The sequence below is a fragment of the uncultured Tissierella sp. genome (assembly GCF_902479755.1).
In the GTDB taxonomy this organism is placed as follows: domain Bacteria; phylum Bacillota; class Clostridia; order Tissierellales; family Tissierellaceae; genus Tissierella; species Tissierella carlieri.
The window spans coordinates 1-83,808 of sequence record NZ_CABSQO010000019.1; the positions used below are offsets into that span (position 1 = coordinate 1).

At 30.2% G+C, this 83,808-nt stretch carries 80 protein-coding genes, 2 pseudogenes, 1 riboswitch and 2 other annotated features; of the genes and pseudogenes, 8 read left to right on the plus strand and 74 right to left on the minus strand.

The annotated features are described in order from the left end of the window. Window positions 1–217 precede the first annotated feature (217 nt). The gene (locus RDK80_RS11020; protein ID WP_201259725.1) at window positions 218–355 is read left to right on the plus strand and encodes a hypothetical protein; all 138 of its coding nucleotides are present in this window, start codon (window positions 218–220) and stop codon (window positions 353–355) included. Between the two features lie 1,372 nt (window positions 356–1,727). Here the strand turns inward: RDK80_RS11020 and RDK80_RS11025 are convergent. From RDK80_RS11025 to RDK80_RS11225, 42 genes and pseudogenes are all read right to left on the minus strand, one after another. Continuing rightward, the gene (locus tag RDK80_RS11025) at window positions 1,728–2,411 is read right to left on the minus strand and encodes a cadmium resistance transporter (RefSeq protein ID WP_201259724.1); all 684 of its coding nucleotides are present in this window, start codon (window positions 2,409–2,411) and stop codon (window positions 1,728–1,730) included. Window positions 2,412–2,711: 300 nt separating this feature from the next. Then, window positions 2,712–2,984 carry a metal-sensing transcriptional repressor gene (locus tag RDK80_RS11030; RefSeq protein ID WP_094900236.1) on the minus strand — a complete coding sequence of 91 codons (273 nt, stop codon included), beginning with the start codon at window positions 2,982–2,984 and terminating at the stop codon, window positions 2,712–2,714. Between the two features lie 29 nt (window positions 2,985–3,013). Beyond that, on the minus strand, window positions 3,014–3,475 hold the full coding sequence (locus tag RDK80_RS11035; protein WP_094900235.1) for an MATE family efflux transporter: 462 nt from the start codon (window positions 3,473–3,475) through the stop codon (window positions 3,014–3,016). A 422-nt stretch (window positions 3,476–3,897) separates the two neighbouring features. Further along, window positions 3,898–4,146 (minus strand): GlsB/YeaQ/YmgE family stress response membrane protein, encoded by a 249-nt coding sequence (locus RDK80_RS11040; RefSeq protein ID WP_094900234.1) that lies wholly within the window; start codon window positions 4,144–4,146, stop codon window positions 3,898–3,900. 542 nt (window positions 4,147–4,688) lie between these two features. Beyond that, window positions 4,689–4,886 (minus strand): hypothetical protein, encoded by a 198-nt coding sequence (locus tag RDK80_RS11045; protein WP_094900233.1) that lies wholly within the window; start codon window positions 4,884–4,886, stop codon window positions 4,689–4,691. A gap of 108 nt (window positions 4,887–4,994) precedes the next feature. After that, on the minus strand, window positions 4,995–5,288 hold the full coding sequence (locus RDK80_RS20115) for a hypothetical protein (protein ID WP_374041670.1): 294 nt from the start codon (window positions 5,286–5,288) through the stop codon (window positions 4,995–4,997). A gap of 293 nt (window positions 5,289–5,581) precedes the next feature. Continuing rightward, window positions 5,582–6,121, minus strand: a complete 540-nt coding sequence (locus RDK80_RS11050) for a 2'-5' RNA ligase family protein (RefSeq protein WP_094900232.1) — start codon at window positions 6,119–6,121, stop codon at window positions 5,582–5,584. Between the two features lie 766 nt (window positions 6,122–6,887). Next, complete coding sequence (locus tag RDK80_RS11055; RefSeq protein WP_235601256.1) at window positions 6,888–7,004, minus strand: nucleotidyltransferase domain-containing protein; 117 nt, start codon at window positions 7,002–7,004, stop codon at window positions 6,888–6,890. Between the two features lie 322 nt (window positions 7,005–7,326). After that, a complete protein-coding gene (locus tag RDK80_RS11060; RefSeq protein WP_201259723.1) occupies window positions 7,327–7,485 on the minus strand; it encodes a hypothetical protein in 159 nt (52 codons plus the stop codon). Between the two features lie 186 nt (window positions 7,486–7,671). Then, window positions 7,672–7,830 (minus strand): hypothetical protein, encoded by a 159-nt coding sequence (locus RDK80_RS11065; protein WP_158220045.1) that lies wholly within the window; start codon window positions 7,828–7,830, stop codon window positions 7,672–7,674. 199 nt (window positions 7,831–8,029) lie between these two features. Further along, window positions 8,030–8,497: pseudogene (locus tag RDK80_RS11070) on the minus strand (B3/4 domain-containing protein); the annotation flags it as partial. A 27-nt stretch (window positions 8,498–8,524) separates the two neighbouring features. Continuing rightward, the gene (locus RDK80_RS11075; protein WP_201259721.1) at window positions 8,525–8,737 is read right to left on the minus strand and encodes a hypothetical protein; all 213 of its coding nucleotides are present in this window, start codon (window positions 8,735–8,737) and stop codon (window positions 8,525–8,527) included. A gap of 57 nt (window positions 8,738–8,794) precedes the next feature. Next, a riboswitch (guanidine-I (ykkC/yxkD leader) is annotated at window positions 8,795–8,890 on the minus strand. Between the two features lie 197 nt (window positions 8,891–9,087). Next, a pseudogene (locus RDK80_RS11080) lies at window positions 9,088–9,402 on the minus strand (pyridoxamine 5'-phosphate oxidase family protein); the annotation flags it as partial. Between the two features lie 313 nt (window positions 9,403–9,715). Then, window positions 9,716–9,886, minus strand: a complete 171-nt coding sequence (locus RDK80_RS11085; RefSeq protein WP_308524319.1) for a hypothetical protein — start codon at window positions 9,884–9,886, stop codon at window positions 9,716–9,718. Window positions 9,887–10,113: 227 nt separating this feature from the next. Beyond that, the gene (arsM, locus tag RDK80_RS11090; RefSeq protein ID WP_369819372.1) at window positions 10,114–10,905 is read right to left on the minus strand and encodes an arsenite methyltransferase; all 792 of its coding nucleotides are present in this window, start codon (window positions 10,903–10,905) and stop codon (window positions 10,114–10,116) included. A gap of 41 nt (window positions 10,906–10,946) precedes the next feature. Then, window positions 10,947–11,303: a metalloregulator ArsR/SmtB family transcription factor gene (locus tag RDK80_RS11095; protein WP_094900229.1), complete on the minus strand. Its 357-nt coding sequence runs from the start codon at window positions 11,301–11,303 to the stop codon at window positions 10,947–10,949. Between the two features lie 391 nt (window positions 11,304–11,694). After that, a complete protein-coding gene (locus tag RDK80_RS11100; RefSeq protein ID WP_094900228.1) occupies window positions 11,695–11,859 on the minus strand; it encodes a hypothetical protein in 165 nt (54 codons plus the stop codon). Window positions 11,860–12,005: 146 nt separating this feature from the next. Continuing rightward, window positions 12,006–12,542, minus strand: a complete 537-nt coding sequence (locus RDK80_RS11105; protein WP_094900227.1) for a GNAT family N-acetyltransferase — start codon at window positions 12,540–12,542, stop codon at window positions 12,006–12,008. 73 nt (window positions 12,543–12,615) lie between these two features. Next, window positions 12,616–13,041, minus strand: coding sequence for a hypothetical protein (locus tag RDK80_RS11110; protein WP_308524320.1), 426 nt, complete (start codon window positions 13,039–13,041; stop codon window positions 12,616–12,618). Next, entirely contained in the window at window positions 13,038–13,223 is a 186-nt protein-coding gene (locus RDK80_RS11115; protein WP_308524321.1) for a hypothetical protein, read from the minus strand. The genes RDK80_RS11110 and RDK80_RS11115 overlap by 4 nt, the downstream gene beginning before the upstream one ends. Window positions 13,224–13,406: 183 nt before the next feature. After that, the gene (locus RDK80_RS11120) at window positions 13,407–13,949 is read right to left on the minus strand and encodes a hypothetical protein (protein WP_308524322.1); all 543 of its coding nucleotides are present in this window, start codon (window positions 13,947–13,949) and stop codon (window positions 13,407–13,409) included. A gap of 1,210 nt (window positions 13,950–15,159) precedes the next feature. Further along, window positions 15,160–15,909, minus strand: a complete 750-nt coding sequence (locus RDK80_RS11125; RefSeq protein WP_308524323.1) for a dienelactone hydrolase family protein — start codon at window positions 15,907–15,909, stop codon at window positions 15,160–15,162. A 383-nt stretch (window positions 15,910–16,292) separates the two neighbouring features. Then, on the minus strand, window positions 16,293–16,727 hold the full coding sequence (locus tag RDK80_RS11130) for an NUDIX hydrolase (protein ID WP_308524324.1): 435 nt from the start codon (window positions 16,725–16,727) through the stop codon (window positions 16,293–16,295). Window positions 16,728–17,616: 889 nt separating this feature from the next. After that, window positions 17,617–18,318 carry an RNA polymerase sporulation sigma factor SigK gene (gene sigK, locus RDK80_RS11135; protein WP_094900220.1) on the minus strand — a complete coding sequence of 234 codons (702 nt, stop codon included), beginning with the start codon at window positions 18,316–18,318 and terminating at the stop codon, window positions 17,617–17,619. A gap of 62 nt (window positions 18,319–18,380) precedes the next feature. Further along, window positions 18,381–20,027: a penicillin-binding protein 2 gene (locus RDK80_RS11140; protein ID WP_094900219.1), complete on the minus strand. Its 1,647-nt coding sequence runs from the start codon at window positions 20,025–20,027 to the stop codon at window positions 18,381–18,383. 46 nt (window positions 20,028–20,073) lie between these two features. After that, on the minus strand, window positions 20,074–20,694 hold the full coding sequence (gene udk / locus RDK80_RS11145; protein ID WP_094900218.1) for a uridine kinase: 621 nt from the start codon (window positions 20,692–20,694) through the stop codon (window positions 20,074–20,076). A 2-nt stretch (window positions 20,695–20,696) separates the two neighbouring features. Continuing rightward, window positions 20,697–21,926 carry a U32 family peptidase gene (locus tag RDK80_RS11150; RefSeq protein WP_094900217.1) on the minus strand — a complete coding sequence of 410 codons (1,230 nt, stop codon included), beginning with the start codon at window positions 21,924–21,926 and terminating at the stop codon, window positions 20,697–20,699. A 4-nt stretch (window positions 21,927–21,930) separates the two neighbouring features. After that, window positions 21,931–22,578 (minus strand): O-methyltransferase, encoded by a 648-nt coding sequence (locus RDK80_RS11155; RefSeq protein WP_308524325.1) that lies wholly within the window; start codon window positions 22,576–22,578, stop codon window positions 21,931–21,933. A 15-nt stretch (window positions 22,579–22,593) separates the two neighbouring features. Next, entirely contained in the window at window positions 22,594–23,634 is a 1,041-nt protein-coding gene (gene mltG / locus RDK80_RS11160; RefSeq protein ID WP_143598532.1) for an endolytic transglycosylase MltG, read from the minus strand. Between the two features lie 130 nt (window positions 23,635–23,764). Continuing rightward, window positions 23,765–24,256 (minus strand): QueT transporter family protein, encoded by a 492-nt coding sequence (locus RDK80_RS11165; RefSeq protein ID WP_094900215.1) that lies wholly within the window; start codon window positions 24,254–24,256, stop codon window positions 23,765–23,767. A gap of 38 nt (window positions 24,257–24,294) precedes the next feature. After that, window positions 24,295–24,891, minus strand: a complete 597-nt coding sequence (locus RDK80_RS11170; RefSeq protein WP_094900214.1) for a lysine exporter LysO family protein — start codon at window positions 24,889–24,891, stop codon at window positions 24,295–24,297. Beyond that, window positions 24,881–25,180, minus strand: a complete 300-nt coding sequence (locus RDK80_RS11175; protein WP_216555494.1) for a LysO family transporter — start codon at window positions 25,178–25,180, stop codon at window positions 24,881–24,883. The genes RDK80_RS11170 and RDK80_RS11175 overlap by 11 nt, the downstream gene beginning before the upstream one ends. A 98-nt stretch (window positions 25,181–25,278) precedes the next feature. Then, the gene (locus RDK80_RS11180) at window positions 25,279–26,940 is read right to left on the minus strand and encodes a ribonuclease J (protein WP_094900212.1); all 1,662 of its coding nucleotides are present in this window, start codon (window positions 26,938–26,940) and stop codon (window positions 25,279–25,281) included. A gap of 97 nt (window positions 26,941–27,037) precedes the next feature. Beyond that, the gene (locus RDK80_RS11185) at window positions 27,038–27,469 is read right to left on the minus strand and encodes a Fur family transcriptional regulator (protein ID WP_094900211.1); all 432 of its coding nucleotides are present in this window, start codon (window positions 27,467–27,469) and stop codon (window positions 27,038–27,040) included. A gap of 57 nt (window positions 27,470–27,526) precedes the next feature. Continuing rightward, the gene (locus tag RDK80_RS11190) at window positions 27,527–27,778 is read right to left on the minus strand and encodes a DUF1292 domain-containing protein (protein ID WP_094900210.1); all 252 of its coding nucleotides are present in this window, start codon (window positions 27,776–27,778) and stop codon (window positions 27,527–27,529) included. Continuing rightward, the gene (ruvX, locus tag RDK80_RS11195) at window positions 27,778–28,200 is read right to left on the minus strand and encodes a Holliday junction resolvase RuvX (RefSeq protein ID WP_094900209.1); all 423 of its coding nucleotides are present in this window, start codon (window positions 28,198–28,200) and stop codon (window positions 27,778–27,780) included. Before ruvX ends, RDK80_RS11190 begins: the two co-directional genes overlap by 1 nt. Before the next feature lie 14 nt (window positions 28,201–28,214). Beyond that, a complete protein-coding gene (locus RDK80_RS11200) occupies window positions 28,215–29,162 on the minus strand; it encodes an aldo/keto reductase (RefSeq protein ID WP_094900208.1) in 948 nt (315 codons plus the stop codon). Between the two features lie 9 nt (window positions 29,163–29,171). Further along, entirely contained in the window at window positions 29,172–31,226 is a 2,055-nt protein-coding gene (locus tag RDK80_RS11205) for a hypothetical protein (RefSeq protein WP_308524326.1), read from the minus strand. A gap of 16 nt (window positions 31,227–31,242) precedes the next feature. Further along, window positions 31,243–31,503, minus strand: coding sequence for an IreB family regulatory phosphoprotein (locus tag RDK80_RS11210; protein WP_094900206.1), 261 nt, complete (start codon window positions 31,501–31,503; stop codon window positions 31,243–31,245). A 153-nt stretch (window positions 31,504–31,656) separates the two neighbouring features. Continuing rightward, window positions 31,657–34,293 carry an alanine--tRNA ligase gene (gene alaS, locus RDK80_RS11215; RefSeq protein ID WP_308524327.1) on the minus strand — a complete coding sequence of 879 codons (2,637 nt, stop codon included), beginning with the start codon at window positions 34,291–34,293 and terminating at the stop codon, window positions 31,657–31,659. Between the two features lie 415 nt (window positions 34,294–34,708). Further along, window positions 34,709–36,388: a S8 family serine peptidase gene (locus RDK80_RS11220; RefSeq protein ID WP_094900204.1), complete on the minus strand. Its 1,680-nt coding sequence runs from the start codon at window positions 36,386–36,388 to the stop codon at window positions 34,709–34,711. Window positions 36,389–36,661: 273 nt separating this feature from the next. Then, the gene (locus tag RDK80_RS11225) at window positions 36,662–36,817 is read right to left on the minus strand and encodes a hypothetical protein (RefSeq protein WP_158220043.1); all 156 of its coding nucleotides are present in this window, start codon (window positions 36,815–36,817) and stop codon (window positions 36,662–36,664) included. A 103-nt stretch (window positions 36,818–36,920) separates the two neighbouring features. Between RDK80_RS11225 and RDK80_RS11230 the strand changes: the two genes are divergently transcribed. Beyond that, entirely contained in the window at window positions 36,921–37,841 is a 921-nt protein-coding gene (locus RDK80_RS11230; RefSeq protein WP_308524328.1) for a helix-turn-helix transcriptional regulator, read from the plus strand. Between the two features lie 199 nt (window positions 37,842–38,040). Here RDK80_RS11230 and RDK80_RS11235 read toward each other — a convergent pair whose 3' ends face one another. From RDK80_RS11235 to RDK80_RS11260, 6 genes are all read right to left on the minus strand, one after another. After that, window positions 38,041–39,231 carry an AI-2E family transporter gene (locus RDK80_RS11235; protein ID WP_094900202.1) on the minus strand — a complete coding sequence of 397 codons (1,191 nt, stop codon included), beginning with the start codon at window positions 39,229–39,231 and terminating at the stop codon, window positions 38,041–38,043. A 44-nt stretch (window positions 39,232–39,275) separates the two neighbouring features. Continuing rightward, complete coding sequence (locus RDK80_RS11240; RefSeq protein ID WP_158220042.1) at window positions 39,276–39,446, minus strand: hypothetical protein; 171 nt, start codon at window positions 39,444–39,446, stop codon at window positions 39,276–39,278. 109 nt (window positions 39,447–39,555) lie between these two features. Next, window positions 39,556–39,996: a Fe-S cluster assembly scaffold protein NifU gene (nifU, locus tag RDK80_RS11245; RefSeq protein WP_094900201.1), complete on the minus strand. Its 441-nt coding sequence runs from the start codon at window positions 39,994–39,996 to the stop codon at window positions 39,556–39,558. Further along, on the minus strand, window positions 39,997–41,175 hold the full coding sequence (nifS, locus tag RDK80_RS11250) for a cysteine desulfurase NifS (protein ID WP_094900200.1): 1,179 nt from the start codon (window positions 41,173–41,175) through the stop codon (window positions 39,997–39,999). Window positions 41,176–41,193: 18 nt separating this feature from the next. Then, window positions 41,194–41,622 carry an Rrf2 family transcriptional regulator gene (locus tag RDK80_RS11255; protein ID WP_094900199.1) on the minus strand — a complete coding sequence of 143 codons (429 nt, stop codon included), beginning with the start codon at window positions 41,620–41,622 and terminating at the stop codon, window positions 41,194–41,196. Window positions 41,623–41,751: 129 nt separating this feature from the next. After that, window positions 41,752–42,375 (minus strand): hypothetical protein, encoded by a 624-nt coding sequence (locus tag RDK80_RS11260; RefSeq protein ID WP_094900198.1) that lies wholly within the window; start codon window positions 42,373–42,375, stop codon window positions 41,752–41,754. Between the two features lie 96 nt (window positions 42,376–42,471). Here RDK80_RS11260 and RDK80_RS11265 point away from each other — a divergent pair, with 96 nt between their 5' ends. After that, window positions 42,472–43,737, plus strand: a complete 1,266-nt coding sequence (locus RDK80_RS11265; RefSeq protein ID WP_308524329.1) for a hypothetical protein — start codon at window positions 42,472–42,474, stop codon at window positions 43,735–43,737. Window position 43,738: 1 nt separating this feature from the next. On the opposite strand, the gene RDK80_RS11270 is transcribed toward RDK80_RS11265, so the two are convergent. Next, complete coding sequence (locus RDK80_RS11270) at window positions 43,739–44,011, minus strand: DUF3343 domain-containing protein (protein WP_094900196.1); 273 nt, start codon at window positions 44,009–44,011, stop codon at window positions 43,739–43,741. A 540-nt stretch (window positions 44,012–44,551) separates the two neighbouring features. On the opposite strand from RDK80_RS11270, the gene RDK80_RS11275 reads away from it, so the two are divergent. Continuing rightward, window positions 44,552–44,932 carry a DUF4183 domain-containing protein gene (locus RDK80_RS11275; protein ID WP_094900195.1) on the plus strand — a complete coding sequence of 127 codons (381 nt, stop codon included), beginning with the start codon at window positions 44,552–44,554 and terminating at the stop codon, window positions 44,930–44,932. Window positions 44,933–45,068: 136 nt separating this feature from the next. Continuing rightward, the gene (locus RDK80_RS11280; protein WP_308524330.1) at window positions 45,069–48,143 is read left to right on the plus strand and encodes a DUF4183 domain-containing protein; all 3,075 of its coding nucleotides are present in this window, start codon (window positions 45,069–45,071) and stop codon (window positions 48,141–48,143) included. Window positions 48,144–48,192: 49 nt separating this feature from the next. On the opposite strand, the gene RDK80_RS11285 is transcribed toward RDK80_RS11280, so the two are convergent. The 17 genes from RDK80_RS11285 to splB all read right to left on the minus strand — a co-directional run bounded on the left by RDK80_RS11285 (window position 48,193) and on the right by splB (window position 68,126). Further along, entirely contained in the window at window positions 48,193–49,149 is a 957-nt protein-coding gene (locus RDK80_RS11285) for an L-threonine 3-dehydrogenase (protein ID WP_094900193.1), read from the minus strand. Window positions 49,150–49,247: 98 nt separating this feature from the next. Further along, window positions 49,248–50,075, minus strand: a complete 828-nt coding sequence (locus RDK80_RS11290) for a DegV family protein (RefSeq protein ID WP_094900192.1) — start codon at window positions 50,073–50,075, stop codon at window positions 49,248–49,250. 205 nt (window positions 50,076–50,280) lie between these two features. Beyond that, on the minus strand, window positions 50,281–52,077 hold the full coding sequence (locus RDK80_RS11295; RefSeq protein WP_094900191.1) for an FAD-dependent oxidoreductase: 1,797 nt from the start codon (window positions 52,075–52,077) through the stop codon (window positions 50,281–50,283). A 118-nt stretch (window positions 52,078–52,195) separates the two neighbouring features. Next, complete coding sequence (locus RDK80_RS11300) at window positions 52,196–53,434, minus strand: MerR family transcriptional regulator (protein ID WP_158220041.1); 1,239 nt, start codon at window positions 53,432–53,434, stop codon at window positions 52,196–52,198. Between the two features lie 149 nt (window positions 53,435–53,583). Then, window positions 53,584–54,147, minus strand: a complete 564-nt coding sequence (locus tag RDK80_RS11305; RefSeq protein ID WP_308524331.1) for a hypothetical protein — start codon at window positions 54,145–54,147, stop codon at window positions 53,584–53,586. Further along, a complete protein-coding gene (locus RDK80_RS11310; RefSeq protein WP_143598531.1) occupies window positions 54,147–55,046 on the minus strand; it encodes a hypothetical protein in 900 nt (299 codons plus the stop codon). Before RDK80_RS11310 ends, RDK80_RS11305 begins: the two co-directional genes overlap by 1 nt. A gap of 26 nt (window positions 55,047–55,072) precedes the next feature. Then, a complete protein-coding gene (locus tag RDK80_RS11315) occupies window positions 55,073–55,204 on the minus strand; it encodes a hypothetical protein (RefSeq protein WP_255374302.1) in 132 nt (43 codons plus the stop codon). A gap of 219 nt (window positions 55,205–55,423) precedes the next feature. Beyond that, window positions 55,424–55,804: a hypothetical protein gene (locus RDK80_RS11320; RefSeq protein WP_216555428.1), complete on the minus strand. Its 381-nt coding sequence runs from the start codon at window positions 55,802–55,804 to the stop codon at window positions 55,424–55,426. 112 nt (window positions 55,805–55,916) lie between these two features. Further along, window positions 55,917–57,947, minus strand: coding sequence for a DUF262 domain-containing protein (locus RDK80_RS11325; RefSeq protein ID WP_308524332.1), 2,031 nt, complete (start codon window positions 57,945–57,947; stop codon window positions 55,917–55,919). A 20-nt stretch (window positions 57,948–57,967) separates the two neighbouring features. Then, window positions 57,968–61,207 (minus strand): type I restriction endonuclease subunit R, encoded by a 3,240-nt coding sequence (locus RDK80_RS11330; protein WP_308524333.1) that lies wholly within the window; start codon window positions 61,205–61,207, stop codon window positions 57,968–57,970. Window positions 61,208–61,233: 26 nt separating this feature from the next. Next, complete coding sequence (locus RDK80_RS11335; protein ID WP_308524334.1) at window positions 61,234–61,437, minus strand: hypothetical protein; 204 nt, start codon at window positions 61,435–61,437, stop codon at window positions 61,234–61,236. Beyond that, complete coding sequence (locus tag RDK80_RS11340) at window positions 61,434–62,714, minus strand: restriction endonuclease subunit S (protein ID WP_308524335.1); 1,281 nt, start codon at window positions 62,712–62,714, stop codon at window positions 61,434–61,436. The genes RDK80_RS11335 and RDK80_RS11340 overlap by 4 nt, the downstream gene beginning before the upstream one ends. A gap of 92 nt (window positions 62,715–62,806) precedes the next feature. Further along, window positions 62,807–64,465 carry a class I SAM-dependent DNA methyltransferase gene (locus RDK80_RS11345; protein ID WP_094900184.1) on the minus strand — a complete coding sequence of 553 codons (1,659 nt, stop codon included), beginning with the start codon at window positions 64,463–64,465 and terminating at the stop codon, window positions 62,807–62,809. A gap of 17 nt (window positions 64,466–64,482) precedes the next feature. After that, the gene (locus tag RDK80_RS11350; protein WP_094900183.1) at window positions 64,483–65,076 is read right to left on the minus strand and encodes a helix-turn-helix domain-containing protein; all 594 of its coding nucleotides are present in this window, start codon (window positions 65,074–65,076) and stop codon (window positions 64,483–64,485) included. 156 nt (window positions 65,077–65,232) lie between these two features. After that, complete coding sequence (locus RDK80_RS11355; RefSeq protein WP_308524336.1) at window positions 65,233–65,466, minus strand: hypothetical protein; 234 nt, start codon at window positions 65,464–65,466, stop codon at window positions 65,233–65,235. Between the two features lie 162 nt (window positions 65,467–65,628). Continuing rightward, on the minus strand, window positions 65,629–66,879 hold the full coding sequence (locus tag RDK80_RS11360) for a DEAD/DEAH box helicase (RefSeq protein ID WP_308524337.1): 1,251 nt from the start codon (window positions 66,877–66,879) through the stop codon (window positions 65,629–65,631). 236 nt (window positions 66,880–67,115) lie between these two features. After that, window positions 67,116–68,126, minus strand: a complete 1,011-nt coding sequence (gene splB, locus RDK80_RS11365) for a spore photoproduct lyase (RefSeq protein ID WP_308524338.1) — start codon at window positions 68,124–68,126, stop codon at window positions 67,116–67,118. Window positions 68,127–68,313: 187 nt separating this feature from the next. On the opposite strand from splB, the gene RDK80_RS11370 reads away from it, so the two are divergent. From RDK80_RS11370 to RDK80_RS11380, 3 genes are all read left to right on the plus strand, one after another. Beyond that, on the plus strand, window positions 68,314–68,523 hold the full coding sequence (locus RDK80_RS11370) for a DUF1657 domain-containing protein (protein WP_094900179.1): 210 nt from the start codon (window positions 68,314–68,316) through the stop codon (window positions 68,521–68,523). Window positions 68,524–68,640: 117 nt separating this feature from the next. Continuing rightward, the gene (locus RDK80_RS11375) at window positions 68,641–69,339 is read left to right on the plus strand and encodes a YetF domain-containing protein (protein ID WP_308524339.1); all 699 of its coding nucleotides are present in this window, start codon (window positions 68,641–68,643) and stop codon (window positions 69,337–69,339) included. Window positions 69,340–69,357: 18 nt separating this feature from the next. Further along, a complete protein-coding gene (locus tag RDK80_RS11380; protein ID WP_308524340.1) occupies window positions 69,358–70,065 on the plus strand; it encodes a DUF421 domain-containing protein in 708 nt (235 codons plus the stop codon). A gap of 112 nt (window positions 70,066–70,177) precedes the next feature. On the opposite strand, the gene leuS is transcribed toward RDK80_RS11380, so the two are convergent. The 8 genes from leuS to RDK80_RS11420 all read right to left on the minus strand — a co-directional run bounded on the left by leuS (window position 70,178) and on the right by RDK80_RS11420 (window position 83,473). Beyond that, window positions 70,178–72,589 carry a leucine--tRNA ligase gene (leuS, locus tag RDK80_RS11385; RefSeq protein WP_308524341.1) on the minus strand — a complete coding sequence of 804 codons (2,412 nt, stop codon included), beginning with the start codon at window positions 72,587–72,589 and terminating at the stop codon, window positions 70,178–70,180. A 127-nt stretch (window positions 72,590–72,716) separates the two neighbouring features. Then, window positions 72,717–72,922 (minus strand) — a binding site (T-box leader). 436 nt (window positions 72,923–73,358) lie between these two features. After that, a complete protein-coding gene (locus RDK80_RS11390; protein ID WP_094900175.1) occupies window positions 73,359–73,904 on the minus strand; it encodes a hypothetical protein in 546 nt (181 codons plus the stop codon). Between the two features lie 138 nt (window positions 73,905–74,042). Continuing rightward, on the minus strand, window positions 74,043–74,438 hold the full coding sequence (locus tag RDK80_RS11395; RefSeq protein ID WP_308524342.1) for a hypothetical protein: 396 nt from the start codon (window positions 74,436–74,438) through the stop codon (window positions 74,043–74,045). After that, window positions 74,428–75,576, minus strand: a complete 1,149-nt coding sequence (locus tag RDK80_RS11400) for a DUF3885 domain-containing protein (protein ID WP_308524343.1) — start codon at window positions 75,574–75,576, stop codon at window positions 74,428–74,430. Before RDK80_RS11400 ends, RDK80_RS11395 begins: the two co-directional genes overlap by 11 nt. A 28-nt stretch (window positions 75,577–75,604) precedes the next feature. Next, window positions 75,605–76,102, minus strand: coding sequence for a hypothetical protein (locus RDK80_RS11405; protein ID WP_094900173.1), 498 nt, complete (start codon window positions 76,100–76,102; stop codon window positions 75,605–75,607). A 399-nt stretch (window positions 76,103–76,501) separates the two neighbouring features. After that, window positions 76,502–77,890 carry an asparagine--tRNA ligase gene (gene asnS, locus RDK80_RS11410; protein WP_308524344.1) on the minus strand — a complete coding sequence of 463 codons (1,389 nt, stop codon included), beginning with the start codon at window positions 77,888–77,890 and terminating at the stop codon, window positions 76,502–76,504. A 44-nt stretch (window positions 77,891–77,934) separates the two neighbouring features. Further along, window positions 77,935–78,168: a binding site (T-box leader), on the minus strand. Window positions 78,169–78,418: 250 nt separating this feature from the next. Beyond that, window positions 78,419–80,119 (minus strand): molecular chaperone HscC, encoded by a 1,701-nt coding sequence (locus RDK80_RS11415; RefSeq protein ID WP_308524345.1) that lies wholly within the window; start codon window positions 80,117–80,119, stop codon window positions 78,419–78,421. A 12-nt stretch (window positions 80,120–80,131) separates the two neighbouring features. Next, entirely contained in the window at window positions 80,132–83,473 is a 3,342-nt protein-coding gene (locus RDK80_RS11420; protein ID WP_308524346.1) for a tetratricopeptide repeat protein, read from the minus strand. Between the last annotated feature and the right edge of the window lie 335 nt (window positions 83,474–83,808).

Here is an 83,808-nt window from a genome sequence, read left to right on the forward strand (position 1 = left end):
TGAGATAGAAAAGAAAATACAGTAATTAAACTGTAACTTTATTATACGAGGAGGTGCTGTTATGGCTGAGAAACAATGTGGATTTTTTGGCGGTTGTTTTGATGAATCAATCATATTCATATTCTTAATATTAATTCTTTTGTTCTTCTGTTTCTGTAACTAGTAGTACGGCTTTTTTAAAAAATCTAACTTTATTACTGCATAGGAGGTATATATTATGATTGACAATGAAATACGTACAAATTGCTTTGACGAAGAGTGTGGCTGTGGTATGGATACTTCATTATTGTTCTTCTTTTTACTTTTAGTAATTCTTTTCTGTAACTGTGACGGTTTTTTTGGAAGAAGGTGCTAAATCTCCATATTGAATCGGGGCTTATTCCCGATTCTTTTTTCATTTATTAACTCCTAAAAAGTACCCTCTTAAATCCTTGTCTATTCAACACATAGTCCCCCTAGAAATAATAATGAACACTTTTCCACTTCCATTCATAATCTATTGTAAGAGTGCTAAATCTGAACTGAATAGGGGGTGTATTTATGGGTGGCTTATTCGGCAGAAGAGGATGCGAGGGAGAATGTGGTATGGATACTTCTCTACTATTCTTCTTTTTAATATTAGTAATTATCTTCTGTAACTGTGATTTCTTTTAATCTATAATAATTGAGTCGGGGGTTACCTCCGATTCTTTTTTATATTTATTCATAAACCCTAGCCTACTAAATCCGTAACTATATTAGGATATACTTTCCTAAATCTAGTAAAATTCTCTTCTGCCATATTCTCTGCTAGGCTATTTTTCACTGTTGCTATTCTACCACTTACTTATTGTCATAATTTGCACTTACAGCACGGTCCAAATTCATAATCTATTCCATTTATTTTCTATTAAAAAATATTATTCCTAAGACACGTTTCTCTTCTGCTTATATATTTAACTACTTTTCTAGTTGTTATAGCTTGTCCTCCTTCTCTCGATTCTTCTATATCTATCATTTCTACATTTGTTAAATCTCTTAATGCTCTAACACTTACCCCAGTACTGCCATTCTAATTATATGAAGTCTTATCATTCTTAGTTCATCTACAAAATTTATTTGACCCTCTATCTCAACTCGTTCATCTTCTTGCTTTGGGCTATGGATTTACTTCTCCTGAATATTATCTTAATCCCTAAGAGGAAGGATACTACCAATGTATTTTAATATCACTCAATAAATAGTACAGATATAGATTTTCTGACCCCACTGTTTGAATAATTTTGTCGTCTTATAAAAGCTTTAGAAATTATAAATGCAAAACTATAAAAGTTTTTCAAATAAAAAGCCTATGATCAAATTCATAGACTTACTTTAAAAAGTTTAACCGCGCTAGGTTATAATATTAATCTATAGCTTATTTCTAATTTTATCATAAAATAGTGATGGTAAAATATTTTCATATATATTCAGTTTTTTCACAAACTGCTGTATATAAATCCTCATCCTTTGATAAAATCGTGAAAATAAACTTAGTCATAAAAAAAGTACTCCTCAGTTTACTCTAGGGTCTTGTCTTAGCATCATTATTCTATCTTTCTTTGCAATTTATTTTCAAAATTAACCTTCCCATGCTCATCTTCTTCTGTACACATAGGCTTATCCGTTATATAATCTACTACTACATTTCATACTTATGTTTTTCTCAATCTATGGTATTTATTCGTTTTGTATAATAAAATAAACTTTTAAAAGAGCAACTTACTTTCAAAGATTATAAAGATGCCAAGTCCAATAAAAACAATAGGAACGATGATATGCTTATATTTTTGCAGCATTTCTTTTACTTGGGGGAAACTTGCAATTTTTTCGCTAATAAAGCACCACAATGCAATCATTACCACAAAGATGATTACAGTCATTATTAACTGTCCGAAAGTATAGCTGCGAAACAAAGGAATGTATATACCAATGTTGTCGGCTCCATTTACGATAGTAACAAGCATAACACTTAATATTTCAGGCTTAATTATCTTCCTTAGAAGATTTTTTATTTTTTCGATTTTACTAAAGTGATTTTCCTGTTCTCTTTTTCCGCACGTCTCATTGTTGTCTATATCTGTTTCAATAAAGCCATGGTTTTTGGCGTGAGGTTCTTGCATTTCTTTTTTAGAATCAAACCATACTTTTACTCCTAATATTATTGGTATGACCCCCAAAATCCCAACATATTCTTCTGATAATATGCGTAGACCAAATGCACCCAAAAGACTAAGCATAACCAATATACCAATGCCAAGATATTGTCCAATCACAATGTAGCTTTTTTTCATCTTCTCATTGACTTGTGAATATAGAATCGTCAACACAAATATATCATCAATATTAGTGCTTGCAAACGAAATAATTGATGTAATGATTGAACCAATCACGGATATTCCTCCCTTAAAATAATTTAAGCCTATACATACAAAATCGTGTATAGGCTTACTAATCCAGTTGTAATCATACTTCTTATGGTTGGTTTTACTACCTAAAGGTATGAACTGCCCACACCCTATACGTTTACAACAATTATATCACAAGTTTACGATTTTTCACTTTTTTGACAGGCTCAGCAGTGATTCATTTCCTACTAAATTTACTAGAACAAAGACTATTATAGTTCCTTCTATACAATGTATAATCCTATTTTCACTATAACACTATCCAAAAGCATTAAATCTAATAATTTACTTAATAAACTTATCTATAGCAGCATTTAATTTTTCTAATGGCTCATTATCATTATTTTCAATTGCTTCTAGAATACAGTGATTTATATAATCTTGTAAAATTAACTTTCCAGCATTATTAAATACTGCTCTAACTGCTGCTATTTGTATAGGTATTTCACTACATTCTTTTCCTTCTTCAAGCATTCTCTTTACCGCTTCTGCATGCCCAATTATTTTTGACATTCTATTAATAATCTGTTTACTATGAGGATGATTATGTTCATTCATATTTATATCACTCCTTGTATAAAATTACATTATTCTATTTTTATTTCTTTCCGTTTACTTTTCATGAAATGAATCATTAAAATAATTCTCCTGACTATTATGTCTATAGAAATTGCCAACCATACACCAACTAATCCCCAATTTAATCTTATTCCTAATAGATATACTCCCAATACCCGTACTCCCCATATTCCTACAAAAGTTGAGTACATAGGATATTTTGTATCCCCTGCTCCTTGTAGTGCAGAAGTAATTACGAGGGTTACACATAGGAATGGTTGAACTAATGCTACGATTCTAAGTACTTTAACAACTAGGTCTATTACTTCAAAATCTTTACTAAATAATCCTGCCAAAAATGGAGCAAATATATAGAAAACGGCTCCTACTACCACCATAAATCCTGTTGCAAGAAAGTAAGACATCAATCCATGCTTTTGAGCTTCATCGATTTTTTTGCACCCAGACTTTGTATGAAAAAAGACACCCATACAAGGATGTCATTAGTTTAATTTTTAAATGTTGTATTTTTCTATAATGCCTCTGCTCAATGGGAGAAAATCTTCTATTTTTTACCGTCAAATTATGGCATTATGCCATTTGTTTTATATATAGATAGATTCATATGGAAAATATACTTAAAAATATTGAGTTTTTTCTAATGTTTCAGGTATAAACATTTTTATTTATTACATGTTTTTTCTAATATCTTCTGTATCATGGCCTATGCTTTTTAGCCTTGGCTTTATACCAATAATATTTTCTTCATCATTCATTCTCTCATCCTTTACTTTCTTCTTATATACTTCTAAAAGAAAGGAGAAAATTCTCCATTTATCTTCCGATAAATTACAACCAACATGTGATGTATGTAAAAAAGAAACCTAATTATAGATTTCTTTTAAAACATAAATTACCTTTTAATCTTATTAGCTATAAATAATAATATGCAAGCTCCAACTACAGACACTATTACACTCCATAAATTTAATCCTGTAACACCAGATGCTCCTATTAATCTAAATACAACCCCTCCTATAAAAGCACCTATAATACCAACTATAATATTTGCAATAGCACCCATCTGCGAATTTTTACCCATTATCATACTTGCTATCCAACCAGATAGTGCACCTAATATTATCCATGTAAGATATCCCATAATATAAACTCCTTTACTATTTATTTTAATTATCTTGTATTTAAAATACCCTATATACAATTAAAATAAACAGTACTGTTATTTTGTCTGCTTTATCATGACTTAAATCAAACTTCTATGACAATTTAAACATTTATAAACTATATACTCTTTAGGCTCCATCTTCTCACCTCATTTTTAGTTATCATTTATATATATATCTGGTTAGATTATAAAAAATCCCACCGGGGAACTGGTGAGATTTAATGTAAATCCTTATTTAATTTTTTGACACATAATCTGGAATAAATTTCAATAATACTATATTAACACACTTATATATTCTTAATGTAAATATCTGTCCTACTAAGCCATCCCTTATATCATTTATATAATCGTTTGTTTCCTCTACTATTCTATTGAGCTTATTCTACAATTTATCTAATTTATTATAATGAGCTTCATGATTATACCCTATAATTGTAAGCTTTCTTTCTATATAAGGAAATTCATTATCAAATCCTTTTACATTGTCTTTTGTATATATAATCCGAATCTAATATCTATCTTTTTAATACTTCTATTTCACTTTCTAAATATTTAAGCTGTGATAATCTATTAAGAAGTAATATTTCTTTTACTAATGCTACTCTATAATCTCTTTTAGCTATTGCTTTAGCCTCTCCTCTTTCTTTTATAATAGTAATATCCGTATTTAGGTCATTCCCATATTTATTTAATTCTATCTTTAGATCCTGCATGTCCTCATTCCCAAAAAAGAAAAACCCAAGGCTTTTATTTTCCCTGGGCTTCTAGAGTCTCTATCTATTTGACTTGATACAAATAATATTTATCTTTATTTATTAATATTAATTTGTAGCAGAATAAGCAAATGGTAGTAACTCTTTTACAGTAATCTTTTTCAATTTATTTTCTATATTAATAATCACTTTACAGTTTGGTGCATAATCCAAAATAAATTGTCTACAATTCCCACATGGTGGTAATATCTTCTCACCATTCTCTCCCCAAACAGCAACTAAACATTCAAATTCTCTTTCTCCGTCAGTTATTGCTGAACCAATAGCTATAATTTCAGCACAAGCACCATGAAGAGAATAAACATTTACCCCTGTCGATTTATAATTACATAATTTAAAGATACTTACTTTGACAAATCTATTAGAATTTCTCTTGCGACTTTTCTTATAGTAGAATCATAATGACTCATATATCTAGTCAAAGTTGGTACATATGTAAGATTATAGGTATAACCTAAAGCATATAAAGTCTCTTCAAATAATTCAGACTCTAACCCTAATTCTTCTAATTTTTCAGCTAAATAGTCTAATTCCCTCCTTGCTAAAGATTATGCCCTAGTGTACTCTTGCACAGATACCATGTTAGGTGAAATATCCCACACCAGTATGCTAAATCCCCAAGCGAATCATTAATGCTATCTTTTGAAATCAATTCTATATTTTACTTCCCCTATTTGTCCATTTGGCTCATAAATAAATGAAATATTATCTACCTCAAAGCTCCAACTAAAATCCATAAATGATAGTTTTTTTAATACTTTTCCTATATTTTCTTTTGTAACATCCTCATACGCTAAACTAATATGAGGGACCCACGATTGTGGGCTATAATAATCACTTATATCTTCCCCTACTTGTTTTAATCTTTCCCAAATAGAATAATGGAACTTCAATAGTTGAACATCTTTAACTACGGGTATAAAAACAACTGGGGATTTTCCAGTAAACAACCCTATCCCCGTTGTTTTTACTTCAAATGGTTTTGTACATACTGCAATATCCTCAAATACATTTATTAATTTGTCCATATCGTAGCTTTCTGCGATTTGCCATGAAAAATGTGGATATGGTGTAACTCTAACTCCAGTTAATCCAATTTCTTTTTCTAGCTTATTCCATATGCTTTCAACCTCTTTATAATAAGGTTGAGGCAGCAATGATACTATACCATGCATATTTACACCTCCATAAAAATCTTACTATATGTCTTACATAATTGTATAGATAATGTTAATTAAACATCTAGATAAGCCTATAAAAAATCATTATGATAACTTAAGATTTGTCTACCTTTTGAATCATTCTTTTGTTTCTTTAGCTTTTATCACTAATACAATTCCATAAATAATTATTGCAAAAGTTATACATAGTGCAAGAAACATAGGCATCTCTGTTGCATAATCACTAGCATAAGTTTTCTATGAACCCGTTTGCATTTCAACACCTTGGATAAATTTTAAACTGTATATTTCTAGTGATAAAACTAAGCCCCCCAAGATGATGGCTAAACTACCAAGTGCTGATTTTTCCACTTTAAATCACTCCCTAAACAATTCATTAATTTCATCTTCAACTTAATATAAAGATTTTTTAATAGATATTATTTTTCTGTTATCAATTACTTGTATAGAAATTATAACATATATCATGAATTTATTTAGACTATATGGTAAATATTTTACTTTCCAATACCGCATTATTCAGTTTTCAAGGTTCAAACTTTTAATTATTAGTTCATATAAATAGCCTTAGTTACTTAAAGTATAAGATAAAAATACCGTAAAATTCTTTTCTGAATTGTACGGTATCAATAGAACTTTTAGTTTTAATAAACACGACGTTTAATATAAATTATGCGACTAAATAATAAGTGCTAGTTTTGTCCTTTCTTAATCAAATTGGACTTCCCATTTCTCATTTCGATATGCATTAAAGCACATTTCAAAGCGCATCATAATCACTATGAGTATTATTACTTCCATCTGCAAACGATCCATACACCATAATTGTATGTGGCTTATATTTATCATTAAGATATGTTATTATCTTGTCATGCATACTTATTCTCCTTTATAAATATAAACTGTCTCTATTCTAACTTTTACACTTGTCACTTAATTATAAAAATCATAGTATATTTAATACAGCTTTATCTGCATTATATTATAAGTATTTTTGCTTTTCAATACCGTATTATTTATTTTTGAAGATTCAAATTATCATATTAATTTCTAATAACTATGATTGAACAGATAGCTTTAGTTAGTTGAACACAACATAAAAATACCGTAAAGTCCATTTCTGAATAATACGGTATTGAAATGAAATATTTAGTTTTATTAATTATGAGGTTTGGCATAAACAATGTGTATTAGGATTACTAAATATTTAGTAATGCATTTGAAATTTCCTCAAGTTTTTCATCAGTTATACCAAATTTTTTCTTAAATCTTTCATCTTCCATTCTTGCAATAATTAATCTTGTAAGTAGATATTTCCTTAATAATGTTTTGTATCTTCTCAATTGATTCTTCATCATCGTTATAACCCTTAATGATAGTAACTTCAAATATAAATTTTCCCTCGTATTGTTTATTAAAGTAAACCATGTTTGAAATATATTCTACTAATGTATATCCTTCAATTAGTCTCTGGATTTTTTGAAAATCTTCTTCTGTTATTACTTTTATCTCTCCAACAACCTCATCACATTTATTAGCAATTTCTATATATTCATCTCTGCTAGTAAATATCCATTAGAAAGTAATCTTACAGATAAATCTTTGGCTTTTATAAGATCAACAATATCACCTATTTTATCATTTACTAAGAATTCTCCCTTTGAGTTAATAAATATTAATTCTGATTTTGTACTTTCTATCATGATTTCTAGTTCGATTAATGAACTATCTATTTTATCAAATGTTGGGTACCTATCTTACTTTGCGACCTTCCAATAGGACAAAATATACAGTCAAAGTTACAATATTTTTCTGGAAGAATGTTAACTTCCAGTACCCTTCTTCCATCCTCAATATAAACATCTTTATAACTAAAAACACTCATCACTTATTATCCTCAAATTACTTTATTGATACTTCTTTACTGTTAATATCAAGAATTGAAATCTTACATGTTCCACCCAAATCATCCTGTACTTTTTTTGCTAAATCTCCTAAAGCATTCTCAAACTCTTTTAATCTTCTTTCATCAATTAATTCAATGCATAAAAATGCATTCTTTGTATCTTCAGTAAGCATTGTTCTTACTGATTCACGCCAGTTCCAACATCTACAAATTGCTCCTTGGTTATCTTTATATACTATTTTCCCTTCATATAGTGGTGCATTTTCATCTGTTCCTAATGTAATAAAATTTTCATTTCCAACTGCCTTAGTCAATCTAATATTCCCAACAAATGTATCTATATCCTTACCTCCGCAAGGCAATCCATATCTTAATGAAATAGAGTTGTAAATATCAACTAGAGGATTAATGGTCCCTAAATGGTTTCCATTATGCACCCGTTTTAATAATGCCTCGATTGATGACCTTGCACCTTTCTTTGTTTTAAATTTTTAAAACCCCTCTCTCCATACCTTTATAACTTCGTTGCTGCTGAATTCTTCATTCTTTAAATATTTTAAAGCTTCCTTTTCTGAGTTATAAATCATATCTTTACATTTGTCTTCATCTTTTATAGAGTTATCTATGCCATGACAAACAACAATGCCAATCCTTACATTGGGAAATAGGTTCCAAAAGTCATCTTCAACAATAAATTTCTTCATTAAAGTATACATCCTCAAAAATAAATAATGAAAAAAGCCATAGAAATATTATTTAATATCTTCCAGGCTTTTATCCCTCCGTGTACACAGTCAACTGTGCGTTTTCTCTTGGACCTGCCAGCTATAAACTGCGGAACCCTAGAAAACTTAAATATATAATTAAATTATGATTTACAAATTTAAAATTACAAACTAATCTTAGCATAATATTAATATTAAATCAATTATATGTCTTTCTTCGCAAAATTCCACTTATTTTAATATTGCATCTTATATTACAGTATCCTAATAAAATATTTAACTTTAATATTCATAACGTCTAATAAGAATATTACTAAAATTGATATTAACTATCTATTTGCCTCTCCTGAAACATGCTCTATAATGATTTTTATTACTTTAGTTCCTTTGCTTGCCTTTTTAATATATTCTTTTCTTTCTTCAATATAATCTGGGGAATATTTATTTAGTATTTCTAAAAGAACCATATTTTTTTCATCATCATAAACTTCAATTGTCTTTCCAAATACAATTACACTCTCATACTTTGTACTAAATTCGTCAGGTAGAATGCAAGTTTGTACTACTACACAAAAAGATGCTTTAGTATTATTTAATATATTATCTAATTTATGTCCATTTACAGTACTATGAAAATATATTAAATTATTTAGGTATGAAAATAATTTAGTTAATCATTTATTAGATGCTATAAATAGAATTGACATAGCATTAGAAATAATTTCTTCCCTTATATATGATGATTACTTGAATTTTATTTCTAGTAATTACGGAGGTGAAATTCAATATATAAGAAGATCATTAAAACTAACTCAAGAGGAATTCGGAGATATTTTAGGTGTTCATAAAAAACTATTCAAATGTGAGAAAAACAACAAGCATATCCAACTAGGGAAATTTTTATAAAAATCAAGATACACAATATAATATTTTTTATCAAAAACAATAAAAAATGTCTTACGCTTCCTTTATAACATGTATGGGGTCAGCTCCACCACCACTTCCGCCGCCTCCAATACCGCCACCAAGGTCATTCATTTTTCTTGCTAAAGCTGTTGTTCCTACCTGACTAAGTAAAACAAGGCTTAAACAAAGAACCATTAATATTTTATTAACTCTGCTTATCATAAACTTATCCCCTTTAGTTTGATATTATTTATATTCTATATAAAGGTTTGATTTTCCTTTTTATTTTCATAAGTAAGTTCATACAAATTCAGTCATAATTCACAAATAAAAAAGGACCAGAAATTTAATCCTGATCTACTTTAATAATTTATCTAACCCTTTGTCTCCATAAAACCTATCTACTAGCTCCAGAATCATTATGCTAAATAAAAATAATAATATAAATCCTATAACTTTATTGCTTTTATTGATGCGGACATAATATATTCTCCAACTTTTAAATTATGTGCCCATTTTTCAGCATATTCCTTTGATACTTCTTGGGTTTCAATACTAATATCACTAAAACCAGCCTTTTTTAAGTATAATTTTAATTCTTCAACCGAAGATGCCCCAGTAACTCATCCACAATAAAGGTTCTCATCTTGTTTCATTTCCTCTGTTAATTCTCTAATAAGAACTATATCAGAAATAGCAACTCTACCGCCCTTTTTTAATACACGATAAGCCTCGTTATATACCCTTTGTTTATTGGGAGACAAATTTATAACACAGTTTGAAATAATTACATCTGCAGTATTATCTGCTACAGGAAGATTTTCAATTTCTCCTAGTCTAAAGTCTACATTTCTATATTTATATCTTTTAGATATGACTCTTGATTTATTAATCATCTCTGGAGTCATATCAATTCCAATAATATACCCCTTAACTCCAACTTTTTTTGAAGCTAAAAAACAGTCAAATCCTCCTCCACTTCCAAGGTCTATAACAGTTTCACCTTCTTTAAGATTAGCTATTAATTGGGGATTTCCACAACCTAGCCCCATATTAGCTTCCTCTGGAGCAGTTAATATTTCTTCATTAGAATATCCAATTTTACGTGATATCTCTATTGAAGATTTCTTAAGCTTAATATCTCCTCCACAGCAGCCATCCCTTTTTACATTTCCAGTGGCTATTTTACTATAACTATTACGAACAGCATTTCTAACATCTACTTTTTTAAAATCGCTCATCTTTTCGCCTCCATTAATTATTTTTACATTTACAACTGTTTTCATTTATAATCTCTCAAATTTTCACAAGTCATTCCACTATTTTTATATTCATTTAATTTTTCTATATCTTGCTTACATATATCTATTTTATTGAGTTCATTCTCTAGAAGTTCTTTTATAAATGGAAATTGTTCCAAAGTTTCTTTATTTAATTTATAATATATCCATTGAGCTTTTTTCTCATATGCCACAATCCTAAGCATATTTAACTTAGTGAGATGTCTTGAAGCGTTTGATTGTGTAATTCCTAATATATGTTCAATTTCACACACACATAATTGTCCATCTTTTAATATGTTTAATATTCTAATTCTATTTTCGTCACCTAATGCTTTCAATATTTGCACTATATCCATTTCATATCTCCTCATAATTTTATATGCTTTTATGATTATATTCGTTTATACTCATATACTATACTTAATAGTTAAAATTGTCAATAATCGATTTTATAATTCATATGAAATATTCTTATTTTCTAATACCACATTATTCAATTTTCAAAGAACAAATTTCCCTAAATAATTCGCAACATCTACAAGTTAAATAATAACTACATATTTTAATCTTTTTAACAAAAGGCTGGAATGTACTTAAAACTAATATCTTTATGGATTTTACTTCTAATTTTAATTAGTATGATCATTGCAATCACTAAGTTTATAAGGCATCTTTAAAAAATAAAAAAGACCAGAATTAATTTTCTAATCTAATAACTCTTAACGCTTCAGGAGAATTCCCTTTTCTCTATATAAATCCTTTAGCTTCTAAAGTTTTTAAATATCCATATACAGTAGGGGTTGACTTAAGCCCTAATATATCTCTTATCTCTCCAACACTAGGAGCATATTCGTTTTGTTTTATGTAATCTATTATTATATTTAATACTTGTGATTCTCTTTCAGTTAGCATATAAATTCCCCCTTTACTAGATTGTATCAGAACGTCCGTTCTGCATAAAGGAGAATTTATCAAATTATGTAGAGTTACAGTAAAAGGTCTACATACCTTGATTTGTTTGTAGGCCTTTTACTATTAATTTATTAAAATAATATAATCTATCTAATTTTATCTAAATCTAATACCATTTTATATCTATGATGCCCTTTTCCATATTCATCTTTACTCAATTCATCAATCTCAAATCCTAACTTATTCTTATATAGATGAATAGCAGATTGGTTTTCTATATCTACGGTTAAACTCATTCTCTTAAATCCCTGTCCTATAAGATTTTTACAAACGCCTATTAAAAAATGATATCCTAACCCTTGTCCCTGAAACTCTTCAACTATAGCATAATCAAACAGATAACATTTATCTATGTCTTCCCAGTCTCTCATTAAAATAGCTAGACCAATTACCTTTTTCTTATTTTCTTCTTTTAATAAAAATACATTTCCATGCCGAATTTGAGGAACTAATCCCCATTCGTCCATCCCCAAGTCTCCAAAAATGCTTACTCCAAAGGTTACCATCCGTTTCAATATATTAAGATCATAATCTTGGACCAAATATATCTTAAGATTCTTAATATCTCCATCCAGATTATCCACTACTTTTTTTGGTAATGCTCTTACTTCTTCTAGATACACCTAATCATCTCCTAATACCTTTTCTATATATAAGTATTTCCTCATAATATACAGATTAAACATTTTTTACCTTCTAAATTTCTTTAACTCTTGTAGTAGTAATCTTACCATGTACTTTACTCAATGTTTTAATTTTTAATGTTGGATTGCTAACACCAAATTCTTCTATAATGTCTTCTAGTAGTTTAAATTCTTTTCTCTTAATAACAATTTCGATTTTATATCTTTCTTCCTCATTGTTTTCACTGTAATTACTGGATTTATAGAATACTTTCAAAAAATAAAAAAGTGACTTGGAAGTAATCCTGATCAAATTTAATCTATAGTTTTTCCATCTATCTTTTGCATATCTCATACTATGAAACTCTTTAGCATCAGCAAAGACCCGTTCTATAGCCTGACTTCGTAACATATAGAGTTCTTTGCTGCCAGTAGTATGCCTTATATCCTCTATTTTTTCAATATACTCTTCCCCAACATGACGAACAACGAGTTTCACATGGTTTTTGCTTTTCGTGCATTGCTGTAAAAAAGGACAATCCTTGCATTTTTCAGGGCTGGTCTTATAAAATCTAAGTCAATCACTTTTTCGAGTTTCCTAACCAAATGTTCCTCCCGCACAAGATCTTCAAGGCAGAGCATTTCCTTCTGAAATTTATATGTTGCATTCTTTTTACTCATCATCATATATCACCTATATCATTACAGCATATTTTGTTGATTTTCGGCAGTTTCCAATAAAAACAGCACATACCTTTTTCTTATGTATGTGCTGAATATTTATGGTATAACACGCAAGCGTAGAAAAACTACATAACCAAGAAGCAAAGTCTTTAGTGGCTCTAAACGGTAGGTAAGTGTATTTTAATCCACTATCTGAAACGTAAATACAACGGGGTTTACAATATTTTCGCTAAGGGGAGACACATCAACTGACTTAATCTTCAGTTTTATTCCCAATGCTTTTTGGTATTCATACAAACGCCCACCTGCGCATCTTTCAAAATATGTTTCAATTGATGCCGGAAATCGAAACATTCCTTTTGGGGCATGCTTGTAGTATCCATGGTTACAGGCAAAAGTGACTGTGATTGTATTATCATCATTCAAAACGGCTGTTCTGCCAAAGGTATTTGTAAATAGTTCCAGCCTTTCGGCAAGGGGTTTGTCAGCGTGTTCAAGTGCGAAGGCTTTACGTTCTTTATCGTACCCAGTACCACTACAACTTCCGTTTTGCTCGTATAGTCGGAAGCGTTGCTCCTTGGTGAGCTGTTCTTCCATCGCTTTTATAAAATTTTCATCGCATTCGTCTCCCTTATATGTTTGAACAATGTGCTCAAACAAAGGCAATATATCATCAGGAATTTCGTTTTTACGCATTCGCATAATTTTCAGCATAGTTTTCATTTGCCTAGACCCTCCTCTTTAATATCCATCACAAGATAATATAAAATTTGTTTGTTACATCATAAAATTAGTATATTATACCAAACATTTCTTTTCTACAGTTTAAATATAATATTAATTTAACCAGCTTGCATATTATCCGACAAATGTTATCTACATTATAACACGATTCATACAAAAAGGCTATCGACATATGAACGTCGACAGCTTGAAATAGGATCATTAATATCCTATTCTATTATTATTCCTTTCTTCAACTCAATTGACAAAACAGCTATAGCTCTTGATGCTATATAAGCTATGTAATCCTTTTCATCTTCTGTGAATTCCATAACCCCTAAAGAACTTAAAAATCTCCTGCTATAAATAATAGGCTCTCTACCATTATTTATAGCCCTTTACATTAGATTTTACTTATATAATTTAATATTCAAATTAAAAATCCTTCTTTTTTATATTTTTAAATTAAAATATATCAGGATTGAGTTTCTGATTTAATAAGTCTCAATGCCCGAGGGAAGTTTTCTATTTCTAACTATAAGAATTTCTCTATAATAAGAATTGTAATGATAGAAGCACATATAACAGAAATTAAAGCAATAATTGTTTTATATAATTTAATTTTAGGATCATATAAATGGTCCTTTGCTAATGGACCTATATCAAAATATTTAGTTTTTCTATTTACATAGTGAGATATTAAATGATTAAAAAGTAAAGACTGTTCATTAAACCAAATCCTCTAAATGTCCTGTATCATTAATACATTTTACAGTTAGTTTATTATTTAAAATATCATACACTATCAGCTGTATTATTTCCTCCTATACTTGTGGCCACTTGTCTCCATTATAATCCATTTATATATCTTAATGTAAATATCTATCTTACTAAACTACCGTCTACATTGTTTTATTCAAGTCACTTCTATATTTATTTAATTCTATCTGCAGATCCTGCATGTCCTCCCTCCCAAAAAACAAAAACCCAAAGATTTTATTTTATTATCCCTGAGCTTCTAGAGCCTCTATCTATAATTTAATAATTACGGTATCAATAAAAATACCCCATGATTCGTTTCTAAATAATACGATATTTTAAGTAGTTATTAGTTTTTTATAATTATTGCATCTAGAAAAGATAATCTAAAGTCACCAAGCATCCCTAAAGTCAAAGTCCGTTTGACTTTATTCATTATTTCTACTTAATGCTAAAGATTGGCTTTTAGCCATGTAATTAAATTCTCTAACATACTTGTCGTAACCCTGTGGTTAACATTACTAAACTCTATTATCTGTAATTTCTCTTGATTATTTGTGTAAATAGGCCTTATTCTATCAACAAATTTTCTCTGTATTTCAATAGGTATAGATGTATCTTCTACTCCATGAAAAATTGAAATAGCTCTATCTTTTATCTTTTCTTCATGTGTCATCGGATCATACATCTCAATTTCGTCTTTATAAAGTTCACTCAGTGGCAAAACATTCATTTTTATGCATTCTTGCCACGCAAAGGCTCCATTAAATCCAGCTAGGCATTTTAAGTCGTCATGCTTAATGAAAACTCCCCCAGCTGTTATTGCCCCCATTGAACTTCCCATTACAGCTATCCGTGTTGGATCAGCGTCATGTTTTTCTATTGCATTCTTAATGAGCACATCGGATTCTTGAATACTCTTAAATATTATTTCCCATATATATTTTACGTCATATTCTATTGACTCTCTTTCACCATGGTATAATGCATCAGGTACAATTACCTGATAACCGAAACTGGCAATTGTCATTGCTTGAAATCTTATAAAATCTTTACTTGAATACAATCCATGATAATAAATAACAGTTGGTAGTACTCCAGTATATTCTTTTAGATTAAACCTTAGGTATGGGATATCATCTACTTTTTCTTCTGTAATCATCACGAATGGATTCTCTTGTCTAAATATTGACCATTCCATTTGTACCATCTCCCTTTATCTTTATTCTTGATTTGTAATTCAAAAATCAGCTTACTAAGCAATTTATTTAGTCTAACCATTGTGTTCCTATCCTGTCAGTAATACCAATCATATTAGAGTATTTTCTAACCTCTGTCGTGAATTAAATCTAATCTAACTTATTTAATAATCAAATTATACCATCTTTCTTATATTGACATAATGGAATCTTGATTTTCAATACCGTATTATTCAATTTTCAAGGTTCAATCTTCATATCTTTATTTCCAATAGTTATTTAAAAGATAAGATAAAAATACCTTAGAATTCTTTTCTGAATAATACGGTATTTTCATAAAATATTTAATTTTAGTAATCATGACATTTAATATGAAAATGACATACTAGATTTTATTGAATACTTCATTTAAAAATTTATGTGTTTCTTCATGACATAAGACCCCCATTAATTCGTCTTTATCAAAGAACCTTACTATATCAATTTCTTTATCTTCCGGCTTTAGTTCTTCTCTGTTACCCAAATATTCTACATAAAACATCACCGTTTCTTGTCTATCATACTCATGTGCTTTAGGGAATGAAAAACAAATTTTTGTCTCAAACCTATTGATAATTCTATAGTTAGTAGAGCCTGTTTCCTCTTTTAATTCTCGCAAAATTGCTGATTCTAAATCTTTGTCCAGCTCTTCTACCCCACCTTTTGGAAAGTCCCAATGTCCAATTATATCTTCATTATTATTGGAATTTTTAACTTTATGAATTAATAAGTATTCGTTCTTCTGAAATACAACTGCGCCAACTGCTTTCCTTATTTTCATTAGCATTCCCCCTTGCCCAAATGTTCCCAAGTATAAACTATTACCAATTACCTATGCGAATATTATAGCATATATCATAAACTTATTGGACATATATGATAATACTCTATTTTTCAATACCGTATTATTTAGTTTTCAATGTTCAATTGCACATAAATGATTAATTATTATTCTCAGTATCATATTTATTTTTAGTTTTACATCTAGCACATATCGTTGTCCCTTTTCCCTCTGCTTCAAGAAGTAATTTACCACATTTAATACATCTTATTTTTTTCATTTTCATTTCCTGCCTTTAGCTCACCATCTCATATAGTCTTTTCTTTACCTTTCTTGGAATAATATCCTTTACTCTATAGATGTATTTATCCTTATGCTTTTTATCTTCATGTTTCTTATATTCTTCCATAGCCAGTTTTTCATATTTCTTGGATAGTTCTATATCTCCGTTTAAGTTCCTTACTGTATTTCTATGCTATCTTATTCATAGTCAAGCTTATCTTTATTTTCCAGCTCATTTAGAATTCATATTCATTGTAATCTTATTCCTACTCTATATTATTTCCTTTATCTTTTTCTTTGTGTGCTTTCAGTAATAACACAACTATTGTTAGATATGACGTAAAAGAGGTCGTACAACTAATTAAATAAATATAATCTTAGATAAAAAGTAGAAACTGTTGTGAGGACTTCTGATAGAAACATAAAAAATATATCTGTAACTTCAGACCTTACTCTTTAAACTAGAATAAGAACTATGAGTACAAATACAAGCAACGGCCATCCCATATCTACTTTTACTAGAAATATAGAAAACCTTCTTAATAGAACAACAACTCCCGTTAGATAAGTAAATAAATTAATCCAGGGCTAAATTCCCTGGATTAATTTATTTACTCATTAAAGTTTTATTTAATTTGTTTAGTGCTCTTGTTTCGATTCTTGACACATAAGATCTAGATATACCTAGCATGGCAGCAATTTCTCTTTGTGTCTTACAACTTCCATCTATCAGACCATATCTCAACTCAATAATGACTTTCTCTCTATCCTTTAAAACCTGATTTATTGCCTTATATAATTTTTTTATTTGTAATTTTAAATCTACCTCATCTAATATTTCATCTACATCTGACCCTAAAATATCTAGTAAATTTATTTCATTGCCTTCTTTATCCATACCAATAGGTTCATGTAAAGATAACTCTACTTTAGTTTTTTTAGTCGATCTTATAGTCATTAGAATTTCATTTTCTATACATCTTGCAGCATATGTAGCTAGTCTTGTACCTTTAGCTGGATTATAAGTAGATATTGCTTTGATTAAACCTATTGTGCCAATAGAAATCAAATCTTCTGTTTCTTTTCCTGTATTACTATATTTTTTCACTATATGCGCAACTAATCTTAGGTTTCTTTCTATTAGTATATTTCTTGCATCTTCATTTCCTTCTGAATAAAGCTTTAAATACTTCTCTTCATCTTCCCTAGAAAGTGGCTTTGGAAAAGAATTAGAATTTATCATATATCCACAGAGGATTACAAACGGCCTTAATATTATACTAAAAATTAATAGAATTGCATTTTTCATATATTACACCCCCCTTTAGTCATATATAAGTATATGTAAGGAAGTGTTAATCTTTGCAAGTCCTATTTATTTAACATGAAAATTTCTCTACAAATCCTTTGGAAAACAGGTGCTGCAGATATGGATCCTGAATTAGCTTCTTCAACTAATACAGTAATTACATATCTTGGATTATCTCTAGGATAATATCCTGCGAACCAACCATGTATTGTTGGCTTACTTTTAAGTAGACCTTCTGCAGAACCGGTTTTTCCAGCTGCTCCTCCTATATCATCTAATTTTATTGCCCTTGCAGTTCCCGAGTATACTACTTCTTCTAAAAATTCTTTAGCTATATTAGATAATTTTTCTGATAATATTCTTTTATCTTCCATTTTATTATAGTCTTTTATAATTTTGCCATCCTTCGTGGTTATACCTTGTACTATAGACATATCTTTTTGAACTCCTCCATTTGTAATCGTTAAAAGCATATTAGTAATCTGCAATGGCGTAGCTTCTATCTTTCCTTGACCTATTGAAATATTTCCTATGGCTGGCCCTAGTAACTCTTTTCCTTCTGGTAAAATTCCTTCTACCTCTTCAATAAGCCCAATATTAACCTTTTCACCAAACCCTAACCTTTTGGCCATTTCAATTACCTTTTTTGCTCCTATCTTTTTCCCGATCTGTATAAAGACAGAATTACATGATTTGGCAAATCCATTCTTTAATGATATATCTCCATGAGTACTATTACAATTTATAGTTACGTTATTTATATTTTCATAACCTTTGCAATAGAATTCTTGATTTATAATATCTGGTTCTTCTTCTAATGCAGCTAACAGTACTATTATTTTAAAAATAGAACCTGGTGGGTAGGAGACCTGAACAGCTTTATTATATAAAGCCATATCTTCTCTATTAAAGTATTCCTCCATATGCTCTTGATTAAAGCTAGGTCTACTGGATAATGCTAATATTTCACCTGTCTCTACATCAGCTACCATTACAGATCCTTTTATATCATCCTCATCTAAAATATTTTCCACTAAGCTCTGAATATAATAATCAATTGTAAGTCTTACTCCCGCAGGCTCCTCAGAAGTTACAGTGCTATCTACATAATAAGAACTGCCTAGAACTAAAGATCTGTTTTTATCATATTCTATGAATAAAGATGATTTATCAGATTTATTTAAAAACTCATCATATACTTTTTCAATACCAGACTCTCCTCTATTCTCAGCTTTATTAATATATCCAATAACATGAGAAAGTAGATTTGTTTTTGAATATCTATTTATAATATCAACTATAAAAATATTGTTGGCATTTTCAATATCGATTTTCCTTGTCAGAGGAATCTGAACCAATTTATTATTTGTATCTAAAATTTTATTTATTTCTATAGTAGATAACTCGGTATTTTCTTTTACTTTTTTTAATATCTCCTTATTTTTTATAATAGCTTCCCTTGGAGCTACTAAAGTTTTTGTCACCTCTCTATTGGTTAACGGGATTAGATTTCTGTCATATATTGTCCCTCTTTTAGATCTTAAATTAATTTCTGTGCTTCTTTGTTTTAATCCTTGTAATTTAAGATCTCTATTATCATATATCTGCAGATAATATAATCTTCCTAATAAACCTGCAAAGAGTAAGATGGATATAAAGTAATAAAATTTTATTCGCGAATAGATAGTATTTCTCTTATATCTAGACATAAAAAAACCTCCCTAGATAGTGTTTCCACTTTTAGGGAGATTAAACTTAATTATTAAGTATAGAATTAATCTTTGCAACTATTATATCTATGGCTACCTTATTATAGCCTCCTTCAGGAATTATGATATCCGCATATCTTTTAGTAGGTTCAATAAATTGAAGATGAGCTGGTCTTACTGTTTCCATATATTGTAGTATAACAGAATCGAGAGTTCGTCCCCTATCCTTAATATCTCTAAGTATACGTCTAATAACTCTAACATCAGAATCAGTATCTACAAATATTTTAATATCCAATAAGTTTCTTATTTCCTCTTCAAATAATAGCAAAATTCCTTCTAATATTATTATATCTTTAGGTTCTACAGTTATAGTTTCTTCTCTTCTTGTATGTCTTTCAAAATCATATATAGGTTTTTCTATAGATTTATTATTCATTAAATCCTTTAGATGTTGTATTAACAATTCATTGTCAAATGCAAAGGGATGATCATAGTTAGTTTTTACCCTTTCCTCAAATGTTAGATTGCTTTGGTCCTTATAATAAGAGTCTTGTTCTATAACCGCAATTTTCTTTTCATGGATTGATTTAAAGATTTCTTTAGATACAGTTGATTTGCCAGAGCCTGTCCCTCCTGTTATCCCAATGAGTAATGGTCTTTTCATCTTCATTCCTCCCTCTCTTTTCTAATCATATCCATACTATTGACTGGTCTTGTCATAAGAATCTTAACAACCTGTTGTGGATGTGGGGCTACTTCTATTTCATTCCCTTCTTCATCCCACATTTTTTCGATAATCTGGGTAAAAAATTCTTTATTAGGCCCAAAGACTTCTATCTCTTCTCCTACAAACATCCTATTCCTTTGCTCTACTGTAGCAATTTTAGTTTCTTCATCGTAATTTAATATAAGTCCAACAAAATCATATCCTCTAACATAGGAAGATGTACTATACACTTGAGCCTCATTAGTAGGTTTTCCAAGATAAAATCCTGTTGTAAAATCTCTATGACTAGCTTTTTTAATTTCCTTAAGCCATTTTTCATCAAATCTATAGTTATCTGGATTTTTATAATATTTATCTATCGCCATTCGATAAGCCCTAATAACCGTTGCCACATAATAGGAGCTCTTAACTCTTCCTTCTATCTTAAAACTCTTTATACCAGATTTAATTAGCTGGGGAATAAATTCTATCATACAAAGATCTTTAGAATTCATAATAAATGTTCCTTCTTCATCTTCAAATACTGGGAAGTATTCACCAGGCCTTTTTTCTTCTACAAGATTATATTTATATCTACATGGATGAGCACAATCTCCTCTATTAGCATCTCTGCCAGTCATATAATTACTAATTAAGCATCTACCAGAATATGACATACACATTGCACCATGAACAAACGCTTCTATCTCTAAATCCTTCGGAAGTTTAGTAGACATAGATTCTATTTCTTTAAATGATAACTCACGAGCTAATACTATTCGTCTTACTCCTAAGTTATACCAGAACATCATTGTTTCGTAGTTTGTTACAGATGCCTGGGTGCTTAGATGTATTGGTAATTCTGGAACCGTTCTTCTAATTACTGAAAACATTCCTGGGTCTGATACTATAACTGCATCAGCTTTTATTTCATAAAGCTTAGTTACATATTCTTCTAGACCTTCCATATCTTCATTGTGAGGTACTATATTTAAAGTAATATATACTTTCTTTCCTCTTTCATGAGCAAATCTTATACCCTCTTCTATTTCTTCTACAGAAAAATTCTTTGATGCTTTTCTAAGTCCAAAGCTATCTCCACCTAAGTAAACAGCATCTGCTCCATACATTATAGCCATCTTTAATTTCTCCAAATCTCCAGCTGGTGCTAATAGTTCTATTTTATCCAAGATATTACTCCTCTCTATATGTTATAGCTACCCCATCTCCTATTGGTATAATACTGGATGTATAGCCTTCAATTTCATTTATATATTGTAAAAACTGTCTCAATCTTTTTACTATGGTTTTCTTTCTCCTAATAACTAAAGTATCTGTGGCAACCATGCCTTTATAAAGTACATTATCTGATACTATGATTCCTCCTGGCTCTAAAAATTTAATGCATTTATTAAAAAAGTCCATATATTGACCCTTTGCAGCATCTAGAAATATAAAATCATATTTTTCATCTAAAATAAGAAGTACTTCTTCCGCTTCCCCTTGTAGGATTTTAATCCTATCTTTATATATGGTCTTAGAGATATTTTCTTTTGCCAAATCTATCATATCGCTACGACGCTCTACGGTAGTTATATTACAATAGTTCCCCGTATATTCGGCCATCAAGAGAGCAGAGTAACCTATTGCTGTACCTACCTCCAAGATGTTTTTGGGATTCTTTAACTTTAACAAAACCTTCAAAAGCTGTGCTACTTCAGGCTGTACAATAGGAACATGATTTTCCTCTGCATATTTCTCCATAATTTTTAAATTAGTATTATTATCAGGTAATAAACTTCTTATATAATCTTCAATATATTCCTCATTTATTTGGTTCAAATTTTATCATCCCTTTTATTTCTTTGGTTTTGCTTTTAAATGTTCTTCATAGGTTTTAGTAAATGTGTGAGTACCATTACCTGTCAATACAAAAAATAAATAATCTACATCTGCTGGATTTACTGCTGCTATTAATGAAGATTCTCCTGGAGATGCTATTGGCGCTGGTGGAAGTCCTTCATGGATATAAGTGTTATATGGCGATTCTATCCTCGTATCTTCATTAGTTAGAACTTCTTTTCTCTCTCCTAAAATATACTGTACGGTAGCACAGGATTGTAGCATCATTCCCTTATGAATCCTATTATGAAATACCGCAGACATTAAAGGTCTTTCCTCATCTACCTTACCTTCTCTTTCTACTATAGATGCTAAAGTAATCGCCTCATTTAATGTTAAATTAAGCTCCTCAAGCTTTGGCTCTACATCTTTTCTATAAACCTTCTCAAATTCATCCAGCATCTTACCTATAATCTCTTCTTCTGTTGAATCAACATAGATTTCATAGGTGGATGGAAATAAAAATCCTTCAAGCCCTTGTTCATCATCTAATTCCTTTAAAAAAGTATATTTATCTTCAAAGTTTTTCTTGTCACTTACTAATTCAAGAAATCTATCCCTATCTACAATACCTTCATCTGATAACTTCTCAGCCATTTGTTTAAGTTCATACCCCTCTGGAATAGTAAATCTTACTGTATTTTGACTTTTGCCACCCTTTGTAAGGCTATCTATTATATTCTCAAGATTCATGCCAGTAGATAAATTGTACTCTCCTGCCTTTAGTTTACTGCCTACACCTTTAGCTTTCACCTGATACCTGAATATAAACTGATTTTTAATCAATCCATTCTCATATAAAATATCTGCTATTTTAATAGTTGAACTCGATGGAGGGATAATGATTTTTACATTAGAAGGGTTGTCAACTGCCATTGCTCCCAAACTTTCCTTATAATATTTTTGAGCAAAAAATGCTCCAAATATTATTGCAAATAATAATATTATTAATACAGAAAATTTCTTTGATTTAGCTTTCCTTCTATTTTTTTTCATCTTGGTCTTTTCCAATTCTTTAACAACTCCTTTTTATAGTGAATAATTAATAATGAATAACTAATAGCTAAAAGTCCCTGAATCTTTACTTACAACTATTCACTTTTAACTCTTCACTATTCATTGGTTTTTAATATTCTTTTAAATTTGTTGCTTTATCATAAACTGATAAAATGATACTACCAAAAATGGCTACTGATAGTAGTTCTCCTCCACCTATCCCAAGTACAGTAACAAGATACGGAACCTTTGTGAAGTATGATACCCAAATAGATACAATTAATCCATTTAACACTACTGGGGGAATCATTCCTGTTATCTTATTCTTCATTTTAGACGTAATATATGCTGCAACAAGTGTTACCAAAGATCCACCTAATATATCCACTAGTCCAAAGCCAGAATAAGGTGCTAATAATAAATTAGCCAATAAACATCCTACAAATATGCCAGGAACAGCTGCAGATTCCACCAATGGAAGTAAAGCTAAACCTTCTGCAACTCTAAGTTGTATAGGTCCAAATGTTAAATTAATAAATGGAACCGGCAACATCTGTATTAAAACTAAGACTATATATATTGCAGCTATTAAGCTAGCTTTAGTTAAGTATTTTGTCTTCATATTTACCTCCCTGTTTTTCACTCTTCACTGATTATAAACTACAATTTCAATATAATTGGCAATATTATAGGTACAGCAGTTGTACATATTACCCCAGTGATAAATGCAATTATTGCAGTTTCAGGATCAGTAGAAGCGGATATTACTGGAAGTGACGTATCCATAGCTGTTGCTCCAGCCGTAGACAAAGATTCTAATTTTCCAACATATTTAGCTATAATAGGTATTAATATTAAAGCTATTATTTCTCTAAATACATTAGATAAAAATGCTAAGGCACTTAATTCTACATAACCATCTGCAAGAAGCATTGTAGAACTTAATGTATACCATCCTAAACCTGCCCCTACAGCACCGGCTTCATTTATTGGCATCTTAAGTAATAAACCTGCTAACATACTTCCAATTATGCTTCCTGCTATTATTGCTACTGGTACTAATAATATCCTTAAACCCATCTTTTTTATTTTTTGGAATACATCTTTTTGTTTCCCAATATCCATGCCTACAAAAAATAATAATACCATAAGTCCAATGTCTATAATAGTTCCAATACTTGATGAGATAGTAGGCGGCAAGAAAAAGTATCCCACACCAGTCCCTAATAAAACCGCTAAAAATATTTTAAGGCTCAATCTTATCACTCTCCAGTATTATAAACCTTCTAATCATTCTTACAAATATTATGCTAAAAGAAATAGTAAAAATAGATATTATTCCAGCTTTCAATCCTATAGAAAACAAATTAGATATAACTTCATTATTTATTCCAATTGTAACTCCCATTACAAACAATAAAAAAAGTAGACAGAGATTTTGAATTGTATTTATATTAGCTTGCAATTTTTCACTAACTTTATCCTTATATCCAATTACCCCCCCTAATATTAGTATTCCCAAATATAAAATTAATCTTAATCCCATATAATATACCCCCTTTATACAGTAAACAATTCACAATGCACAATTCGCCCTTATTATTATACCAAAATCCCTGGTATAAATCTATACCAGGGATTTTATTATACTTCCATAATTATTGGCAGTATCATTGGATTTCTTTTTATTTTACCATATAAATGATTTCTTAAGGTATCTCTAATATTAGATTTTAACGTTGCCCAATCAGTTATTTTCTTTTGTTCGCAATCTTCAAGTACTGATTTTACTATGCTTCTAGCTTCTTCCATAAGATCCTCAGATTCTCTTACATATACGAAACCTCTAGAAATGATATCTGGTCCCGCTAAGATAGTTCCTTCTTTCTTACTTATGGTAACTACAATAACTATTAGACCATCTTCAGATAGATGCTTTCTATCCCTAAGAACTATATTTCCAACATCTCCAACACCTAATCCATCAACTAAAATATTTCCTGCTGATACACATCCATTTAATTCAGCAGAGTCCTTAGTAAATTCTATAACCCTTCCATTATCCAAAATGAATATATTCTCCCTTGGTAGTCCTAGAGATTCTGCTATTTCTGCATGTTTCTTTAAATGTCTATATTCGCCATGAACAGGTATAAAATATTTCGGTTTAACTAAAGTGTGTATCAATTTCAACTCTTCTTGACATGCATGACCAGAAACGTGAACATCTGCCAATGCTTCAAATATAACTTTTGTTCCATTTTCCACTAAATTATTTATCACCTTTGAAACCGTTTTTTCATTACCTGGTATTGGTGTAGCAGATATTATTACTAAATCCTCAGGTTGAATTTGTATTTTCTTGTGTTCTCCTGCTGCAATTCTAGATAATGCAGACATAGGCTCTCCTTGACTCCCAGTAGTAATAATCGTTATCTCATTGCTTGGATATTTATTCATATCATTAATATCTATTAAAGTACCTTCCTGAATGTGTAGATAACCTAATTCAAGAGCTACTCCAATAGTGTTAGTCATTGATCTACCAGATAAAACTACTTTCCTATTATTTTGCTCCGCAGCATTTATTATTTGTTGAATCCTATGAACATTAGAAGCAAAAGTTGCAACTATTATTCTATGCTTATGATTCATAAATATATCCCTAAAAGTATTTCCTACAGTCCTTTCACTCATAGTGTAGCCTGGTCTCTCTGCATTGGTACTGTCAGCCATTAGAACTAATACTCCTTTATTTCCTAACTCAGCAAAACGATTTAAATCTATGACGTCTCCATCTATTGGCGTATAGTCTATCTTAAAATCACCAGTATGAACAATAGTACCTACTGGACTATGAATTGCTAAAGCTGCACTATCTGGTATACTATGGCCCGTTTTAATAAATTCGATATCAAGAGTTCCTAATTGTATAGTTTCTCCATGTCTTACAACATTTAATTTTACATTTTCTAATTTATGCTCTTTTAGCTTGGTTTCTACCAATCCTAAAGTCAACTTAGTTCCATAAATAGGCAAGTTTAACTTTGCTAATACATATGGAAGAGCACCGATATGGTCTTCATGTCCATGAGTCAACACTATACCTCTTATTTTCTCTCTATTTTTTAATAAATAGGTTATGTCTGGAATAACTACATCAATTCCCAGCATTTCATCTTCAGGAAAAGTCATTCCACAGTCTATCAATATAATATCGTCTTTATATTCAATAACTGTAATGTTTTTTCCTACTTCCCCTAAACCCCCTAAGGGAATAATTTTAATTTTATTTGGTTTTCGCACCGAATCACTCCTCTTTTTCGTCTTATTTTTCCCATTTTTTTCAGTTTATAATCTTTTAAAATAAATATTCGCTCAAAAAATAAATCCCTATCGGGATTTATTTTTTACACTCACTACAATATCCATAGAATTTTACATTATGATCCACTATAGTAAATTGCCCCTCACTTTCGATTTCCTCTTCTAAGGCCTCTAATAGATCAAGCTTCACCTCTGTAACTTTTCCACAATTTAAACAAATCAAATGATGATGGTGATGATTTTCCGAACCTACGCTTAGCTCATATCTGCTGCATCCATCATCAAAATTTAATTTGTAAACTATGTTGAGCTTTTCAAACAACTGTAAGGTCCTATATACAGTGGCAATACCTAAATCTGGGTATTCCTTTTTCACAATATTATATACCTCATCACAGCTTAGATGCTCTTCATGGTTATCTACTATAGTTTTTAATATAGCTCTTCTTTGAGTTGTAAGTTTATATCCTTCTTTTTGAAGTTTCCCTTTAATTATATTAATATCCATTTTTTCACCCGATTATAATACTAAGTTTACAATACTACTATTTTCCATATTTGTCAACTACTGAAGATTTTCTCTTTGCATTTCTTCATAAGCTTCTATTGCATCTTCTAACTCTTCATCATCATCTATGCCAACCAAAAGCAATTCTCCCTCTTCATCTCTTTCCATTCTCAAAATATAAGTAGGACTTTCTATGTCATTTGCTGGCATTAGTGCTGCATAATCTTCATCGTCTAATCCAAAAGTAGCTAAAATAACAAATTCTTGTTCTTTGCCCAATTCATCTAATAAAACAATTCTTTCATTCATTACAATATCCTCCCTTTCCTATCTAAATATGTTTGTAAAATAAATGTAGCAGCGACCTTATCTATTACTGTTTTTCTCTTATCTCTTCTAACCTCTCCTGATATAAGCATTTTTTCAGCTGCCTGAGTCGTCAATCTCTCGTCTTCATATATAATTTCTACTTTATATTTATTTTTAAGTTTATCTGCAAATTTAATGGTTTTTTCTCCTTGAGGCCCCAATGTTCCATTCATATTCTTAGGCAGCCCTACTACTACTTTTTTAATACCATATTCATTGATAATTTCTTCTAAGGCTTTATAATCCTTTTCCTTGGATTCTCTTTTAATAGTCGTTATTCCTTGAGCCGTCATCTGTAATAAATCAGATATGGCAACACCAATTGTCTTATCTCCTACATCTAATCCCATTATTCTTTCCATTATTCACTCCTATATTAAATTACTTTTATGCAAAACTCAGGGCAGACCTTTGCGCAATATCCACATAAAACACATTTTTCATTTGGGGTAGCCACTCCATTTATTAATTCTATTCCATGCTGTTTACACCTTCTAACGCAATTGCCACAACCCAAACAGTAGTCTGCAACTATCAATTTTCTTTTTTTATTTACCAATTTATCTTTCAAATCTTCGGGCATACATCCCTTTTCTAATAAATTAATATTAGCATCTATTTCATCTCTTGATTGCATTCCAATGGCAATAGAATCTATAGCAGAAATAGATTTTACAAAATTAAAGGCATCTTCTACTTCTCTTATTAAATGTCCTCCTCCTAAAGGTTTCATAGCATAAATACCTTTTCCCATTTGATGTATTTCTTCAATTACCTTTAACATCTCTTCTACTGTTCCATCTTGTATACCAATACCATATTTATTAATTATAGGATGGATTATCTCTATTTCTTTTACTTCCCTTGCAGCTAATGCCCCTTCAATTCGATGAGTAGATAACCCTATGCTTCTAATTTTGCCCTGTTCCTTTGCCTTTAAAAAATATTCTATTGCTTCAAAATGACCTCGTACTGTATGAATACTTTCTTGCTCATGCAATAGAAATATATCAATATAATCCGTATTCAATTCCTTCAAAGCAAGTTCCAGGCTATTCTTTGCCATTTCTTCCGTATATGCATAAGTCTTTGTAGCTATGTTATAATCTTCTCTTTTTATACCCTTTAGGGCTGCTCTTATATACTCATAATTTTCATATATCTCCGCTGTATCAATGAAATTAATTCCTTTATCATAAGCATATTCTATAAGATATGCTCCTTCCTTAACAGTTAACCCTGCTTGAAAAGGAGTCATTGTAAGAGAACCAAAACAAAGTCTTGATACCTCAACATTTGTTCTTCCTAATTTAATTCTGTCCATTTTTTCACCTTATTCTACAAATTCTAGATATAGTCCTGCGGTTATTAAATTCATACATATAGCTGCAAGGATTAATCCAGAATCATTAAGTAAAAAACCTCCTATAGCTCCTGATAATCCTGCTATGGCAGCAGTTAAAATTTTATTGTTCTTTTTCTTAAAATAAAATATCGACGTATGTAAAATCATATGTAATAATAATATATATGTCCAAAAAGAGTTACCTATCAATTTAATATTCATAAGTAGTTTTCTAAATATTATTTTATTTAAATAACTTAGTCCATTGTTTTTAGTAAGTAATATTGTATTACCTAAATGTGTAGTGTTTCTATTGAATTTTATATCAATAAATCCCATAATAGAAATAAGTAATATAATTGATATTACCATAAAAAATACCCTTTTTAAATTCAGAACTTTATCTTTGTTAAAAATTTCCACAACATAAAAAACCGTAGCAACTATAAATGCCATGGTACCCCCAACATTAGCCCCATAATGAGGATGTCCTACCAATATAATTGATATTCCCAATAAAAATAAAAGTATTAGGCTCTTATCATTTCTTTTGGAAATTCCTATTGAAAATATAGTTATAGAGCCTAAAAACAACCCAACCATTTCATTACCTATTCCATAATATCTTGCCCCAATTGTAGGATCGTGGGATAACACTGAAAATTTACTAATACTGCCTCTTGAAATCAAATCTAATATTATTATAACAATAGAAATACTTACAATATTAATAATTTGATTACTACTTTTCCTAGTCACCCATAACACAATCAATGATAGTAACATTAAAGTAAAAAGAATCAATATAAAACTATAGATCCTTCTTGGTTTAAATATTGAAACTAGAATAAATATATTTGGAAAAACCAGTATCATTGCAAATAATACCTTAGTAATATCTTTTGTCTTTCCTGATAACCTTATTTTTGCAATAAGAAAAATAATCGCTGAAGATAATATAATCATAGAGAAAATTCCATAATAATATAAGGTATTATATCTTACTTTAGATGTAGTATTTATCTGTTGGCTGTATTCTATTATATCCTTAAGATTTATATCATTCTTCCTAATGGACTTAATTTGGCTACCTGACATGTTATCCATAGGTGCTTTTAAAAAACTCATAATAGTAGGCCCTATATCTATATTGGCAACTATTCCTGCTCTTTCAGTAGTTGCAGAAGTTAGTATTCCTTTTCCAATACCATTTCCCCAAGTTATTATGGGAGATAATTTATTATCATCAACATTTATATCTCCACTATTGGGACTTGTAATAATCAATAAGGATTTATCGTATTTCAATATGGTGATTAATTCTCCAATAAAACTATCTATATCTAATAAGATTCTCTCTCGGATGTTCTTAGACTCATCTTCTGATAAAAAGTCACTATATCTATATATCCTATCTAAATCACCTGTATCCCCTACAATAAGATTTGCAGAACTATTTTTTATCTCGCTTAAAAGTTTTTTATAATCAGTTTTTATTGTAAAGGGATAATCATTGTCTTCTATCGTTATATTATCTATATTGCCATAATCAACCAACCCTCTGGAGTCCATGGGAATCAATGCGGCAGTCTTTAAAGGCATATTTATCAAATCGCCATTACCATAAATCGCTGTCTTTAATCCCACACTATGGAGGTTATCTCCTATAGCACCAATATAAGGCGAAAATTTATTATTTTTATTTAACTTAATCAATCTACTAAAAGATTTATTAACTATGGAGCCATTTAGTTCTCTAGGTAGAAAATCAATACTAGCATAATTACAAGATGATTTTCTTGAAGAGTTAATTGTAAGAAAGCTTTCTGCACCAGTATATCCTGATACACCCCTAGTATTCATCAATCCGATACTGCCACCTTCAATTATTTTTTTTAGATTTTCCATGAATTCTATATCTTTTAGAGTTAGTTTATTTATGACTATTAGATATACCCTTGGATTATCTTCAATTCCGTAAGATAAATTTGGTATCAGTAATATAAGTAATAGAAAAAGCGATAAAATCCTTATTACTTTCAAGTTAATTCTCCTTATTCTACTTCCTATTCTTTAAATAAGATTTAAGAAGCTCCTCTAACAGCTCATCTCTCTCTATACGACATATAGTAGATCTGGCATTGTTGTGACTAGTAATATATGTTGGATCTCCCGATAGTATATATCCAATTATCTGATTAATCGGATCATAACCCTTCTCCTCTAAAGAGGAAAACACTGAAAATATTATTTCTTCTACAGAATCAATATTTTCTTTTGGTGGTTCAAATTTCATAGTTTCATTAAATTTATTATTCACAAAAACACCCCCTAATATACTAATATTATATCATATATTTGCAATGTATAATAACAAAAGCTTATAAAAAAATTAATATAGAATTTTTCTACCTCCTATAGATTATAAGAAATAAATATTAGCTATTAGCTAATATTTATTCCCTTTATTATATTATTTTATTTGTTTTTTTATTAAATCTGGAACAACTGAGAGAGCTTCATCTGCTTTAGTGATGTCCTTTCCACCAGCTTGAGCCATATCTGGCCTTCCACCGCCTCCACCGCCAGTTCTCATAGCTACTTCTTTTATTATGTTTCCGGCATGGATACCCTTTTCAACAATATCCTTAGTCACCATCCCCACAAAAGAAAGTTTATCTTCTTTTACACTAGCAAGTACTACAACACCTGAACCTAGACGATTTCTTATTTCATCACCTAAGTTTCTTAAACTATTCATATCTAAATTATCCACCTTATAAGTAATTAAGGATACTCCTTCTATAATTACTTTAGATGATAATATTTCATCGGCAATAGAAGATGCCATCTTTGATTTGAGGCTTTCTATTTCTCTTTCTTTCTCTTTTATTTCTTCAGCTAAAGTTTTAGCTTTTTCTAACAAATTGCTTTTGTTTGTCTTCAATATATTAGATAATTGCTCTATATTTTCTTCCATATGATTCATATACTCATATACACCTTCACCGGTTATTGCCTCTATCCTTCTAACTCCAGATGCAATGCTTGATTCAGAAAGTATCTTAAATAAGCCGATATTTCCTGTGTTTAAAACATGAGTTCCACCACATAATTCCCTAGAGTATTCACCCATTTTTAACACTCTAACTTCATCCTTATATTTATCTTCAAATAATCCTACTACTCCCATTTCTTGTGCATTCTTAAGAGAAGTCTCTATAGTAACTACCTCTAAAGCTTCCAGAATCTTAGAATTAACAATTTCTTCAATTTTCTTTAATTCTTCAGGCGTTACAGCTTCAAAATGAGTAAAGTCAAATCTTAATCTATTTGGCATAACAACTGATCCTGCTTGGTTAACATGCTCTCCTAATATATCTTTCAAAGCCCTATGAAGAAGATGAGTTGCAGAGTGATTTCTTCTAATAGAATTTCTTCTATTATCATCTACATCAGCTATTACTTTATCACCAGCTTTCGCCACTCCATCAACAATTCTTACTATATGAATTAAATGATCTCCTTTGGAATGCTTAGTATCTAGAACTATAGCTCTGAAATCAGGACTTTCAATAATTCCAGTATCTCCTACCTGCCCACCAGACTCTCCATAGAATGGTGATTCATTTAATATAATAATACCTTCTTCCTCAGCATTTAATTCCTTTACCTTTTGATTATTACTAAATAATCCTATTATTTCAGCTACAATATTAGTTTTTTCATATCCTCTGAAAATAGTATCTAAGCCTTTAAAAATATCTTGGTCACTCCCTGTAGACCAACCACTATCGCCTTCATCCCTAGCTTTTCTAGCCCTATTTCTTTGTTCTTCCATATTTATATTAAATTCTTCCTCATCTACCTTTAAGCTTTTTTCCTCAAGGATTTCTTTCGTTAAATCTAAAGGAAATCCATAAGTATCATATAATTTAAATGCTTTTTCTCCACTTAAAATAGTCTCATTACTTAATTTCATTTCATTTATATATTCTTCTAAAATGGTTATTCCTTGATGAATAGTTTCTTGGAACTTATCCTCTTCTGCCTTTATTATCTTTTTAATCTGATCTTCTCTTGTTTTTAACTCAGAATATTCTATTTGCCATGAATTAATTACAACATCAACGACTTGGCTCAAGAATGCTTCTTCTATACCTAGAAGTTTACCATGTCTTGCTGCTCTACGAATTAGTCTTCTTAATACATATCCTCTTCCTTCATTACTAGGTAACACTCCATCAGATACTAAAAAGGTCATAGCTCTACTATGATCGGTAATTACTCTTATAGAAATATCTTTTTTAGGATCATTACCATAGGTAACTTTAGCGATTTCTTCTACTTTTCTTCTGATTTCTTTAACTGCTTCAGTATCAAATATAGTTTTAGTTCCTTCCATTACACACGTGATTCTTTCAAGTCCCATGCCTGTATCTATATTTGGGTTTGGCAGTGGATGATATACTCCATTTTCATCTTTGTCAAATTGAGTAAATACCAAGTTCCAAACTTCAATAAATCTATCACATTCACATCCTGGTTTGCAATTTGGAGATCCACATCCATATTTTTCTCCCCTATCAACATATATCTCTGAACAAGGACCTGATGGTCCAACTTCCAATTCCCAGAAGTTATCTTCCTTTCCTAACCTTACGATTCTCTCACTTGGTACTCCAACCTCTTTATTCCATATTTCAAAAGCTTCATCGTCCTCTAAATATATTGTCACCCATAAATCTTCTTTATCTATTTCCATTCTTTCCGTAAGGAATTCCCAAGCCCAAGCTGTAGCCTCTTTTTTAAAATAATCTCCAAAAGAGAAGTTTCCTAACATTTCAAAAAATGTGGCATGTCTATCCGTTTTACCTACATTGTCAATATCACCTGTTCTAATACATTTCTGACATGTTGCCATTCTTTTATTAGGCGGAGTTTGCTCTCCTGTAAAATATTTCTTTAATGGTGCCATTCCCGCTCCAATTAAAAGTAATGATTTATCATTTTGAGGCACAAGTGAAAAACTAGGTGCAACTAAATGTTCCTTTTCCCCAAAAAAGTCAAAAAACTCTTTTCTTATCTCATGTAATCCAATCTTCTTCATTATATACACCTCTCCATTTAAGATTATCTTTAACTTCAAATAATTTCGAAGCTAATAAGGTTTTTATCCGTTGTATGAATTGCAAAAAATCGTCCCTAGTAGAGGGACGAGATTCTCTCTTATGATATATTTGGATTATAATTTAATATTCCCGATTTGTCAATAATTAGACTTTAAAAGTGAAGATAAACCAGAAATGCTTTCTTAATAATATGATTTTTCCAAATTTATAGCAAGTTGATATCTATAAATAAAAGTACTTGTAAAGCGGATTTTTTTATCCACTTTTACAAGCACCTTTATCAAATAAGCCTTTATATTTCATCTAATTTAAAAGGATACTTTATTTACAGATACCAGTAAATAGATTGAAATATAAATAATTATCTCTATTTCATTTTTTGATTAATACTCACTAATTTATATATCTAAAAGTTGTATTAGCTGTACTTGGACTATATCCAGTCAATGATGTTTCTATGAGGATTCCATAATTTCCTATAAGAGAATTAGCATTTGCAGTTATTGTAAACTGTACCTCCCCGCTAGCATTAGTGGTCTTAGCAGCACTCACTTTAGAATTGTCTGGAGATGTTAAAGTAAGTTTAGTTGTAGCTCCTTGCAATGGTTGACCATCTTTATTTGTTACCTTTACTGTAACATTTACAATCTCAGATCTATAATAAGAAGTTTTATCTGTCATTACACTTGTTCTTGTTTCCGTATTTGGTGCTGGATTTCCACTTATGGCTTGAACTGCTGCATAAGCGTCCACTATTCCATAACCATATTCTGTACTATTCCCTGCATATTGAGCAGTATTTCTCAATACACTTCTGATTTCTGATACAGAGGCATTTCTATTAACCGATCTCATAAGACCTGCTACTCCAGCCACATGAGGAGATGCCATAGAAGTTCCTGAATTAGTTTGATATTGATTTCCAGGAATTGTACTATATATATTCACCCCTGGTGCCATAAGCTCTAAGCCTGTCCCATAATTCGAGAAAGATGCTCTTCTTCTGTTTGAATCAACTGCACCTACTGCTATAACACTATCATATGCCGCAGGATATGATATACTTGAAGCATATTCATTTCCAGATGCTGCTACTACAACTACACCCCTTGATACAGCTGTTCTACAAGCATCATCAAAGCTTTGCAAATATCCGCCGCCGCCTAAAGACATATTTATTACATCTGCCTGTATGTTTGCTGCGTGCAATACACCTTGAACGATTCCGTAGGTTGATCCTCTTCCATCATCTCCTAAGACCTTTACCGGAATTAATGTTGCATTTTTCATTACGCCTGAAACACTGCCATAGCTTGCTATTGTTCCCGATACATGAGTTCCATGTCCTTGTCTATCCATAGTATCTGTTGAGGATCCACCTGAAAAGTTTCTGCCTAAATTTCTATCAACAAAGTCTCTTAGACTTTGATGATTATGATCTATTCCTGTATCTAATACAGCTATTTTTACTCCGCTATTCCCTGAAGTTATATTCCAAGCACTAGGAGCCTTAATCATTTCATAATGCCATCTTTGATTATTATGCATTTGAAGCCCTATTTCGTCTTCAAGTATATCTCCATCTATTTCTATAGCATAATCATCCAAAGTATATTCATCCGACGCATATACCATATAATTTGGCTCAATATATCTAACCTTTATGCCAGACTCTTCTAAAGTTTTTTCTAATTCTTTAATAGCGTCTTCTTGGCTTCTATATTCCTTTGAGTAACTTACTAAATACACATATCCCATATCTTTAACAATCTGTTCTCTAAAGTCCTCATCTAAGTCATTAAGTTTGATTTTATCATTATCAATGGAAGAGATAAGAGAATCTTTAATAATAAAATCCTTATCTTTGAATATTGAAACATGTTTAGCAATAATATCCCCAGTATTTTGCAGAGAATAATCACTTCCATTTTCAACTGATACTATTAACTCCCCTGATATTGTCTGTATCTCATCACTTCTTAATCTAAAAATATTTTCCTCCTCTGCTACAGCAGTTATACTCATAGATACAATTAATGTTAATACCATCAGTAAACTTAATATCTTTTTCATCACTAATCCCCCTTTGTTTTATCTTGCGTTTTCTCTATATCTGACTATTGATATATTATATACGTCAGGTCTTTGTTAACATAATATCCCTCCTATTCAAAAACAACCTTAAAACCTCTCAAAACTTTATAAATATACATATTAACTTATAAAAACTAATCTGTTCTTATAAATTTTGCAAGTTTTTGAAAATATCGGTTTTAAGGCTGTTATTTATTTTATTTATGTTTTAGTTATTAAGTGCCATTTGTTTCAAAATTCTGTAAATTCTGATTACAATAAAATTTCTAAATCACCTGAATGTATTTCTATTACGTCGTCCTTACCTTTTTGTGCAACAGTTTTATAGTTGTTTTTAAATGGAATAAAATTTAATAAAGATGATAGGATAATACAGATAATTAAAATTGGCATTAATCTTTTTTTCATAATTTTCCCTCTCTTTACATATTTTTTTATTACTTATATAATATATGTAATTAATATGAAATTCAATCCGATTTAAATCGGTATTTTTTAAGGAGGTGACTTTTTGTACTGCAATTTAGAATCATTTAGTGAAGAAATAAGAAATATAAGGAAGAATCTAAACCTTACCCAGAAAGATATATCATTTCTATCAGGAGTTAATGTAGATACCTTGAGCAAAATCGAAAACGGAAAAGTAATACCAAAGCAGGAAACGTTGGATATTTTATCCATGGTATTAAAAAAAGATTTAAATACTATATTACTTAAATATAGATTTAATAACTATTCGAAGTTTCATCAGTTAAAGAATTCAATTGAAAAAATAATTGAAAATGGAAGTTTTATTGAGTTAAAAAATCAGTTAGATAATCTTGATGCAATTATCCATAAAGATGATATGAATTCTTATTTTTCTAGATTAACAAAGCAACTTTATTTCTTAGTCAAAGCTATTTTTCTTAAAATCAGTTGTGATGATTATGAAGAAGCATTATTAAGTCTAATAGAATCTATAAAAATAACTTCTCCAGATTTCTCTCTAACAGAATATAATAATTTTGTTTACAATAACACAGAAATCCGAATTCTCATGAACATAGCACTTATCTTAAATAAAAAAGAATCCATAAACAAATGTCTTGAATTATTACAGTTTTGTCATAAAAATTTAGAGCAAGATGACTGGGAACTTAATATTAGAGTAGTTTACAATCTATCATATACTTATCATAGACTATTTCTTCACGATAGTGCTTTATATTTTGCAAATTTAGGTATAAAAACATGCATAGAAAATCGAAGCCTTTATTGTTTAGCTCTTCTATATACTAGAAAAGGTATTGCAGAACACTTGCTAAATTATGATAATTATATGAATAGTCTTGAGAAAGCAAAACATTTGTATGAAATATCAGATCAAAATGAATTAAAAAGTAAATTTAAAAATGCTTGTAAAGAACATTATAACATAGATATAGACTGACTATATTCTATGAATGATAATATAAATCCATAATCTAAGTAGATTTTTCTTTGCCTATATTTAATGAGAAGGGAAAAAGACACCACTTTTCCATTGGATATAAAAATACTATTATAAGGGAATAAATTTTATCCCTTTATAATAGTACTTAAGTTTTATGATATATTTAGATTATAGTTTAACATTCTAATCAGATCCCCTAATTCTGTGCTCTTGGCGGTTTCCTAAATTTTTTACTTACAAATCTAAACAAAATTATAAAGATAGCAACTACTGGCACTGCTAAAATCATTCCCAATACTCCAAATACCCCTCCTCCAATTATTATGGAGATAAGTATTATCAATGGATGAATTCCTGTTGTTTCTCCTATCACCTTAGGTGCAAGGATGTTATTCTCAGCCCATTGAATAAAAACAAATAATGCAGCTACCCATATTGCTTTTAAAGGACTAATTAAATAAGCAAAAAATACAGCTGGTAAAAATCCTAAAAAAGGACCTATGTAAGGTATAATATCAGCAATTCCAGTTATAAAGCCAATGACAATGGCAAAATCAATTCCCATAATAAGTAGAACTATAGAGGTCGCAATACCTACATATGCGGCCATGATTATTTTTCCCCTGACAAATTTGGATAAAGAATCATCTATTTCACGAAATAATGCTATGGAATCTTTTCTATATTTTTTAGGAATAAATCCCATCATCCTATCTTTAAAATAATTTTTATCTACTAAAAAATAAAATGTTAAAATAGGTGTTAATATTAGACTAACAAACTTTGAAAACGTATTGAGTATTCCACCAATAAAGTTTTTAAGTGCATTCATAACCATATGCTCTATTCCAACAATATTTTCCATAACAACTTGTTGGACTCCTTGAAACATCGGAGGTAAATCACCTAAAGTAGAATAATACTTGTTATAGAGCTCGTCTATTAATGATGAGGCCTTTTCTAAATATATAGGCATATCCACTACAAGTCTTTTTATCTCAGTAGTTGACTTTGGTATTACTAAAAATGCTAAAATTAGAAACATAGCCACTATTCCTAGATATAATAGAAAAACTCCTCTTAATCTATTTATATTTTTCTTTTCTAAATAATTTATTATTGGATTAAAAAGATACGCCAAAATTGCAGAAAATATAATAGTATAGAATGTCTCTGATAATATTGTATATTTTTTAAATAGGTTAAAAAGCAAAAACAAAAAAACTAATCCTATAATAATAGGCAAAAGCTTTTTATCATTAATCCTAATCTTTTTCCTGTCTGAAACAAAATTGTTTCCTATGTTAATAAGATAATATATAACTAACACCAGTAATATAATAGAAAGCGACCAAATCAATTTAATAAAAAAACTTGGTGGATTCATAGTTTATCTCCCCTTTGAATTCGTGAAAAGGCAGCAAGTGCTGCCTAGTCCCAAAAAGAATTCATCCCATCTCTTAAATTAGTTCTTACTTTTCTAGCAGTTCTCATCATTTTCTTTTTATTTAAAGGTGTCATCTTTGAGGTAATAATAATACCTAATGATGTTCCTATAACCGTTCCCCAAAATGCCCCATTTTTATACCTATTATTAAACAATATATCCATCTCCTTTTTCTAATCTATATAATATATATTGTCACTAAAAGGAGATAATAATTCTGTTAGTATTATCTAATATTAGAATTTTTTAGAAAAATAAATGGTTTTATAATTCCTCTAAATCGTGGTTATGATGGTCATCATCGTCAAAATTTACATCATCTAATCCTTCAATATGAACATTATTCTTTTTTGAATAATCTAATAGAGCTGATTTTATAGCTTGTTCTGCTAACACCGAACAATGCATCTTTACCGGCGGTAGTCCATCAAGGGCCTCTGCAACGGCCCTATTAGTCAATTGCATGGCTTCTTCAATTGTTTTCCCTTTAATCAACTCTGTAGCCATACTAGAAGATGCAATAGCAGACCCGCATCCAAATGTCTTAAATTTAACATCTTCAATAACTCCATTTTCTATTTTAAGATACATTTTCATTATATCTCCACACTTAGCATTACCAACTTCACCTACGCCATCTGCGTCTAATATTTCTCCAACATTTCTCGGATTTTGAAAATGATCCATTACCTTTTCTGAGTACATCTATTTTTCCTCCTTTATTTTTTCGTATAGTGGTGACATTCTTCTTAGTCTATCTACTATTTTAATAAGTTTTTCTACTACATAATCTAATTCTTCTTCGGTATTAAAATCTCCTAGTGATAGTCTTAAAGAACCGTGGGCAATCTCGTGCGGCAGACCGATAGCTAATAAAACATGAGAAGGATCTAATGACCCAGAAGTACAAGCTGACCCACTTGAACCAGCAATTCCTTCCATATCTAGACTAAGCAGCAAAGATTCTCCTTCAATAAATTGAAAACACATATTTACATTTCCAGGTAATCTATAGGTTGGATGTCCATTTAATCTCACATAAGGAATATTTAATTGTATCTTCTCGATTAAACTATCTCTTAATCTAATTAATTTATTATTATGCTCATCCAAGTTTTCATAAGCTAATTCAATCGCTTTTCCCATTCCAACTATACCTGGCACATTTTCAGTTCCCGCTCTTCTATTTCTTTCTTGTCCTCCACCAGATATAAGAGGATCAATTTTTACCCCTTGTCTAATATATAAAGCACCTATTCCTTTTGGACCATAAAACTTGTGAGCTGACAGAGATAAAAGGTCTATATTCAATTCCTTAACATTTATGTCAATATGTCCAATTGCTTGAACAGCATCTGTATGAAAATATATCTTATTTTCTTTTGCTATCTCTCCAATCTCTTTAATTGGCTGTATAGTTCCTATTTCATTGTTTGCAAACATGATCGATATAAGTATTGTTTTATCAGTTATTGCATTTTTAAGGTCTTCTAAATTAATTAAGCCATATTCATCTACATCTAAATAAGTAAGATCAAATCCATTTTTTTGTAAATATTCACAGGTGTGTAATATTCCATGATGTTCAATTTTAGTAGTTATTATATGATTGCCTTTATCTTTATTTCCAAATGCAATACCTTTGATAGCCCAGTTGTCAGCTTCAGAGCCTCCCCCAGTAAAAAATATTTCCCTTTTATCTGCATGGAGAACCTTCGCTACCTTCTCTCTTGCACTTTCTACAGCTCTTTTAGATATATTACCTAGAGAATAAACAGATGACGGATTTCCATATTTCTCAGTAAAATATGGCATCATTTCTTCTAATACTTCTTTTTTTACTGGAGTTGTAGCTGCATTATCCATATATATATATTTTCCCATAGACTCATCCTCCTAAGTTTACTGTTTTCTATTTAATTTATTCTCATCATCCACCATATCTTGTAATGTGATGGAGTCAATCACTTCATCAATGCTGTCTTTTATCTTAACCCAAACTAGTTTAGTTACACATTTATCTTCCTTAGAGCATTCAAATTCATCACCCATAACGCACTCAGATGGGGCCATATTCCCTTCAAGAGCTCTCAATATATTCCCTACTGTAATTTCATTTGGCTCCTTCGACAACATATACCCACCTTGAGCACCTCTTACACTATTTAATAATCCTTCTTTTTTTAGAATAGAAAATAATTGCTCTAAATAATTTTCTGATAAATTTTGTTCATCTGCAATTTGTTTTAGAGATATAGGTCCATCACCATGATATAAAGCTAGCTGAAACATTGCCTTTAAGCCATATCTTCCTCTTGTAGATAATTTCATTTTTTCACCTCTTTTAATCCCAACTGTTCCGCTTGGTTTTCATTAATAAGTATATTATACCCTAGTGTTTTTGTCAACATTCATATTTTATAAAATTAGACAAAAAAAGAAGAGCCATTCAGCTCTTCTCTACGGTGCTGGATTACACGGCGGACATTCTAAATCCCCGATTTGAGGTGGGAAAAATTCTGGGAATGGCGCACATTCTAAGAAATCTTCACATATATCTTGCGGACTAAATTCTTCACATGGAGGTGGTGGTGGACAATATCCAAATGTTGGTATTAAGAGTTGTACAGTACCTACTACCTTAATTATAATAAATACCCCAGCTGTAAAAATTAAGTTATCTCCTGTTTGTACTGGTGGTAGTAAAACTTCAGAGCTCGTTTCAATAACTATTCTAAAGTCAAACTCATCTCTGGCATCTGGAATATATAATATTATATCTTTAAATATGTCTGGTAGAAAACCTTCTGCTATTATGTTCCCATTGCAGTCTAGAATCTGGAAAGGAATCCTTATCGTAAATCTCACTCTTCTAAAATTAGGAATATCAGTATCTGTAACTATTAATGTATTAGGTACTATAAATCCAGGTCTAAACCTTATTCTTTCGAATTTCTTCTCACATATTTCTACTTCGATCTCAGGAAAACATTCTCTTTGTTGGCAACTTGCAAATACTTTGTCAACAATAATACAATCACAATCTAACTCCTGACTTATTTGATTAATATTAAATTCAGCCATGCTTTTCACTCCTTTTATTTAATAAATTCATATTCACTAACATATTATGTATAGATATAGTAATGTGCTACTAAATAATTTATGGAGGTGAATTAAATGTTTAATTTAAATATTAATATTGTTATTAATTCTAATAGAGATATATTTATATTTCAATTGGGAGATGATAGAGAAATTATCTATAGTGTTTTTGACTCAACATTAATAGCTTTAAATTCTGATAACCTATATGATAAGAATATATTAAATTACTCTGTTCTTATTGATGAAAATGATATAATACATCTAGTCGCATTAATAAATAATGGAGAATTGAACTATTATAAATATATAGAAGGAAAATGGTCAAAATCTACTATCGCAAAATTTGATATAAAATCAAATATATATAATCAAATAGAAATTTTAATGATTAAAGATAAGCTTCATATAATTTATGATTATTCTAATTTAATAAATTCCAATGTTTGGACTATTCAGCATGTAATCTATGGCACTGAAGAAAAACATAATGCAATTAGATATGTTTCAAAAAGAACTCCAGATCCTTTCATTATAGATGTAGATAAACAAGGTACTATTCATTTATTATATAGAAATAATATAAATAATCCTCAAATTTATCATGTCTTTTATAGTCATTATACTAAAACATGGAGTTCTCTGTCTAAACAGATATCTTCGGATAATAGTAATAATTGGTTGCCTTTTCTATTCATAGATTCTCAGGATAACTTACATGGATTGTGGATAGAAGAAGTAAATAATAATTATCAAGTGAAATATCTAAGAATGAATTCTAGCGGAAAAGAAAAGTATATATGGAAAGATATAAAGCTTCCATATATACCATTATCAAAATATCCGCCAATAATCTTTGAAGAAAATAATAAACTAAAATTAATATCTTTATATAATAATAGTATTGATTTGCTCTATTCTTCTGACTATGGTAACTCTTGGTTAAAAGGGGAAAATAGTGAGACTCTACGTCAGAATACAATATTGGCTAAAGTTAGGTCAAATATAAACAAAATCAATTATATTTATTGTAATATTTTTGATAATCTTAAATTTTATTTTCTAGATTCCTTCTCATATATAGAGTCTCAAAAAACTCCTGAAACTTCACCATTAGAATTAGAAAACAAAGAAATCATTTCAGAACCTTCTGAAATAAAACCTGATATTTTAAATGAATTAGAGAATAAAATTGAATCTATATTAGAAAATTATGATTCTATACACCCTATTTTAAATCAATTGCTAACTAATCAAAAAAGCATGGAGGATAAACTAGACAATATACAAAAATCTATTAACTCAAAAAAATCTTCTTTCTTAAATAGATTTATAAATTAATCTATATGTTTGTTTTTTTATATTTATACTTACCATCCTTTTTCTCAACGAAGTATATATCAAAGGCTCCAATATTTAGCTCTTCTGCCTCTCTGGCTAAAACATCTGCATACCTTATATTTCTAAATTTTATTGAGTAATTGCATCCAGCCTTTAACGTGCAAGGAGTAGATATTAGTTGAAAATTGCTATAGCCCATGGTTTCAAGTATAGAGTATAGAAATACTGCTTTATTCTTTGTTTCAAAAACAGCTATATAATAATTTTGGTCCATAGAATTACCTCCTTCTTATACTATAAAATATTTTCCTTAGTCAATAATGGTTACACTTTTTTATAGCCCATAAGGAACTTCGCTCTTTTTTCTAACCTTATTTAATAAGGATTTTGCGTACACGGATTTCAAAAAAGCTTCCTTAATTTATACTAATATCTCAATAAAAGAACTTTTATAAAGCCCTCAAATGCAAAAACATTTGAGGGTTTCATATCTATACTATAATAATATTTAAAGATGCTCCTACGCTCCTTCATTTCATCTAATTGTAATATAGAGCTTAATAAATTTAGGAAAGTCAATCTATAGCTTGTTTATTTCCATTAATATTGTATGTTTTAATAAATTAAATGGTTACACCTATTAACCAACTTAAAATAGAAAACAAAATATGGCTTTTAACAGCTAGCTCATTTTGACTCCTAATTCACATAAAATCACTAATGATTTAACAAGTGTAATCTCCTTTCAGTAGCAAGTTAACACCTTGTCTAATATACTAAAGTATAAATCAAAATAAAGGAGGGATAAATTACTATGGCTACAGAATTATTTAAACTTGTTATGAGTGCAGTTACAACAACGACAACAGATACTAATCCAGAAGTGGTGAAGTATTTCTATAAATTAAGAGAGGATGAAAGGTCTGGAGGTACTATAACTATTCCATCTACTCAATTCATGGATGATTCTGGTAATGCTGTTACAGGAAATCTTACAACTACAGCAACAGACAATGGATATTACTTGTTATTTGTAAATGGAGTATTACAGCAATCTGGTCTATATACAGTTAGTACCGATGGTTCTCAAGTTGTAATACCTCAAGCATCTACAGTCCCTGTTGATGCACCTATTATCCTAGTAGTAAATAACTTTGCTCCAACTTCTACTTCTACAACTACAGTAACAACTTAACATCTAAATTTAAGGATGTGCCACATAGCACATCCTTTTTAAACCCATATCTCTTTATTATCCTTAAGAACATATTATTTGTTTTATACATAAACTAATTACATCTGAGCCTATATTTATTTTCGGAGTGATATCTATGTACACAAAAGATTCTTCTTTAAACCATGAAAAAAGGTTATTAAAAGCCGATGTTTATCAGTATAACACTCTGTCCGATGGTAAAAAAAGGATTTACACTAATCAAGATGAATTGATAGAATATGGAAGCAGAGGTATCCTCGATCCCAATGATGTTTCTTATTTTAATTTGTTCATTAATGGTGTATTACAACCTAGGGTTAACTATGAAATTGAAAAGGGATTACTGTTATTAAAAACTAAAGATGTTCCTCAAAAAGATGTCGCTATTATTATTTCTTTTATTACCTTTATAGAGGAAGAAACTACAAAACTTAATTCGGCTGTAGCTAAAGGTCATATACCATTAGGACATATCTCTGTAGGTCCCGTTACTGATTCTAATATTATAGTTCAGAATTCCATAAAAGATTATCTAAAACTAGAAAAAAATATTATATCTGGTCCTACATCTATTCCAACAGGACATATTGGCAATTGGAAGTTTTCCCTGACAGTCTCCAATATAGGAAGTATCCCAATTAATAATATTATTGTAACAGATAATATTATTCTAGATTCTATCTTAAACATAATAAACTTTTCTCCATTCCAAGGTGATATCATTATAAATGATTCAACTATTACTTGGAATTTAAATACTTTAAATATAGGAGAATCTGTCACTGCAAATTTTGAAGTAGAGGGTCTTTTCAAAGCCGATGGCACTCGCTTTATCAATAGAAGTTTGGCAATCGGTGATAGCCCATTAGGTGAAGTTAGGTCTGATATTGTCTGTGGAAAATCAATAGAAGTTGTTAGAAGTCTAGATATTACTAAGACCATCACATCTGGACCAACAAAAGTAAATGTTGATAAAACCAATAGCTGGAGAGTAGAAATAAAGATAAGTAATTCTAATAGTAATAATATATCTGATGTTATTATGACAGATACATTATTTATAGATAATATAAATAATGCTAAAATTATCAGTATATCCCAAGGCAATGCTAGTCTAATAGATGATAAAATTATTTGGGAAGTCGGTCTACTAAAGAAATTAGAAACTTCAGTTTTAGTAGTAGACATTATAGGTTCTTTTTCTAAAGATGGATTTAGAAATTTAGATACTGCCTCAGTTCTTGGTAATCTAGCTACTGGTGAAATATTTGCTGGTCCTGCAGATGATATAGAAATCATAGTTTTGCCTGATCAAAGTACCATAAAAGAAAGATTACTATTACAAAAATTTATTGTAGATGAACCTCTAGCAGCCTTCTCGGGTAAGTTCAGAACATGGTGCTTCTCTTTAAAAGTTACTAACTTAACTAGTGAGGTTTTAAAGAACGTAATTGTAACAGACTATATTTTATTTGACGAGATTAATTATATTAATACCCTATTTATAGTTTCTGGAGGCATTCTTGTAGCTCATAATTCTATTATCTGGAGTATTGAAGAGATTCCTCCTGGTAAAACCTTAACTGCTATGTTTAAAATCAAAGGTCTCTTTAATGCTACAGGTTTACGTTCTATAAATAGAGCTATTGCCTCAGGTTTAGATTCGAATCTGGATTCGTGTATACTATCTAGTATATCTTCTGGTCCATCAGTCAAAGTTTTTGACTTTATACATGATTTAAAAAACACCTGTATTATTACTGACAAAGTTTTTTTTCAATGTCAACAAAAATCTTGCTTTAGAAATATAATAGTAGATATAGGTAATGATACTTTCAAAAATATTATATTTAAGCAAGGCTTTATTATAGAAAATACCCTAGTGATAACTGATATAAAGGATAAGCTGAATTTCAAAAGAATTCAGTTTCTCCTAAAAATACCATTTGAAATAACTACTATGGAGGGAGATACGATTAAAGGATATTTACCTGATACACCTCAAGATATCGTTATGTTTACCCCAGATAAAAGAGATGAATTTTCTTTTGATATTCTATTAGATACTAATTCAAAGATTTTAACACAGTCTATTGAATTAAACAATCTATTAAATTTTTCTGTAGGGGTGTTTATAATTATTAAAGCAGTAGAAAAAGTTCAATTATTTATACCTAGTTTTGAATTGAATCCTGAACCTTCTCATTATGAAAACTCTAATAATATTTCAGTCCTTGACACCTTTAAACTTAGAAAACTTCCCAATTTTTTTCCAACAAAAGAAAAGCCATTTTTGCAAAAAGAATCACTAAAATCTAACACCTGTAACCTATGTTCTCCTATATTTGGTAATTTAACTATTAAAAAATATATTATAGCAGGTCCCTTAAATGTTAAACCTAAGGTCACTAATACATGGATAATAGAAATTCAAATATCAAACAATGGGCATGGCCCTGTCAATAATATTATTATGACCGATGACTTATTTTTAACTGATTTGGTTAGTTTTAATATCATTAGCCTAAGCCAAGGCACTGCCTCTCAATCAAATGGCCGGATTATCTGGAATATAGGAGATTTAAATTCTTCTACTATTGTTGTACTAGTTGCAGAAATCACTGGTTATTTTCATAGTCAGAATAGCAAAGTCATATATGCAGAAAATTATCAATATAACACAGTTTCAGATGGAGTCAAAAAGAAATTTACAAATGATGATGAGATAAAGATATACGGTGATAAAGGGATTCCTAATCCAGATTTAGTCTCATATTTTAATTTATTTATTAATGGGGTATTACAACCCAAAGTTAATTATACAATAAAACCTGGACTTTTGACTTTAACAACAGTAGATATTCCTCAAAAAGGTGCACCAATTATTCTTGAGTATTTAATAATAAAGAATTCAAGTAACCAACTTTTAAAAGCAGAAACTTATCAGTATAATACTCTTGCAAATGGAACAAAAATATACACAAACAGTGATGAACTAACTATATACGGTAACAAGGGAATACTAGCTCCTCATCAAACCTCTTTTCAAAGTCTCTTTGTGAATGGAGTAATTCAACCAGGTATCAATTATATAGTTGAAGCAGGTCTCTTAGTATTAAAAGCAGAATATATTCCCATAGAAGGGTCACCTATTTATATACAATTTATAACCATGTTTTTAGAAAATTAATTAATATAGGGTTATAGGCTAATTAGCCTATAACCCTATTAAAAGTATTCTATAATCCTAATTTAATTGTCAGTTTTTCAAGCATATCCCTAGTCATTGCATCTAAATCATATTTTGGATTCCATCCCCACTCTTCTCTAGCAGCTGAATCATCTAATGAATTTGGCCAAGTATCAGCAATACCTTGTCTTATCGGATCCACATCATAATCTAGTTCAAATTCTGGTATAACTTTTTTAATTGATGCAGCTAGCATTTCTGGATCAAAGCTCATTGCAGTTACATTAAATGCATTTCTATGGATTAGTTTAGATGAATCTGCTTCCATAAGATTTACTATAGCATCTAATGCATCTGGCATATACATCATATCCATCTTGGTTCCTTTACCTATGAAGCTGGTGTATTTCTTGTTCTTTAATGCATCATAATAGATATGAACTGCATAGTCTGTAGTTCCTCCACCTGGTAATGTTTCATAGGAAATAAGACCTGGGAAACGAACTCCTCTAGTATCTACTCCAAATCTCTTGAAATAATAGTCACATAATAATTCTCCAGCTACCTTTGTCACACCATACATAGTTGTTGGTCTTTGAATAGTGTCTTGTGGTGTATTATCTGGTGGAGTTGTAGGTCCAAAAGCTGCAATAGAAGATGGTGTATATACCATGCAGTTTTCTTCCCTCGCTACTTCAAGAATATTGTATAGTCCATTCATATTAATATCCCAGCATTGCTCTGGATATTTTTCACCAACAGCTGAAAGAATCGCAGCAAGATTGATGATTGTATTTATATTATGTTTTCTAACTATTTCTGATACTTCTTTGCCTTTAGTTATATCTACTATTTCAAACGGTCCGGATTCAATTAACTTTTCATGACCTTCTTTTACTCTTCTACCACTAGCAACTACATTGCTTGCCCCATAAATTCTTCTTAGTTCCGTAGTAAGTTCTGAACCAATTTGTCCTAATGCTCCTGTCACTAATATTTTTCTCATTAAATGCACCCCCACTATAATTAATAACTTTTAGTTCGTCATAATTATATCATATTTCGCACAATTTGAGTATCTATTTATAATTAAATATATAATATTTAATAAAAACAAATTCCTATTCCCTTAGGCCCTAAATGTGCTCCAACAACCGGGCCTAATTCATCAATTGTTATTACAGCATTAGGAAACATTTCTTCTAATTTATTTTTTAATTTCCTAGCATCTTCTACATCTAAAACATGGCATACCCCTATTTTTTCAACATTAGATGGAACCTTGTCTATTATAGCCGATAATGCCTTATTTTTCCCTCTTAATTTTTCTAAAAGCTTAAGTTCTCCATTATTTAGCTCAATTATAGGTTTAATATTTAATAGATTACCTACTGTTGCTTGAACTGCTGAGAGTCTACCACCTCTACTTAAATATTCTAAGGTCTCAGTAGTCAAATACACATGCATTTTCATCTTTTTATAATTTAAATGGTTTTCAATTTCTCTAGATGTTTTTTCTTCCTTAGCCATCTTCACAGCATCCTCAACTAGAAATCTTAGATTTGAAGCTGCCATCTGCGAATCAACAATAGTAATCATTTTATTCTCTAACATATTTTTTGCAAGCACTGCACTGTTATAAGTGCCACTTAATTTAGAGGATAAAACAATGGCTATTATCTCATCATATCCTTCTTCGAAAGCCTTATTAAAAGCATCTAAAAACTCACCTGCCGCAGGCTGGGATGTAGAAGGAAATAGTTTTGTAGTACTTAACTTATTATAAAACTCATCAAATTCTCCTGGAAATGGTTCCTTACCAGTTTCCTCTCCAAATACGTAATTTAGTGGAACTATGGCTATATTTTCTTTTTCTGCATACTCTCTAGTAATATACCCCGTACTATCGGTTATTACCTTTATTTTTGGCATTTCATTACCTCCCTTTATTTATAATAATTCTGCTATTAATTAATAGCAGAATTATTATATTATTTCATACTTTTATTTATTTTACAACTATTTCTTCTTTCTTATTACCCATTTTATAAGATATATTAGAAATATTATAAAACCCTCCATTATATTATCACTACATGAGAAAGCCTAGGATTAAAAGCTCCTAGGCTCAACCCCATTATTTAATTGATTTAGCTGCATGTTCCCCACTTATACGTCCACTAGTAACTGCTAATTGAACAGCACTTCCTGACATATAAACTTGATTATACATATTTCTATTTGAACACTCTCCACCTGCATATAGGTTATTAATTATAGAGCCATCTTCCCTTAGTACTCTGTAATATTCGTCAGTTTTTACACCACCGAATGTGCCCATTGTCTTAGGATAAAATCTTAATGCATAATATGGTCCTGCATTAATAGGTACTAGCATTTCTTTCATCTTACCAAACTGATCATTTCCTGTTTCACATCCCTCATTAAAGGTCTTTATAGTATTTGTCAATGAATCAGTTGGCACTCCCATTGCATTTGCCAGTTCTTCTATGGTATTTCCTGTAGCTATTTCTTCATTTGGTAAAGCTGATTTAAATAGTTCAGTGGCCTTAATATTAGATTCCTTTGAATCTAGAATCATCCAAACACTTTTCTCACCAGCAACCTCATTAGTTACAATTGAATAATGGCTTGCTTCATTAAAAAACCTTTCTCCTTTTTCATTTACTAAAATCTTAGAGCTATCCCAATCTAATATTCTTAGCTCCGGAACACGAGATGTAATACCTAAACCTATTACCCATGGATCTTCATATAAAGCTGCTCCAATTTTCTCAGCCATCAGGATTCCATCACCTGTACTACCTACGGTAGCAGCACTTAACTCTGCAGTTCCTGCCATCTCAGGAATAAAACGATTTAATAATTCCTCATTCTTAGCAAAACCACCAGCTGCTAAAATTACCTTCTTGGCATTTACTTTGATTTTTCCATCTTTCCCTTCCGCAATAACACCTATTACATCACCATTACTGTTAGTAACTAATTCTGTTACTTTTGTTTCAGTAAGTATTTTAACACCTTTCTCAGTTATATACTTTTCAATATTTCCAGTTAAAGCGCTTCCATTACCACCATCTGGAAAATGTAGTCTTGGAACTGGATCAAAACCGAAACCTTCTATTTTTCCATATTTATGCTTAATAGTATCAACTAGCCAGTGAGTGGTCTTAATTGCTTCATCCATAAATTTATCCACTCTATTATAATCAGGATACTTACCATCTGGATTACTAGTGTTTTGACGCTCCTTCCATAAAGTCATCCACGACTCTTTAGTATCTTTTATGCCAAGCTCCTCTTGAAATCGAGAACCAGTAGCAGAAATTCCTCCGCCTGATAATGCAGTAGAACCTCCTACAGCAGCAAGTTTTTCTAAAAGAATCACATCTGCACCATTTTCATAGGCTGAAGCTGCTGCTGCAAGACCAGTACCTCCACCACCAACAACTACTATATCAGTTGTCAATTCTGTCTCAGATACAGACGCATCATTGTTACCTGCTGCAGCCTTAAGAACATCTACATCTCCACCTGCTTGTTTTACACAATCCTCAACAGCTGCTAATATAGCATTAGAAGTCATAGTAGCTCCTGCCACAGTATCTACTGACAAAGTTTGACCTTCAACTATACTACTTGGTATACGTTGGATTGGTGTATCACTTAATCCAGGGGTTTCACTATGTTCTTTAACAGTTACTGACACAATAGACTTTTCATCAAATACTACTTCCACCGTTACATCACCATTGTTACCCTTTGATGTCGCTGTATATGTACCTGGTTTAAAAGTAGTTTCACTGTTTATATTATCCTTTGGAGCATCAGTAGGTGTATCTTTTGTACAACCTACAATGCCAAGCATAAGTATTATGCACAGTAACATACTTAATGACTTTTTAAATTTCATATAAAATACCTCCTTGTTTGATTTATATTTAACTAATTAAATTTTATATTCTTGGGTTAAAGCTACGTCAATATAATATTTTCATAAAATTAATATAAGAAAGGCAATAAAACTTGGGCTAACCCAATGTTTCATTGCCTTTCTTTCTTCCTGCATATACTGTCATATATAACTCTCTATTTCTTATATCTAAATTAAAAGGATTATTCTCTATTATAGGTCCAATATCGGTTATTTCTAGTTTCTCAAAACTGGCATCCTCTAATCTTTCTAAATTCTTTTCTCTGTTATAAACTTCCTTTTTCTTAGGTAACAACGACTCAAAATCCTTTGATTTTTTATCGAAATAATGATATGTCCCAACTAAAATTCCATTTTCCTTCATTAATGAAGAGCATATAATTGGAAGTGATTTATCTTCTGTCTCAGCATAAATCTTAGTCATACCATGATCGATAATAAGATCAACACTTGAATTTCCAATAGGTAATCTGTCTACATCACAACATAAGAAAATAAAGTTACTATGACTATAATGGAATTCTATATTAGTCTTTATATTGGTCAATCTGTCTTTATCATAACAGACAAGAATATATGTAGAATCTTTAGGTAAGTTCTTTATGTATTGCATTAGGAAAGAACCTACGCAATGATCTAATTCTAATATATACTTAGGCTCTTTTGTATATCTTAATATATAATCAATTGATTTAGCCATACCATTATAATAGAAATTAATAAATTTAGGAGATGCTGCATTTAAAAATTCCTTTTTAGTCGGCATAGTTTTGCTATTTAATTTTTTCTCTTTTACTGCCTTCTCATCTACATATATTCCATTTTCAATAGAAGCTATGAATCCACATTTGCACTTGATTTTTCCTGCCATAATCATGCTCTTTTCTATAATTCCATTAAAAATTTCCATTATAGAGCCACAGTATGGACACTTTATAATTTCAATTGAAGATAGGGGCAACCCTAATTTTGATAATTTATCTTCATCTAATTGAAGCTTCATTATTTTATCACTAATAAAAGTACCCATAGTTTTATATTTTTCTATTTTCTCTTCAAAATCTTTCTTTTTATCTTCTAATAGAGACAAGTAATATTTTCTATATTCGATGGTCATATCTCCAGCAAGACGATGATAACATAATAGCTCTTGGATCTCGGATAAGGAAAAACCCATTGACTTTAGTTCAATAATATTTTCTAAGTCCCAGCTATCACTCTCATCGAATCTATAATGTCCACCTTTTTTCTCAGTTATCAAAAGTCCCATATCTAAATAATGTCTTATTGTATCATGTGTTGTATTATGTTTCTGTGCAAATTCACCTATTCTCATTTTACCATCTCCCTTCATTTAATTGTATTAGTAAAATGATTACACTTATTATTTTATCATAACTTTCAAAGTCGTTAAACAATTGTTTAACGACTTTGAATAAATACGTACTTAGTCATATTATTAGGGCATTTTGCAATAATTTTAACCTATTCATCTGAAAGTTCAACTTCAATAAATAATTTCTTTAATCTGCCAATTAATACCATCATAAATATTCTTAAAATAATTGCAATGAAAGCTACAACAGACATCAATATCCTAAAATTAAATAATAATGCAAAGCTCATTAAGGAAATATTAATAATTGAACAAATTGTGTAGGTTCTTAGTTTTCCTATATTTTCATTAGCCACCTCAGAATAATCATTAGTATCTAAATATTCAATAGAGGATTCTAGTGTTTTGAAAAACAAAATTAACTCAATAACATTATACATTATGGCCCAAATTGACATAGCTATGGAACTATTTAAAGAGCCATTAGAAAAATAATCTATTACTCCACCTATAAATGATATACTCGTAGCTAATATCCCCATATTGTGCGCCTTATGAAATAATTTTAGCTTAGTTTCTTCATATAGTATTCCTAATCCCCTAGAGATTACCAGCAGTCCTACAAAGGCTGGAAGAATTTTTATTGTTCCAAGTTTTATGTTAAACGTTGCAATAAAGATTCCCCAAAAGATTTTATTATACCCTTCATACATTAGATCTCACCCCTTGCCTTTAAATACTTGATTATTTCCCAAGTACTAATATCGTAATTTGTATATTTAATACCATGCACTCGTCTATAGAAGAGGTCTTCATTTGAATCCTTATAATAAATCTTCGGCTCTATATTATATAGATTAAATTTTCTTAAGATATCCTTTGGATGCTTAAATACTGAATTTATTCTTAGAACATCATTATTTTTATATTGGATTTCTGAGATATCACCATAACCAATATCTCCTATTTTTATTTCTACTAAATCATCTACATCCTTTAATAAGGAAGACTTCACATTTGTTATAGTTATATCTTCTTTGACTTCCATTATCGCTGATGAGGTTCCATCAGAAGAACTAGTGCTACTGTAAGATTTCAAATGTTCATTTTTATAATTGTTATCTTCATCATAGTAATTATAAAATATTATTCTACCAAGGTTTACATCTATTACATCGCCATCATCAAAAGTAATCCTTGCATTATTTAATTCAATTTCATCAAATTCTCCTAAACTTCTTATATCCATTGTAACGTAAAGGTTTCGAATAACATATCTACCATAGACTTCTTCTCTAAAATTGCTACCCCATAGAAATATAGGAAATATATCTCTCCTACTACTATAGTTCCCTGCATATAACACAAGGTTAGGATATTCCTCAAAATAAATATCAGTAATTCTTCTCTTATCTGAAATATTGGTTATGTATTTTAAAACAAACTCATCTTCTCTATATGAATTACTAGAAACCTCAAGCATTGTTTCTATATAATTCTTAAAAAATACTGGTTTATCTAATTTCATAAACATAGCAAGTCCTAGAGAAATTATTATAGATAAGCTGATAATGATTATTCCCATTTTTAAGATTTTTCTATTTAACTCCATAAAATCACCCTCCTCCATATATCTTATCATATATCATATATTATGATGCTAAATTTCCTCTTATAGATTTTTCTGCAGCATTTATCTCTGGTTTTGTCATTCTTTCTGTTATATTTCTGTACTCGATAAAAAGCTGTTTCAAATTGTTCTTCAGTCATAAACAATACCCCTTCTTATTTAATTGTATCTTGTTTCCAATTAAAAAACATTAATATATTAAGTGATTATACTAATGTCTTTTTATAAGTATGATTATTATATTTACTTTTTATTTTCCTCTACTTCCCATTTGTTTTGGTGAAACTTCCATTAGATTCCACCTATTTTTTCAATCTATCTATAGTTCTAAATATTGATATGTCCTATCTTGGCTTAGGTTAGCTTATAATACTACAAACATATTTCTTCTGATCCCTTATATCTCCGTCAATTAACATTGTTATTTTTTCAAGATTAACAGGCTGTAAGATAACACTTGCTATTTTGCCAATAGATACTGGGTTATTAATATCTATCTTTTGAACAACTGTTACATCTGAAAGCACTGCATATGGTATAGTTCCTGCTTTATCTCCAACTCCACTCCTAGCATAAACTGCTAATTGATATAACATATCTCTAGGTAAATTTCTATCCCATAAATCCCTATATTTAGCATCTAGCAACTTTACCACATTACCATTTTTCATAAGAGCAAAATCTGGTCTTGGTGTTGATGAACGTCTTCCCCTTGGGTTGTGTGCTAGAGTATAATCCAATAGTATTTAATTCTTTCCTTATTATCCTATTTTATAGCATACTAATAAAGTAAGTTAGTTGACTGGCACTGATATCTTAATTCAAGAATTCACAATTGTTTATCAAATGACTTTAATTTTTTCTAAAATCATCAATAAATCTAGAATTACCATCATCATCTATATACTTCCAAAACTTCCATCCATTAGTGGATGTATTTGTTTTACCACTTAAATCTTCCTTAGCCTTATCTGCAGCCAGAGATACTGAATAATTATTTCCCGCATAAAAGATATTCTGTGTATCAATATTAAAGGTTGCTTCAACCTTATTTCTATAGTAATTTGCATGAATCTTTATAGTACCAGTATTTTTTATAATAGGCTGTTTATAAAAGTCATCAAATATTGCTTTTTCTTTAGACATTACATACTTATCAATTAAATCCATAATTAGATTTGCTCTAACTTCTAAAAAATCAGTATAAAAATCATCATATAAGCCACTTAGTATATCTTCTGGTATCAAATGATATTTTAAGCTCTTATCAAGTGCAGGATTGTTCAGTTTTAGCTCTTTTAAATAAATTGAAGGAGCTTTTTTACCAATCTTGATATTTGTTATCTTAGGAATTAATGTTCTATTTGCTACACTATCTATTAAGGAAATAGCATTTTCATCATCCTTAAAAGAAGTTTTTAAATACTCAACTGGGAATATATGGTGATCTTCAATTTTATCATAAATCGTCAATTTATTACTATTCGGCCAATCAATAAGCCCACCAGCATCAAAATTAATCATATTTAAGATACCCTTATAAACTACACTACCCTTTTTATTAAATGTTAGAATATCGTCAGCCATCATTTGAATCTTTAATCTAGTAAAATAAGATCTATCGCTTATTTTTTTATTTCTTGCAATATTGCTTAAAGCTATGGAATCTTGGATAATTACTTCATTTGAACCTGAAGAATATCTTTGAGACAAAATTGAAGCCCAATACCAATATTTAATAAAATCCAGTTGTTTCTCATCCATTTGAGAAAAGTCATTGCCTTTTAATTCACGTAAAAACATAATCAAAGGTATTATCATATTTTCATATGGCATCCAAGATTGAGATAAGATAAAATTACCTTTATACAGAAAATCTAAAGCTTTTTTATAATAATTGCAAACTTCATTCCAATATTCTACGAAATGCACATAATTTAAACTACCTAATATATATGACCTATTAACCTCCTTCCCATTACTCACAATATATGCTATAGCTCTTACTATGATTTCCCGATTAAATACATAGCCTGTATCAGCAAAGGCAACCTGTAACTCTTCAACCTTCTCTCTTAAATTAAATCCTTTATATAGTTTGGCTGCAAGTATATCAATAAAGTTCAACTGAATACCTTTACTATTACTTCTCTCAAAGAATAATGAAAATTTATCAGTATTCATATTTAAAAGGTAATAAGAAAGTAGTTTCTCACTGGATAATAGTGAATCAATTTTCTTACATACTATTAAATACCTTCTGAAATTAGATATCAATTCATCATCATCCATCCCAGCAGTAAATGTTAAATTATCAAAGTAAGTCTTTCTAATATCATCCTCAAAAAGATTATCTATTGCTATTTTGTATGCATGAGATATGTTAATAGATAATCTTTCATCATCCTCTTGTCCTCTAAATTCGTATATTAGTTCCTCAAGACTTCTATCTTTAAAATCAGTACTTTGAACATCATCATCTAATTCTTCATCATTTCTTATAATTAACCACACTTCATCAATACCTTTTAATGCTCTATACAAAGATGTAATTCTTTGTTGCCCATCAAGTACAAGTCTAAAATTATTTATTTGAGTTTCACTTTTAATTTCTTCTTTACTATATGATTTAATCTTTAATTTAGCTCTGCTTCCAATACCCTTCCTTGGTCTTTTATCAATTTCTCTAACCGTAATTTCAAAAGAAGGTTTTCCATAAATAATTGCACCAATGAAAATATCTCTTACTAAAGAATCAAATAAATCATATGTTTTCCCTATATCCCAGACAAAATCTCTTTGGAACTCTGGCAAAACGATATTTCCTTTATCTACATCATTTATCAAAGACTTTATTGATTCTGTTCTTTGCGGATCGATCATGTTTCCCCCCCTGTTCTTATCTACCTCATCAAATAATCCTGATCATCCTCAGCCACCATATCATAATCCATTCCGGTCATATACACATTCCCACACATCTTCTCAGCCTGCCTCATAACAACCTTAAGGGCATTTTTTGCTTCTTCTGGTGGGTAATCGTATTTTGCAAGAAGTCTTTTTATTATTCTTCTCATACCAGCTTGAGCACTTCTTCTTATGCTCCAATCGATGGTAATATTATTTCTAATAGCTTGAGTCAATTCTTGAGCAATTTTCTTTAAAATCTCATCATCCATGGATTTTCTTACTGCATCGTCAGCTGTTAAGGCATAGTAAAATGCTATTTCATCTTCACTAAGGCCTAGTTCCTTTTCTTCTTCATTTGCTTTCTTTATCTCGTGAGCCATTCTAATTAGTTCCTCTATAACCTCAGCATTGGTAATAGCTTGGTTACGATATTTATTTAAAGCTTTTTTTAGTTTCTCTGAAAACTTTTCAGATTTAACTAAATTAGTTCTTTCCATGGATTTTATATTACCTTCTAAGAGTTTCTTAAGCATTTCTACTGCTAGATTTTTTTGTTTCATCCCTCTAACTTCTTCTAAGAACTCCTCAGATAAGATAGAAACCTCTGGTCTTTTAAGTCCCATAACATCAAATACATCTATTACATCTTCAGAAATGATAGAACGCTCTAGCATTTGAGCTAACCTAGCTTCGATTTCTTTTTTTGACTTTCTTTGAGTACTTTTTTCTTGAAGCTTAGATAAACTAGCCTTCACAGCTTTGAAATAGCTTACTTCCAAGGCCTTTTCCTTTCCTTCATCTGTGGCAGCACATAAGGAATGAGCCTTTGCCAGTTCTATAGCAATATTTTTAAACTCTTTCTGCTCTTTTTCTGGTTTTCCAAGGATAAAATCCATACCGCCAGTAATAGCTCTGATTCTGTCCGCTTGTGATGTACCCATATATTTTGAATAATCGTAGCCATGCATCATATCTTGAAGTATTTCAAGTTTCTCAAGCATTATAGATATGGCTACAGAAGTATCAATACCTGTGTTTTTCTTATCTGAATCCGTATATTGTTTTAATGCTCTTTTTAGACTCTCGAGAATTCCAAGATAATCAACTATAACTCCACCTGATTTATCTTTAAATACCCTATTGACCCTTGCAATTGCTTGCATTAGATTGTGACCTTTCATAGGTTTGTCTACATACATGGTATGCATAGAAGGTACGTCAAAACCTGTAAGCCACATATCTCTAACTATTACAATTTTTAATTCATCATCATTATCCTTCATTCTTTTAGCTAATGTATCTCTTCTTTGTTTCCCACCTACATGCTTTTGTAATTTTTCATTATCAGCTGCAGAGCCAGTCATTACAACCTTAATTTTCCCCTTATCTAAATCATCACTATGCCAATCTGGTCTTAATTTTACAATCTCATCATATAAATCAACACATATTCTTCTACTCATACAAACAATCATAGCTTTACCATCTATGGTCTTAGAATTTTCTTCATAATGCTCCACTATATCTTCAGCTAATTTCTTTATTCTATTAGGTGAGCCAACTACCGCCTCAAGCCTTGACCATTTAGCTTTGTTCTTTTCTCTTTCAAAATCCTCTTGTCCCTCAGTTACTTCTTCAAATTCATCATCTATTTTTGTTAATTCCTCATCATCAGTTTCCAGTTTTATAATCCTATTTTCATAATAAATCTTTACAGTTGCTTCATCTTCTACAGCTCTTGTCATGTCGTATGTATCTATACAATTTCCAAATACAGCTGTTGTAGAGCGATCCTCTAAATCTATAGGAGTTCCAGTAAAACCTATAAATGAAGCATTAGGCAGCGCATCCCTTAAGTATTTAGCATAACCATATTTCACTTCTCCCGTTTTAATATCAGTTTTAGGTTCTAATCCATATTGTGACCTATGTGCCTCATCAGCAATGATAATTACATTTTTTCTGTCCGTTAAAACTGGCATATCTCCATCTTCTGGTGTAAACTTTTGAATAGTAGTAAATATAATTCCACCAGATTCTCTATCGTTTAATAAATCATAAAGTCCGTTTATTTCCTTTGAGTTGTTTCCTAATTGTTGAGATTTTTGAGCTTCAGTAAGTTTCCTTACATCTGCTTGCTTTGGTGTTTGCCTCAATATATCCTCTGATTTTGCAAAGGTTTCAAATAGTTGGTCGTCTAAATCATTTCTATCAGTAATGACAACAATAGTCGGATTGTTTAGTTCTTTCACTAATCTTGCAGTATAAAACACCATGGAAAAACTTTTTCCTGAGCCTTGAGTATGCCATATAACTCCTATTTTTCTATCTCCGTCTTCACTAGTAGCTTCTTTAGTTTTTTCAATGGCTTTCTTTACAGCAAAATATTGATGATAAGCTGCCATTATCTTGATAATAGTCTTCTTATCCCCTATTTTATTTCCATAAAAATCTTTCTCTTCTTCCTTAGATTCTTGGAATAAGATATAGTTTTCAATAATATCCAGTAACCTTTCCTTAGCAAGCATACCCTTAAATAAAACTTCGTACTGAGGACTAGAAAATGGTTCTATAGTTTCACCATCAATACTTCTCCAATTCATAAATCTTGCTTCATTTGAAGTAATAGTCCCTACCTTAGCATTGATACCATCAGATAAGATACAGAAGGCATTATAGTTAAATAGTGATGGAATATCCTTTTTATATGTCTGGATCTGATTAAATGCCTCTTCAATACCTACATTTTCGTCACTAGCTGATTTTAATTCCACTGCAACTAATGGAATACCGTTGATAAATATAATAAGATCTGGTCTTCTCTCTTCATTTTCAACAATAGTAAATTGATTGGCTACTAAAAATTCATTGTTATCTATATTATGAAAATCAATGATATAAGCTCGTTTAGTTCTAATATGTCCATTCTCTTGATAAGATACTTCCATACCTTCAACTAAAAGCTTATGAAAATATCTATTGTTTTCTTCTAGCATTGGACTATTGAAGGTAATTATTTGTCTATAAGCCTCTTCCAATGCTTCTTCTGGTAAGTCTCTATTTATTCTAAATAATGCATCCTTTACCCTTTGCTCTAATATAACTTCACGGTAATCCTTCCTCTCTGGATATTCTCCATCACAAGATATATCTGGAGCAAATTTATAGTCATAACCTAATTCTTGTAAAATCTCTATGGCAGCTTGTTCTAATGATTCTTCAGTGAAATTCAATATGATTTCCCCCTTTCGGACTTTTACTATTTAAACAATTTCTTGAATAATTTAAATATATCAAAGGTAGTTCTATTATAAACCTTGCTATATACATATTTCTTAGGATTTCTAACCCATTCATATCCTCTAGGCATCTTAAATCCTCCACAGTGGACTATTTGCCTTTTGATACTTGTTCTTGCTGCTATTCGTTTGTTTAGGCTAGGATTTCTTGGTCCAAATTTCACAGGATCTTATCCTTCTCTAATGGGACACGAAGTTCTCCTGACATTAGTTTTGGGAGAAGGGTGTCTCGGAGGCCGGATAGAACTTGGTTCTCTGATTCTCTAACCTCTATTTTTATAAAAGCATTACTAATTATATTTTTAAATTTATCTAAAATACTTTTTTCTGGAATTATAGAAGGAATTTTATTCATTTCACCTCCAGAAATTTCTTTAAATGTTGATCCTGATGCTCTGTTTTTAATAACTTCGATATTCTCTCTTAGCCAACAGTAAATAAATTCACTACTAAAACCTTTAGAGATTCTAGGCACTATTGATTTAAAACCTTGATTTGTTGTTATTTCATTCTTAGATATAGCTATGTATCCTATAGGTGCTCTTGAACTAAATAAAACAGTTCCCTTAGGCATTTTTCTTACGCTTGTACTTTTATAAGCCTCTTCAGTAATATCAAGTGCTCCTCTACTAATAAACAAATTCTTATTCTCTGATAAATCTTTTGGTGTAACCCATGGTATCCCTTTTTCTACAAAATACTCCTCTTTTTTCTTTGAAGGTGTTGCTCCACCAACCACATCTCCTAGTTCTTGTATAGTTCCAACTTCCCACCCCTTAGGAATCATTCCAAGTTCACTTTCAACCATTTCACCACCACTAGATTTATAAGGCTCTTCATTTTCATTTGGAAATTCAAAATCTATAAACCAATGCTTAAAAATAGTTTGAGCCATCTCCTCTAGTTTTTTATTAATTTGTTTATTAACTTCAATTTTTTCATCTAGAGTTGAGAGGACATAGGCTATGGCTTTTTGTTCTTTGAGAGTTGGTAATTTAAATAATGTATTTTCAATTACATCTTTTTGGGCTCTCTGTCTTCCTGATGTTCCTGTCATAGACTTTATAGCTGTTTCTCTAATCATAGGAGATATAGCTAAATAATAAATGAAATCATTTACGGTATGTTTAGGTTTCTGTCTCAATACTATAAACTCAGTTGACCCGAAGCCTATTTCATTACCGTCTAAAATAGTTACTTGTGCAGTTTTTCCGTTCTCTAAACATGGTGTAATTCTAGCTAATAACGTATCTCCATTTCTAAATTTAGTTCCACTTTTATATTCCGTTACCTCAAATCCTTCAATTTTCCTTTGAAAGGAATTCAACATTTCCATTCCTATTTTTTTAGAAATAGTACCCTTTTTAATAGTTTCTGTTGGATTAAAGTCTATAACATCCCCTAATCTAACTTCTTCCCACTCCCTACTCACAACTCCCACCTACTTCCACCAAAACATCAAGATTCTTCGCTAAGCTCAGAATGACAAGATCTTTTCCAATTGTGAATTGTGAACTGTGAACTGTGCATTGCTTAAACCTCATACCCAATCCCCCCTAGATTCTTCCTTATTTCTTCCTCTAGGCGTCTTGACTTAGCAAATAGCTCAGATAGTTCAGATGTCAAATTCTCCATCTTCTCCTCAAAAGGTACTCCATCATCTTCTACTTCTTCGATACCTACATATCTTCCAGGAGTCAATACATATTCATGCTCCCTTATCTCATCAATTGTAGCACTATAACAAAATCCCTTTATATCTTCATATCCACCATAAATTGCAGTTTCTTCAGCAACCATAGGCAATAAGGATTCTTCACTGCGTTCAAAATGACAGGTGCTAGATCCTTCAATAACTTCAGGATGACTATCCTTGTTTTTCAATTGTGAATTGTGAACTGTGAATTGTGAATTGCTTACATTTCTCCATCCATGATAAGTATCAGCAATCTTCCTTATGTCCTCTTCCTTCAACTCTCTATGTCTTCTATCAATCATTTCACCAAGATTTCTGGCATCTATAAATAGTACTTCTCTTTCTCTACTTCTATATTTAGAATTGTTTTTCTTGTTTCTATTTAATATCCAAAGACTCACTGGTATTCCTGTTGAATAGAACAATTTATCAGGTAACGCTACGATAGCATCTACCAAATCTGATTCAAGTAAATTCTTTCTGATTTCCCCTTCATTTGAAGTATTAGAACTAAGGGAACCATTGGCTAGTACTATTCCAGCTACTCCGTTTTGTGCCAGATGATAAATCATATGTTGAAGCCATGCATAGTTGGCATTTCCTTCTGGTGGTGTTCCATATTTCCATCTTACATCATCTATTAATCTTGCTCCTCCCCAATCACTGATATTAAATGGTGGATTCGCTAAAATATAGTCTGCCTTCAATGTTTTATGCAAATCATTATGGAAGGTATCATCATGATGTGGTCCTAGATTAGCATCTAATCCTCTTATGGCAAGGTTCATTTTACAGAGTTTCCACGTAGTAGAGTTAAGCTCTTGTCCATAGATTGATAAGTTCTCAACTTTTCCCTGATGTTCTTCAACAAATTTCTCAGATTGAACAAACATACCACCACTTCCACAGCATGGGTCATAAATTCTTCCTTCATAAGGCTCAATCATTTCTACTAGAGTCTTAACTACAGATGTAGGAGTGTAGAATTCTCCTCCACTTTTACCTTCTACACTAGCAAACTGACCTAAGAAATATTCATAGACTCTTCCCAATAAATCTTTTTCTCCATTTTTATGAAGTTTTATAGTTGATATAAGGTCTATTAATTCTCCTAATCTTCTTTTATCTAGCTCAGGTCTTGCATATCTTTTATCTAGTACACCTTTTAATGTTGGATTTTCTTTTTCTATTAAAATCATTGCATCATCTATATATTGTCCTATTTTAGGGTCCTTTGCATTGTCTTTGATATAATCCCATCTTGCTTCCTTCGGAACCCAAAATATATTTTCATATGTATATTCATCTCTATCCTCTTCAAAGCCTTCTCCTTCTTCTACAAGCTCATTATATTTAGTTTCAAACTTATCTGAGATATATTTTAAGAATATAAGCCCTAATACTACATGCTTATACTCACTAGCATCCATACTACCCCTAAGTTTATCTGCTGTTTTCCACAGTGTTTCTTCAAATCCAATATTTCCTGTTGACATTAAATCTCCTCCTAATTCTAATAATTATAATCATCAAATACTTCAAATATATCTTCTTCAAATTCATCCTGCTCTGGTCCAGTGGCTACCCAATCTGGTAACACTTCATAATAATGTGCTAAGGCTTCTATAGTCTTATGAAGAATAACCTCATGCTGAACTTTTTCCAACAACTCTACAATTAATTTATAGGTATCCATATAGGGATTATTATCTACTATATCTAGTGCCTCTTTAAATCTAGATACTAGCTTTGCCTTTTCAATATCTCTTTCTATTGTATTGATTTCTTCTTTATCATAAACTGGAACTTCTACAATATCGTTGACTTTTCCTATCATAAATTGTTGCTCATGTTTTTTTATAACTGGTTTTAGATCACTTTTTAACTTTTCTTTTTGAATTTCTAATTGATCTATTTCATCTAATTCCCTAGTAAAATACTCTCCTTTTAATCCAAATAGTTCTTCCAGTATAGGTAGATATTTTTTAGGAATATTTTGTTTTCCTTTAATCCACATATTTATATTTTGTTTTCTTATACCAAGTTTTTCTGCCAGTTCTATATGCTGCATATTATACAGACTTAAAATATATTCTAATCCTATCAAACATCCACCTCCATTTTTGTTTTATTGTCTCTGTCAATATAATTATATTATACTTCTATTAATTGTCTTAGTCAATATTATAAAGAAAACATTTTTAACTATGGTATTATCTATTGCATTCGACACAAATTCCTAATTTCCTTCTTTTTTTATTATTTATATCAATATTCCCCCAAAATTCTCTACTACATCAGCTAAAGATACCTTTTTGATAAATTCAAGAATTATTCCATAAATACTTTTCTTGTATACAAATATTGCCCCACCAATCCCTAAAATAATTTCTATAGTATTATCTTTTTCTATTGTTATACCTATTTCATTTACCTTGCACACTTTAAAAACAGTACCACCTGAACCTGTATCTAAAAGTACATTGTCTAAAGACATACTTTTCCTTTATAAATAAGAGTAACTTTCCAAAATAGTAGTCCTTATTTAAAATCTAAATTAATCATACTTTATTAAATAAAAAATGCTCTTTTCTAGCTAGCCTTACTTAGGATATTGTTAAAAAAGAGCACAATATTTTCAAGTTAAAGATTATTATTTCTACTTTTTCTTACCTTTTCTTTTCTCAATACTTCTTATGGTTTTCTTCTTACCTGAATCTTTATTCCATCTAAAATCCTGTTTTTTATTGATTTGCTCATTACTGTTATTCCTGTTAGTCTTGCCCTTTACATTATCTTTTACAATTTTTCTTTTCTTTAGATTCATTCTTATTTTGTTTTCTATTGAAATTAAGTCCTGTTGATCCCTAGGCGTAACAAACGTAAAAGCCTTTCCAGTTTCACCAGCTCTACCTGTCCGTCCTATGCGGTGAATATAGGATTCTGCATCTTCTGGTATATCATAGTTAAAAATATGGGTTATACCTTCAATATCTAAACCACGGCCGGCAACATCTGTAGCAACAAGAAATTGTAGTTTCATATCTCTAAAGGAATTAATTACCTTTTCACGTTTAGCTTGACTGAGATCTCCGTGTATTTCATCCGAATTATATCCACGGTTTCGTAAATCACTGTTAAGAGCCTTTACACGTCGCTTTGTTCTACAAAAGATTATTGCCATAAATGGTCTTTCTTCATCTATAACACTACAAAGTGCGTCTTGCTTTCCCCTATCTGTAGTTTCTATCACTACTTGCTTTATTTCATCTAATGTTACCTTTTCACTCTGTATCTGTATTTGGACAGGTTCCTTCATATACCTAACAGCTAAGCTACGAAGTTGCTTTGGCATTGTAGCGGAGAACAACATGGTTTGACGTGTTTTTGAAGTTTTATATATTATTTCCTCTACATCTTTTAAAAATCCCATATTTAGCATTTCATCGGCTTCATCTAAGACAATCATTTTCACTTGACCTAAATCAATACTTTTTCTTCTCATATGATCTAATAACCTACCTGGTGTTCCAATAACTATATTAACACCCTTATTCAATTTCCTTAATTGTCTCTCAACATCTTGACCGCCATAGACTGCTAATATACTTATATTCTTAGCTTGTGTCAGCTTCTTAGCCTCATTAGTTATTTGAATTGCTAATTCTCTTGTAGGAGCTATAATTAAAGCCTGTATACATGGTTTTGTGATATCAATTGTTTCCATAATTGGTAGCATAAAAGCAAAAGTTTTACCAGTTCCGGTATGTGCTTGTGCTATTACATCTTTTCCCTTTAACAACTGGGGAATAGCTTGTTCTTGAATAGGTGTCGGCCTAGTAATTCCATCCCTTTCTAGCACTTTCTCCAGTTCCTTACTTATTCCAAGTATCTTAAAATTATTTGTCATTATATTATTACCATCCTTTTTATATTGTCATTGATATTTCCAAGTAAGTTTATCCTACTAAAATCTCTATCTTTCAATAGTAAACCCTAACTAATAGCTTTGTAAAGCTAAACTTAATTTATAGATTGTAAAATGATCCATTAATATAATTATTCTTTCTACTATAATTTATTGTAAAAAACAAACACCCTAAAATTTCATTCTAAGGTGCTTTAAAGAAAATATTAGCTAGCTTCTTACGTAAAATATTCAATCCTAGAATTGCTAAAGTTTTTTTGAATAATATCAGAAATATAATCTTTAATCTCACTGCTTTGTTCTTTTGGATAAACATATTTAAACTTTCCATAAGGCCCCCATTTCAATTGCCTAGTTTCTTCATTAATATCAAGTTCAGTCTTAGGAAATCTTGTAAGTATGAGTTCTTTAGCAGTAGCTGTAAATCTATGTTGTATCAATTCAAAGGTGATCTCTTCTTTATAATCTCCTAATTGAGATTTTAACTCATTAAATAATTCCCTATAATCATCTTTCCAATTATTATATATCATAATGGGAGCAATAATAAAACCTATAGGATATCCTGAATTTGCAATTTTACATGCTGCTCTCATCCTTTCTTCAAAGCTGGCAGTATTATGCTCAAATTTATTTATTATATATTTAGTATTGATACTAAATCTAAATTTAGTATGCTCATTATGATTTATATCTAAAAAAGAATCTACATTATCAAATTTAGTAATTACTCGAAGTCTTCCCTTTTCACTATTCCCAAAAAATTCTATACATCTTTTAAGATTCCCAGTTAAGTGTTCAAGAGCAACAGGATCAGTAATACTTCCGCACTCAAAAGTAGTTATATTAGGTAAATTCTTATCTATATGTTCTTGGATAACATTGATTATCTCATATATATTTACAAATACTTTCATAAAGGGTTTCTCCCCTTGTGTAGTTTGTAGATAACAATATTCACAATGTCCTGGACATGAACTCGATAGAGAAAATTGATAATCTGCTGAGGGACTACAAGGTCTTAATTTTTTTTCTTTATTTACAGTTAAATAAATTGTTTTCTTTGCTTTAGCATAATTTTCAGAAGGTGACTTACCCTCTATTGAAACTTTTTTGCTCTCAATTATAGGAATATTTAATTTTTCTAATTGCTCTTTAGCAAATTTCCCAACATCATACTCTAAGCTTTTAGGATCAATATAAGCTCTGTCTGGTATAAATAATTTCACTTTATTCACCTCAATAAATATTGTCTCCTTATATCTAATATGTATAAAAGGTAAAAATGGGAAATCTATAATGGAATTGCCATATTTATTATATTGGCTTTGAAGTTAATCTCCCAAACATTTCCTAATATTTATATTATTTTTGCAGATACTAATTGTGAAAATATATATAAGGAGAGATGAGTTCATGACTGTAATGACTAAATTAGAAACTGCTTTAGCAGGCGCTAAAGGGTTAGCAGCAGACTTAAAAACATTTTCTTTAGATACTGATGATCAAACTGCAAAACAAATGTTTAATAGTCTAGCTTCAAATGCTGAAAATATGGCTCAAATGTTAGAAAACAGAGTAAATTATCTAAAAAATCAGGAGCCTCAATACGACCAACAACAATAATAAAAACTATTCTAAAAAAACTTCTATAAGAAATATATAGAAGTTTTTTACTTTTATTTATTATCAATTATATAAATATTCTATTATGGATAACCTATATTGAGAAAGGATGATATTATGGATATAAAAAAGATTTTCTTCGAAGGAGAAAAATTAAGAGTATTAGAATTATTTATTAGAACTTCAATATTGTATTTCACATTATTTGCATCAACTAAGTTAATGAAGTTTTGCCAGTTTAGCATAGTTACTCCGTATAATTTTTTAATGGCAGCCGTAACTAGCAATATTGCCGCATCACGTATAGTTAATCCAAGATCCAGACCAATTGATGCAATTTTAATAATAGTATTATATTCATTAATACATTTAAGCATTTCTTATCTATATTTAAAAGCACCCTCTATAGTCACACAAAAACCAATAATCTTAATTAAAAATGGTAAGATCATAAAAGAGAATCTTTTTAAATCAAACCTAACAATAGATAATTTATTTTCAATATTAAGAGAAAAAGATGTCTATGATATTGAAAGTGTAGAATATTTACTTGCTGAAGCTATAGGAAGTTTTAGTATAGCTATAAATAATAATAATCTTCCACCAAAAAAATTAGATATAGGTATAGAAACTTCAAAGGACATTTTATCAGAAGTTATTATATATAAAGGGAGAGTTGATGAAAAAGTTCTTAGTAAAAATAAATTAGGCTATAAGTGGATGGAAGATCAACTTAAATTGATGAATATAGATAATATAGATAATATTTATCTTGGGATTTTGACTCCAGCTAAAAAATTATATGTGAATTTATAAATTAGGAGGATATTTTATATGAATGTTTTTGGAGTTATAAAGAATATTTCCTTATCAGAGTATTTAATCAGAACTTTGGCTGTGGGCATAATATCATTTTTAGTAGGACGATTTATAATGAAAAGAGCCATAAATCAGTTTACTGCTTATGATTTTACAGTAGTCTGGATACTGGGAGCTATTATAGCAGCTCCTTTAATAGACGGAGAAATTTCTTTTACATATATAATAATTCCGTTATTGACTTTATTCTTTTGGCACTATATAGTAAGTCTCTTATCTTTTAAAAATAGAAATTTAGGATTGTTTTTTAACGGCAAACCTATAATTTTAATTGAGGATGGCAAAATTATTAGAAAAAACTTTAAAAAACAATTTATAAATATTGACTTGTTTTTGAGTCAATTAAGACTTAAGAATATTTTTGATATTTCAGAAGTAAAATATGCGATTTTAGAACCCGATGGACATTTAAGTGTTATAAAAAAAGAGCCAAATAGATATATTACTCCTGCAGATCTTAATCTAACTGCTAAACCTATAAGTTTACCTGTAGTAGTCATCAATGATGGAAAATTATTTGAGGAAAACTTAAAAAATTTGAAATTAAATAAGGAATGGCTTATGAATAACCTTAGCATGTATGATATAGATGATGTCTCTAAGGTCTATCTAGCTACTATAGATAATTCTAAAAAATTATATATAGCTAAAAAAGATATATAATTAGTAAATTGGCATCAATATTAAAAATTATATTTATCATTTATGAGTATATTTTTTATGATTGTCATTTCAAATACAAAACCCCACCTAAAAGATGGGGTTTATGCAAACATTACTTAACAACTATATTATATATCTTTCCTGCAACAAATATCTCTTTAACTATTTGTTTTCCTTCTAGGAACCTACTAATGTTATCATCAGCTTTTGCTTTTTCTCTAGCTACATCTTGAGAATCATCAATACTGATTTCTATTGTACCTCTTACTTTACCATTAACTTGGACTGGAAGTGCAATTACTTTATCCTTTGTTTTTTCTTCATCATATACTGGCCATGTTGTATCATGTAGATAACCTTCTAGTTCTAAAATCTCCCACAATTCTTCAGTAATATGAGGAGCTACTGGATTTAGTAGTATTATAAATGTTTTTAAATCCTCTTTTGTTATACTACCATGATCGTTAAATTCATTTAACAAACTCATTAAAGCTGCTACTCCAGTATTGAATTTTAGTGTTTCAAAGTCTTCAGATACTTTCTTAATGGTCTTATGAATACTTGATTCTAGTTCCTTAGTATATCCTTCACCATCAGCTAAAATATCTTGGAGTTTCCATACTCTTTCAAGGAATCTTCTACATCCTTTAACCCCATTTTCTGACCAAGGTACACTCTTTTCAAAGTCTCCAATAAACATTTCGTAGGTTCTTAGTGTATCTGCACCATAATCTCTTACTATATCATCAGGATTTACTACATTTCCACGGGACTTTGACATTTTCTCATTGTTATCTCCTAATATCATACCATGAGAGGTTCTCTTTGCATAAGGTTCTGGTCCAGGCACTACTCCAATATCATATAGAAATTTATGCCAGAATCTTGAATATAACAGATGAAGTGTAGTATGCTCCATTCCACCATTATACCAATCTACTGGTAGCCAATATTCTAATGCTTCTTGAGAAGCAAATTCTTCTTCATTTAGGGGATCAATATATCTTAGGAAATACCAAGAGGAACCTGCCCATTGCGGCATTGTATCAGTTTCTCTATGAGCTTTTCCTCCACATTTTGGACATGTAGTTTCTACCCAATCTTTAATATTAGCCAATGGTGACTCACCAGTATCTGTCGGCTCATAGTTCTCTACATCTGGTAGCATAACTGGTAATTGATTTTCTGGCACTGGAACCCAACCACATTCATCACAATATACTAGAGGTATTGGCTCTCCCCAATATCTTTGTCTAGAAAATACCCAGTCCCTAAGTTTAAAGTTTACTTTTCCAGTACCAAGTTCTTTTTCTTCTAACCACTTAATCATATATTTTTTTGCTTCTTTTACTTCCATTCCATTGATAAAATCAGAATTTATAACAATTCCTTCTTCTGTATCTGTATAAGCTTCTTTTTCTATATCTCCACCCTTTATTACTTCTACTATAGGAAGATTAAACTTCTTAGCAAACTCCCAGTCACGAGTGTCATGTCCTGGTACTGCCATAATTGCTCCCGTACCATAGCTCATAAGCACATAGTCAGAAATCCAAATAGGAATCTCATTACCTGTGGCAGGATTTATGGCTCTTAAACCTTTTATTTCCACACCTGTTTTATCTTTCGATAACTCAGTCCTTTCAAAATCTGATTTCTTACTTATTTCATGCTGATATTCTTTAATTTCTTCTAAATTTTCTATTTCGTCTTTATATTTTTCTATTAAAGGGTGCTCTGCAGCTATAACCATATAAGTTGATCCAAATAGTGTATCAGGTCTAGTAGTAAACACTCTTAGCTTATCTTCTTTTCCTGAAATTTGAAAATCTACTTCTGCACCTTCAGATTTGCCAATCCAATTTGTCTGTTGAGTTTTTACTCTTTCAATATAGTCAACAGTATCTAAATCCTTAATTAGTCTATCAGCATATTCTGTTATCTTTAGCATCCACTGATTTTTTACTCTTCTTACTACTTCACCACCACATCTCTCACAATTGCCTTGAATAACCTCTTCATTTGCCAATCCAATTTTACAAGAAGGACACCAGTTAATGGGCATTTCCTGCTTATATGCCAAACCTTTTTCAAATAACTTTAAAAATATCCATTGAGTCCATTTATAATAATGTGAATCAGTAGTATTTATTTCTCTTGACCAATCAAAGGAAAATCCTATTGATTGTAATTGAGCTTTAAATCTTGCAACATTTTGCTCTGTAACTATAGCTGGATGAATTTTATTTTTTATAGCAAAGTTCTCTGTCGGTAATCCAAAGGCATCCCAACCCATTGGAAATAAAACATTATATCCTTCAAGTCTTCTCTTTCTAGAGACAATATCTAATGCAGTATAAGGTCTCGGGTGACCTACATGCAGTCCATTTGCTGATGGATAAGGAAATTCTACTAGTGCATAAAACTTTGGTTTATCGGATTTATTCGATGCCTTAAAAGGCTCTCTTTCTTCCCAAATTTCATGCCATTTTTTTTCAATTTCATTTGGTTTATACTCTCTCATTATCTTTCCTCCTCTTTCATACAATTCACAATGCACAGTTCACAATTCACAATTGTGAAACAAGAAGAACCGTTCCCATTACTCACTACGTTCAATGGGTTAGGTCATAAAAAAACCTTCCGTCTCTTATAGAGACGAAAGGTAAATTCCGCGGTACCACTCTTATTGATAATAAATATCCACTCAAAATATAACGGCATTTAACCGATTAGGATTACTTTATTCACCCTAATAACTCAAGGACGAGTTCAGTCTTCATCAATACTGTCTTTCACCTACCGACAGCTCTCTATAATTGCACCCAGACTTACTACTTCCTATCATAGTGTTTATTAATTTAAAACCTATTATAACCAATAAATCATTTAAAATCAAGATATTTTTATAATTTATAGTTTTACCTATTATATTTTATTTAATCCTATTTAATAATTCTACTATTTTCTTTTACTTAGACATATAATCCCTCAATGTCAAAATAAATAAATATATTAAATTAATAATCCTTTAGTCCTACAAGCGTAGTCTGAGGAAAATTAGGGTCTTATTGTATTATCAAGTTATTTTTATGTTTTCAAATATATTTTAGAGAGAATTAAATTGTTAATATATAATTCTGTCATTAACTTGACACGAAGATTTTTTCTTAAATACAGGAGGATTGTTGGTTACATAAATTTGACATTTAATCCTTATCAGCAAATTTTCAATCAACAATTCCCATATTTATAAAACTTAAAAGCTTATTCTTATATTTCCTATAATCTATTTATAACAAATTCTCTGATTCAAGCCTTAGTTTATAAAAGAATTGTAACCATTCGGGCTGATTATCAACTTCTGATATTATATTTATTAGGGTACGCTTCCCTATTCTTCTGTCCATAATTGCAAACATTCGTACCATAGGATTAGGAGAATTAATACTTTCTTTTATATCTAAATTTTTATATTCTCTAATAGCATCCGTAATATGATAAATTTCAAAAAAACCATCATTATTCATCATTTCATTTACCATATCTTCAACCTCTTCATTTTCTTCATTATACAAAGTTTCTTTTCCTGTCCATTTTCTAGATGGGACTCCCATCTCCTCTTTTAATACCCTCTCCTTATAAACATAACCCTTTACATAATAATTAAAGGGATTTCCTCTTAAAACCTCCTTCCCATCAACTCTTATGGTAATTCTTCCATAATCATCATGTGCTCTACGATAATGAGTTATAAAATATTGTACTCTTCCCTTTAATGATTCACATATATAATCATTCTCTAATTCTCGTCTTAATCCACTCCATGAATTACCCATTCAATAGCCCTCCTATATCAATTCTCTTAATATTCTACATCTAATCATCTCTATAATATTGCCTCCCCTAGAACAACTTCAATATCGAATTTTTCTGCTCAAAGTGTAATTATCTTCCAATTATAAAGTACATGATACTTACAGTAAAATAATCTCTTTCGCAATAATATATCCACACATCCCTAAGGATGCTGCTAAATAAAACACCCTATACTCCTTCTCTTTTAAGTAATCCTCTAATTCCTTAACATTACTTACTTCAATAGCCGGAAAGCCATATTTTAAAGCTTCTGAAAGCTTATTAGCTTCCTCTAATAAAAAACATTCTATTGTGACTTGAGAAATTTCTAAAATAATATTATTCAAAAGAACATTTTCAAAGGCATGGGCAAGTAATCCTTGAAATCTAATAATTACTTCTTCGTCATAACCCTTTGTATTTATTTGTAAAATCTGTCTTTCAAAATCAATCATATAAGAAATAATCCTATTATCATGTACTAACCTATATTCTTTAATAACATTATTTTTCACTTTTTCTCCCCCTTCTCCTATGCCATTCATTCCAAAATGCCATATATCCATTTCTTTCAAACTCATCTTCTGGAATGTTTTTCGGTAAAGATATTTTATAATAGTTTTCTACCATATCTACAAAACGCAAAACTTCCTCTTTGTATTGGAGATAATAAACAAATACAGTATTTTCCTTTTCAGTAATAAGCTTGATCATCCCATCCTCATGTAAAATAGTCCAATCAATTCCAGTATCACATCCGATGATTTCCACCTCATCTAAAGTTTCATTAGGAATCATAAAATTGCCACAACAAGGCAGTATCTGTCCTCCTTTTGTTAGTAAATGATCTTCCCATAAAGTCTTCAACATTCTAAGAGCTGCTGCACTAACAGTACATGAAGAAGATAATTCTTCTCCTCCTATAGTAACTGTTATATCTCCATGAAGACATAAATCATTAGGATCATCCTTAGTTTCATCTATCCAATAAAGAGTATTTACTTTTATTTTGAAATTTTGATAATCAAGGGTAAAAACACTATCATGAAATTCCCCCCACACATCAGTAAGATATTCTTCTTTTAAAGCCAAAATATAAATTCCTCTATCATCGTATAGATGAAAAATGCATCCACTATTAATATCTATAATAAAAATAGAAGAACAAAAATCCATTTCTCCGCCTATATCTGATAAAATTATCTCTCTAAATAATTTCTGTATATTTATTTCTTTCACACGATATAAATGTCTTATACAGGTATAGATTTCATTATCCTGATGTATTGGTAAATCATTCTTATATATGGGGTACTGCCATTTTAACTTATATGTATCATATTTAGATATATGAGTTAGAGTACTTTCTAAAAACTCCTTCTCTCTTTCATTCTCTTGTCCAAATAAATTATCATAAATCACGAGAAGATTATCACTGAAATTTATAAATCTATATATTTCTGTTGCTTTTTGAAGACATTCTTCTATACATGTTTCATTTAAACTCCCATCTTCCAGATACTGATACTTTTCACTTAACTCATCAATATGAAGCATATATTTGTGAGTTAGCCTATTTAAAGTCTTGTCTTCTACTCCATATTGTTCTAAAATATTTTTTAAAATATCATTTAGTCTTTCTTGTGTTTTCAATGTCTATTCACCTACCTTTTATTGCTTCTCAATTTTTAACAACAAGGCAAACACCTGTATTTTCTAAAATGAATAAAATATCGTTTCTACTCATCATAGATAAATTTATTTCCTTTTTTATAGGCTCAAAATAATATTCTGTAAAATAATCTATTTCATCATTAACTGTTAATAAATGCTCTAATGGTATATTGCTTAATTTGGGCATTATGGTATAATGCTTTGAATAATCACCCCCAAGATAAATACTCCATATCTCTATCTCAGTATGAGGCTTCATATATTTAAATAGATAATTCTTAAAATTTTCTATACAGGAATCTTCTTCCGTCAACCCAACATCATGACAATACTTTTTAGTAATTAAATTAGATACTTCCACATTATCCTTTGAACAATAGCAATTTATTACTGAAAAACCTTGTAAAAAGCCCATTGTAGTTTCAGAAACAAAAACTTCTTTGAACTGTCTCATATCCACCTCTGGCAGTGGAAAGTCATAAGCTAATAAATGTATTACACTCAAATCATATCACCTCATTTTCCATTTATTACTCATAATTAAAATTTGTTTAACATGATTTTACCTAAAAACATAAAAACCATATTTATGATAAAGCTTCAAACTACTAGATTATCAATGCTTTCTATGCTTGTCATTATTATATCATATTCTCTTCAAGAGAGTTCTAAAGGAAATTATGATTTTTCTTATCTGGGAGATAATTTTCCAAAATAGTTAGTGATAAAATAATAAAAAGAGGATTATATAATACATAATAGATGGACGTAAATCCAGTTTAAAATATATTAAATAAGAGTAAATTTATGAATTAAAGTATATTTATCTATATCTTATATTGATTTCCTAAAGTATTAAAAAACAAGACCCTAGGAATTTAACTCTTTCCTAGGGTCTTGTTTTTTAAAATTCTGCAGATTTTACTGTTCTAGGGAATGGTATAACATCTCTTATATTTGACATACCTGTTATATACATAACAGCTCTTTCAAATCCAAGACCATATCCTGCATGTTTAGTTCCACCAAATTTTCTTAACTCTAGATACCACCAATAATCTGCTGGGTCCATACCATTATCTATTATTTTTTGTTCTAATACTTCAAGTCTTTCTTCTCTCTGAGATCCACCTATTATCTCTCCTACTCCTGGTACTAAAAGATCCATTGCAGCTACTGTTTTTCCATCTTCATTTAACCTCATATAAAATGCTTTTATTTCCTTTGGATAATCTACTACAAATACTGGTTTTTTAAATACTTGCTCTGATATATATCTTTCGTGTTCAGTTTGTAAATCCATACCCCACTCCACTGGATATTGGAATTCTTCTCCTGATTTTTCTAGCAACTCAATAGCCTCAGTATAAGTTATTCTACCGAAATCTGAATTAGCTACATTTTCAAGTCTTTCAATTAAACCTTTATCTACAAAGCTATTGAAGAACTCCATTTCTTCTTTTGCATTTTCCATTACATATTTGATTATATATTTCATCATATCTTCTGCTAATTGCATATTGTCATTTATATCTGCAAAGGCGATCTCTGGCTCTATCATCCAAAACTCTGCCGCATGTCTTGCAGTATTTGAGTTTTCAGCTCTAAATGTAGGTCCAAATGTATAAACATCTTTATATGCAAGTGCAAAAGCCTCTGCCTCTAATTGCCCGGATACTGTTAAACTAGTTTCCTTACCAAAGAAATCCTTAGAAAAATCAATTTTTTTATCTTCAGTCACAGGCATATTCTGGAAATCTAAGGTTGATACTCTAAACATTTCACCAGCACCTTCGGCATCAGATGCTGTAACAATTGGAGTATGAACATATACAAATCCTCTTTCTTGGAAGAATTTGTGTATTGCATATGCAAGTATTGATCTTACTCTAAATACAGCATTAAAAGTATTGGATCTAGGTCTTAAATGTGCAATTGTTCTCATATATTCAAAAGTATGTCTTTTCTTTTGTAATGGATAATCAGCAGCCGAATATCCTTCAATTTCAATGCTACTTGCCTTTAGCTCAAACGGTTGTTTTGCCTCTGGCGTTGGTATTAATTTACCTTTCACCATTATTGATGAACTAAGAGGCAATTTTTCTATTTCCTTAAAATTTTCTAATCCTTCCTCAAAAACTATTTGAATATTTTTAAAAAATGTTCCATCATTTAATTCAATAAATCCAAAAGTTTTTGATGTTCTTGAAGTTCTTATCCATCCTTCAAGTTGAATCTCTTGATTTAAATACTTACCTGTATCATTGTAAATACTCTTAATTGTAGTTTTCATTTTTCTTCTCCTTTCTTTTATCAAAAAATAAAAAAACCTTCATCCAAAAGGACGAAAGTTTAACTTCCGTGGTACCACCCTAATTGCTAATAGCCACTTTAACACACATCTTAATGTGTTTCACATATAACGGTGTGAATCCGTCTAAGTCTACTCTCTTAATGATTTCGATTAGAAACTCAAGGATGTTCTTCAATATAAGTCTCGTACCTATGTCTCACTATCATAGGCTCCCTTTGACTACCTCTTATATCTACTCTTCCTATCAAAGTTTTTTTATAAAGAATAGAAAAGCTCTGCTTTGATATATTTTACTTAATGAACTTACTATGACCTAAATGAGTTTAAAGAAAGTTACCTTTAACTCTTTGGTATATGCTTTTCCTACTTTTATATAATTATAGTTATTTTACTTGGAGTTGTCAATAAATTTAGCTAATCTTTATTTTATTTCTTTATTATATCCATTTTACTAAATTTATACCATAAGAGGATTCTCTATCAAACTGTATTTTTGAAAAATATTATTTATCTCAACTTTTGTTCTTCTTCTATATAATCCAACTCTTCCTTGAATACTTCTCTTGCATTTTCTATTTTTATAGGGTCCTGAGTTTTAAGTGCAGATTCAAATTTTGTAATTATATAATCTAACTGCTTTCTAGCATCTCCTACACTTTCTTCATACATTCGTTCACTTCTGAATAAAAGAAGTTTATTTTTTTCCTGCTCTCTAGGAGGAATCTTCAAGTAACTTATTTCCTCCATTCGTTTCTCTATCATTTCATCAGTCATATCATTATTTTTATTTTTAATAATTTGTTTGACTTTATTTCCTGTAGAATTTACTTTAACTTCTACTTCCAATATAGAATTAATGTCATATGTGTATGTTACATCTATACTTTCTTCACCTGCCAAAGCTAATGGCACTTCCACAAATAACTCTCCCAGAGATATATTATTCTTTGCAAATCTACTCTCTCCCTGGAGTATATTTATTCTTATTTTACTTTGATTATCATATACTGTATATAGAGTTTGAGTTCTGCTTGCAGGAATTACAGTATTTCTATCTATTATTGGACAAAAATAACCTGCTTCTATTCTATTGTTTTCCCTTTCCATAACAACTTCTGTTCCTAAAGTATATGGACAAACATCTGTTAAAATTACTTCTTTTATATATTGATTTCTTTCTTTCAAAGCAGCTTGAATTGCTGCACCTAGAGATACTGCTTCATCGGGGTTAATTGATGTATTTGGAAACCTTCCAAAAAGCTTATTTACAAACTTTCTTATAATAGGAAGCTTTGTGGAACCTCCTACAAGTATTACATCATCGATTTGAGATAATCTCAGATTTGTATCACTTAAGCTTCTTTTTATGGGGTTTCTGATTTTCTCTAAAAGATGCTTACAAGCCTCTTCGTAATCATCAATATTTATTTGAAATTCAATTCTTTCATCATTTATAATGCAGTTCATAGAAGATATTTTGCTATCTGAAAATCCTCTTTTACATTTCTCTGCCTGATCTAATATATATGATAAAGTTTTTAAATCCAGAGACTTTATATCTATTTTATTTTCTTTAATAAATAGTTCAACTAGAATTTGAGTAAAATCCTCTCCGCCTAAATAATTATCCCCTGCAACTGCTCTGACTTCAAGTATATTATTAAAAAGTTCTAAAATAGAGACATCAAATGTACCTCCGCCTAAATCAAATACTAAAATTTTAACATCTGATTTTTTTTGATACAATCCATAAGCTATAGCTGCGGCTGTAGGCTCACTTATAATACGTTCTACTTTAAATCCAGCCATTTCTCCTGCTTTTTTAGTTGCTTTTCTCTGTTCATCATTAAAATATGCAGGAACACTTATTACAGCTTCTTCTATTTTTTCACCAAGAAAATGTTCTGCATCTTCTTTTAAATATTTTAATATAAATGATGATAATTCTTCAGCATTAAATTCATTTTGCCCTAATTTAAACACTTTTTGACTTCCCATATCTCTTTTAAAAACCTGTGCTGTACTGTCATAGTAAATTGCACTTCTTTCTAGTGCAGTTTCACCTACATATATATTAGAGTTTTCATCTATACTAATAACAGATGGTGTTAGACTTTTCCCTAAACGATTTGGAATTATTTTTGCACCATCTTCTGTAAAATATGACACTGAACTGTTTGTTGTTCCTAAATCTATTCCTATTATCATTTGACTCTCCCCTTATTTTTTAGATGCCAATCTTTTAACTGCAATATACGCATAAAGGTATTCCGGCTCATATTCCAATACTATATTGTAATTCTTCAATGCTTCTTCTATATCTCCCTTGGCTTCTGCTAACATACCCATCAAAGCAAATTTTTCATAACATTTTCCATATGGACAGCCTTTGCATTTTTGGTATTTATCCATTTCAGCAATATAATATTCAGCTTTTTCAATATCACCCATATTTATATATACTCTTGTTATATTGTGTATTCTAGCAGGAGTATATCCAGTATCTGTAAAATATTCTTTTTCATCACCTATATCTTTAATACAATACTCAATTGATTTTCTGAAATAATTTTGTTTTTTAAATCCTAAAAATTTATATGTCATTGCCATATGAAAATATATCTCATACAGATTCTCATAATCTGTTTCATCCACTTCTTTTAATGTTTTTTTATAATAATGAAGAGCTTTTATGTATTTATTTTGGTATAAATAGAATTTACCTAAATCAAGGTAAGCCTCTGTATTATTTTTACCTTTACAAATTGCATCTTCATAATAAGATTTTGCCTTGGATAAATCACCTTTAAGTTTATATAAATCTCCCTTTGTACGCTTGATTTCATTTATATCTACATTTTCTACATTCGCCATATGTTCGCTACATATTTTAATTCCTTCATCATATTTACCCATTATTGCATATAACTCTCTTAAACTCTCATAAAAAACATCCTTATTGGGGAACCTTTCCAATCCCTTTTTTAAATATTCCTCGGCTTTATCATATTGTTCCAATACTCTATAAGTCTTTGCTATATTATTAAAAGGCAAAAGTGTTTCTTCATAGTCCAGGCATTCCATAGATTTGAGGTAATACTCCAGAGCCTTATCGTACTCTCCTAAATTGTGATAATTAAATCCCAAATTATTGTATGGAAACGGATTTGCAGGTTCTAGATCAATTGATTTCAAATAGTTGTCTATACCTTCTTCAGTTCTTCCAAGTCTTGAAAGGGTAAGTCCCTTTAAAAGGTAGTTGTATCCAGTTTCTTCTACCTCAATTAACTTTTCCCTATATTTTAAAGCTTCATTGTAATAATTTCTTTCTTCGTCTCCCATTGAGTATTGTGCTTTTTCCTCTAACATACTGGCAATTGCAGAATAGGCCTCTGTACGTTCGGGATTAATATCTAGAAGTTTAGCGTAATATGCTATTGCTTCATCAAAATTATGTCCCCCCTCATGGGCAGCTGCTAAACGGTAAATAATTTTTTCATCATTAGGATATTCCTTATTAAGCTCTGTAAATATATTTATCGCTTCATCATATTCTTCTAGTTCGTGATGTATATATCCTTTGTAAAATACAAATTCAATTTTTTGAGTTAATTTAACAGCTTCATTCATAGCATTAAGTGCATCTTGAAATTCGTACATAGCCACACATACATCTGCTTCTGCATATAAAATATCCAAATAAAAATCTTCTTTATAGTCATTTTTTACATGTCCATCCTTTAAATCCAACACTAATTTATGTGCCTGTTCTTTTACTTCAGCTATGGTTTCAAGGGTTTTTCTTAAAACTCTCACTTTATACAACTTTATTTCTTCATTATTTATACCATTATCTTCAGCCCTTTTTATAATATCTAAACAATCTTCGTATTTTCCAAACAAATAGAATGTTTTTATTGCTAGAAGATATGGTATATAATATGCTGGCTCTATGTTTACAGCATTATAATAATCATCAATTACATCTTGATACCTTTCTATATTGTAATAAGCTTCCTGTCTGCATAAGTATGCCGGATAATAATGCGATGCCCTTTTAATTATTTCATCGCATATATCTATACATTCTTCATTATTTTCATATCTTAAAAATGTCTGTGCTTTATAATTCATATATAATAGTTTGTTGTTTTCTTCTTTTTCATTTTGAATTGCCTTTTCTAAATAATTTAAAATTTCTTTCAAATTTTTTTCACTTTTTTCCTTTAAATTCGAAAGAGTTATTGCAACTGCATAATATGAATATCCAAAGTTTCTCAATCTCTTTGCAGTTTCTTCACTTCCATCATCTTCTATTTTTTCTAAATCAGCTACCCATGCCAGCAAAAGGGGATATGCCTTCTCATAATTGTTATTAGATAAATATGTTCTTCCCATCAAATTGTTATATAATGCTTTTTTATCTTCAGGTATATCTGCACCTTCTAAAATATTTATAGTATCGTCGAATTTATGATTTTGATACAAGCACCATCCCAATTCTATTAATGTTTCAAAGTCATTAGGTTCTTCATCTAGCTGTTCTTTATAGCTTTCTATTAAATATTCATTTGCTTTCATCATTTCATTTAAAGCATTCTGATCGCCATAAAAAACATATTGCATATCAATAAACAATTCTTTTGCTTTAAGATATTCCTTTTCTGCTAAGAAACATTTACCTAGTCCCAATTTCGCACTGTAGTGATTTGGAGTTTTTTCAAGGAGTTTTTCATAGTATTCTTTTGCTCTGGAGATTTCACCTATCTGGAAAAAAACTTCTCCTACATATAAGATAATATAGTCACAATTGGGATATTTGTTTCCCAATTCTATTATAATTTCTTCTGCATGTTTATCCTTTCCTGATTTTAAATGATGTCTAACAACTTCTACCTCTTCATAAGGATGATAAATTGCATTACTTCTCATTATTTCAATTTCTTTTTCTATACCCTCTAACTCATTATAATCCAGCATATCTTTTACTTTAAAATATCGCTTTATATAGTCGTCATATTCTCCCAGTTCAGGACCTTCAAATAAATAAAAGTCCAAAAAATCCTCATAAATAATAGAATTGCATACGAAATCTATAAAATTTTTAGGGAATTTTTCGTAAAGTTTTTCTCTATCCTCTGTAATATCAAATCGTTCATCTATTAATGCCCACACTTTATGGGGCAAATAATAATTATCCATAAAAAAAGCAAGTAACTTTTCTTGAACAGTCTCCACGGTATCTAAACCTATACAAATATCATCACTTAAAAGCTCCCTCCATTTATCAAGGGATATTCTGTCTGGAAAATTAAAGTATGCTTCTTCTACTTTTTTCATCCACTTTCCTATATCATCTAAGTCATCAAATTCTGTAAATGTTTTTTCTTTCTTGAATTCTTGTATATGTATAATTGCATCTTCATATGCTTTTCTAAGTTCTTTAAATCCTTCTGGATCATCTTCTGGATTCACGTTAACAAGTTTTTCTCTGTATGCAGATTTAACTAGCTCTTCATCCTCAGTTTTTTCTACTCCCAATATATTCCAAAATTTTTCCATTTTTTCTCTCCTACCTTTATATAATTCTATATTTCTGCTAGATAAAATTCTTCATACTAATATATATCGGAATTTTTAATAGAAAATAAAGATGTAAAATAGTTTATCTCCTCACTTGTTCCAATTAATTCTTGTTTCTTTTTCATATCCATTTTCTGCAGGTTCATAATATTTCTTACCTAAAAATTTACCTATAAATCCTAAACAGCCAGAAGGACACTGTGTTAACAGTGCCCTTCTCCATTTCCCTCAACCTTAAGTGAGGCTTCACTTTTTTCAACTACAATTTATCTTTATCTAATTATTTTTTAATAGATTCATAATAGTTTTATATA

Excerpts from the sequence above, each read along its gene's own strand:
- RDK80_RS11020 (WP_201259725.1), top strand. The coding sequence starts at position 218 with ATGATTGACAATGAAATACGTACAAATTGCTTTGACGAAGAGTGTGGC.
- RDK80_RS11030 (WP_094900236.1), bottom strand. The coding sequence starts at position 2,984 with ATGAATGAACATAATCATCCTCATAGTAAACAGATTATTAATAGAATG.
- RDK80_RS11035 (WP_094900235.1), bottom strand. The coding sequence starts at position 3,475 with ATGGGTGTCTTTTTTCATACAAAGTCTGGGTGCAAAAAAATCGATGAA.
- RDK80_RS11040 (WP_094900234.1), bottom strand. The coding sequence starts at position 4,146 with ATGGGATATCTTACATGGATAATATTAGGTGCACTATCTGGTTGGATA.
- RDK80_RS11045 (WP_094900233.1), bottom strand. The coding sequence starts at position 4,886 with ATGCAGGATCTAAAGATAGAATTAAATAAATATGGGAATGACCTAAAT.
- RDK80_RS11050 (WP_094900232.1), bottom strand. The coding sequence starts at position 6,121 with ATGCATGGTATAGTATCATTGCTGCCTCAACCTTATTATAAAGAGGTT.
- RDK80_RS11055 (WP_235601256.1), bottom strand. The coding sequence starts at position 7,004 with ATGCATGACAAGATAATAACATATCTTAATGATAAATATAAGCCACAT.
- RDK80_RS11060 (WP_201259723.1), bottom strand. The coding sequence starts at position 7,485 with ATGATGAAGAATCAATTGAGAAGATACAAAACATTATTAAGGAAATAT.
- RDK80_RS11065 (WP_158220045.1), bottom strand. The coding sequence starts at position 7,830 with ATGATAGAAAGTACAAAATCAGAATTAATATTTATTAACTCAAAGGGA.
- RDK80_RS11075 (WP_201259721.1), bottom strand. The coding sequence starts at position 8,737 with ATGAAGAAATTTATTGTTGAAGATGACTTTTGGAACCTATTTCCCAAT.
- RDK80_RS11085 (WP_308524319.1), bottom strand. The coding sequence starts at position 9,886 with ATGATAAGCAGAGTTAATAAAATATTAATGGTTCTTTGTTTAAGCCTT.
- RDK80_RS11095 (WP_094900229.1), bottom strand. The coding sequence starts at position 11,303 with ATGGATATAGTGCAAATATTGAAAGCATTAGGTGACGAAAATAGAATT.
- RDK80_RS11100 (WP_094900228.1), bottom strand. The coding sequence starts at position 11,859 with ATGCTAACTGAAAGAGAATCACAAGTATTAAATATAATAATAGATTAC.
- RDK80_RS11115 (WP_308524321.1), bottom strand. The coding sequence starts at position 13,223 with ATGAGTAAAAAGAATGCAACATATAAATTTCAGAAGGAAATGCTCTGC.
- RDK80_RS11120 (WP_308524322.1), bottom strand. The coding sequence starts at position 13,949 with ATGAAAACTATGCTGAAAATTATGCGAATGCGTAAAAACGAAATTCCT.
- RDK80_RS11125 (WP_308524323.1), bottom strand. The coding sequence starts at position 15,909 with ATGGAATGGTCAATATTTAGACAAGAGAATCCATTCGTGATGATTACA.
- RDK80_RS11130 (WP_308524324.1), bottom strand. The coding sequence starts at position 16,727 with ATGAAAATAAGGAAAGCAGTTGGCGCAGTTGTATTTCAGAAGAACGAA.
- sigK (WP_094900220.1), bottom strand. The coding sequence starts at position 18,318 with ATGAAAAATGCAATTCTATTAATTTTTAGTATAATATTAAGGCCGTTT.
- RDK80_RS11140 (WP_094900219.1), bottom strand. The coding sequence starts at position 20,027 with ATGTCTAGATATAAGAGAAATACTATCTATTCGCGAATAAAATTTTAT.
- udk (WP_094900218.1), bottom strand. The coding sequence starts at position 20,694 with ATGAAAAGACCATTACTCATTGGGATAACAGGAGGGACAGGCTCTGGC.
- mltG (WP_143598532.1), bottom strand. The coding sequence starts at position 23,634 with ATGAAAAAAAATAGAAGGAAAGCTAAATCAAAGAAATTTTCTGTATTA.
- RDK80_RS11165 (WP_094900215.1), bottom strand. The coding sequence starts at position 24,256 with ATGAAGACAAAATACTTAACTAAAGCTAGCTTAATAGCTGCAATATAT.
- RDK80_RS11175 (WP_216555494.1), bottom strand. The coding sequence starts at position 25,180 with ATGGGATTAAGATTAATTTTATATTTGGGAATACTAATATTAGGGGGG.
- RDK80_RS11185 (WP_094900211.1), bottom strand. The coding sequence starts at position 27,469 with ATGGATATTAATATAATTAAAGGGAAACTTCAAAAAGAAGGATATAAA.
- RDK80_RS11190 (WP_094900210.1), bottom strand. The coding sequence starts at position 27,778 with ATGAATGAAAGAATTGTTTTATTAGATGAATTGGGCAAAGAACAAGAA.
- ruvX (WP_094900209.1), bottom strand. The coding sequence starts at position 28,200 with ATGGAAAGAATAATGGGATTAGATGTAGGAGATAAGACAATTGGTGTT.
- RDK80_RS11200 (WP_094900208.1), bottom strand. The coding sequence starts at position 29,162 with ATGGACAGAATTAAATTAGGAAGAACAAATGTTGAGGTATCAAGACTT.
- alaS (WP_308524327.1), bottom strand. The coding sequence starts at position 34,293 with ATGAAGAAGATTGGATTACATGAGATAAGAAAAGAGTTTTTTGACTTT.
- RDK80_RS11220 (WP_094900204.1), bottom strand. The coding sequence starts at position 36,388 with ATGAAAAAGATATTAAGTTTACTGATGGTATTAACATTAATTGTATCT.
- RDK80_RS11225 (WP_158220043.1), bottom strand. The coding sequence starts at position 36,817 with ATGAAAAAAAGATTAATGCCAATTTTAATTATCTGTATTATCCTATCA.
- RDK80_RS11235 (WP_094900202.1), bottom strand. The coding sequence starts at position 39,231 with ATGAATCCACCAAGTTTTTTTATTAAATTGATTTGGTCGCTTTCTATT.
- nifU (WP_094900201.1), bottom strand. The coding sequence starts at position 39,996 with ATGTACTCAGAAAAGGTAATGGATCATTTTCAAAATCCGAGAAATGTT.
- nifS (WP_094900200.1), bottom strand. The coding sequence starts at position 41,175 with ATGGGAAAATATATATATATGGATAATGCAGCTACAACTCCAGTAAAA.
- RDK80_RS11255 (WP_094900199.1), bottom strand. The coding sequence starts at position 41,622 with ATGAAATTATCTACAAGAGGAAGATATGGCTTAAAGGCAATGTTTCAG.
- RDK80_RS11260 (WP_094900198.1), bottom strand. The coding sequence starts at position 42,375 with ATGGCTGAATTTAATATTAATCAAATAAGTCAGGAGTTAGATTGTGAT.
- RDK80_RS11265 (WP_308524329.1), top strand. The coding sequence starts at position 42,472 with ATGTTTAATTTAAATATTAATATTGTTATTAATTCTAATAGAGATATA.
- RDK80_RS11270 (WP_094900196.1), bottom strand. The coding sequence starts at position 44,011 with ATGGACCAAAATTATTATATAGCTGTTTTTGAAACAAAGAATAAAGCA.
- RDK80_RS11275 (WP_094900195.1), top strand. The coding sequence starts at position 44,552 with ATGGCTACAGAATTATTTAAACTTGTTATGAGTGCAGTTACAACAACG.
- RDK80_RS11280 (WP_308524330.1), top strand. The coding sequence starts at position 45,069 with ATGTACACAAAAGATTCTTCTTTAAACCATGAAAAAAGGTTATTAAAA.
- RDK80_RS11285 (WP_094900193.1), bottom strand. The coding sequence starts at position 49,149 with ATGAGAAAAATATTAGTGACAGGAGCATTAGGACAAATTGGTTCAGAA.
- RDK80_RS11290 (WP_094900192.1), bottom strand. The coding sequence starts at position 50,075 with ATGCCAAAAATAAAGGTAATAACCGATAGTACGGGGTATATTACTAGA.
- RDK80_RS11295 (WP_094900191.1), bottom strand. The coding sequence starts at position 52,077 with ATGAAATTTAAAAAGTCATTAAGTATGTTACTGTGCATAATACTTATG.
- RDK80_RS11300 (WP_158220041.1), bottom strand. The coding sequence starts at position 53,434 with ATGAGAATAGGTGAATTTGCACAGAAACATAATACAACACATGATACA.
- RDK80_RS11305 (WP_308524331.1), bottom strand. The coding sequence starts at position 54,147 with ATGTATGAAGGGTATAATAAAATCTTTTGGGGAATCTTTATTGCAACG.
- RDK80_RS11310 (WP_143598531.1), bottom strand. The coding sequence starts at position 55,046 with ATGGAGTTAAATAGAAAAATCTTAAAAATGGGAATAATCATTATCAGC.
- RDK80_RS11315 (WP_255374302.1), bottom strand. The coding sequence starts at position 55,204 with ATGACTGAAGAACAATTTGAAACAGCTTTTTATCGAGTACAGAAATAT.
- RDK80_RS11325 (WP_308524332.1), bottom strand. The coding sequence starts at position 57,947 with ATGATCGATCCGCAAAGAACAGAATCAATAAAGTCTTTGATAAATGAT.
- RDK80_RS11345 (WP_094900184.1), bottom strand. The coding sequence starts at position 64,465 with ATGTCAACAGGAAATATTGGATTTGAAGAAACACTGTGGAAAACAGCA.
- RDK80_RS11355 (WP_308524336.1), bottom strand. The coding sequence starts at position 65,466 with ATGTCTTTAGACAATGTACTTTTAGATACAGGTTCAGGTGGTACTGTT.
- RDK80_RS11360 (WP_308524337.1), bottom strand. The coding sequence starts at position 66,879 with ATGACAAATAATTTTAAGATACTTGGAATAAGTAAGGAACTGGAGAAA.
- RDK80_RS11370 (WP_094900179.1), top strand. The coding sequence starts at position 68,314 with ATGACTGTAATGACTAAATTAGAAACTGCTTTAGCAGGCGCTAAAGGG.
- RDK80_RS11375 (WP_308524339.1), top strand. The coding sequence starts at position 68,641 with ATGGATATAAAAAAGATTTTCTTCGAAGGAGAAAAATTAAGAGTATTA.
- RDK80_RS11380 (WP_308524340.1), top strand. The coding sequence starts at position 69,358 with ATGAATGTTTTTGGAGTTATAAAGAATATTTCCTTATCAGAGTATTTA.
- leuS (WP_308524341.1), bottom strand. The coding sequence starts at position 72,589 with ATGAGAGAGTATAAACCAAATGAAATTGAAAAAAAATGGCATGAAATT.
- RDK80_RS11390 (WP_094900175.1), bottom strand. The coding sequence starts at position 73,904 with ATGGGTAATTCATGGAGTGGATTAAGACGAGAATTAGAGAATGATTAT.
- asnS (WP_308524344.1), bottom strand. The coding sequence starts at position 77,890 with ATGAAAACTACAATTAAGAGTATTTACAATGATACAGGTAAGTATTTA.
- RDK80_RS11415 (WP_308524345.1), bottom strand. The coding sequence starts at position 80,119 with ATGATAATAGGAATAGATTTAGGAACAACAAACAGTTCAGTGTCATAT.
- RDK80_RS11420 (WP_308524346.1), bottom strand. The coding sequence starts at position 83,473 with ATGGAAAAATTTTGGAATATATTGGGAGTAGAAAAAACTGAGGATGAA.